The sequence below is a fragment of the Streptomyces sp. NPDC030245 genome, assembly GCF_055572995.1.
Map to the genome: position 1 here is coordinate 502,855 of NZ_JBVICF010000004.1, position 115,343 is coordinate 618,197.

General features: G+C 71.8%; 90 protein-coding genes, 1 tRNA gene, 4 pseudogenes and 1 riboswitch (2 of these 96 only partly in view). Of the genes and pseudogenes, 60 read left to right on the forward strand and 35 right to left on the reverse strand.

Annotated elements, in window-relative coordinates; all coding sequences use genetic code 11:
- Together ACZ4Z4_RS14255 and ACZ4Z4_RS14260 are read right to left on the reverse strand one after the other, a co-directional pair.
- On the reverse strand, positions 1 to 130 hold the 5' end (the start) of the coding sequence (locus tag ACZ4Z4_RS14255; protein WP_468326709.1) for a hypothetical protein. Its footprint begins 290 nt before the window's first position; only the first 130 of its 420 coding nucleotides appear in the window; the start codon lies at positions 128 to 130; its stop codon lies off the left edge, out of view.
- Entirely contained in the window at positions 123 to 641 is a 519-nt protein-coding gene (locus ACZ4Z4_RS14260) for a SigE family RNA polymerase sigma factor (RefSeq protein WP_468326711.1), read from the reverse strand. The genes ACZ4Z4_RS14255 and ACZ4Z4_RS14260 overlap by 8 nt, the downstream gene beginning before the upstream one ends.
- Before the next feature lie 285 nt (positions 642 to 926).
- Here ACZ4Z4_RS14260 and mfd point away from each other — a divergent pair, with 285 nt between their 5' ends.
- A complete protein-coding gene (mfd, locus tag ACZ4Z4_RS14265) occupies positions 927 to 4,457 on the forward strand; it encodes a transcription-repair coupling factor (protein ID WP_468326713.1) in 3,531 nt (1,176 codons plus the stop codon).
- A 13-nt stretch (positions 4,458 to 4,470) separates the two neighbouring features.
- On the opposite strand, the gene ACZ4Z4_RS14270 is transcribed toward mfd, so the two are convergent.
- Positions 4,471 to 4,902, reverse strand: a complete 432-nt coding sequence (locus tag ACZ4Z4_RS14270; protein ID WP_468326715.1) for a nuclear transport factor 2 family protein — start codon at positions 4,900 to 4,902, stop codon at positions 4,471 to 4,473.
- A gap of 144 nt (positions 4,903 to 5,046) precedes the next feature.
- Entirely contained in the window at positions 5,047 to 5,469 is a 423-nt protein-coding gene (locus tag ACZ4Z4_RS14275) for a hypothetical protein (RefSeq protein WP_468326716.1), read from the reverse strand.
- Between the two features lie 90 nt (positions 5,470 to 5,559).
- Here ACZ4Z4_RS14275 and ACZ4Z4_RS14280 point away from each other — a divergent pair, with 90 nt between their 5' ends.
- The 3 genes from ACZ4Z4_RS14280 (at position 5,560) to ACZ4Z4_RS14290 (ending at position 8,068) form a co-directional block, all read left to right on the forward strand.
- Positions 5,560 to 6,276, forward strand: a complete 717-nt coding sequence (locus ACZ4Z4_RS14280) for an MOSC domain-containing protein (RefSeq protein ID WP_468326717.1) — start codon at positions 5,560 to 5,562, stop codon at positions 6,274 to 6,276.
- On the forward strand, positions 6,273 to 6,995 hold the full coding sequence (locus ACZ4Z4_RS14285; RefSeq protein WP_468326719.1) for an HNH endonuclease family protein: 723 nt from the start codon (positions 6,273 to 6,275) through the stop codon (positions 6,993 to 6,995). The genes ACZ4Z4_RS14280 and ACZ4Z4_RS14285 overlap by 4 nt, the downstream gene beginning before the upstream one ends.
- A gap of 314 nt (positions 6,996 to 7,309) precedes the next feature.
- Positions 7,310 to 8,068 carry a GNAT family N-acetyltransferase gene (locus ACZ4Z4_RS14290; protein ID WP_468326720.1) on the forward strand — a complete coding sequence of 253 codons (759 nt, stop codon included), beginning with the start codon at positions 7,310 to 7,312 and terminating at the stop codon, positions 8,066 to 8,068.
- 20 nt (positions 8,069 to 8,088) lie between these two features.
- Here the strand turns inward: ACZ4Z4_RS14290 and ACZ4Z4_RS14295 are convergent, their stop codons facing one another.
- Positions 8,089 to 8,865 carry a hypothetical protein gene (locus ACZ4Z4_RS14295; RefSeq protein WP_468326722.1) on the reverse strand — a complete coding sequence of 259 codons (777 nt, stop codon included), beginning with the start codon at positions 8,863 to 8,865 and terminating at the stop codon, positions 8,089 to 8,091.
- A gap of 197 nt (positions 8,866 to 9,062) precedes the next feature.
- On the opposite strand from ACZ4Z4_RS14295, the gene ACZ4Z4_RS14300 reads away from it, so the two are divergent.
- The 14 genes and pseudogenes from ACZ4Z4_RS14300 to ACZ4Z4_RS14365 all read left to right on the forward strand — a co-directional run bounded on the left by ACZ4Z4_RS14300 (position 9,063) and on the right by ACZ4Z4_RS14365 (position 24,991).
- Positions 9,063 to 11,138, forward strand: a complete 2,076-nt coding sequence (locus ACZ4Z4_RS14300) for an N-6 DNA methylase (protein WP_468326724.1) — start codon at positions 9,063 to 9,065, stop codon at positions 11,136 to 11,138.
- A gap of 148 nt (positions 11,139 to 11,286) precedes the next feature.
- Positions 11,287 to 11,901 carry a hypothetical protein gene (locus tag ACZ4Z4_RS14305; RefSeq protein ID WP_468326725.1) on the forward strand — a complete coding sequence of 205 codons (615 nt, stop codon included), beginning with the start codon at positions 11,287 to 11,289 and terminating at the stop codon, positions 11,899 to 11,901.
- Positions 11,898 to 13,433, forward strand: a complete 1,536-nt coding sequence (locus ACZ4Z4_RS14310; protein ID WP_468326891.1) for a serine/threonine-protein kinase — start codon at positions 11,898 to 11,900, stop codon at positions 13,431 to 13,433. The genes ACZ4Z4_RS14305 and ACZ4Z4_RS14310 overlap by 4 nt, the downstream gene beginning before the upstream one ends.
- Positions 13,434 to 13,593: 160 nt before the next feature.
- A complete protein-coding gene (locus tag ACZ4Z4_RS14315) occupies positions 13,594 to 14,268 on the forward strand; it encodes a SurA N-terminal domain-containing protein (protein WP_468326727.1) in 675 nt (224 codons plus the stop codon).
- A 66-nt stretch (positions 14,269 to 14,334) separates the two neighbouring features.
- The gene (locus tag ACZ4Z4_RS14320; RefSeq protein ID WP_468326729.1) at positions 14,335 to 15,333 is read left to right on the forward strand and encodes a nucleoside triphosphate pyrophosphohydrolase; all 999 of its coding nucleotides are present in this window, start codon (positions 14,335 to 14,337) and stop codon (positions 15,331 to 15,333) included.
- 42 nt (positions 15,334 to 15,375) lie between these two features.
- Complete coding sequence (locus tag ACZ4Z4_RS14325; RefSeq protein WP_468326731.1) at positions 15,376 to 17,382, forward strand: SCO5717 family growth-regulating ATPase; 2,007 nt, start codon at positions 15,376 to 15,378, stop codon at positions 17,380 to 17,382.
- A gap of 252 nt (positions 17,383 to 17,634) precedes the next feature.
- Positions 17,635 to 18,966: a cytochrome P450 family protein gene (locus tag ACZ4Z4_RS14330; RefSeq protein ID WP_468326733.1), complete on the forward strand. Its 1,332-nt coding sequence runs from the start codon at positions 17,635 to 17,637 to the stop codon at positions 18,964 to 18,966.
- Between the two features lie 119 nt (positions 18,967 to 19,085).
- Entirely contained in the window at positions 19,086 to 20,162 is a 1,077-nt protein-coding gene (locus ACZ4Z4_RS14335) for a LysM peptidoglycan-binding domain-containing protein (RefSeq protein WP_468326735.1), read from the forward strand.
- A gap of 195 nt (positions 20,163 to 20,357) precedes the next feature.
- Positions 20,358 to 20,505, forward strand: a riboswitch (cyclic di-AMP (ydaO/yuaA leader).
- A 5-nt stretch (positions 20,506 to 20,510) separates the two neighbouring features.
- A pseudogene (locus tag ACZ4Z4_RS14340) lies at positions 20,511 to 20,906 on the forward strand (transglycosylase family protein); the annotation flags it as partial.
- Between the two features lie 123 nt (positions 20,907 to 21,029).
- Positions 21,030 to 21,233, forward strand: a pseudogene (locus tag ACZ4Z4_RS14345) (LysM peptidoglycan-binding domain-containing protein); the annotation flags it as partial.
- 317 nt (positions 21,234 to 21,550) lie between these two features.
- On the forward strand, positions 21,551 to 22,846 hold the full coding sequence (gene eno / locus ACZ4Z4_RS14350; protein ID WP_468326736.1) for a phosphopyruvate hydratase: 1,296 nt from the start codon (positions 21,551 to 21,553) through the stop codon (positions 22,844 to 22,846).
- Positions 22,847 to 22,961: 115 nt separating this feature from the next.
- Entirely contained in the window at positions 22,962 to 23,441 is a 480-nt protein-coding gene (locus tag ACZ4Z4_RS14355) for an FtsB family cell division protein (RefSeq protein WP_468326737.1), read from the forward strand.
- A gap of 42 nt (positions 23,442 to 23,483) precedes the next feature.
- The gene (locus ACZ4Z4_RS14360) at positions 23,484 to 24,023 is read left to right on the forward strand and encodes a DUF501 domain-containing protein (protein WP_468326738.1); all 540 of its coding nucleotides are present in this window, start codon (positions 23,484 to 23,486) and stop codon (positions 24,021 to 24,023) included.
- Complete coding sequence (locus ACZ4Z4_RS14365; RefSeq protein ID WP_468326739.1) at positions 24,020 to 24,991, forward strand: Ppx/GppA phosphatase family protein; 972 nt, start codon at positions 24,020 to 24,022, stop codon at positions 24,989 to 24,991. Before ACZ4Z4_RS14360 ends, ACZ4Z4_RS14365 begins: the two co-directional genes overlap by 4 nt.
- A gap of 85 nt (positions 24,992 to 25,076) precedes the next feature.
- Here ACZ4Z4_RS14365 and ACZ4Z4_RS14370 read toward each other — a convergent pair whose 3' ends face one another.
- Positions 25,077 to 25,250: a hypothetical protein gene (locus tag ACZ4Z4_RS14370; RefSeq protein WP_468326741.1), complete on the reverse strand. Its 174-nt coding sequence runs from the start codon at positions 25,248 to 25,250 to the stop codon at positions 25,077 to 25,079.
- A 421-nt stretch (positions 25,251 to 25,671) separates the two neighbouring features.
- Between ACZ4Z4_RS14370 and ACZ4Z4_RS14375 the strand changes: the two genes are divergently transcribed.
- Complete coding sequence (locus ACZ4Z4_RS14375) at positions 25,672 to 27,075, forward strand: NAD(P)/FAD-dependent oxidoreductase (protein WP_468326742.1); 1,404 nt, start codon at positions 25,672 to 25,674, stop codon at positions 27,073 to 27,075.
- 241 nt (positions 27,076 to 27,316) lie between these two features.
- Positions 27,317 to 28,612 (forward strand): class I SAM-dependent methyltransferase, encoded by a 1,296-nt coding sequence (locus ACZ4Z4_RS14380; RefSeq protein WP_468326744.1) that lies wholly within the window; start codon positions 27,317 to 27,319, stop codon positions 28,610 to 28,612.
- Positions 28,613 to 28,725: 113 nt separating this feature from the next.
- Here ACZ4Z4_RS14380 and ACZ4Z4_RS14385 read toward each other — a convergent pair whose 3' ends face one another.
- A complete protein-coding gene (locus ACZ4Z4_RS14385; RefSeq protein ID WP_468326746.1) occupies positions 28,726 to 31,248 on the reverse strand; it encodes an ABC transporter permease in 2,523 nt (840 codons plus the stop codon).
- A gap of 153 nt (positions 31,249 to 31,401) precedes the next feature.
- Positions 31,402 to 32,172, reverse strand: coding sequence for an ABC transporter ATP-binding protein (locus tag ACZ4Z4_RS14390; protein ID WP_362998497.1), 771 nt, complete (start codon positions 32,170 to 32,172; stop codon positions 31,402 to 31,404).
- A 394-nt stretch (positions 32,173 to 32,566) separates the two neighbouring features.
- Between ACZ4Z4_RS14390 and ACZ4Z4_RS14395 the strand changes: the two genes are divergently transcribed.
- Together ACZ4Z4_RS14395 and ACZ4Z4_RS14400 are read left to right on the forward strand one after the other, a co-directional pair.
- Positions 32,567 to 32,649, forward strand: a tRNA-Leu gene (locus ACZ4Z4_RS14395).
- A gap of 215 nt (positions 32,650 to 32,864) precedes the next feature.
- On the forward strand, positions 32,865 to 33,797 hold the full coding sequence (locus ACZ4Z4_RS14400) for a Bax inhibitor-1/YccA family protein (protein WP_468326747.1): 933 nt from the start codon (positions 32,865 to 32,867) through the stop codon (positions 33,795 to 33,797).
- Between the two features lie 83 nt (positions 33,798 to 33,880).
- On the opposite strand, the gene ACZ4Z4_RS14405 is transcribed toward ACZ4Z4_RS14400, so the two are convergent.
- Positions 33,881 to 34,111 (reverse strand): DUF4287 domain-containing protein, encoded by a 231-nt coding sequence (locus ACZ4Z4_RS14405; RefSeq protein WP_055545457.1) that lies wholly within the window; start codon positions 34,109 to 34,111, stop codon positions 33,881 to 33,883.
- 102 nt (positions 34,112 to 34,213) lie between these two features.
- Between ACZ4Z4_RS14405 and ACZ4Z4_RS14410 the strand changes: the two genes are divergently transcribed.
- On the forward strand, positions 34,214 to 34,525 hold the full coding sequence (locus ACZ4Z4_RS14410) for a hypothetical protein (protein WP_468326749.1): 312 nt from the start codon (positions 34,214 to 34,216) through the stop codon (positions 34,523 to 34,525).
- Positions 34,526 to 34,572: 47 nt separating this feature from the next.
- Here ACZ4Z4_RS14410 and ACZ4Z4_RS14415 read toward each other — a convergent pair whose 3' ends face one another.
- The 3 genes from ACZ4Z4_RS14415 to ACZ4Z4_RS14425 form a co-directional block, all read right to left on the reverse strand.
- Positions 34,573 to 35,454: a hypothetical protein gene (locus ACZ4Z4_RS14415; protein WP_468326751.1), complete on the reverse strand. Its 882-nt coding sequence runs from the start codon at positions 35,452 to 35,454 to the stop codon at positions 34,573 to 34,575.
- A gap of 258 nt (positions 35,455 to 35,712) precedes the next feature.
- On the reverse strand, positions 35,713 to 36,933 hold the full coding sequence (locus ACZ4Z4_RS14420; protein ID WP_468326753.1) for an acetyl-CoA C-acetyltransferase: 1,221 nt from the start codon (positions 36,931 to 36,933) through the stop codon (positions 35,713 to 35,715).
- A 374-nt stretch (positions 36,934 to 37,307) separates the two neighbouring features.
- On the reverse strand, positions 37,308 to 38,327 hold the full coding sequence (locus ACZ4Z4_RS14425) for an SGNH/GDSL hydrolase family protein (protein ID WP_468326754.1): 1,020 nt from the start codon (positions 38,325 to 38,327) through the stop codon (positions 37,308 to 37,310).
- Between the two features lie 184 nt (positions 38,328 to 38,511).
- Between ACZ4Z4_RS14425 and ACZ4Z4_RS14430 the strand changes: the two genes are divergently transcribed.
- On the forward strand, positions 38,512 to 39,903 hold the full coding sequence (locus ACZ4Z4_RS14430; RefSeq protein ID WP_468326755.1) for a cystathionine beta-synthase: 1,392 nt from the start codon (positions 38,512 to 38,514) through the stop codon (positions 39,901 to 39,903).
- 412 nt (positions 39,904 to 40,315) lie between these two features.
- Here ACZ4Z4_RS14430 and ACZ4Z4_RS14435 read toward each other — a convergent pair whose 3' ends face one another.
- On the reverse strand, positions 40,316 to 40,738 hold the full coding sequence (locus ACZ4Z4_RS14435) for a hypothetical protein (RefSeq protein ID WP_468326757.1): 423 nt from the start codon (positions 40,736 to 40,738) through the stop codon (positions 40,316 to 40,318).
- Positions 40,739 to 40,749: 11 nt separating this feature from the next.
- On the reverse strand, positions 40,750 to 42,177 hold the full coding sequence (locus tag ACZ4Z4_RS14440) for a purine-cytosine permease family protein (protein ID WP_468326758.1): 1,428 nt from the start codon (positions 42,175 to 42,177) through the stop codon (positions 40,750 to 40,752).
- Between the two features lie 137 nt (positions 42,178 to 42,314).
- On the opposite strand from ACZ4Z4_RS14440, the gene ACZ4Z4_RS14445 reads away from it, so the two are divergent.
- The 3 genes from ACZ4Z4_RS14445 to ACZ4Z4_RS14455 all read left to right on the forward strand — a co-directional run bounded on the left by ACZ4Z4_RS14445 (position 42,315) and on the right by ACZ4Z4_RS14455 (position 44,056).
- Entirely contained in the window at positions 42,315 to 42,539 is a 225-nt protein-coding gene (locus ACZ4Z4_RS14445) for a hypothetical protein (RefSeq protein WP_468326760.1), read from the forward strand.
- The gene (locus tag ACZ4Z4_RS14450; protein WP_468326762.1) at positions 42,536 to 43,369 is read left to right on the forward strand and encodes a MurR/RpiR family transcriptional regulator; all 834 of its coding nucleotides are present in this window, start codon (positions 42,536 to 42,538) and stop codon (positions 43,367 to 43,369) included. The genes ACZ4Z4_RS14445 and ACZ4Z4_RS14450 overlap by 4 nt, the downstream gene beginning before the upstream one ends.
- A gap of 96 nt (positions 43,370 to 43,465) precedes the next feature.
- On the forward strand, positions 43,466 to 44,056 hold the full coding sequence (locus ACZ4Z4_RS14455; RefSeq protein WP_468326763.1) for a hypothetical protein: 591 nt from the start codon (positions 43,466 to 43,468) through the stop codon (positions 44,054 to 44,056).
- Positions 44,057 to 44,062: 6 nt separating this feature from the next.
- Here the strand turns inward: ACZ4Z4_RS14455 and ACZ4Z4_RS14460 are convergent, their stop codons facing one another.
- Both ACZ4Z4_RS14460 and ACZ4Z4_RS14465 read right to left on the reverse strand, forming a co-directional pair.
- Entirely contained in the window at positions 44,063 to 45,430 is a 1,368-nt protein-coding gene (locus tag ACZ4Z4_RS14460; protein ID WP_468326764.1) for an APC family permease, read from the reverse strand.
- 494 nt (positions 45,431 to 45,924) lie between these two features.
- Entirely contained in the window at positions 45,925 to 47,325 is a 1,401-nt protein-coding gene (locus tag ACZ4Z4_RS14465) for a type III PLP-dependent enzyme domain-containing protein (protein ID WP_468326766.1), read from the reverse strand.
- Between the two features lie 126 nt (positions 47,326 to 47,451).
- Here ACZ4Z4_RS14465 and hutU point away from each other — a divergent pair, with 126 nt between their 5' ends.
- From hutU to hutI, 4 genes are read left to right on the forward strand one after another with little or no spacing between them, the layout of a single operon-like run.
- Positions 47,452 to 49,116 (forward strand): urocanate hydratase, encoded by a 1,665-nt coding sequence (gene hutU / locus ACZ4Z4_RS14470; RefSeq protein ID WP_468326767.1) that lies wholly within the window; start codon positions 47,452 to 47,454, stop codon positions 49,114 to 49,116.
- A gap of 17 nt (positions 49,117 to 49,133) precedes the next feature.
- Positions 49,134 to 50,336, forward strand: a complete 1,203-nt coding sequence (locus tag ACZ4Z4_RS14475) for an allantoate amidohydrolase (protein WP_468326892.1) — start codon at positions 49,134 to 49,136, stop codon at positions 50,334 to 50,336.
- On the forward strand, positions 50,327 to 51,679 hold the full coding sequence (locus ACZ4Z4_RS14480; RefSeq protein WP_468326768.1) for a formimidoylglutamate deiminase: 1,353 nt from the start codon (positions 50,327 to 50,329) through the stop codon (positions 51,677 to 51,679). Before ACZ4Z4_RS14475 ends, ACZ4Z4_RS14480 begins: the two co-directional genes overlap by 10 nt.
- A 46-nt stretch (positions 51,680 to 51,725) precedes the next feature.
- Positions 51,726 to 52,907 (forward strand): imidazolonepropionase, encoded by a 1,182-nt coding sequence (hutI, locus tag ACZ4Z4_RS14485; protein WP_468326769.1) that lies wholly within the window; start codon positions 51,726 to 51,728, stop codon positions 52,905 to 52,907.
- A gap of 195 nt (positions 52,908 to 53,102) precedes the next feature.
- Here hutI and ACZ4Z4_RS14490 read toward each other — a convergent pair.
- Positions 53,103 to 54,881, reverse strand: a pseudogene (locus ACZ4Z4_RS14490) (carboxylesterase/lipase family protein); the annotation flags it as partial.
- On the opposite strand from ACZ4Z4_RS14490, the gene ACZ4Z4_RS14495 reads away from it, so the two are divergent.
- Positions 54,847 to 56,283: a PLL family lectin gene (locus ACZ4Z4_RS14495; protein WP_468326771.1), complete on the forward strand. Its 1,437-nt coding sequence runs from the start codon at positions 54,847 to 54,849 to the stop codon at positions 56,281 to 56,283. The pseudogene ACZ4Z4_RS14490 and the gene ACZ4Z4_RS14495 sit on opposite strands and share 35 nt — an antisense overlap.
- A 64-nt stretch (positions 56,284 to 56,347) precedes the next feature.
- Positions 56,348 to 57,715 carry a PLL family lectin gene (locus ACZ4Z4_RS14500; protein WP_468326772.1) on the forward strand — a complete coding sequence of 456 codons (1,368 nt, stop codon included), beginning with the start codon at positions 56,348 to 56,350 and terminating at the stop codon, positions 57,713 to 57,715.
- Positions 57,716 to 57,813: 98 nt separating this feature from the next.
- On the opposite strand, the gene ACZ4Z4_RS14505 is transcribed toward ACZ4Z4_RS14500, so the two are convergent.
- The 3 genes and pseudogenes from ACZ4Z4_RS14505 to ACZ4Z4_RS14515 form a co-directional block, all read right to left on the reverse strand.
- Positions 57,814 to 61,260 carry an AAA family ATPase gene (locus ACZ4Z4_RS14505; protein WP_468326773.1) on the reverse strand — a complete coding sequence of 1,149 codons (3,447 nt, stop codon included), beginning with the start codon at positions 61,258 to 61,260 and terminating at the stop codon, positions 57,814 to 57,816.
- Between the two features lie 669 nt (positions 61,261 to 61,929).
- Positions 61,930 to 62,010, reverse strand: a pseudogene (locus ACZ4Z4_RS14510) (DUF397 domain-containing protein); the annotation flags it as partial.
- A 184-nt stretch (positions 62,011 to 62,194) separates the two neighbouring features.
- Positions 62,195 to 63,145: an RNA polymerase sigma factor SigF gene (locus ACZ4Z4_RS14515; RefSeq protein WP_468326774.1), complete on the reverse strand. Its 951-nt coding sequence runs from the start codon at positions 63,143 to 63,145 to the stop codon at positions 62,195 to 62,197.
- A 248-nt stretch (positions 63,146 to 63,393) separates the two neighbouring features.
- On the opposite strand from ACZ4Z4_RS14515, the gene ACZ4Z4_RS14520 reads away from it, so the two are divergent.
- From ACZ4Z4_RS14520 to ACZ4Z4_RS14545, 6 genes are all read left to right on the forward strand, one after another.
- Positions 63,394 to 63,762 (forward strand): STAS domain-containing protein, encoded by a 369-nt coding sequence (locus ACZ4Z4_RS14520; protein ID WP_362997454.1) that lies wholly within the window; start codon positions 63,394 to 63,396, stop codon positions 63,760 to 63,762.
- Between the two features lie 268 nt (positions 63,763 to 64,030).
- Positions 64,031 to 64,537, forward strand: coding sequence for an ATP-binding protein (locus ACZ4Z4_RS14525; RefSeq protein WP_468326776.1), 507 nt, complete (start codon positions 64,031 to 64,033; stop codon positions 64,535 to 64,537).
- Positions 64,538 to 64,879: 342 nt separating this feature from the next.
- Positions 64,880 to 65,626 carry an LPXTG cell wall anchor domain-containing protein gene (locus ACZ4Z4_RS14530; RefSeq protein ID WP_468326778.1) on the forward strand — a complete coding sequence of 249 codons (747 nt, stop codon included), beginning with the start codon at positions 64,880 to 64,882 and terminating at the stop codon, positions 65,624 to 65,626.
- Between the two features lie 57 nt (positions 65,627 to 65,683).
- Positions 65,684 to 66,715, forward strand: coding sequence for a hypothetical protein (locus tag ACZ4Z4_RS14535; protein ID WP_468326779.1), 1,032 nt, complete (start codon positions 65,684 to 65,686; stop codon positions 66,713 to 66,715).
- 35 nt (positions 66,716 to 66,750) lie between these two features.
- Positions 66,751 to 67,977: a hypothetical protein gene (locus ACZ4Z4_RS14540; protein WP_468326894.1), complete on the forward strand. Its 1,227-nt coding sequence runs from the start codon at positions 66,751 to 66,753 to the stop codon at positions 67,975 to 67,977.
- Positions 67,974 to 69,305, forward strand: a complete 1,332-nt coding sequence (locus tag ACZ4Z4_RS14545; protein WP_468326781.1) for a hypothetical protein — start codon at positions 67,974 to 67,976, stop codon at positions 69,303 to 69,305. The genes ACZ4Z4_RS14540 and ACZ4Z4_RS14545 overlap by 4 nt, the downstream gene beginning before the upstream one ends.
- A gap of 486 nt (positions 69,306 to 69,791) precedes the next feature.
- Here the strand turns inward: ACZ4Z4_RS14545 and ACZ4Z4_RS14550 are convergent, their stop codons facing one another.
- Together ACZ4Z4_RS14550 and ACZ4Z4_RS14555 are read right to left on the reverse strand one after the other, a co-directional pair.
- Complete coding sequence (locus tag ACZ4Z4_RS14550; RefSeq protein WP_468326783.1) at positions 69,792 to 70,628, reverse strand: alpha/beta hydrolase; 837 nt, start codon at positions 70,626 to 70,628, stop codon at positions 69,792 to 69,794.
- Positions 70,629 to 70,743: 115 nt separating this feature from the next.
- Entirely contained in the window at positions 70,744 to 72,270 is a 1,527-nt protein-coding gene (locus ACZ4Z4_RS14555) for a peptide MFS transporter (protein WP_468326785.1), read from the reverse strand.
- Positions 72,271 to 72,742: 472 nt separating this feature from the next.
- Here ACZ4Z4_RS14555 and ACZ4Z4_RS14560 point away from each other — a divergent pair, with 472 nt between their 5' ends.
- The gene (locus ACZ4Z4_RS14560) at positions 72,743 to 73,420 is read left to right on the forward strand and encodes a response regulator transcription factor (protein ID WP_362997384.1); all 678 of its coding nucleotides are present in this window, start codon (positions 72,743 to 72,745) and stop codon (positions 73,418 to 73,420) included.
- Between the two features lie 332 nt (positions 73,421 to 73,752).
- Positions 73,753 to 75,036 carry an ATP-binding protein gene (locus ACZ4Z4_RS14565; RefSeq protein ID WP_468326787.1) on the forward strand — a complete coding sequence of 428 codons (1,284 nt, stop codon included), beginning with the start codon at positions 73,753 to 73,755 and terminating at the stop codon, positions 75,034 to 75,036.
- Here the strand turns inward: ACZ4Z4_RS14565 and ACZ4Z4_RS14570 are convergent.
- Positions 75,033 to 75,560, reverse strand: a complete 528-nt coding sequence (locus ACZ4Z4_RS14570) for a GtrA family protein (RefSeq protein WP_468326788.1) — start codon at positions 75,558 to 75,560, stop codon at positions 75,033 to 75,035. The genes ACZ4Z4_RS14565 and ACZ4Z4_RS14570 overlap by 4 nt on opposite strands.
- Positions 75,561 to 75,797: 237 nt before the next feature.
- Here ACZ4Z4_RS14570 and ACZ4Z4_RS14575 point away from each other — a divergent pair, with 237 nt between their 5' ends.
- The 3 genes from ACZ4Z4_RS14575 to ACZ4Z4_RS14585 are packed head-to-tail and all read left to right on the forward strand — an operon-like array spanning position 75,798 to position 78,693.
- Positions 75,798 to 76,952 carry a 5-(carboxyamino)imidazole ribonucleotide synthase gene (locus ACZ4Z4_RS14575; RefSeq protein WP_468326790.1) on the forward strand — a complete coding sequence of 385 codons (1,155 nt, stop codon included), beginning with the start codon at positions 75,798 to 75,800 and terminating at the stop codon, positions 76,950 to 76,952.
- Positions 76,949 to 77,482 carry a 5-(carboxyamino)imidazole ribonucleotide mutase gene (purE, locus tag ACZ4Z4_RS14580; protein ID WP_468326791.1) on the forward strand — a complete coding sequence of 178 codons (534 nt, stop codon included), beginning with the start codon at positions 76,949 to 76,951 and terminating at the stop codon, positions 77,480 to 77,482. The genes ACZ4Z4_RS14575 and purE overlap by 4 nt, the downstream gene beginning before the upstream one ends.
- Positions 77,483 to 77,499: 17 nt before the next feature.
- Positions 77,500 to 78,693, forward strand: a complete 1,194-nt coding sequence (locus tag ACZ4Z4_RS14585; protein WP_468326793.1) for a dipeptidase — start codon at positions 77,500 to 77,502, stop codon at positions 78,691 to 78,693.
- Positions 78,694 to 78,805: 112 nt separating this feature from the next.
- Here the strand turns inward: ACZ4Z4_RS14585 and ACZ4Z4_RS14590 are convergent, their stop codons facing one another.
- Complete coding sequence (locus ACZ4Z4_RS14590) at positions 78,806 to 79,963, reverse strand: acyl-CoA dehydrogenase (RefSeq protein WP_468326794.1); 1,158 nt, start codon at positions 79,961 to 79,963, stop codon at positions 78,806 to 78,808.
- 177 nt (positions 79,964 to 80,140) lie between these two features.
- Here ACZ4Z4_RS14590 and ACZ4Z4_RS14595 point away from each other — a divergent pair, with 177 nt between their 5' ends.
- Together ACZ4Z4_RS14595 and ACZ4Z4_RS14600 are read left to right on the forward strand one after the other, a co-directional pair.
- On the forward strand, positions 80,141 to 81,484 hold the full coding sequence (locus ACZ4Z4_RS14595; protein WP_468326796.1) for a UDP-glucose dehydrogenase family protein: 1,344 nt from the start codon (positions 80,141 to 80,143) through the stop codon (positions 81,482 to 81,484).
- Positions 81,485 to 81,567: 83 nt separating this feature from the next.
- Positions 81,568 to 81,963, forward strand: a complete 396-nt coding sequence (locus ACZ4Z4_RS14600) for a VOC family protein (RefSeq protein WP_468326798.1) — start codon at positions 81,568 to 81,570, stop codon at positions 81,961 to 81,963.
- Positions 81,964 to 82,002: 39 nt separating this feature from the next.
- On the opposite strand, the gene ACZ4Z4_RS14605 is transcribed toward ACZ4Z4_RS14600, so the two are convergent.
- Both ACZ4Z4_RS14605 and ACZ4Z4_RS14610 read right to left on the reverse strand, forming a co-directional pair.
- Complete coding sequence (locus ACZ4Z4_RS14605; RefSeq protein WP_468326800.1) at positions 82,003 to 83,151, reverse strand: dipeptidase; 1,149 nt, start codon at positions 83,149 to 83,151, stop codon at positions 82,003 to 82,005.
- Between the two features lie 105 nt (positions 83,152 to 83,256).
- Positions 83,257 to 84,612 (reverse strand): LCP family protein, encoded by a 1,356-nt coding sequence (locus ACZ4Z4_RS14610; protein WP_468326801.1) that lies wholly within the window; start codon positions 84,610 to 84,612, stop codon positions 83,257 to 83,259.
- 129 nt (positions 84,613 to 84,741) lie between these two features.
- Here ACZ4Z4_RS14610 and ACZ4Z4_RS14615 point away from each other — a divergent pair, with 129 nt between their 5' ends.
- A complete protein-coding gene (locus ACZ4Z4_RS14615; protein ID WP_468326803.1) occupies positions 84,742 to 85,323 on the forward strand; it encodes an acyl-CoA thioesterase in 582 nt (193 codons plus the stop codon).
- A 56-nt stretch (positions 85,324 to 85,379) separates the two neighbouring features.
- Here the strand turns inward: ACZ4Z4_RS14615 and ACZ4Z4_RS14620 are convergent, their stop codons facing one another.
- The gene (locus tag ACZ4Z4_RS14620; RefSeq protein WP_468326804.1) at positions 85,380 to 86,855 is read right to left on the reverse strand and encodes an LCP family protein; all 1,476 of its coding nucleotides are present in this window, start codon (positions 86,853 to 86,855) and stop codon (positions 85,380 to 85,382) included.
- 147 nt (positions 86,856 to 87,002) lie between these two features.
- Here ACZ4Z4_RS14620 and ACZ4Z4_RS14625 point away from each other — a divergent pair, with 147 nt between their 5' ends.
- The gene (locus tag ACZ4Z4_RS14625; protein WP_468326806.1) at positions 87,003 to 88,040 is read left to right on the forward strand and encodes a glycosyltransferase family 2 protein; all 1,038 of its coding nucleotides are present in this window, start codon (positions 87,003 to 87,005) and stop codon (positions 88,038 to 88,040) included.
- 78 nt (positions 88,041 to 88,118) lie between these two features.
- On the opposite strand, the gene ACZ4Z4_RS14630 is transcribed toward ACZ4Z4_RS14625, so the two are convergent.
- From ACZ4Z4_RS14630 to ACZ4Z4_RS14645, 4 genes are all read right to left on the reverse strand, one after another.
- Positions 88,119 to 89,786, reverse strand: coding sequence for an LCP family protein (locus tag ACZ4Z4_RS14630; protein WP_468326807.1), 1,668 nt, complete (start codon positions 89,784 to 89,786; stop codon positions 88,119 to 88,121).
- Between the two features lie 86 nt (positions 89,787 to 89,872).
- On the reverse strand, positions 89,873 to 91,627 hold the full coding sequence (locus tag ACZ4Z4_RS14635; RefSeq protein ID WP_468326809.1) for an LCP family protein: 1,755 nt from the start codon (positions 91,625 to 91,627) through the stop codon (positions 89,873 to 89,875).
- A gap of 224 nt (positions 91,628 to 91,851) precedes the next feature.
- Positions 91,852 to 93,096, reverse strand: a complete 1,245-nt coding sequence (locus ACZ4Z4_RS14640; protein WP_468326811.1) for an LCP family protein — start codon at positions 93,094 to 93,096, stop codon at positions 91,852 to 91,854.
- Positions 93,097 to 94,112: 1,016 nt separating this feature from the next.
- The gene (locus tag ACZ4Z4_RS14645) at positions 94,113 to 94,862 is read right to left on the reverse strand and encodes a TIGR03089 family protein (protein ID WP_468326813.1); all 750 of its coding nucleotides are present in this window, start codon (positions 94,860 to 94,862) and stop codon (positions 94,113 to 94,115) included.
- Between the two features lie 138 nt (positions 94,863 to 95,000).
- Between ACZ4Z4_RS14645 and ACZ4Z4_RS14650 the strand changes: the two genes are divergently transcribed.
- From ACZ4Z4_RS14650 to ACZ4Z4_RS14660, 3 genes are all read left to right on the forward strand, one after another.
- Positions 95,001 to 96,563: a peptidoglycan recognition protein family protein gene (locus tag ACZ4Z4_RS14650; protein ID WP_468326815.1), complete on the forward strand. Its 1,563-nt coding sequence runs from the start codon at positions 95,001 to 95,003 to the stop codon at positions 96,561 to 96,563.
- A gap of 104 nt (positions 96,564 to 96,667) precedes the next feature.
- Entirely contained in the window at positions 96,668 to 97,750 is a 1,083-nt protein-coding gene (manB, locus tag ACZ4Z4_RS14655) for a mannose-1-phosphate guanylyltransferase (protein WP_468326816.1), read from the forward strand.
- Between the two features lie 47 nt (positions 97,751 to 97,797).
- Entirely contained in the window at positions 97,798 to 98,808 is a 1,011-nt protein-coding gene (locus ACZ4Z4_RS14660; protein ID WP_468326818.1) for a DNA-3-methyladenine glycosylase family protein, read from the forward strand.
- Positions 98,809 to 99,169: 361 nt separating this feature from the next.
- On the opposite strand, the gene ACZ4Z4_RS14665 is transcribed toward ACZ4Z4_RS14660, so the two are convergent.
- The 3 genes from ACZ4Z4_RS14665 to ACZ4Z4_RS14675 are packed head-to-tail and all read right to left on the reverse strand — an operon-like array spanning position 99,170 to position 102,040.
- On the reverse strand, positions 99,170 to 100,498 hold the full coding sequence (locus ACZ4Z4_RS14665) for a coenzyme F420-0:L-glutamate ligase (protein ID WP_468326820.1): 1,329 nt from the start codon (positions 100,496 to 100,498) through the stop codon (positions 99,170 to 99,172).
- Entirely contained in the window at positions 100,495 to 101,451 is a 957-nt protein-coding gene (gene cofD, locus ACZ4Z4_RS14670) for a 2-phospho-L-lactate transferase (RefSeq protein ID WP_468326822.1), read from the reverse strand. The genes ACZ4Z4_RS14665 and cofD overlap by 4 nt, the downstream gene beginning before the upstream one ends.
- Before the next feature lie 34 nt (positions 101,452 to 101,485).
- Entirely contained in the window at positions 101,486 to 102,040 is a 555-nt protein-coding gene (locus ACZ4Z4_RS14675; RefSeq protein ID WP_468326823.1) for a cysteine dioxygenase, read from the reverse strand.
- A 676-nt stretch (positions 102,041 to 102,716) separates the two neighbouring features.
- Between ACZ4Z4_RS14675 and ACZ4Z4_RS14680 the strand changes: the two genes are divergently transcribed.
- The 3 genes from ACZ4Z4_RS14680 to ACZ4Z4_RS14690 all read left to right on the forward strand — a co-directional run bounded on the left by ACZ4Z4_RS14680 (position 102,717) and on the right by ACZ4Z4_RS14690 (position 108,406).
- A complete protein-coding gene (locus tag ACZ4Z4_RS14680; RefSeq protein WP_016642094.1) occupies positions 102,717 to 102,980 on the forward strand; it encodes a WhiB family transcriptional regulator in 264 nt (87 codons plus the stop codon).
- A gap of 210 nt (positions 102,981 to 103,190) precedes the next feature.
- On the forward strand, positions 103,191 to 106,919 hold the full coding sequence (locus ACZ4Z4_RS14685; protein WP_468326825.1) for a glycosyltransferase family 2 protein: 3,729 nt from the start codon (positions 103,191 to 103,193) through the stop codon (positions 106,917 to 106,919).
- Positions 106,916 to 108,406 carry a DUF5719 family protein gene (locus ACZ4Z4_RS14690; RefSeq protein WP_468326826.1) on the forward strand — a complete coding sequence of 497 codons (1,491 nt, stop codon included), beginning with the start codon at positions 106,916 to 106,918 and terminating at the stop codon, positions 108,404 to 108,406. Before ACZ4Z4_RS14685 ends, ACZ4Z4_RS14690 begins: the two co-directional genes overlap by 4 nt.
- A 28-nt stretch (positions 108,407 to 108,434) precedes the next feature.
- Here the strand turns inward: ACZ4Z4_RS14690 and ACZ4Z4_RS14695 are convergent, their stop codons facing one another.
- Entirely contained in the window at positions 108,435 to 108,887 is a 453-nt protein-coding gene (locus tag ACZ4Z4_RS14695) for a metallopeptidase family protein (RefSeq protein WP_468326828.1), read from the reverse strand.
- Between the two features lie 283 nt (positions 108,888 to 109,170).
- On the opposite strand from ACZ4Z4_RS14695, the gene ACZ4Z4_RS14700 reads away from it, so the two are divergent.
- From ACZ4Z4_RS14700 to manA, 6 genes are all read left to right on the forward strand, one after another.
- Entirely contained in the window at positions 109,171 to 109,593 is a 423-nt protein-coding gene (locus tag ACZ4Z4_RS14700; protein ID WP_468326830.1) for a DUF3499 domain-containing protein, read from the forward strand.
- Positions 109,594 to 109,716: 123 nt separating this feature from the next.
- Complete coding sequence (locus ACZ4Z4_RS14705; protein ID WP_468326832.1) at positions 109,717 to 111,333, forward strand: L-lactate permease; 1,617 nt, start codon at positions 109,717 to 109,719, stop codon at positions 111,331 to 111,333.
- A 113-nt stretch (positions 111,334 to 111,446) separates the two neighbouring features.
- Positions 111,447 to 112,811, forward strand: a complete 1,365-nt coding sequence (locus ACZ4Z4_RS14710; protein ID WP_468326833.1) for a phosphomannomutase/phosphoglucomutase — start codon at positions 111,447 to 111,449, stop codon at positions 112,809 to 112,811.
- A 166-nt stretch (positions 112,812 to 112,977) separates the two neighbouring features.
- Positions 112,978 to 113,154, forward strand: coding sequence for a Trm112 family protein (locus ACZ4Z4_RS14715; RefSeq protein WP_362997443.1), 177 nt, complete (start codon positions 112,978 to 112,980; stop codon positions 113,152 to 113,154).
- A gap of 69 nt (positions 113,155 to 113,223) precedes the next feature.
- Positions 113,224 to 114,423 (forward strand): SIS domain-containing protein, encoded by a 1,200-nt coding sequence (locus tag ACZ4Z4_RS14720; protein ID WP_468326835.1) that lies wholly within the window; start codon positions 113,224 to 113,226, stop codon positions 114,421 to 114,423.
- 86 nt (positions 114,424 to 114,509) lie between these two features.
- A protein-coding gene (manA, locus tag ACZ4Z4_RS14725; RefSeq protein WP_468326837.1) for a mannose-6-phosphate isomerase, class I crosses the window boundary here: on the forward strand, positions 114,510 to 115,343 show its 5' portion. The gene runs 318 nt beyond the window's last position; the window shows 834 of its 1,152 coding nt (coding positions 1-834); its start codon is at positions 114,510 to 114,512; its stop codon lies beyond the right edge, outside the window.

Below are 115,343 nucleotides of genomic sequence, written 5' to 3' on the forward strand. Positions count from 1 at the left end.
GCCTGCGGCGGGCGCCGCGCGCGGAGACCTGTCCCGCCGGGACCGGCGAGGCGAGCCGGCCGCCCGACGCGGCGGCCCGCTTCAGCGCGACGGCGAGGCGGTCGTCGGCCGGGGAGTGGGGCTCAGGCACGGTGCTCCTCCGAGGTGGGCGCGTCGTCGGCGGGCGCGTCGTCGAGATGCGGCGCGAGCGCCGCCCTGGCACGGGACAGGTGGGACTTGACGGTCCCGGCCGCGATCCCGGTCTCCGCGGCGATCTGCTGCACGCTCAGGTCGCACACGTAGTGCAGAACCGCCACCCGCCGCTGCCGCTCGGACAGCCGCCGCAACGCGGCGACCAGCGCGACCGTGCCAGGCTCCGGCTCGGGCACGGTGCCCGCCCGCTCGCCGTGGTGGCGCCGCCAGGCGTCCGCGGCCCGCCCGCGCCGCCGCCACCGGCTGACGGCGAGCCGCCGGGCGACGGTCCTGATCCACGCCTCGGGCCCGGCGTCACGCTCCAGGCGGCCGCGGCGCGCCCAGGCGCGGACGAAGGCCTCCTGGACGACGTCCTGCGCTTCGTGGAGATCACCCGTCATCAGGTACACCTGCCCGACCAGCGGTCGCACGGAGTGCGCGTAGAACGCCTCGAACTCCTCGTCGGTCAAGTGGTCTCCTGGTGCGTGCGGCGCATGGTTCTCGAAGGCATTACGCCTGGGACACGCGTCCGGTTTACACGGTGGGGAAAGAATTTTCGGGTGGCGGTTTTCCGGTCATTGTGCGGCAGGTCGCGCGGCGCGCCGCCCGCCGGGGCTCGCCGGGGCCGCCCCTGCCATGCCGCGACGATCACCCCGTGGTCGTACGCTGGAGACCCCCGGCCCGTGCGACGTGCCGGGCGGTTCGCGTTGCCCACCCACTCCGGCTCACCCCGGTACCTGGACGGAAAGCCTTCCATGAGCCTGCACGGTCTGCTCGACGCTGTCGTCAAGGACTCGGCCCTCGCCGAGGCGGTCAAGGCCGCGGCCGACGGCCACCGCACGCACATCGACCTGGTCGGCCCGCCCGCGGCCCGGCCCTTCGCGGTGGCGGCGCTGGCCCGCGAGTCCGGCCGCACCGTCCTCGCGGTGACGGCCACCGGCCGCGAGGCCGAGGACCTGGCCGCGGCGCTGCGCACGATCCTGCCGCCGGACGGCGTCGCGGAGTACCCGTCGTGGGAGACGCTGCCGCACGAGCGCCTCTCGCCCCGCTCCGACACGGTCGGGCGCCGCCTCGCCGTGCTGCGCCGCCTGGCCCACCCCAGCACGGACGACCCGGAGACCGGCCCGGTCTCGGTGGTCGTCGCACCGGTCCGCTCCGTGCTCCAGCCGCAGGTCAAGGGGCTCGGCGACCTGGAGCCCGTGGCGCTGCGCACGGGCGAGAGCACCGATCTGAACGAGGTCGTGGCGGCCCTTGCGGCAGCGGCGTACTCCCGGGTGGAGCTGGTCGAGAAGCGCGGCGAGTTCGCCGTGCGCGGCGGCATCCTCGACGTCTTCCCGCCCACCGAGGAGCACCCCCTCCGCGTGGAGTTCTGGGGCGACGACGTCGAGGAGATCCGGTACTTCAAGGTCGCCGACCAGCGCTCGCTCGAAGTCGCCGAGCACGGCCTGTGGGCGCCGCCCTGCCGCGAGCTGCTGCTCACCGACGAGGTGCGGGAGAAGGCCGCCGCCCTCGCCCAGGTCCACCCCGAGCTCGGCGAGCTGCTCGGGAAGATCGCCGAGGGCATCGCCGTCGAGGGCATGGAGTCGCTGGCCCCGGTCCTGGTGGACGACATGGAGCTGCTGCTCGACGTGTTGCCGAAGGGCTCCATGGCCGTGGTCTGCGACCCGGAGCGGGTGCGGACGCGCGCGGCGGACCTGGTGGCGACGTCGCAGGAGTTCTTGCAGGCCAGCTGGGCGGCGACGGCCGGCGGCGGCGAGGCGCCGATCGACGTGGACGCCGCGTCGCTGTGGGGCATCGCGGACGTCCGGGAGCACGCGCGCGACCTCGGCATGATGTGGTGGTCGGTCAGCCCCTTCGCCGCCGACGAGGACCTGGGTGCGGACACGCTCAAGCTGGGCATGCACGCCCCGGAGACGTACCGCGGCGACACCGCGAAGGCCCTCGCGGACACCAAGGGCTGGCTCGCCGACGGCTGGCGCACCGTCTATGTGACCGAGGGCCACGGCCCCGCCGCCCGCACCGTCGAGGTCCTCGGCGGCGAGGGCATCGCGGCCCGCCTCGACGGCGACCTCGGCGAGCTGACGCCCTCGCTGGTGCACGTCTCCTGCGGCTCGATCGACTACGGCTTCATCGACCCGGCCCTCAAGCTCGCCGTCCTCACCGAGACCGACCTCTCCGGCCAGAAGGCGGCGGGCAAGGACGGCCAGCGCATGCCGGCCCGCCGCCGCAAGACCATCGACCCGCTGACCCTGGAGTCCGGCGACTACATCGTCCACGAGCAGCACGGCGTCGGCCGCTACATCGAGATGGTGCAGCGCACCGTCCAGGGCGCCACCCGCGAGTACCTCGTAGTGGAGTACGCCCCGGCCAAGCGCGGCCAGCCCGGCGACCGGCTCTACATCCCCACGGACCAGCTGGAGCAGATCACCAAGTACGTCGGCGGCGAGGCCCCGACCCTGCACCGGCTCGGCGGCGCCGACTGGACGAAGACGAAGGCGCGCGCGAAGAAGGCGGTCAAGGAGATCGCCGCGGACCTCATCAAGCTGTACTCCGCCCGCATGGCCGCGCCGGGCCACGCCTTCGCGCCCGACACGCCCTGGCAGCGCGAGCTGGAGGACGCCTTCCCCTATGTGGAGACGCCCGACCAGCTGACCACGATCGCCGAGGTGAAGGAGGACATGGAGAAGACGGTCCCGATGGACCGCCTGATCTGCGGCGACGTCGGCTACGGAAAGACGGAGATCGCGGTCCGCGCCGCGTTCAAGGCGGTCCAGGACGGCAAGCAGGTGGCGGTCCTCGTCCCCACAACCCTCCTCGTCCAGCAACACTTCGGCACGTTCTCCGAGCGCTACTCCCAGTTCCCGGTCAACGTGAAGGCGCTCAGCCGCTTCCAGACGGAGACGGAGTCGAAGGCGACCCTGGAGGGCCTGCGCGACGGCTCGGTCGACATCGTCATCGGCACGCACCGCCTGTTCTCCTCCGAGACCAAGTTCAAGGACCTGGGCCTGGTCATCGTCGACGAGGAGCAGCGTTTCGGCGTCGAGCACAAGGAGCAGCTGAAGAAGCTCCGCGCCAACGTCGACGTCCTGACGATGTCCGCCACCCCCATCCCCCGTACGCTCGAAATGGCGGTCACCGGCATCCGCGAGATGTCGACGATCACCACGCCGCCCGAGGAGCGCCACCCGGTCCTGACGTTCGTCGGCCCGTACGAGGAGAAGCAGATCGGGGCGGCCGTCCGCCGTGAACTGCTCCGCGAGGGCCAGGTCTTCTACATCCACAACCGCGTCGAGTCGATCGACCGCGCGGCGGCGCGGCTCCGCGACATCGTCCCCGAGGCGCGCATCGCGACGGCCCACGGCCAGATGTCGGAACAGGCTCTGGAGCAGGTGGTCGTCGACTTCTGGGAGAAGAAGTTCGACGTCCTCGTCTCGACGACGATCGTCGAGTCGGGCATCGACATCTCCAACGCGAACACACTGATCGTGGAGCGCGGCGACAACTTCGGCCTCTCCCAACTCCACCAGCTGCGCGGCCGGGTGGGCCGAGGCCGCGAACGAGGCTACGCGTACTTCTTGTACCCCCCCGAGAAGCCCCTGACCGAAACGGCCCACGAACGCCTCGCCACGATCGCCCAGCACACGGAGATGGGCGCGGGCATGTACGTGGCGATGAAGGACCTGGAGATCCGCGGCGCGGGCAACCTCCTCGGCGGCGAGCAGTCGGGCCACATCGCGGGCGTCGGCTTCGACTTGTACGTCCGCATGGTCGGCGAGGCGGTCGCCGACTACCGCGCGTCCCTGGAGGGCGGCGTGGAGGAGGAGCCGCCCCTGGAGGTCAAGATCGAGCTCCCGGTCGACGCGCACGTCCCCCACGACTACGCCCCTGGCGAGCGCCTGCGCCTCCAGGCCTACCGCGCCATCGCCTCCGCCAACACGGAGGAGGACATCAAGGCGGTACGCGAAGAACTCACCGACCGCTACGGCAAGCTGCCGGAACCGGTGGAGAACCTCCTCCTGGTGGCGGGCCTGCGGATGCTGGCGCGCGCGTGCGGCGTGAGCGAGATCGTCCTCCAGGGCAACAACATCCGCTTCGCCCCGGTGGACCTCCGCGAGTCCCAGGAACTCCGCCTCAAGCGCCTCTACCCGGGAACGGTCATCAAGCCGACCGCGAACCAGATCCTGGTCCCGCGCCCGAAGACGGCGAAGGTGGGCGGCAAGCCGCTGGTCGGGCGGGAACTGCTGGGCTGGGTCGGGGAGTTCTTGACGTCGATCCTGGGTTCCTGACCGCTGGGCAGGGTCACGCCGTGCACGCCTCGGCGATCGAGAGGCTGTTCTCGTAGAGGTGGTGCCGGGTGATCCTGCCGTTCTCCACCGTGAGGCGCAGGGCGAAGGGGCCCTCGAAGGACTTGCCGGTGGCGCGGACCGTGCCCGAGAGGTGGCCGAACAGGACGGCGTCGGTGCCGTCGACGAGGAAGGTGTCGAGGGAGGCCCTGGCGTCCTCGGCGACCGTGTGCTCGGCCATCTCCGCGGCCTGGGCCGCGCACTCGGCGCCCGTGGAGCGGGGGCGGATCCACGGGACGACGGGGTTCTCGGCGAGCAGCCAGTCCACGTCGTCGGCGAAGAGTTCCACCATCCGCCCGGTGTTCCCGGAGAGCCGGGCCTGGAGGAACTCCTCGACGACGGCGCGGGTCCGGGCGGCGGTGTCGGTGTGGGTGCTCGTGGCGTTCATGGGCCCTCCTCGGGGTGCGGCTCTCGGCTGATGTGTCCGATCCTGCCGGGGAGGCGGAGAGCGGTCGATTACCGCGGAGGTAATCGTCCGCCACGTCGTCCGTCACGTCGCTCGCCACGGTCCGTCGCCGCGTCCGTCGCCGTGTCAGTCCTGGAACAGCTGGTCCTCCTTGTCCCGGCACAGGGCGTGGGCCGCGCCCATGATGCGGGACGTCTGCTTCTTGGTGGTGCCGAGCCGGCGCGTGGACTCGGTGAACTGCTCACCGAGCGCGGCTCCCCGGACGGTGCACAGGGCATCGCCCTCGGCGACGAGCGCGTCGTCCTTGATGTGGTCGAGGTCCGGATAGTTCTTCCGCAGCGTCTTCAGGAAGAAGGCGGCCGCGGGGCCCTTCAGTCCGCGCCCCTCGGGGCTGGGCGACGCGCTCACCGACGGCGGCGCGCTCGCGGACGGAGTGGACGGAGTGGACGGAGAGGAGGACGGGGCGTCGGACGAGCCGCACGCCGTGGTGCCGAGAGCGACCGCGGCGAGCAGGACGACCAGCCGGGACCGGGGCAGACGCTTGCGCATGAATCTCCTGATACGTGAGTGAACAGGAGATATTCTCACGGCCGTTACCGTGGTGGGCGCCGGAGTCCGCCCAGGGGAGGAGGGAGCGCCGTGACGCTCAAGGTCGTGGGTCTGCGCCGTTATCCGGTGAAGTCGATGCTCGGCGAGGAGCACGACCGGCTGGAGGTGCACGAGCGCGGCGTCGCGGGCGACCGGCTGTGGGCCCTGCGGCACGCCGACGGCAAGCTCGGCAGCGGCAAGAACCACGCGCGCTTCCGCCGCGTCCCGGGACTGCTCGAACACCACGTGACGTACGACGAGGACGGGCTGCCCGTCATCACCGCGCCGGACGGCGCCACACTGCGCCCCGGTGACCCCCGCATCCCCGAACGCTTCGGCGAGGGCGTCGAGTTGGTCCGCGAGGGGCCGGACAGTCAGCCGGAGGGCCACAAGGACGTCTCCGCCGTCTCCCTCGTCGGCACCGCCTCGCTGCGCGCGCTCGGCGACCTGCTCGGTGACGCCGACCCCGTCGACGTACGGCGGCTGCGCAAGAACATCGTCGTGGAGACCGAGGAGCCCTGGATCGAGGAGAGCTGGATCGGCCGCGAGATCGTCATCGGCGGCGGCGAGGGGGCGGAGCCGCTGCGGCTGCGCGGGGTCAAGCGCGTCAAGCGTTGCGTGATGGTCACCCAGGCACAGGCAGGCCTCCCCGTGGACAACCGCGTCCTCAAGACCCTCACCGAAGCGCGCGGCATGTGCATCGGCATCCACACGGACGTCGTGACGCCCGCGCACGTCGCCCTCGGCGACACGGTGGTGGTCCGGTGAACCGGCGTACGACCTCGGCCCTGCTCGCGCTGGTCACCGTCCCCGCGCTCCTGACCGGCTGCGAGGCCGGCACCGAGGGCGGGGCGGATGGCGGCGCGGGGGCCGGCGCCGAGGCCGGGTCCGCGCTCGCCGCCGTCGACGCGCTCACCGTCAAGGGCCGTGCGCCCAAGGCCGGTTACGACCGCGACAGGTTCGGCAGCCCGTGGGCCGACACCGACTCCAACCACTGCCCGACCCGGGACGACGTCCTCAAGCGGGACCTGAAGGACGTCCGGTACCAGGGCGGCGAGTGCCGGGTGGTCTCCGGGAAGCTCGCACCCGACCCGTACACCGGCAGGGAAGTGACGTTCCGGCGCGGCCGCAGCCAGGTCGACATCGACCACCTCGTGGCGCTCTCGGACGCCTGGCAGAAGGGCGCGGCCCGCTGGGAGCCGAGCAAGCGCATAGCGTTCGCCAACGACCCGCTCAACCTCCTGGCGGTCGACGCGGGCACCAACCGCGGCAAGAGCGACGGCGACACGGCGACGTGGCTGCCGCCGAACAAGTCCTTCCGCTGTACGTATGTGGCCGGGCAGGTCGCCGTGAAGAAGAAGTACGGGGTGTGGGTGACCGCGGCGGAACGGGATGCGATGCGGAGGGTACTCGCCGGGTGCCCCGACGAGCCGCTCCCCTCGGGCCCGGCCCCGACAGAGGCCCCGCCCCGCTTCAGGGCCCGCTAGCCCGGGGGACGGCGCCCCGCAGGGGCGCGGGGAACTGCGCGACCAGCCCAAGGCGGCCCGCAGCCGCCGATGAGCCCCCCGCGGGCAGACGCGTCTGCGGGGCCCCGGTCCGTTGGCCGCCGCGGGCCGTGGGGGCTGGTCGCGCAGTTCCCCGCGCCCCTGGAAGGGCCCCTGCGGGGCCCCAGGGGTCGCGCCCACGCGGCGGAGCCGCATATGACACAGCCCCGCGCCCCTGACGGGGCGCTGCCCCCACCCATAACGCGCCGCAGGAAAACCAATACCGCCCGCCCCGCAGAATGCGTACCGTCCGGCGGATGGACCTCAAGATCACGACGCTCGCCGAGCGGCCCCACCTCGCCGACCCGCTCTGGCACATGGCCGAGGACTGGCCGGAGTTCATCCTGCACGACCCGGTCGGCTGGTCGCTGATCGGCAGGATCGTCAAGGAGCTTCCGGAGTACGTCCTGGTCGCCACCGAGGGGAGCGGCGCGGGCGCGCCCGGCAGGGTCGTGGCCCGCGCGTTCAGCGTGCCGCTCGCCCTGCGCGCCCGCGGCGACGGCGGACTGCCCGACGGAGGCTGGGACCAGGTGCTGCTGTGGGCCTTCTCCGACCTGCGGCACGGCAAGGCCCCCGACACCGTGAGCGCCATCGAGATAACCGTCGACGAGACGGCGCGCGGCAAGGGCGTGTCCGGGCGGATGCTCGCGGCCATGCGGGACAACGCCCGGGCCCGCGGCTTCGCCGAGGTCGTCGCGCCCGTGCGGCCCAACGCCAAGCACCTCGAACCGGCCGCACTCATCGACGAGTACGCGTACCGCACCCGCGAGGACGGCCTGCCGCACGACCCGTGGCTGCGGGTGCACGTGCGGGCGGGCGGCGTCATCGAGAAGGTCGCGCACGCCTCCATGACGGTGTCCGGGTCGACCGCCCAATGGCGGGAGTGGACCGGGCTGCCGTTCGACGAGGAGGGCCCTGTGGAGGTGCCGGGCGCGCTGGTGCCGGTCCACTGCGAACCGGCGCGCGGCTACGGCGTGTACGTCGAGCCGAACGTGTGGGTGCGGCACACGCTCTGAACAGCCAGTGGCCGACGACGTCAGCTGCCCAGGTTGTCGATGTCGATGACCTTGCCCGCGGGCGGCGCCGTCTTCACGGGCTTGTCGTAGTCGCCGAACGTCAGGTACTCCGGCTTCGCGGCGCCCCTGTCGACGATCTTCAGCAGATACGGCTTGCCCTCGGTGGCGACGTAGATCGTGTACTTGTCCGCGGAGTCGTGAGCGTTGATCTTGATGGCGGGGGTGCCGTCGAGGGTGGTCGTCGCGCCCCTGCGGGCGTTGGAGTTGATGCCCTCGAAGTCCCTGAGCAGCTCGTCGACGTCGCACATGCCGGCGATGTCCTTCGCGTCGGCGCCCGACGCCTTCGTCTTCGCCCACTTGCCCGCGAGCATGTCGACCACGGCGTCCGTCTCATCCTTCGGCTGCCCCTTGCTCTGGGCGCGCAGGAACTTCTCGTCGTACTTCACGTAGACCGTCTTGTCGCCGGGGACGATCAGGTCGAACGAACCCTCGTCGCCCACCGCCAGCTTGCCCGCGCACTTGCCCGACGTGTCGAGGGCCAGGTCCATCTTCATCAGGCCGGTCTCGTCGTCCGAGACCTCGCCCGCGAGCTTCAGCGATTCGGCGCCCTTCGTCGCCTTGACGGCCTTGTCGACGATCTCGGTGCCCGACATGCCCGCGAAGGGCTCCTTCGGCTTGTCGTCCTTCTCGGAGCCGCAGGCCGTGAGGCCGACGGCGGCCGCGGCGACGAGGCAGGCGGCGACGGCGGCGGTACGGCGCGCGTGGTGACGGTCGTGACGCTCGTGACGGTGACGCATGAAATCCCCCCAGGGAACTTGTTCGGTGGGGACATCAGAGCAGTTCCTTGTGAACCGAGTCAACACGGGTATCGGGAGATCTTGAGTTAACGCCGTGAAGCGGTCCGTGCGGCGGAGCCCGTGGGTATGCTCGACCCCGCGCGACTGACCCCGCGCCACGACGCGCGACTGACCCCGCGCACGAGGGGAGCTGCCAGATGACGCCGCGGGACGACGCGACCGAAGTCACCGCCGCCGGGATCGCCCGCCTTGCCGGGGTGGGACGCGCCGCCGTCAGCAACTGGCGCCGCAGGCACGGCGACTTCCCCAAGCCCGTCGGCGGCACCGAGACCAGCCCCTCCTTCGCCCTCACCGAGGTCGAGCGGTGGCTGCGCGGCCAGGGCAAGCTCGTCGAGGTCCCGCTCCGCGAACGCGTCTGGCAGCAGCTCGCCGGGCACCCCGCGGGCCCCGTCACCGCCCTCCTGCACGCCGGCTGCGCCCTGCTCCTGATCCGCGACAAGCCGTCCGCCTGGCTCGCGGTGAGCGCCGTGTCGGACGAGCGTCTCGCGCGGCTCCTGCCGGACGAGCTCGACGAGGTGGTGGCGGCGCGCCTCGGGGTGCGGCGCGGGCGCGCCGTCCGCGTCCCCGAACCCAGCGAACTCCTGCCGTCCGCCCCGCTGTTGCGCGGCGTCGCCGAGCTCGCCGCCGAGCTCGGCGCGAAGCAGACGTACGAGTTCCTGCTCGGCCGGCAGACCGATGCCAACCCCCGCCAGTACACGCTCACCCCGGCGGGGCCCGCCGAGCTGATGGCGCGGATCGCCGAGAGCAGGGCCCCCGCCCGCACCGTCCTCGACCCCGCCTGCGGCACCGGCGCCCTGCTGCGCGCCGTCACGCCCCGCCCCGACCAGTACCTGTACGGCCAGGACAGCTCCCCGGAGCTCGCCGCCCTCACCGCGCTCCGGCTCGCCCTGCACTCCGACGCGACCGTGCGCACCGCCGCCGCCGACACCCTGCGCGCCGACGCCCACGAGGGCCGCAGGGCCGACGCCGTGCTCTGCCACCCGCCGTTCAACGAACGCAACTGGGGCCACGACGAACTGGCCTACGACGCCCGCTGGGAGTACGGCTTCCCGGCCCGCTCCGAGTCCGAACTCGCCTGGGTCCAGCACGCGTTGGCCCGCCTCGCCGACAGCGGCACCGCCGTCCTCCTGATGCCGCCCGCCGCCGCCTCCCGCCGCTCGGGCCGCCGCATCCGCGCCGACCTGCTGCGCCGCGGCGCGCTCCGCGCCGTCATCGCCCTGCCGGCCGGCGCGGCGCCCCCGTACAACCTGCCCCTGCACCTCTGGGTGCTGCGCAGGCCCGACCCCGCGGCGCGGCCCGCGCCCGAGCTGCTGCTGGTGGAGACGGCCGGCCTGCCGGCCGCCGACAGCCGCGACCGGCAGCTCTGGCCCGCCGTGCAGGACGCCGTGCTCGACATCTGGCACCACGTCGAGCGGCACGGCACCCTCGACGAACGCCCCGGCGCGGCCCGCTGCGTCCCCGTGCTCGAACTCCTCGACGACGAGGTCGACCTGGCCCCCGCGCGCAGGCTGCCGCCCCCCGCCGAGGCCGGCGACGGCACGGAGCTCGCGACCGTACGCAAGGGCCTGGGCGAGGCGCTGCGCCGGGCCACCGACCTCATGCCGCCGCCGGACGACCTGGCCCCGTCCGCCGCCGACACCGCACGCCCCCCGCTCACCACCGTCGGCGAACTGGCCCGCGCGGGCGCCCTGACGCTGCACACCGGCACCGGCGCGGGAGCCGCGGGCGCCCCCGTCCTCACCGACCACGACGTGCTCACCGGCGCCGCCCCCTCCGGCACCGCCCACGAGGGCCAGCCGGACGACGACCCCGTGCGCACCGAACCCGGCGACGTCGTCGTCCCGGTCTTCGGCGGCGGCGCCGCGGCCCGCGTGATCGACGAGGCCACCGCGGGCGCCGCCCTCGGCCGCGGCCTCGCCCTGCTCCGCCCCGACCCGGCCGCCCTCGACCCGTGGTTCCTCGCCGGGTTCCTGCGCGGCACCGCCAACCACCGGCAGGCGAGCAGCTACGCCTCCACCGCCGCCCGGCTCGACGTCCGCCGCCTCCAGCTGCCCCGGCTGCCCCTCGCCGGACAGCGCGGCTACAGCGAACGCTTCCGGCGGCTCGCCGACTTCGAGGACGCCCTGCGCCACGCGGCCGGGCTCGGCGACCGGCTGGTGCGCGGGATGCACGACGGTCTGACGGAGGGAACCCTTCCGCCCGGGACGGCGTGACCAGTACGACTGCCGGTACGAAGCGGGTACGACTGCCAGGACAAGTGACCAGTACGACAACGGTTCGGTACACCCGGGACCGGTCGTGCCGGACGGCCTATACGCTTCGAACCCTCGACCATCCGTTCACCGGGCACCAGGAGCAGCCATGCACGGCCAGGGCTACGCGCCGCCGCCACCGCAGCCCCCCACCAGCGGGACGCATGTCACGCTGCGCGTGCTGTTCGTGGTGCTCGCGGTGCTGTCCTGCGGACTCCTCTCGTGGGCCGCGATGCTCCGGCTCGCCCTCGTGACCCGCAAGTCGTACGACTGGGTCGTCCTCGGCGTCGTGACGGCCCTCGACATCCTGGCTCTCGTGCTCATCGGCGTCGACCCGGGCAAGGAGGAGTTCCAGGGCCCCGGCAGCGCCGGCATGATCGTGATGCTCTCCACGATGTTCGCCGCCGTCGCCTACTACCTCGTCGCGGACATACGCCACTTCAGCCCGCACCGGCAGCCGCAGTTCACCGGCCACGTCCAGCCGCAGCCCCAGCCGCAGCCTTCGTACGGCTACCCGCAGCCGCCCGCCCCGACCGCACCGGGCCCGGCCGTGCCAGGCCCGGCCGCGCCAGGACCGGTCCACGCGCAGCCCACCCAGCTCGGCCACCCGCCGTTCCAGCAGACCCCGCCGCCCGCGCGCCCCGCCCCCGCCCGCATCCACCAGGTCAGGGCCGAGCTCGACGAGCTGAGCGACTACCTGCGCAAGCGGGAAGGCGGTAGCTGACCGTGCGCGTCGTCGCCGGGCGCTACGAACTCGCCACGCTCATCGGCCAGGGCGGCATGGGCCAGGTCTGGACGGCGTACGACCAGCGCCTGGACCGGCGCGTCGCCGTGAAGCTGCTCAGGCCCGACCGGGTCGCGGGCGCCGAGGCAGAGGAGCTGCGCCGCCGCTTCGTGCGCGAGTGCCGCGTCACCGCGCAGGTCGACCACCCCGGCCTCGTCACCGTGCACGACGCGGGCAGCGAGGGCGAGGACCTCTACCTCGTCATGCAGTACGTCGACGGCGCCGACCTCGGCGACCACCTCGCCGAGCACGACCCCTACCCCTGGCAGTGGGCCGTCGCCGTCGCCGCCCAGCTGTGCGCCGTGCTCTCCGCGGTGCACGCCGTGCCGATCGTGCACCGCGACCTCAAGCCGCGGAACGTCATGGTCAAGCAGGACGGCACCGTTTCCATCCTCGACCTCGGCATCGCCTCGGTCATGGACACCGACACCACCCGCCTCACCCATACCGGTTCCCCCATCGGCAGCCCCGCCTACATGTCCCCCGAACAGGCCATGGGCGGCGCCGTCGGCCCGTACACCGACCTCTACGCCCTCGGTGTGCTGCTGCACGAACTCCTCAGCGGCGACGTGCCGTTCTCCGGATCCACCGCGCTCGGCGTCCTCCACCGCCACCTCTACGAACCACCGCTGCCGGTGCGCCGCCTGCGCCCCGAAGTACCCGAAGCCCTGGAGACCCTCGTCCTGCGGCTGCTCGCCAAGGACCCCCAGCACCGGCACTCCAGCGCCCAGGAGGTGTACGAGGAGCTGGCGCCCCTGCTGCCCGCCCGCGGCGTCCCCGCCGGCCACCCCCTCGACCCCACCCGCCCCTTCCTGCGCCCGCACGCGCCGTGGCCGGACCGCGCGACGACGCCCGCGCCCGCCCCCGACATGCCGGCACAACCGCCGGGGACGCCCGGGGCGCCGCCCCAGCAGGACCTCGCCCGCGCCGTCGAGGACGTCAAGCGGCTCCTCGGCGAGGGCCGCATCACGCAGGCCGTCGACATCCTCGGTGCGATCCTGCCGGCCGCCGCCGCCGAGCACGGCGAGCACTCACCCGTCGTCCGCACCCTGCGCAAGCAGTACGCCGCCACGCTCATGGACGACGGCCAGTACCGCCGCGCCCTGCCCGAACTGCGCCGCCTCGCCGACGAGCGCGCCGCCGAGTCCGGCCAGGCCGACCCGCACTCGCTCCAGTTCCGCTACGAGGCCGCGCAGTGCCTGGAGCAGCTCGGCGAACCGGCCGCGGCCCTCGCCGAGTACCGCGCGCTCCTTCCCTATTACGAGAACCAGTACGCGACGGAGGACCGCCACCAGTCCCTGGAGATCCGCCGCCGCATCGGCCAGCTGCTCCTCGCCCTCGGCGACCGGCACGCCGCCCACGACACGCTGGCCCGGCTCCTGCACGACGCGGAGCTGCTGCACGGCCCCGGCCACCCCTTCCCGGCGGAGATCCGGCGCACGCTCCAGTGGCTCGGACAAGTGCGCGGATAGGTCCGAACGGCGGGGCGGCGGGCGTATGGGGTGCCTCAACTCCCGGGAAATCGTTGGTCGAATAGGTGTCGAATGGCTGGCCGAGACGACGGCCACTGCCTACCATCGATCACCGCAAGACTTTGTGCACCGCCGCACAATCTCCAACGGGAGGCCCACCTTGCACCGCCGCAACAGCCGTCGCACCGCGCTCATCCTCTCCGCCGCCGCGATCGCCGCGGCCCCCCTCCTCACCGCCTGCGGCAGCGAGGCGCACCCGGGCGCCGCGGCCGTCGTCGGCGGCGACCGCATCACCGTCGCGCAGCTGGAGGGCCGGGTGAACGAGGTGCGCGAGGCGCAGCGGGCCGCCATCCCCGACGACGCGCAGTACTCGCAGGCCATCGCCAAGTCCGGCGCTCTCACCCGCAGCACCCTGCACACGATGGTGCTCGACAAGGTCCTGCACCGCGCGGCCGCCGACGCCGGAGTGAGCGTCACGCGCCGCGACATCCAGACCATGCGGGCCGCCATGGAGCAGCAGGAGGGCGGCAAGAAGGCCCTTGAGCAGGCCTGGCTCCAGCAGTACGGCGTCGCCCCTGCCCGCCTCGACGACAGCCTGCGCACCGAGATCGAGGCGCAGAAGCTCGCGAAGAAGCTGGACGCGGACATGCAGTCGCCCGAGGGCCAGGCGGTGTTCTGGAAGGCCCTGTCGGCCGCCTCCAAGAAGCTCGACATCGACCTGAACCCGCGCTACGGCGCATGGGACGTCGACAAGAACAAGCGCACGGACGCCAAGACGCCGTGGGTGCGCGAGGTCACCGACGCCAAGGCGCCGACGGAGGAACAGCCGGCGTAGGAGGCACAGGGGTCATAGGAGAGGGGACGGCGGGGGAGTGTCGGCGGGCTGGGTTACGTTCGACGGGTGAACGAGACCGAGACCACGCCCCCGGCCGACTCCGCCGACGCGCCCGCCGGCCGCGTCATCCTGCTGACCACCAGCCACCGGGTCGCGCCCGGCCTCCTGTCCTGGCCCGCCTGGCAGGCGCTGCACGCCGCGGACGAGGTGCTGTGCGCCGACGCCTCCCATCCGCAGCTGCCCTATCTGCGCGAGGCGGGCGTGCGCGTCGAGCAGGCCGCGCCCGGCGCGCAGGAGCTGGTCGACGCCTGCGCGGGCGGCCGCACGGTCCTGGTCGTCGCCACCGCCGAGGGCGACCGGGCGCTCACGGACGGCCTGGCCCGGCTCGCGGGCTCCGGCCGCGTCGCCATGCCGGACCTGGAGCTCCTCCCCGCCTCGTACGACCTGCCGGGCGCGCGCCTGCTCGACCTCGTCCAGGTCATGGACCAGATCCGGGACGAGTGCCCGTGGTCCTCGCAGCAGACGCACAAGGGCCTCGCGAAGTACGCGATCGAGGAGGCGTACGAGCTGGTCGAGGCGATCGAGGAGGGCGACAGGGAGGAGCTGCGCGAGGAGCTCGGCGACGTCCTCCTCCAGGTCGTCTTCCACGCGCGGATCGCCGAGGAGGACGCCGAGGCCCCGTTCTCCGTCGACGACGTCGCGGGCGGCATCGTCGAGAAGCTCATCCACCGCCACCCGCACGTCTTCGGCGACGACTCGGCGGACACGCCGGAGGACGTGAAGGCGCACTGGCTCCGCACGAAGGCGCAGGAGAAACAGCGCACGTCGGTCACCGAGGGCATCCCGCTCGGCCAGCCCGGCCTCGCGCTGGCCGCGAAGCTGGCGTCCCGGGCGCGGACGGCGGGCCTCGACGTGACGGTGCCCGCCGGGGAGGGCGTCGGTTACGAACTGCTCGCGCTGGCCCTGCGCGCCGAGGCCGCGGGCGTCGACCCGGAGGCGGCGCTCCGCGTGGCGGCGCGGGCCTACCGGGACGCGGTGCGGGCGGCCGAGGGGGCGGGTGCTTAGTACCGTTGTTCCCCAGGGCGGTACGACGGCGTGGGGGCTTGTGTGGCAACGGAGTTGGAGGAGCTGGCCGCCGAGGCGGCCGATGTCCTCGTGGGGGCGATGTGGGATCGCAGGGGCCGCTGGCTGTGGGTCAGGAAGGAGTTCGGGGAGTACTTCCGGCAGTCGCGGGCCAGGGCCGGTGAGAACGAGCTCGACATCGACAGGACGCAGGTGATCGCGCAGGTCGGTGACCCGGGCACACTGCGGCGATTCTGGTGCGGGGTGCTGTACGACTGCCTCAGGACCGGCGGCGGACTTCGGGCGGACCGCCTCCGCGTCATCGTGGCCGACGCCGCCCTCGTCACGGGCGGCGAGCCCGACACGGCCGAGGCCACCGAGGCAGCCGACTTCACCGGGGACTTCGCCATCGACTACACACCGCCCGCCTGGTACTCCGCCGCCCAGCTCGAGGGCGGGAAGGAGAAGGAGGCCGGGGCGCCGGCGTCCGGTCCCGGCGCGCGGAACTCCGTCACCGGCGGCACCCAAGCCACCGTCGTCCAGGCCGACTCCATCGGCTCGGTCACCGTCAACGCACCGCCCACGCCGCCCACACCGCCCGCGCCCCGGCACGCCGCAGCCGACGGCTGGCCGCGCCTCGACGGGCTCCGCCGCCTCGGCCTCGGCGTGCGCCCCACCCGCCGGTTCCCCGGTGCGACGGCCCTGCCGCCCTACGTCACCCGGGACTGCGACGACGAGCTGTCCGTCCTCCTCAAGCACGCCGCGCACTACGGCGGCCTCGTCATCGTCACGGGCGGCCCCCTGTCGGGGAAGACCTCGACGGCGTGGGCGGCGCTGCGGGCGAGTGTCCCCGACGACACCCGGGTCTTCGTCGCGGGCGGCGGAGCGGAGCTGCGCGGCCTCCCGGACCAGCTCAGGGGCCGGGAGGCGGCCGGCACCCACGTGGTGTGGCTGGACGACCTGGACGGCCACCTCACGGAGCCCGGCACCCCCGGCGTCCTCGCGGAGCTCACCCATGCCCGCGTCCTCGTCCTCGCGACGATGCGGGACGAGGCGTACGACAGACACCGCTTCGGGCACGACCCGGCCGCCCGCGTCCTGAGCGTCGCGCAGACCGTGGAGGTCCCCACCGAGTGGAGCGAGACGGAGCTGGCGCGGCTCGCGACGGTCGACGACCCGCGGTTCGCGGACGCCGTCCGCTGGCGCGGGGCCCTCGGCGTCACGGAGTTCCTCGCGCTCGGCCCGGACCTGTGGGAGGAGTGGCGCAGGGCGCGCCGCGTGGGCACGCGGCTGCTGGGCCACCTCCTGGTGCGCGCGGCGATCGACCTGGCGCGGTGCGGGCTGACGCGGGGCGTCACGCCGAAACTGCTGAGGCAGGTCCAGGAGGAGTACGACCTGGAAGGCCCCGGCGCGACGGATGCGAAGTCCGAGGAGACGTTCGAGGAGGCGCTCGCCTGGGCCACCGCGCCCCGGCACGGCGTGACGGGGCTGCTCGTACCGGGGGAGTGGCCCGGCACCTGGCGGGCGTACGGCTCGCTGATCGCGGACGCGGCCCGCTCCGACCTGGCGGCGCCGGTGCCGGACCGCGTGTGGCGGCGCGCGTACGAGGATCTGGAGCCGCACGAACCGGCCGAGCTGCGCGGCCTGGTGGCCGCCTTCCGGCTGGCCCTCACGCCGCGCGCCGCGGACGGGGACGCGGACGCCATGGCCTGGCTCGGCCTGCTGGCCGGGGACGAGGGGGACACGGCGGCCGCCGAGGACTGGTTCCGCAAGGCCGCCGACCGCGGGCACGCGCGGGCCGCCGGCCGCCTCGGCCACCTGCTGGCGACCCGGGTCGCGTACGAGGAGGCGCTCCCCTATCTCACGGCCGCCGCCGAGGCGGGCGAGCCCGGGACGGCCGCGCTGCTCGGCCAGGTCCACCAGCACCTGGCGGTCCACTACTTCCGCATCGCCGAAGCCGAGGGCGACCCCTCGGCCACCCGCCGCCTGAAGGGCCCCCTCCGCCCAACAGGCCCCCTCTCCACCCACCCCCCGGACCCCCACCTGGACTAGCACCTCCCGCCCCGCACACGAAATACGCCCGCCACCGCCCCGCCCAACGGGCCGGTCTCGCGGCCAGGCCTCGGTCCTGCACTTGGTCTTGCGCCTGGCGCCCAGGGCATGGAGCCCCGGGCATGGGGCCCTGGGCAGGGTTTGCCCCGCTGCCGCCCGCAGGGCCGGCCCCTCCGACCCCCGTTCCGGACCCGCGCGGGCCGGGCCGGGCCCAGGAGGAGTTCCGGCTCCTCCTGGGGATACGGTCACCGCATGCACGACCAGCCGCCCGCCACCTGCCCCGCAGGAGCCGGCCCCGTACCCGGGGCGTCCCCGCAGCCCGAGCTCTTCACCTGGGAGTTCGCCACCGACCCCTACCCCGCGTACGCCTGGCTGCGCGAGCACGAGCCCGTGAGCAGGCAGCGGCTGCCCAGTGGGGTCGAGGCATGGCTGGTCACGCGGTACGCGGATGCCCGGCAGGCCCTCGCCGACCAGCGGCTCAGCAAGAACCCGGCCCACCACGCCGAGCCCGCCCACGCCAAGGGCAAGACCGGCATTCCGGGCGAGCGCAAGGCCGAGCTGATGACGCATCTGCTCAACATCGACCCGCCGGACCACACCCGGCTGCGCCGCCTCGTCGCGAAGGCGTTCACGCCGCGCCGTGTCGCCGAGTTCGCACCGCGGGTGCAGGAGCTGACGGACCGGCTCATCGACGGGTTCGCGCAGGAGGGCACCGCCGACCTCATCCACGAGTTCGCCTTCCCCCTGCCCATCTACGCCATCTGCGACCTGCTCGGCGTCCCCCGCGAGGACCAGGACGACTTCCGCGACTGGGCGGGCATGATGATCCGACACGGCGGCGGCCCGCGCGGCGGCGTCGCGCGGTCGGTGAAGAAGATGCGCGGCTACCTCGCCGAGCTGATCCACCGCAAGCGCCTCGAACCGGGCGACGACCTCATCTCCGGCCTCATCAAGGCCTCCGACCACGGCGAGCACCTCACCGAGAACGAGGCCGCCGCGATGGCCTTCATCCTCCTCTTCGCCGGGTTCGAGACCACCGTCAACCTCATCGGCAACGGCGTGTACGCGCTGCTCACCCATCCCGAGCAGCGCGCACGGCTCCAGCGGGCGCTGGACGACGGCGACACCGGCCTCCTGGAGACCGGCATCGAGGAGCTGCTGCGGTACGACGGGCCCGTCGAGCTCGCCACCTGGCGGTTCGCGACGGAGGCGCTCAGCATCGGCGGCCAGGACATCGCGGCCGGCGACCCCGTCCTCGTCGTCCTCGCCGCCGCCGACCGCGACCCCGCCCGGTTCGCCGACCCGGACACCCTCGACCTCTCCCGCCGTGACAATCAGCACCTCGGCTACGGGCACGGAATCCACTACTGCCTCGGCGCCCCGCTCGCCCGGCTGGAGGGCCGCACCGCACTCGCGACGCTGCTGCGCCGCCTTCCCGACCTGCAATTGGCGGCCGATCCCGCGGATTTGCGGTGGCGTGGCGGGCTGATCATGCGAGGACTGCGCACGTTGCCCGTGGAGTTCACAACCGCACAGAAAACGGTGCCCGGCACACACCCCACTGACGAGCCATCAGGACTGTGATGTTCGCGTGATCTCCGCTGCATCGACTTGTGACAAGCGTTCGACTGCGGCTACGTTCACGACGACTTGAGCGCCCCGGGCGCCCAAGTCGTCGCTGAAGTCTCCCGAAAGGCACCCGCATGCTCTCCGGCAATGGCCGTCACCGACGCCCCCGCCAGGCCCCGGCCCTCATCGTCGCGGCAGGAGTCACCGGATCAGCCATCGCCATCCCACTGCTCGGCGCCACCAGCGCGAGCGCCGCCGAGACCACCACGTGGGAGAAGCTCGCCGAGTGCGAGAGCGGCGGCGCGTGGAGCGCCAACCCCGGCAACGGCTACTACGGAGGCCTCCAGCTCTCGCAGGAGACGTGGGAGGCGTACGGCGGCCTCGACTACGCGACCAGCGCCGACCAGGCGAGCCGCTCGCAGCAGATCGCCGTCGCCGAGAAGATCCTCGACGACAAGGGCACCGCGGCCTGGCCGAGCTGCGCCCCGATCGCCGGGCTCAGCCAGGACGGTGCCGCGGCGGACGTCGACCCGGGCGGCCCCGTCGCCCCCAAGCCCTCCGACGACCCGAAGGGTTCGACCGGCTCCAAGGACTCCGACAGCTCCAAGGACGCCGAGGACTCCAAGGGCTCAAAGGACTCCAAGGACTCCAAGGCTCCCGGGAAGACGGAGACGGACAAGCCGTCCGACGACCCGTCCACCGGCCGGGGGAAGTCCTCCGACGACGCGAGCGACACGCCTGCCTCCGGCGGCAGTTCACGAGAGAAGAATCACGGCGAGTCCGGCGAAAAGGGCGGCAAGGGCGGCAAGGGCGGCAAGGGCGACGCCGAAGAGGCCGACGGCAAGGGCGAGTCCGGCAAGTCGGGCCAGGAGGACACCACTTCGCCCACGTCCGAGAAGTCGACCGACCCGGCCGACGACGCCACGGACCCCAACGGCTCCTCCTCCGGCCGCCACCGCGGCGACCGCGCGGACGAGAGCGACAGCGCCGGGGACCGTCCAGGACGGCACGCCTCGCGCGGCGGCGACCGCTCCGCCAAGGTCGCCGACGGGACGTACACCGTGCGCTCCGGGGACAACCTCTCGGTCATCGCGGACGACTTCGGGGTCGACGGCGGATGGCACGAGCTCTACAGCGAGAACAAGAAGACCGTCGGAGGCGACCCGGACCTCATCCTCCCCGGTCAGAGCCTCGATGTGGGCGAAAAGTAACGGAAATTGACGATGCGTCGGCGGGCGACTTGATGTGTGTTGTCCGGTTTGGCGCGAGTGAGAGATGGGTCTCAGAAGCCCTGATCGTCTTTGAAATTCAGTGGGGAGCGTGTCTACGGTCGTGACCGCTCGCCACTGGTGAGCCCCGCCGGTCGGTACGCCGAATCCTGCCAACGGCCGGACGGGAACAGTCGTCGCTCAAGAGCGCCGTGGGCAGGAGCGGGGGACCCAAGGTAAGTGCCGGAAACGGCTAGGGGTGAAGTCGCACTCGCGAGAGAGCGACCGGGCAACCACATCGGCCCGAACCCGACAGCTCACCTCGCAGGCGTCGGTGTAGGGGATCAACTCATGCTGCTTTCCGGCAAGGGCAAGCACCGTCGTCCGTCCAAGGCCACTCGCGTCGCCACGCTCGTCGGCGTGACCGGCGCCGCCGTCGCCGCCCCGCTGATGGCGGCCGGCTCGGCCTCCGCCGCCACCACCTCCGAGTGGGACGCCGTCGCCCAGTGCGAGTCCGGCGGCAACTGGTCCATCAACACCGGCAACGGTTACTACGGCGGTGTGCAGTTCTCCGCCTCCACCTGGGCCGCGTACGGCGGTACGAAGTACGCGCCGACCGCCGACAAGGCCTCCAAGGCCCAGCAGATCGAGATCGCCGAGAAGGTCCTCGCGGGCCAGGGCAAGGGCGCCTGGCCGAGCTGCGGCGTCGGCCTCTCGGGCGCGTCGCCCAGCAGCGGCGGCTCGCAGCAGCAGGCCCCGCAGCAGCAGAGCAAGCCGCAGCCGCAGCAGACGCAGCAGCAGGCCGCTCCGCAGCAGCAGGCCGCGCCGAAGCAGGCCGCTCCCAAGCCGCAGCCGGCGCCGCAGACCGAGTCCAAGAAGACCGTCGAGACCCCGACCGGCAAGACGGTCAAGAAGGGCGACGGCGAGTACAAGGTCAAGACGGGCGACACCCTGTCGAAGATCGCCGAGGCGAAGAACGTCAAGGGCGGCTGGCAGAAGGTCTACAAGCTCAACGGCGACATCATCGACAACGCCGACATGATCTACCCGGGCCAGCAGCTCCACCTGAGCTGACCCGGCCGGTCACGGCCGTGCCTCGGCGGACGCACGGCCGTACCCCCCGTCCCCACGGGCTCCCCGCCCCGGTGCGCGTATCCCCCGTACGCACCGGGGCGGGGCCATGTCCGCACCCGTCCGCTGCGCCGCTTCCGCCCCTCCATGTTCGCTACTAGCGAGTAGAGAACATGGTCTTACGCCCTGTTTCCGGGCCATATGGCCTTTGTGCCGTCCCAGGGGACGGGCGGTCGGCTGGCCGAAGGCCCGGAGCCGGTTAGGCTCAGGAGACGCAGGGCCGAAGCGGCTCGCGTAACCGCGTCACATCCCAGAAGGAGATGCTCGTGCCGTCCATCGACGTCGTCGTAGCCCGGGAAATCCTGGACTCCCGAGGCAACCCCACGGTCGAGGTCGAGGTCGGCCTCGACGACGGCAGCACCGGTCGTGCCGCCGTTCCGTCCGGTGCCTCCACCGGTGCCTTCGAGGCCATCGAACTCCGTGACGGAGACCCCAACCGTTACATGGGCAAGGGTGTCGAGAAGGCCGTCCTCGCCGTCATCGAGCAGATCGGCCCGGAGCTCGTCGGCTACGACGCCACCGAGCAGCGCCTGATCGACCAGGCCATGTTCGACCTGGACGCCACCGACAACAAGGGCTCGCTCGGCGCCAACGCCATCCTCGGCGTCTCCCTCGCCGTCGCGCACGCCGCCTCCGAGGCCAGCGACCTGCCGCTGTTCCGCTACCTCGGCGGTCCCAACGCGCACCTGCTGCCCGTCCCGATGATGAACATCCTGAACGGCGGGTCGCACGCCGACTCGAACGTCGACATCCAGGAATTCATGATCGCCCCGATCGGCGCGGAGTCCTTCTCCGAGGCGCTGCGCTGGGGCACCGAGGTCTACCACACCCTCAAGAAGGTCCTGAAGGACAAGGGTCTGTCGACCGGCCTCGGCGACGAGGGCGGCTTCGCCCCGAACCTGGACTCCAACCGCGCCGCGCTCGACCTCATCCTGGAGGCCATCAAGCAGGCCGGTTACGTCCCCGGTGAGCAGATCGCCCTCGCCCTCGACGTCGCCGCGTCCGAGTTCTACAAGGACGGCACGTACTCCTTCGAGGGCAAGGACCGCTCGGCCGCCGAGATGACCGAGTACTACGAGGAGCTCGTCGCCTCGTACCCGCTCGTCTCCATCGAGGACCCGCTGTTCGAGGACGACTGGGCCGGCTGGAAGGTCATCACCGAGAAGCTCGGCGACAAGGTGCAGCTCGTCGGCGACGACCTGTTCGTCACCAACCCGGAGCGCCTGGCCCGCGGCATCGAGGAGAACTCGGCCAACGCCCTGCTCGTCAAGGTCAACCAGATCGGTTCGCTGACCGAGACCCTGGACGCCGTCGAGATGGCCCAGCGCAGCGGCTTCAAGTGCATGATGTCGCACCGCTCCGGCGAGACCGAGGACGTCACCATCGCCGACCTCGCCGTCGCCACCAACTGCGGCCAGATCAAGACCGGCGCCCCGGCCCGCTCCGAGCGCGTCGCCAAGTACAACCAGCTCCTGCGCATCGAGGAGATCCTCGACGACGCGGCGGTCTACGCAGGCCGCAGCGCGTTCCCGCGGTTCCGCTCTGCGGACCAGTAAGCACAGCGAGGGCTGACCTTTCGCAGCCACGTAGTTACGTACGTCCCCGCACCCGGTCCCGTACCGTGTGCGGGGACGTACGTACGTGCAGGCGCTGCGCCGGGGAGGCGGGACCATGGGCAAGGCCGGGACCAAGGACCGGTTCTCCACGGCTACCCGGCTGCGGCTGCTCGGCGAGCAGACCGCCGAGCGGGTCTACCGCTCCCAGACCAAGCGCCAGGCGCGCCGCTCCCGGCTCACCGGCCGGGCCGCCCTCCTCGCGCTCGTGCTCTGCTCGCTGGTCGTCGCGCTCGCGTACCCGATGCGGCAGTACGTCTCGCAGCGCGCCGAGATCGACGACCTGCGCAGACAGCAGGCCGAGCACCGCGAGGACGTCGAGAAGCTCCGCGACGAGAAGGCCCGCTGGCAGGACGACGCGTACGCGGAGCAGCGCATCCGCGACCGCCTGCACTACGTGATGCCGGGTGAGACCGGCTTCACGGTGATCGACCCGGCGGCGGCGCGCAGCCGCCGCACCGACCAGGGGGCGGCCGCGCGCCCCTGGTACTCGAACGTCTGGGACGGCGTCGACAAGGCCGACCGCCCCGGCGACTGACTTCCGATCCGTCCCCGACCCGTACCGACATGAAAGACAGGCATGGAAACGCCCCCGCCGAGCACCCCGCGCACCGAGCCCACCGACGCCGACGTCGAGGCCTTCAAGCAGCAGCTCGGCCGCCCGCCGCGCGGCCTGCGGGCCATCGCGCACCGCTGCCCCTGCGGACAGCCGGACGTCGTCGAGACGGCGCCGCGCCTCCCGGACGGGACGCCCTTCCCGACGACGTACTACCTGACGTGCCCGCGGGCCGCCTCCGCGATCGGCACGCTGGAGGCCAACGGCGTCATGAAGGAGATGTCGGAGCGGCTCACGACGGACGAGGAGCTGGCGAAGCAGTACCGCGCCGCGCACGAGGACTACATCGCGCGCCGTGACGCCATCGAGGTCCTGGAGGGCTTCCCGAGCGCGGGCGGCATGCCGGACCGCGTGAAGTGCCTGCACGTCCTGGTCGGGCACTCCCTGGCCGCGGGGCCCGGCGTGAACCCGCTGGGCGACGAGGCCATCGCGATGCTCCCGGAGTGGTGGGCGAAGGGCCCCTGCGTCACGCCGTGCGCCGACGCCGCCGAGGGCGCCGAGTGACCCGGGTCGCCGCCATCGACTGCGGCACGAACTCGATCCGCCTCCTGGTGGCGGACGCCGACCCGGCCACGGGCGAACTGGTCGACCTGGACCGGCGGATGACGATCGTCCGGCTCGGCCAGGGCGTGGACAGGACGGGCCGCCTCGCGCAGGAGGCCCTGGACCGCACCTTCGCGGCCTGCCGCGAGTACGCGGCCGTCATCAAGGAGCACGGCGCCGAGCGGATCCGCTTCGTCGCCACCTCCGCCTCCCGCGACGCCGAGAACCGCGACGCATTCGTCCGGGGCGTCCTGGACATCCTGGGCGTCGAGCCGGAGGTCATCTCCGGCGACCAGGAGGCCGAGTACTCCTTCACCGGCGCCACCAGGGAACTGACGGGCCGTGCCGACCTGGCCGAGCCGTACCTGGTCGTGGACATCGGCGGCGGCTCCACGGAGTTCGTGGTCGGCACGGACCACGTGCGGGCCGCCCGCTCCGTCGACGTCGGCTGCGTCCGCATGACCGAGCGGCATCTCGTACGGGACGGAGTCGTCACCGACCCGCCGGCGCCCGAGCAACTGGCCGCGATCCGCGCCGACATCGAGGCCGCCCTCGACCTGGCCGAGCGCACGGTGCCGCTCAAGGAGGCCGGCACGCTGGTCGGCCTGGCGGGTTCGGTGACCACGGTCGCCGCGATCGCGCTCGGTCTCGACACGTACGACTCGGCGGCGATCCACCACTCCCGGATCTCGTACGAGCAGGTCAGCGCCATCGTGGACCGTCTCACGCACGCCACGCACGACGAGCGCGCCGCGATCCCGGTGATGCATCCGGGCCGCGTCGACGTCATCGCGGCGGGCGCGCTGGTCCTGCTGGCGATCATGGACAGGACCGGCGCGCGCGAGGTCGTGGTGAGCGAGCACGACATCCTCGACGGCATCGCCTACGCAGTGGCGGAGGACATCGAAGCAGGCCGGAAGAGCGCCTGACCGGGTCACCTCCTCGCCCGGTGCCGGCATGCGGAACGCCCCGCCGCAGGGGAGCGGCGGGGCGTTCGGAGGCGTGAGTTCCGGCCTACTGGGTCTCGTTCGCGCAGACACCAATGCCGAGAACGCCAATGCCGCAGAGGAGATTGAGCCCGAACTGGCTGTCGGAGCCGTCGGGGTCGTTCGCGGCTGCGGTGCCGGAGCTACCAAGTACAGCGGCAGCAGCCATGGCTATGGCCACCAGAGCAGTGCGGATACGCATGAGCCCTCCAAATGTTGCTGGTGCGGTCACCAAACACGCTGGCCCACGGACCGCCGCCGCGCGACATGTTGTGGTGCAACCGGGTGACCAGAAAGTTCGTGAAGTTCTTCACAAGGAAAAAGCCCCTGCTGGGCGCGGTTCGACGGTCTCGGGCCGCCAAAAGGGGGCTTTTCGAAGGGCCGGGCTCGTGGCCGGGATGTTTCGTGCGGGTGACCGGAGTGCGGCGAGGGGTTCCGAATCGGGCCGGAAGGGGCCTCGGAGTGCAGCTCACAAGGGGTGCACAACGACTCGTGTGGCATCGTGGTTCCCCACAGACACCATGACCTCGGTCACGTGGGCGGCGAAGTGTAGCAGAGGCCCTTGGCATGCTTGTGAAGGGGCGCACGAGCGACCCCCGCCGGGCGGGTGGATACTCGATGGCATGAGCACCACGGAGCGTCCCAGGATCCTCGTAGTAGGCGGTGGGTACGTAGGCCTGTACGCAGCTCGGCGCATTCTCAAGAAGATGCGCTTCGGAGAGGCGACCGTCACGGTCGTCGACCCCCGTTCGTACATGACCTACCAGCCCTTCCTCCCCGAAGCCGCCGCAGGCAGCATCTCGCCGCGGCACGTCGTCGTACCGCTGCGGCGCGTACTGCCGAGGGCGGAAGTCCTCACCGGCCGGGTCACCACCATCGACCAGGACCGCAAGGTCGCCACGGTCGCGCCGCTCGTCGGCGAGGCCTACGAGCTGCCTTTCGACTACCTGGTCATCGCGATGGGCGCGGTCTCCCGCACCTTCCCGATCCCCGGCCTCGCCGAGCAGGGCATCGGCATGAAGGGCATCGAGGAGGCCATCGGCCTGCGCAACCACGTCCTGGAGCAGCTGGACAAGGCTGACTCCACGACCGACGAGGAGGTCCGCCGCAAGGCGCTGACCTTCGTCTTCGTCGGCGGTGGCTTCGCGGGCGCGGAGACCATCGGCGAGGTCGAGGACATGGCCCGCGACGCGGCCAAGTACTACAAGAACGTGAAGCGCGAGGACATGCGCTTCGTGCTCGTCGACGTCGCGGACAAGATCCTCCCCGAGGTCGGCCCGAAGCTCGGCCAGTACGGCAAGGAGCACCTGGAAGGCCGCGGTGTCGAGGTCTACCTGAAGACCGGCATGGACTCCTGCGTGGACGGCCACGTGGTCCTCAACAACGGCCTCGAGGTCGACTCGAACACGATCGTGTGGACCGCGGGCGTCAAGCCGAACCCGGCGCTGTCCCGCTTCGGTCTGCCGCTCGGCCCGCGCGGCCACGTGGACACCCAGACGACGCTCCAGGTGCAGGGCACGGACTACATCTGGGCCGCGGGCGACAACGCCCAGGTGCCGGACGTCGTCGGCCGCAAGGCCGGCAACGAGAACGCCTGGTGCCCGCCGAACGCCCAGCACGCGCTGCGTCAGGCCAAGGTCCTCGGCGACAACGTGATCTCCGGCATGCGGGGCTTCCCGCAGAAGGAGTACAGCCACGCCAACAAGGGTGCGGTCGCCGGTCTCGGCCTGCACAAGGGCGTCGCGATGATCGTCATGGGCAAGATGAAGATCAAGCTCAAGGGCCGTCTCGCCTGGTACATGCACCGCGCGTACCACGGCATGGCGATGCCGACGTTCAACCGCAAGATCCGCGTCTTCGCGGACTGGACGCTCGGCATGTTCCTCAAGCGCGAGGTCGTCTCCCTGGGTGCTCTGGAGGCCCCGCGCGAGGAGTTCTACGAGGCGGCCAAGCCCGCCCCGAAGCCCGCGGTGGCCGCCGAGCCGGCCCCCGCGGCGAAGACCGAGGAGCGGGCGAAGGCCTCCTGACCTCGCGTCACCGATACACCCCGTAGGGGCCGCCTGCCATCCGTGGTGCGGGCGGCCCCTTCGGCATGTCGGCGGCGGCATGTCGGCGAAAAAATAGATGCCGGGGGCATCTATTTTGCCGTACCGTGACGGAGCGACGGGACTGCGCCCGGCCCCCGCGGCGTTGCCATGGTGTTGGACCGTTCCGGGATTTTCCCTCATTGTCACAACAAGGGATGCCCCATCCACGGAGGTGTGCGCCATGCAGGACGCCGCACAGCGGCTGAAGACCCTCGCCGAGCAGCTCACGGGAGCCCCGCTGCCGGTACGAATCCGCGCCTGGGACGGGTCGGAGTCGGGCCCCCCGGACGCCCCCGCACTCGTCGTACGCAACCGCCGCGCCCTGCGCCACCTCCTGTGGAAGCCGGGCGAGCTGGGCCTCGCCCGCGCCTGGGTCGCCGGTGACCTGGACGTCGAGGGCGATCTCTACCGGGCCCTGGACACGATGGCGGAGTTCATCTGGGAGCGCGACGACGGCGCCAGGAGCCTGCGGCAGTCCCTGCGCGACCCGGCGTTCCGCGCCGCGGCCCGCTCCCTGCTCGCCCTCTCCGCCCCCTTCCTGCCGCCCGCGCCGCCGCCCGAGGAGATGCGCAGACACGGCCGTCTCCACCTGCACACCAAGGGCAGCGACCGCCGCGCCATCAGCCACCACTACGACGTCGGCAACGACTTCTACGAGCTGGTCCTCGGCCCGTCGATGGTCTACTCGTGCGCCTACTGGGAGTCGCCCGACGGCACCCTGGAGGACGCCCAGCGCGACAAGCTCGAACTCGTCTCCCGCAAGCTCGGCCTGCGGCCCGGCATACGGCTGCTCGACGTCGGGTGCGGCTGGGGCTCCATGGCGATCCACGCGGCACGCGAGCACGGCGTGAGCGTCGTGGGCATCACCCTCTCCCAGGAGCAGGCCGCCTACGCGAGGAAGCGGGTGGCCGAGGAGGGCCTGACGGACCGGATCGAGATCCGCGTCCAGGACTACCGCGACGTGCGCGACGGACCGTACGACGCCATCAGCTCCATCGGCATGGCCGAACACGTCGGCAGCGAACGCTACCTGGAGTACGCCCACGACCTGTACGCCCTCCTCAGGCCCGGCGGGCGGCTGCTCAACCACCAGATCGCGCGCCGCCCGCAGGCCGACGAAACGGCGTACTCCGTGGACGAGTTCATCGACGCGTACGTCTTCCCCGACGGCGAGCTGGCGCCCGTGGGCACCACCGTCGCGCTCCTGGAGAAGGCCGGCTTCGAGGTGCGCGACCTGGAGTCCATCCGCGAGCACTACGCCCTCACCCTGCGCCGCTGGGTCGCGAACCTGGAGGCGCGCTGGGCGGAGGGACAGCAGCTCACCTCACCCGGCCGCGCCCGCATCTGGCGCCTCTACATGGCCGCCTCCGCACTGGCCTTCGAACACAACCGCATCGGCGTCAACCAAGTCCTCGCGGTGAAGACCCCCGAGAGCGGCACCTCGGGGCTGCCGCTGAGGTCCAGGGACTGGAGGTGACATCCAGCCCGTCCGGCGTTTGAGGACGAGCCGCGCAGCGGCGACACGCGGCACGCCGAAGGGCCCCGGCGAGATTCCTCGCCGGGGCCCTTTGCCCGTACCCCCCGCGGGAGCTACTCGCTCTTGATGGCCATCAAAGGATTCAGCTTCGCCGCGCTGCGGGCCGGCCACATCGCCGCGAGGACACCGACCAGGGCCGCGATCCCGAGGAAGATCACGATCCGGCCGAGCGGGATCTCCATGGAGTACGTGGAGACGCTGTTCGAGATCGTGCCGCCCGCGACCCAGCCCATGAAGAGGCCGAGCCCGATGCCGAGCACCGCGCCGAACAGGGAGATGATGACCGCCTCCAGGCGCACCATCTGCTTGACCTTCGCGCGGTCGAGGCCGATCGCCCGCAACATGCCGATCTCGTGCTTCCGCTCGAACACCGACATGGCCAGGGTGTTGATGACGCCGAGCACCGCGATGAGGACGGCCATGGCCAGCAGGCCGTAGAGCATGTTCAGCATCATGTTGATGGCGCCCGCCACCTGGTTGCTGATCGCGTCCTTGTCCTGGACGGTGATGGCCGGGTTGTCGCCCAGGGCGTCGATGATGGCGTCCTCGGCCTTGTCGGAGGTGCCGCCCGCCATCTTCACCAGGACCTGCTTGTCGACGACCTTGGTCAGGTGCGGGTCGACGACGGAGGTCGGCGCGAAGAGGCCGTTGAGCATCTCGTTGCCCTCGTAGACACCGGCGACCTTCAGCTCGACCTTCTTGCCGTCGTCGTCGAACTTCATCGGGAAGGTGTCGCCCGCCTTGAGGCCCTTGTCCTTGGCGGTGTCCGCGTCGACGAGCGCGCCGCCGGACTTCAGGCCGGCCACCGAGCCGCTGGTGAAGTCCAGGCCGACCAGCTCGCCGAAGGTCTTCGGGTCGACGCCGGAGATGGAGACGAAGCCGCCGTCGACCTCGCCGTAGGTGCTGCGCAGCGGAGTGGTCGCCTCGACCTGCGGGAGCTTGTCCAGCTTCTCGCGGACCTCGGGGGTCAGCGGCTGGAAGTTCGCCATGGAGACGCTGTAGTCGGCCTTCATGGCGCCGGCGGCCATCTTGTTGATGGCGGTGCTCATCGAGGTGGCGACCACGGTCATCGCGGTGATGAGGGTCAGACCGATCATCAGGGCCGCGGCCGTGGAGGCCGTGCGGCGCGGGTTGCGCACCGAGTTGAGGCGCGACAGCTTGCCGGTGACGCCGAACGGCTTCAGGAGCGGCGCCGAGGCGGCGATGAACGGACGGGACAGCAGCGGCGTGAGGACGATGACGCCGACGAGCATGACGCCCGCGCCGCCCGACTTCACGTAGTTGTCCTTCATGAAGAGCATCACCGCGCCGAGCGCGACGATGAGCGAACCGATGGTGTTGCGGACCACCAGGCCCCGCACGGTCGGCGTCGCGTGGACGCTGTTCATCGCGGCGACCGGCGGGATCCGCGCGGCACGGCGGCCCGGCAGCCAGGCGGCCAGCATGGTCACGACGACGCCGATGAGCAGCGCCACGACGATCGTGGTCGGGGCGATGACGAGCGGTCCGTCGGGCAGCGAGGCGCCGGCGGAGTTCATCAGGGACTCCAGGCCCACGGCCACACCGATGCCGAGCGCGAAACCGCTCACGGCGGCGACCATGCCGACGAGGAAGGCCTCGATCAGCACGGAGCGCGTCACCTGGCGGCGCGAGGCGCCGACGGCCCGCATGAGCGCGAGCTCCTTGGTGCGCTGGGCGACCAGCATGGTGAAGGTGTTGGCGATGATGAAGATGCCGACGAAGAGCGCGATGCCGGCGAAGATCAGCAGGACCTGGCTCATCGAGCTGGTCTGCTCCTCGATCATCCTGTCCTGCTGGTCCTTGAGCTCGCCGCCCGTCATCGTCGAGGAGTCCTTGGGCAGGATCTTCTCGACCGACTTCTCCAAAGCCGCCTCGGAGGTGCCCGCGGCCGCCTTCACGTCGATCTCGTCGTACTGGTTCTTGTTGAGCGCCTTGAACGCGGTCTCGTTGTCGAAGACGACCAGGCTGCCGCCCGCGACGACGCTGCCCTCGTCGGTGTCGAAGATGCCGCTGACCTTCGCGGTGCGCACCGGTCCGTCGGTGGAGTAGCGGACGGAGTCGCCCACCTTGTAGCCGGTGCGGCCGGCGGTGCGGGAGTCGAGGGCGATGTCACCGGCGGACTTCGGGGCGGCGCCCTCGGTGAAGTCGTAGCGCGGGTCCTTGCCGTCCTTGCCCGGGAAGTAGTTGGCGCCGGTGGTGCCCCACTCGCCGCCCACCAGCTTGCCGTCCTTGTCGGCGAGCGCGGTGAAGCCCGAGACGGCGCCGAGCACGGAACCGGCGCCGGGCAGCCCGTCGGCCTTCTTCAGGAGGGAGTCGGTGAGCTCGGGCTTCTGCTTGGGACCGTGCCCGTCGTCGCCGGAGTAGCCGCTGTCGGACGTGATGGCGACGGAGACGTGGTCGAAGCTCTTCGCCGACTTGTTCTTGTAGGCGTTGCCGAAGGTGTCGGTGAAGACGAGGGTGCCGGAGACGAAGGCGACGCCGAGCATGACGGCGAGCACGGTCATCAACAGCCTGGCTTTGTGCGTGAGCACGTTGCGCAGGGCGGTACGGAACATGGGTGTGAGTCCAGGGTGAAGTGAAGGGGGGAGTGCCCCGCAGGGGCCTCCCAGGGGCGCGGGGAACTGCGCGACAAGCCACGAGCGGCCCGCAGTCCCGACGAATGCCGGACCTCGACGGCGGCAGGGGAGCCGCCCGAGGCCGAGCGGCCACTAGCTCGTGCGGCCCTTCGCGTCGAAGTGCTTCATACGGTCGAGCACCCCGTCCGCGGTCGGCCGGTGCATCTCGTCGACGACGCGCCCGTCCGCGAGGAAGATCACGCGGTCCGCGTACGACGCGGCGACCGGGTCGTGGGTGACCATCACGACGGTCTGCCCGAGGTCGCGCACGGAGTTGCGGAGGAAGCCGAGGACCTCCGCGCCGGAGCGCGAGTCGAGGTTTCCGGTCGGCTCGTCACCGAAGATGATCTCCGGCTGGGAGGCGAGCGCGCGGGCCACGGCCACGCGCTGCTGCTGGCCGCCGGAGAGCTCGGTGGGCCGGTGCTTGAGCCGCCCGGAGAGGCCGACCATCTCGATGACCTGCTCGACCCACTCGCGGTTCGGCTTACGGCCCGCGATGTCCATCGGCAGCGTGATGTTCTCCAGGGCCGTCAGGGTCGGCAGCAGGTTGAACGCCTGGAAGATGAAGCCGATCTTGTCCCGGCGGAGCTTCGTGAGCTGCTTGTCCTTGAGCGTGGACAGCTCGGTGTCGCCGATGCGCACGGAGCCGGAGCTGAAGCTGTCCAGACCGGCGACGCAGTGCATCAGGGTCGACTTGCCGGAGCCCGAGGGGCCCATGATCGCGGTGAACTCGCCCTGCCCGAAGTCGACGGAGACCCGGTCCAGGGCGACCACCTGGGTCTCACCCTGTCCGTACACCTTGGAGAGTTCCGTGGCGCGCGCGGCCACGGCGGTGGCGCGGGTGGCGAAGGGGGTGGTGGTCACGGGGTGGTGCTCCTGTCGGGACGACGAGTGGGGACGTACTCCATCGTCCTTGCCGATCAGCGCCCTGTAGTCAGCCCCTGTTCCGGTTCCCGGGGCCATCTCGAGTCGGACTTGAGGGCGTCCTGTCATACCTGGGTATGACGTGCGTCCCCGATGCGGAAAGGAGGAGAAAGCGGGACCGGGAACGTCGGGAGGGCTAAATTCCGTCATTCCGCGCAGAGGCCCACGAGCCCGGCCGGGCCCGGGTACAGGCCTCCGGCATGTACCAACGGACCGTGACAACGGCTGATGCACCCTCAGACGTCAATAAAATAAGACAACATCGGGCTGTCCTTCCGCTGTTCGGGGGATGCCTCCCGATAGGGTCGAAGCCTCGACGCGGAGCCCATGGCCTGCCCGGATGGTGGAATGCAGACACGGCGAGCTTAAACCTCGCTGCCCCTCGGGGGCGTGCCGGTTCGAGTCCGGCTCCGGGCACATCCGCTGATTGGTGAAGGTGCCGGCGGCACCGCTCCCCCCGGCCCGCGGGGTCACCCGGGCGGCGGAACGGTACCGATCCGGGAACAGTACGCCCCGGGTCGAGCGTTCTCCCTCACAGAGAGGGAAAGATCCTCCCCAAGCACTAGGTCCATCCCTTTGCCTACGCATTACTCTTGAGGCAAAGCCACACACGGTGGCCATGGAGGAGTGAAATGAGGAGCAGTAACCCGGTCTTCTCGCGACGGGGGTTCAGCCGCGACAACGGCTTCGCCGGCTTCGGCGCGCAGCCGCAGGCCGGGGGACCCGCAGCCGCGACCCAGACCCAGCAGGGCAACCCGTACGCGCAGGGCAATCCGTACGCGGGCGGCCAGCAGGCCCCCGCCACCAACCCCTACGCCACCAATCCGTACGCCCAGCAGGACCCGCAGCACGGCGCCCCCCAGGCGCCCGTGACCACCGCGGGACGCATGACGATGGACGACGTCGTCATGCGCACCGCGACCACGCTCGGCACGCTCGTGGTCACGGCCGCGCTCGCCTGGGCGCTGCTGCCGGTGGACGACGCGAACATCAGCAAGTCGTACGGCATCGCGATCGGCGCCGGCCTCGTCGCGATGGTGCTCGGCCTCGTCCAGGCCTTCAAGCGCAAGGCCTCGCCCGCGCTGATCCTGGCGTACGCCGCGCTGGAAGGCGTCTTCCTCGGCGTCATCTCCAGCGTCGTCGACAACCGCATCGCGAGCGGCGCGGCCATGCAGGCCGTGCTCGGCACGATGGCCGTCTTCATCGGCGTCCTCGTGGCCTACAAGGCGGGCTGGATCCGCGTCAACCGCCGTTTCTACGGCTTCGTGATGGCCGCGGCCCTCGGCTTCCTGCTGCTGACCTCCGTGAACCTGCTGTTCATGGTCTTCGGCGGCGGTGACGGTCTCGGCTTCCGCAGCGGTGGCCTCGGCATCGCGTTCGGCATCGTCGGCATCCTGCTCGGCGCCTGCTTCCTGGCCCTGGACTTCAAGCAGGTCGAGGACGGCATCGCGTACGGCGCCCCGAAGGAAGAGGCCTGGCTCGCCGCGTTCGGTCTGACGATGACGCTCGTCTGGATCTACATGGAGTTCCTGCGCCTGATCGCCATCTTCTCGGGCAACGACTGAGACGGCTGACAGCGCCTGACAGCTGAACCGAAGGGCCCGCGGACCGGAGACGGTCCGCGGGCCCTTCGCCGTGTGGGTGGGGGTCAGAGGAACTTGCGGGCGGCCCGCCTGAGGTCGTACTCGTGGATGATCGCCTTCGCGTGGCCGTACGCGAGATTGTGTTCGGCGCGGAGCCAGCTGACCTTCTCCTCGAAGCGGAAGAGAGAGGGTCCTTCGTCCACGGCGCGGAGCCAGTCGGAGACTTCACGACCGGTGCAATGGGGGATTCGGGCGAGCAGGTTGCGGTGGGTCTCCTCGGAGAAGACTTGTGACATCGGCGCCTCCGGACGCGTCGCGATGTGTTCCGTCCTTCACGACACCGTGCCTGAGTGCAGGGGCGTTGGCAACAGTCCCGTAAAGGCACATAGGGTCGCGGGGTGCTCGATACGACGCCTTTGACGGCCGCAGTGGACCATTTCGCCGACCGCCTGCGGGCCGCGCCACAGAGCCGGCTGCAACGCGGCGCGGCGACCGAAGCGCTCGCTCTGGCCAGGGAGTTGGCGGTGCTCGCACAGCGCATCGAGGAGCCGGGGACCCCACCGCGGGAGATGCCGGACGCCGGGATGTTCGCCGCCGCCGACCAGATTACCGTCGCCGGCCGGGACCTGGCCCTCGTCCTGACGGACGCCGAGGAGCTGGAGCGGGTGCTGCGCCTCGTGGAGGAGGCGCAGAAGCGGGCGGGAGTCTAAGGGCCCTCTTGCGGCCCTCCGGGGCCCGCCCTGTGCCCCCCGTCGCCTCAGACGGACGCGATGACGCGGTCGGCCAGGATGTAGATGTTCTCGGTGCCGCACTCGAAGGTCAGGGCGTACGCGCCCGAGATGCCGGAGCCGCCCAGCAGGAACGGCGTCCTGCCCTCGCGCAGGGCCGCGGCGAGGAGCTCGGCCGTCTCGCGGTGGCCGGGCGTCATGCACAGCGTCGTACCGTCCGCGAAGACGTACACGTCCAGGGTGCCCAGCGGTCCCGGCCGGACGTCGGCGAGTGCGGTGCGGGCGGCGGCGAGCTCCTCGAGGCACTCCACCGTGCGCTCGTGGTCGCCGCGGGCGCCGTCGGGGGCCGGGGTCTGCACCGGCACGAAGTCCGGGTGCGAGGGGTGGCGGCGGCGGGCGGCGGCCAGCTCGGGGGAGTCCCCGCCGTGCACCCCGTCCAGGGGAGTGCCGCCGGCGAACTCGTCGGTCCCCGCCGGGTCGGCGAAGGGCTCGGCCACCGGCTCCAGGCTGTCGGACTCCAGGCCCGCGAAGTCGGCCTGGCGCGGCAGGAACAGCTCGTCGGCGATGCTGTCGGGGATGCCGGGCAGGCCACTGAGCAGCGAGGGCCCCTCGGAGCCGTCACGGGCCTCCTGGGCCGCCCAGAAGGCGCGGGCCTCGGCGAGCTCCCGCTCCCGCTCCTCGGCGAGCGCCTCGGTCACGGCCGCGCGTATCTCGTCGGTGTCCACCGTGGCGCGGGCGGCCGGCACCGTCGGCTGCGCGCCGCTCGTGGCACGCCTGTCGGCCTGCTCGGCGTGCAGGGCTGTGATCTCGGCGAGCTGCTTGCGCAGGCCGTGCACGGCGTGCAGGGCGGCGACGCCCACGGCCGTGGCAGCGGCCGTGGAGAGCAGCAGGGCAAGGGGCAAGGCGCTCACTGACGTACTCCCGGTTCCAAGTCGACCCCCGACTTCCTACATCAGCTTGAAGCCTGCACGATCCGCCTGTCAGTGCATTACGTCACGAAATGGACAGGTCTTTCGGCCCGGTGTATCACCGCACACCCGTGCTGAGCTGGGCAGATATATCTCCCCCAGGAGATAGGTCACATCCTGGGGGAGATTGGGTCACGAAGTGATCCAGGGGCCTGTGGGACCTGGGGACCCGGGGGGCCCGCGGTGGCAGACCCTGGCTGCCTAGCTGAGGCGCTCGATGACCATCGCCATGCCCTGGCCGCCGCCGACGCACATCGTCTCCAGGCCGAACTGCTTGTCGTGGAACTGGAGGGAGTTGATGAGCGTGCCCGTGATGCGGGCGCCCGTCATGCCGAAGGGGTGGCCGACGGCGATGGCGCCGCCGTTGACGTTGAGCTTGTCGATGTCGATGCCCAGGTCGCGGTAGCTCGGGATCACCTGCGCGGCGAAGGCCTCGTTGATCTCGACGAGGTCGATGTCGTCGATGGTGAGCCCGGCCCGCCGCAGGGCCTGCTTGGACGCCTCGACCGGGCCGAGGCCCATGATCTCGGGGGAGAGGCCGGTGACGCCGGTGGAGACGATGCGGGCGAGCGGGGTCAGGCCCAGCTCGCGGGCCTTGGTGTCGCTCATGATCACGAGGGCGGCGGCGCCGTCGTTCAGCGGGCAGCAGTTGCCCGCCGTGACCATGCCGTCGGGGCGGAAGACGGGCTTGAGGCCCTGCACGCCCTCCATGGTGACGCCCGCGCGCGGCCCGTCGTCCTTGCTGACGACCGTCCCGTCCGGGGTGGTGACAGGGGTGATCTCCCGCTCCCAGAAACCATTCTTGATGGCTTCCTCGGCGAGGTTCTGCGAGCGGACGCCGAACTCGTCCATGTCCAGACGGGTGACGCCCTTGAGGCGGGCGAGGTTCTCGGCGGTCTGCCCCATCGCGATGTACGCGTCCGGGATGAGCCCGTCCTCACGCGGGTCGTGCCACGTGGAGCCCTCGCTCTCGGCGACGGCGGCGGTGCGGGCCTCGGCGTCGGCGAAGAGGGGGTTGTGGGTGTCGGGCAGCCCGTCGCTGGTCCCCTTCACACTCCGCGACACCATTTCCACACCGGCGGAGATGAAGACGTCGCCCTCGCCGGCCTTGATGGCGTGCAGGGCCATGCGGGAGGTCTGGAGGGACGAGGAGCAGTACCGGGTGATGGTGCAGCCCGGCAGGTGGTCCATGCCCAGCTGCACGGCCACGATGCGGCCGAGGTTGTGCCCCTGCTCGCCACCGGGCAGGCCGCAGCCCAGCATCAGGTCGTCGATGTCCTTCGGGTCCAGCTCCGGCACCTTGGCGAGGGCGGCCTCGATGATGGTGGCGGTCAGGTCGTCCGGACGCAGATCCTTCAGCGAGCCCTTGAAGGCGCGGCCGATCGGGGTGCGGGCGGCAGAGACGATCACGGCTTCGGGCATCAGGACGCTCCAGTGACGAGGCGAAGGGTGGGGTGGGTCAGGGCTCTCTGGGAAGTTACCTGCACGTATCGCTATCGGTCATCGGGTCGGGGGTGTGACGCGGGCCGCATTTCTAAGCGGGCGCTCAGGCCGCGGGGCCCTGGGCGGGTGGGGGTGCGTTCTCCGCCTGCGGGCCGGTGGGGGTTGCTCGCGCAGTTCCCCGCGCCCCTGAAGGCCCACCCTTCGGCGGGCGGCGAGGAGGACCACCCAGGGGCGCGGGGAACTGCGCGACAAGCCCCCACCGGCCCGCAGGTAGCCGTGAACGGGCGGGGCGGCGGAGGACCACCCAGAGGCGCGGGGAACTGCGCGAGCAACCCCCACCGGCCCGCAGGTGGTCAGTGAGGGAGCGGCGACGGTTCCGGGGCGTTGATGCGGCGGCGGCGTCGGCGTTTGAGGAGGGCCCAAGGGCCGCGCGGGCCCGTCGGCATCGCGGCTGTGACCTCCGTGCCGCCCTCCGAGGCCGCCTGGGCCGCAGCCGTTGCCACCGGCAGGAAGCCCTCGCGGCGCGAGACGTCCGGGCGGTCCTCCTCCGGCCACAGGCCGAGCGCCGCGCAGAGCGTGGGGAGCACTGCCATCGCCGCCGTCGCGTAGCCCTCCGCGGAGGGGTGGTAGCGGTCGGGGCCGAAGAGTTCGCGCGGGTGCGCCGCGAACTCGGGGCCCAGCAGGTCGCCCAGCGACACCGTCCGCCCGCCCTGCTCCACCACCCCGATCGTCTGCGCCGCGGCCAGCTGCCGCGAGACGTGCCGGGCCAGCCACCGCAGGGGCTGGTAGACGTTCTCGACCGTGCCCAGGTCGGGGCAGGTGCCGACGACGACCTCCGCACCGGCCGTACGGAGCCTGCGCACCGCGGCGGAGAGATGGCGCACCGACCGCGTCGGCGGCATCCGGTGCGTCACGTCGTTCGCGCCGATCATGATCACGCAGACGTCCGGCACCCAGGTCGGGTCCGACAGGATCAGCGTCACCTGCCGGTCCAGGTCGTCCGACTGGGCGCCCGGCAGCGCCACGTTCCGCAGGTCGACGGGACGCTCGGCGACCGCGGCGAGGCCGGAGGCGAGCAGCGCCGCCGGGGTCTGCCTGGCCCGGTGCACGCCCTGCCCCGCCGCCGTGGAGTCCCCGAGCATGGCGAACCGCACCGGTTCGGGGGAATCGGCGCGGGCGGGACGGGCGAACGCCCCGCCGTACCGGCCGTCCGCCCGCGGTGGATCCGTGTGCCCGCCATTGCCCACGTTCCGCTTCGCCAGCTGTACCTCGGCCAGCACCACGCCCACCGTGGCGGCCCCGAGCAGCCCGATGCCGCCGCCGCCGTACGCCGCGCCCGCGGCGATCCGCCGCGCCACCCTCGCCCTCGACATGCCCTACAGCCACCTCCTCGTGCCGTACCGGTTCGTACGGCCGTACATCCACTCATTGCCCCGTAAGCACGGTCGGCCAATCGCAAGCGGAGGTGAACGGATGAGGAGGCCCCTCAGGGTTTCGCGAGAAGCCCTAGGCTGACCGCACCAATTCGTCGCACTACATCGCAGCCCGGAGACAACGGTGCAATTCCACGACTCGATGATCAGCCTCGTCGGCAACACCCCGCTCGTGAGGCTCAACAACGTGACCGCGGGCATCCAGGCGACCGTCCTGGCCAAGGTCGAGTACTTCAACCCCGGCGGTTCCGTGAAGGACCGCATCGCGCTGCGCATGATCGAGGCGGCCGAGCAGAGCGGGGAGCTGAAGCCCGGCGGGACGATCGTCGAGCCGACGTCCGGCAACACGGGCGTCGGGCTTGCCATCGTGGCCCAGCAGAAGGGCTACAAGTGCATCTTCGTCTGCCCGGACAAGGTGTCCCTCGACAAGATCAACGTGCTGCGCGCGTACGGCGCCGATGTGGTGGTCTGCCCGACCGCCGTCGACCCCGAGCACCCGGATTCGTACTACAACGTCTCCGACCGGCTCGTGCGCGAGACGCCCGGTGCCTGGAAGCCCGACCAGTACAGCAACCCGAACAACCCGCTCTCCCACTACCACTCCACCGGCCCCGAGCTGTGGGAGCAGACGGAGGGGAGGATCACCCACTTCGTGACGGGCATCGGGACCGGCGGCACCATCTCCGGCACGGGCAATTACCTGAAGGAGATCTCCGGCGGCAAGGTCACCGTCGTCGGTGCCGACCCCGAGGGGTCCGTGTACTCGGGCGGCTCCGGGCGGCCCTACCTCGTCGAGGGCGTCGGTGAGGACTTCTGGCCCACTGCGTACGACCGCAATGTCACCGACGAGATCATCGCCGTGTCCGACAAGGACTCCTTCCAGATGACCCGGCGGCTCGCCAAGGAGGAGGGGCTGCTCGTCGGCGGTTCCTGCGGCATGGCCGTCGTGGCGGCGCTGCGCGTCGCGGAGCGGCTCGGTCCGGACGATGTGGTGGTCGTCCTGCTGCCGGACAGCGGCCGCGGCTACATGAGCAAGATCTTCAGCGACGAGTGGATGAACGACTACGGCTTCCTGGAGGAGGCCGGCGACCAGCCGCGCGTCGGCGACGTGCTGGGCCGCAAGGAGGGCGGCGAGCTGCCCTCGCTGGTCCACATGCACCCCGAGGAGACCGTCGGGGAGGCCATCGAGGTGCTGCGCGAGTACGGCGTCTCGCAGATGCCGATCGTCAAGCCGGGCGCGGGCCACCCCGACGTGATGGCCGCCGAGGTCATCGGCTCGGTCGTGGAGCGGGAGCTGCTCGACGCGCTCTTCACGCAGCGCGCCTCGCTCTCCGACCCGCTGGAGAAGCACATGTCGGACCCGCTGCCGCAGGTCGGCTCCGGTGAGCCGGTGGCGGACCTGATGTCGGTGCTCGGTGGCGCGGACGCGGCGATCGTCCTGGTCGAGGGGAAGCCGACCGGTGTCGTGAGCCGGCAGGACCTGCTCGCGTTCCTCGCGGGGCAGCAGTCCCAGTGAGGCAGCGGTCCCGGTGAGTCGGTGAGGAACTTCTCCGAAGCGGTACGCGCGTGTCATGTGCGCGCAGCACCGGCTTAACACGGCTGCGGCACATTGGTCGTTGTCGGCGTCAGGAACTCCGGAGCGGCTCCCGGACCTCCACGGACGCCCGGATGCGGGCCGGCTCTGACCCGGTCCGCGTTCCTCGCGGGGACCGCCGTCGTCCCGCCCCCTGGGCAGGGCCCGGGGGTGCGGCGGTCCCCGCGCTGACGCTCCGCTGGGTTGGGCGGTTTCTCGTCTGCGGGTGCGTGGGGGTTGTTCGCGCAGTTCCCCGCGCCCCTGAAGGCCCACGCTTCGGCGGGCGGCGAGGAGGACTACCCAGGGGCGCGGGGAACTGCGCTACCAGCCCCCACCGGCCCGCAGGCGAAGAAAGTCAGGCGTCCCACTCCGAGGAGCGGTGGTCCTCGCGGCGGCGGACGAAAGACGTGCCGCGCAGCCCGTGCACCGCGTTCACCCCCAGGATGCCGGCCCAAGAGACGAAGAGGCCGGTCAGCCCGGCATTCACCGCGGCGATCGCCGAGAGCGGGATCGCGAGGACCAGCGAGATCACGCCGAAGCCGAAGCGCTCGCTCCAGGAGTCGACGGGGCTGCCGGGGGAGCGGGCGCCCCGGGCGACGACCATCTGCTGCTCGGCCAGGTGGCGGCGCAGGCGGCGGTCGATCGTGCCGTCCAGACGCTGCTCGACCTTCCCGAGGAACGAGTCGACCAAGGCGGAGTCGTACTCTTCGCCGAGCTCCCTGCGGGCGTGCAGGGTGGCGTCGAGTTCCTTCTTGAGTTCCGCGTCACGGGCTTCCATAACCGTTGACGTTACGGCGCGGTGGCCTCGCTGGCGCTGGGGCTAACCCCCCTTTCCGCCGGGGCGCCGGCCCCAGGGACGGGCGGGTTCCGCCTGGCCAGGGACCAGTACAGCACCGCAGGCACCACGAGCCCCACGAGCCACGAGATGTCGGCGCCGCCCAGCGGGTCGACCAGCGGACCCGTGTAGAAGTGCGTGACCAGGAACGGGAGCTGGGCGAGGAGTCCCACGCCGTAGACGAGCAGCGCGTCCCAGCGCCAGGCGCCGTAGCGGCCGTGCGGGTCGAAGAGGGCGGGGATGTCGTACCGCTCGCGGGAGATCAGGTAGTAGTCGACCAGGTTGATCGCCGACCAGGGCGTGAAGAAGGTCAGCAGGAACAGCAGGAAGTCCTTGAAGGACGCCAGGAAGCTGTCCTTGCCGAGCAGCGCCACCGCCGTGCCCGCCACCATGATCACGGCGATGTACGCGGCCCGCCCGCGCGGCCCGACGACCTTCTGTCCCCGGAAGCCGCTGACGCTGGTCACCATCGACATGAAGCCGCCGTAGGTGTTGAGCACGTTGATGGTCAGCTTGCCGAGGGCGATCACGAAGTAGAGGAAGGAGGCGATCAGGCCGGTGCCGCCGAGGCCGACGACGTAGCCGACCTGGTTGGCGAGGAAGGCGTCCCCCGCGCTCGCCGCCACGAGCACGCCGAACGTCATGGACCACTGCGAGCCGAGCGCCGACCCCGAGAGCGTCCACCAGAACGTGGCCTTCGCCGACGTCGTACGCGGCAGGTAGCGCGAGTAGTCCGCGACGTACGGACCGAACGCCAGCTGCCAGGACGCCGAGAGCGAGACGGCGAGCAGGAACATCGGCAGGTCGAAGTGGGCGTCCGAGAACAGTGCGCCGATGTCCACGCGGTCGACGAGGCGGATGCCGAGGTAGACGAACGCGAGCGCGCAGATCACGCTCGCCACCCGGCCGAGCGCGTGGATGACGCGGTAGCCGACCGCCGCCATGACCGCCGTGACGGCGGCGAAGACGACGATGCCCGTGGTGTCGTCCGTGTGCGTCAGTTCCGCCGTCGCCTGGCCCGCGAGGACGCTGCCGCTCGCGAAGAACCCGACGTACATGAGGATGACGAGGAGCAGCGGGACGACCGCGCCCTTCACGCCGAACTGGGCCCGCGACTGGATCATCTGCGGCAGGCCGAGCTTCGGGCCCTGCGCCGAGTGCAGGGCCATCACCGCGCCGCCCAGCAGGTTGCCGAGGACGAGGCCGACGAGCGACCACACCACGTCGCCGCCGAAGACGACGGCGAGGGCGCCCGTGACGACCGCGGTGATCTGGAGATTGGCGCCGAGCCAGAGCGTGAACTGGCTGAACGCCGTGCCGTGCCGTTCGTCGTCCGGGACGACGTCGATGGAGCGCCGCTCCACCAGGTCCTCAGCTGCCATGACGCATCTCCTTCGGCCCGTCCCGGAGCTGGGCGCGAGGACGGGCACGCCGCCTTGCCCGGCTGCATATCGTCATGCAGAGTTCTCGCTGTCTGAATAAGTTGTCAATAGTTTTCGGTACGGAGGAGGGAATGCGCGTGCAGTCGTCTCGCATCGCGGACGCGGTGGCCGGCGAGCGGGAAGCGGTCGCGCTCGCCGGCTCCGCACTCGCCGACCCCGTGCTCGAAGCGGAGATCGCGGACCGGCCGCTGACGCATGATGTGACGGCGGCGGCGGGACTCCCCGACCGGTTCACCCGGCTCCGGTCGGAGCTCGGCGCCGGAACGACTGCGGGTACGGACATCCTGAGGGGGACGGCATGACTGACAGCCCTGCCGCGCGACTGCAAGTGCTCTTCGAGGGCCACCGGCTCACACCCACCCAGCGGCGCATCGCGCACTGCATGGTGCGCAGGGCCGCCGACGCGCCCTTCCTGTCCAGCGTGGAGCTTGCCGAGCTCGCCGGGGTGAGTCAGCCCTCGGTCACCCGCTTCGCCGTCGCCCTCGGCTTCGACGGCTACCCGGCCCTGCGCAGGCACCTGCGGGACGTGGCGCCCCCCGAGACGTCGGCGAAGGCCCTGGCGAACGAGTACCAGCAGGCCGTGGAGGCGGAGATCGAGAACCTGCGGCACCTCGCCGAGGCCCTCGCCGACCCGGAGCCCGTGGAGCGCGCCGGACGGCTCCTCGCCGCCTCCCGGCCCCTGCCCGTCCTCGGCCTGCGGGCCGCCGCCTCGCAGGCGTACGGCTTCTCGTACTTCGCCGCCAAGGTCCACCCCGACGTGCGGCTCCTCGACGAGGGCGGCACGATGCTGGCCGACCGCCTCGACGCGGCGGTCCGCGCGGGCGCCACCGCCCTCCTCTGCTTCGCGCTGCCCCGCCACCCCCGCGAGGTCGTCGACGCGCTCGCCCACGCCCGGTCGGCGGGCCTGACGGTCGTCACCGTCGCCGACTCCGCGTTCGCCCCCGTGGCCGCCCACTCCGACCTCCTCCTGCCGGCCGCGGTCGGCACGGGCCTCGCCTTCGACACGGCCTGCGCGCCGATGCTGCTCGGCCGGGTTCTCCTGGAGGCGATGTGCGACGGCCTCCCGGACGCGCAGGCACGCCTGGAGGAGTTCGACGTGCGGGCGGCGGAGCGGGGGCTGTTCGTGGAGTGACCCCGCCGGGGCGGGCGCCCCGCTCTCACCCTCTCCTCATATTCCGGCGCTAGCCTCCTCCGCCGAAGAAGCACGGCGGGAGGCGCGGGAGGCGACGTGGGACGCGGTGGGCACGGGCTGGCGAGGGTGCCGGTGGTCGTACGGGCCGGGGCGGCGCCCCTGTGGTGGCTCGGGGTGGTGGCCGCCGGTGTCGGGGCGCTGCCGGACGGGCTCACCGGGCGGCGTATCGGCGTCCTCACCGGCGCCGCCCTCCTCATCATCGTGGCCGTCGTCGTCGCGTACTCCCGCGGAAAGCGTTACGACGGTCTCGCCCGCGAGGCGACCCGCGCCGGGAAGTACGACGTGTTGCAGAGCCGGTCCGTGACCGTGCGGAACTGGCGGCGCGGCCACCGCTGGTGGCTCGCCGCCGCGTTCCTCGCCGCCCTCGGCACCGCCTTCGCCGTCCCCGTCGCGGGCGGCGCGGCCCTCGCGGGCGCGGGAGCGGGCCTGTGGGCGAAGGCGGCGCGCATCGGCCGCCGCGAACGCGACGACGACGTACTCCTGTGGGTGCGCGTCGACTGGCTGGGCCGGCGCGCGGGCGCCCCCGCGGGCGGGCCCGTCAAGGGCTACCGCAGCACGGGCATCGCGGCGGGCGACGCGGCCCCGGGCGGCGCCCGCCGCACGACGACGGCGGCCGCGCGACGCTGAGGAGTCTCACTCCTCGCCGCGCGCCTTCAGCACCGCCTTGTTGACGCCCCACAGGCCGACGCCGATGGCGATCAGGACGCCGGCGCGGATGTAGACCTCCGCGGGGCGGTCCGCGAGGGGGCTCGCGAGGACCAGGGCCGTGACGGCGCCGAGGACCGGCAGGACGGTCGGCGTACGGAAGTGCTCGTGCTCGACGGGGTCGCGGCGCAGCACCAGGACCGCCACGTTGACCACCGCGAAGACGCACAGCAGCAGGAACGCCGTGGTGTCGCCGAGCCCTTCGATCTCACCGGTCGACACCAGGCCGATGGCGAGCAGCGAGACGAAGACGATGCCGACGACGGGCGTGCGGCGCTTGGCGAGGACGCGGCCCATGGCGCGGGGCAGGATGCGTTCGTTGGCCATGCCGTAGCAGAGCCGCGAGGCCATCATGATGTTGATGAGGGCCGAGTTGGTCACCGCGAAGAGGGCGATCAGGGCGAACAGCTTGTGCGGGAAGTCGACGCCGCCGGCCTTGACGACCTCCAGGAGGGGACCGCTCGACCCCTCCAGGGTCTTGTGGTCGACGAGCAGGGACGAGACCAGCGCCACCAGGACGTAGATCGTGCCGGTCACCGCGACGCCGATGAAGATCGCGCGCGGGAAGGTGCGGACCGGGTCCTTCGTCTCCTCGGCCATGTTCACCGAGTCCTCGAAGCCGACGAAGGCGAAGAAGCCGAGCGCGGTCGCGCCGAGCACGCCGGTCATCAGGGCGTATCCGGTGCCGTCGCCCGTCTCGAACTCGGTGAGGCGCGAGGGTTCGCCGTCCCCGGTCAGCACCGCGTACACACCGATCGCGAGGATGATCGCGAGGCCGGTCAGCTCGACGAGGGTGAGGACGACGTTCGTCTTGACCGACTCCGAGACGCCCCGCATGTTCAGCGCGGCGAGCAGCACGATGAAGGTGATGGCGATCAGGGTGGGCGGCAGCGCGTCGTCCGTCAGCTCTCCCAGATAGTCGCCGCTGAAGGCCCGGGCGGCGGCGCTCGCGGAGGAGAGCCCGGAGCACATCACCATGAACGCGATGATGAAGGTGAGGAACGGCGTCTTGAACGCCTTCTGGGCGTAGAGCGCGGCACCGGCCGCCTTCGGGTACTTGCCGACCAGTTCGACGTACGACGCCGCCGTCAGGATCGCCACGACGAACCCGATCGCGAACGGCAGCCACAGCGCGCCGCCGACCTTTCCCGCGACCTTGCCCGTGGTGGCGTAGATGCCGGTGCCGAGGATGTCGCCGATCACGAAGAGGATCAGCAGCTTGGGACCGATGGCGCGGTGCAGCGCCGGCTCTCCGGCCGGTGGTGTTGCGGTGGCGGACGTGTCCGATGTCGTCACAGGGCCCTCCCCCGGGGTTCGGGACTGGATCGGGACTGGACGAGGGTCTGCCCGTGACCCAGATCACTAAGCGCGACTTGAGCAACCTCAGAGCGTTCCGGCCCCCTTTGCGGGGGACGCTCCCGAAGGTGCCGCCCAGGGGCGCGGGGAACTGCGCGATCAGCCATAGCGGGCCTGTAGGGGCGTACGGTCCGGGCTCCGCAGACGTGTCTGCCTGTGGCGGTTGCTTGGCGGGTGCGGGTGATCTTGGGTTGTTCGCGCAGTTCCCCGCGCCCCTTACGGGGCCGCCGGGCCCGGTGCGGCTGTTTTTAGGGGCGCGGGGAACTGCGCGACCAGCCACAGCGGGCCTGCGGGGGCGTACGGTCCGGGCCCCGCAGACGTGTCTGCGTGCGGCGGTTGCTTGGCGGGTGCGGGTGGTTTTGGGTTGCTCGCGCAGTTCCCCGCGCCCCTGGGCGGCGACTTCGCAGACGCCTCCCGCGAAGGGGGCCGGTGCGTCAGAGGTGGTGGAGGGCGTCGCGTTCCGTGCGGCCGCCCGACTCCGCCACGATGTCCTCCAGCGTCTGCGGCTCCCGTACGACCGCGAAGCGCACCGCCCCGCCGTCCGCGGAGAAGCCGTAAACGCCGGGCCGCACAAGGCTGTTGTACGAGTAGTGCTGCGCGAAGTAGTACGCCCCGGTGTCCAGCGCCGCCACATGATCCCCCGCTTCGAGCAGCGGCAGCGGCCGGTTCTCCGCGAGCAGGTCACCCGCGAAGCAGGCCGGCCCCGCGACGTCCTGCCCGACGGCGGGCCCGCTCTTGGGCAGCCCCTTCGCGTCGTACGCGGCGATCCGCAGCGGCCACGACGCCGGCGCGTACACCGTCCGGGTCGCCACCTGCACGCCCGCGTGCGTCACGGCGATGGACCGCCCGCCCGCCCGCTTCGCGTACTCGACGCGGGCCAGCACCGTGCCGTGCTTGGCGAGCAGCGAGCGGCCGAACTCGGTGACGATGCCGTACCGCCCGTCGAGCAGCCCGGGCACCCGCGCCTTGAGCCGCCGCGCGTACTGCGCGTGGGTCGGCGTCTCCTCGTCGGAGCCGAAGTTGACGGGTAGCCCGCCGCCGATGTCGATCGTGTCGATCTGCCGCCGCCCGGCGCGCTCGTTGATCTCCTCGGCCAGTTCGTACGCCGCTCCGACGCCCCGCACCATCATCTCCAGGGGCATGCCCTGCGACCCGGAGTGCGCGTGCAGGCGGGTCACCCACGGCCGGTCGAGGCAGGCCCGTACCACCCAGTCCCGCGCGCCCTCGTCGAGCAGCGGCACACCGAACTTGGAGGTGGCCGTCGCCGTCGACAGGGCGCCGATCGCGCCGCCGCCGATCTGCGGGTTCACGCGGATGCCGACGGGCGAGCCGGTCGGCGCCGACCGGGCCAGCGCGTCGATGCGGGCCAACTCCTGCGGGTTGTCCGCGTTCACGGCGATGCCGAGCGCCAGCGCCTCGCGCAGTTCGGCCGGGGTCTTGGCGGGCGAGTCGAGGACGGTGTCGGCGGGCGGTACCCCGGCGGCGCGCGCGAGGGCCAGCTCGCCGGGGGACGCCACCTCGGCGCCGATCCCCGCCGAGCGCAGCAGCCGCAGGACCGGCACGAGCGGCGTCGCCTTCACGGCGAAGGCGTGCAGGACGGGCGTGCCGGGCGGGGTGACGGCGTCGAAGGCGGCGTGCAGGGCGGCGGCGCTCGCCCGGATGCCGGCGACGTCGAGCAGGCCCACGACGGGTGCGGCGGGCCCGACGAGGCCCTGCTCGACCGCGGCGCGGACGGCCTGGTCGCGGCGGGCGGCGGTGTCGGCGCCGGTGCGGAGGACCTGGGTCGGCGGTGAGTCGTCGGGGGTCCGCTGTGCTTCGTCCTCGTCGTGAGCCATGTGATCCAGCCAATCATCCGGGCCGGACCCCCGCTGGCGTACCCGCGCATTCGTTCGCTATTGACTAGCCCTATTCAGAACCTCAGGATGTGAATAACAAGGTCACAGCTTCGAGGAGGCATCGCCATGTCAGGACCCCGCCCCGTACGGGCCCCGCGCGGTACGGAACTGAGCGCCCTGGGATGGCAGCAGGAAGCCGCCCTCCGCATGCTCCAGAACAACCTCGACCCCGAGGTCGCCGAGCACCCCGACAAGCTCGTCGTCTACGGCGGCACCGGCAAGGCGGCCCGCGACTGGCGCTCCTTCGACGCGATGGTGCGCACCCTCACGACCCTCAAGCAGGACGAGACGATGCTCGTCCAGTCCGGCCGCCCCGTCGGCGTCATGCAGACCCACGAGTGGGCGCCGCGCGTCCTGATCGCCAACTCCAACCTGGTGGGCGACTGGGCGAACTGGGAGGAGTTCCGCCGCCTGGAGCAGCTCGGCCTCACCATGTACGGGCAGATGACCGCGGGCTCCTGGATCTACATCGGCACGCAGGGCATCCTCCAGGGCACCTACGAGACGTTCGCCGCCGTCGCCGCGAAGAAGTTCAACGGGACCCTGGCCGGGACGATCACCCTCACCGCCGGACTCGGCGGCATGGGCGGCGCCCAGCCGCTCGCCGTCACCATGAACGACGGCGTCGCGATCTGTATCGACTGCGACCCGCGCGCCATCGAGCGCCGCATCGAGCACAAGTACCTGGACGTGCGGGCGGACTCCCTGGAGCACGCGCTCCAGCTGGCCGTCGAGGCGCGCGACGCCCGCCGCCCGCTCTCCATCGGCCTCCTCGGCAACGCCGCGGACCTGTTGCCGCGCATGCTCGCCGAGTCGGCGCCCATCGACATCGTGACGGACCAGACCTCCGCCCACGACCCGCTCTCGTACCTGCCGAGCGGCGTCGCCTTCGACGAGATGCAGGCGTACGCCACGAAGGACCCGGCGGGCTTCACCGCGCGTGCCCGCGAGTCGATGGCGAAGCACGTCGAGGCGATGGTCGGCTTCATGGACGCGGGCGCCGAGGTCTTCGACTACGGCAACTCGATCCGCGGCGAGGCGCAACTCGCCGGTTTCGAGCGCGCCTTCGCCTTCCCCGGCTTCGTCCCCGCCTACATCCGCCCCCTCTTCTGCGAGGGCAAGGGCCCCTTCCGCTGGGCGGCGCTCTCCGGCGAGGCGTCCGACATCCACAAGACCGACAAGGCGATCCTCGACCTCTTCCCGGAGAACGAATCCCTGCACCGCTGGATCAAGATGGCGGGCGAACGCGTGCACTTCCAGGGCCTGCCCGCCCGTATCTGCTGGCTCGGTTACGGCGAGCGCGACAAGGCGGGCGAGCGCTTCAACGACATGGTGGCGAGCGGCGAGCTCCAGGCCCCCCTCGCGATCGGCCGCGACCACCTGGACTGCGGTTCCGTCGCCTCGCCGTACCGCGAGACCGAGGCCATGCTCGACGGCTCCGACGCGATCGCCGACTGGCCCCTCCTGAACGCCATGGTGAACGTCGCCTCCGGCGCCTCCTGGGTCTCCCTCCACCACGGCGGCGGCGTCGGCATGGGCCGCTCCATCCACGCGGGCCAGGTCTCGGTCGCCGACGGCACGAAGCTGGCCGGCGAGAAGATCCGCCGGGTGCTGACGAATGACCCCGGCATGGGGGTCATCCGGCATGTGGACGCCGGGTACGACATCGCGGAGTCGGTGGCGGACGAGAAGGGTGTACGGGTTCCCATGCGCGAGGGTGGCGACGCGTGACCTCCTCGTTCCACAGCATGTGGGCGGAGCTGCTGCCCATCGGCCGCGACGCGGGCAGTCACGGCTACCGCCGCTACGCCTGGACACGCGCCGACGCGGACTGCCGTGCCTGGTTCAAGGCGCAGGCGGATACCCGCGGGCTCACCTACGAACTGGACCGCAACGGCAACCAGTGGGCCTGGCTCGGCGACCCGGCGGCCGGCGAAGCCGTCGTCACGGGCTCCCACCTGGACTCGGTCCCGGACGGCGGCGCCTTCGACGGCCCGCTGGGCGTCGTCTCCTCGTTCGCGGCACTGGACGAACTGCGCGCGCGGGGCGCCGAGTTCACCAAGCCCCTCGCCATCGTCAACTTCGGCGACGAGGAAGGCGCCCGCTTCGGACTGGCCTGCGTGGGGTCGCGGCTCACCGCGGGGCAGCTCACCGTCGAGGCCGCGCACAAGCTCACGGACGGCGACGGCGTGACGCTGCCGCGGGCGATGGAGGCCGCGGGCTACGACCCGTACAACATCGGCCCCGACCCCGAACGCCTCGCCCGCATCGGCGCGTTCGTGGAGCTCCACGTCGAGCAGGGCCGCGCCCTCGACCTGAGCGGCGACCCCGTCGGCATCGCGAGCGCCATCTGGCCGCACGGCCGCTGGCGCTTCGACTTCCGCGGCGAGGCCAACCACGCGGGCACCACCCGCCTCGTCGACCGCCGCGACCCGATGCTGTCCTACGCGGAGACGGTCCTCGCGGCCCGTCGCGAGGCCGAGCTCGCGGGTGCGGTCGCCACGTTCGGCAAGATCTCCGTCGAGCCGAACGGCGTCAACGCCATCCCGTCCCTCGTCCGCGGCTGGCTCGACTCCCGCGCCGCCGACCAGGCCACCCTCGACACCGTCGTCACGGGCATCGAGAAGGCGGCCCGCGAGTACGCGGACCGGCACGGCATCGACCTCGACGTCGTCCGTGAGTCCTTCACACCGGTCATCGAGTTCGAGGACGCGCTCCGCGACGAGCTGGGCGCCATCCTCGGCGCCCGCGCGGAGCGCCCCCTCCCCGTCCTCGGCACGGGCGCGGGACACGACGCGGGTATTTTGTCCGGCTCCATCCCGACCGCCATGCTGTTCGTACGGAACCCCACGGGCGTCTCGCACTCCCCGGCCGAACACGCCGCCGAGGACGACTGCCTGGCCGGGGTGACCGCACTGGCCGACGTACTGGAAGGACTGGCGTGCACGTGACGACGTACTGGCTGGAGCACGCCTGGCTCGGCACCCATGTGGAGCCGGGCGTGGCGGTGGAGGTGACGGACGAGCGGATCACGGCCGTCCGCAAGGACGTCGCGGCGCCCCCGCCCGGCGCGACGGTGCTGCGCGGTCTGACGCTCCCCGGCCTGGCCAACGCCCACTCGCACGCCTTCCACCGCGCGCTGCGCGGCACGGTGCAGGTCGGCTCCGGCACGTTCTGGACGTGGCGGGAGGTCATGTACGCGGTGGCGGACCGGCTGACGCCGGAGTCGTACCACGCACTGGCCCGCGCGGTGTACGCGGAGATGGCGCTGGCGGGCATCACGACGGTGGGGGAGTTTCACTACCTCCACCACGCGCCCGGCGGCACCCCGTACGACGACCCCAACGCGATGGGCGAGGCGCTGATCCAGGCCGCCGCCGACGCGGGCGTCCGCATCACGCTCCTCGACACGGCGTACGTGGCGTCGGGCCTCCTCGACGAGGACCGCGGCAAGCCCCCCAACCGCCACCAGCTCCGCTTCTCCGACGGTACGACGGAGGCGTGGGCGGAGCGCGTCTCGTCCCTGAAGGACCGCGCGCACGCCCGGATCGGAGCGGCGATCCACTCCGTACGAGCGGTGCCGGCAGGGCAGTTGGGCACCGTGGCGGAGTGGGCGGCGGCCCGCCGGGCACCGCTGCACGTCCACCTCTCCGAGCAGACGGCGGAGAACGACGCGTGCCTGGAGGCGCACGGCTGCACGCCGACACAGCTCCTCGCGGACCACGGCGTCCTCGGCCCCCGCACCACGGGCGTCCACAACACGCACCTCACGGAGGAGGACATCGGCCTCCTCGGCTCCACCACGACGGGCACGTGCATGTGCCCGACGACGGAACGCGACCTGGCGGACGGCATCGGGCCCGCCCTCCACCTCCAGCGGGCGGGCAGCCCGCTCTCCCTGGGCAGCGACAGCCACGCCGTCATCGACATCCTCGAAGAAGCCCGCGCCATGGAGCTGAACGAACGCCTCCGCTCGCACACGCGCGGCCACTGGACGGCGGCGGCACTGCTGCGCGCGGCGACGGCCGACGGGCACGCGGCGCTCGGCTGGCCGGACGCGGGCGCCATCGAGAGCGGCGCGCTCGCCGACCTCACGACGCTCGCCCTCGACTCGGTCCGCACGGCGGGCCCACTTCCGCGCCTGGCCGCCGAGACGGCGGTGTTCGCGGCCACGGCGGCGGACGTCCGCCACACGGTGGTGGGGGGCCGCCATGTGGTGCGGGACGGTGCCCACGTGTCGGTGCCCGACGTACCGTCGGCGCTGACGGAGGCGATCGCGGCGCTCAGAGACTGACACGCTGCCCTGACCCGGCCCTTTCCAGCCGCTCCCCGGAGGCACCATGCCCACCACCCTCATCACCAACATCGCCGCCCTCGTCACGAACGACCCCTCCCAGGGCGACGGCACCCCCCTCGGCCTCCTCACGGACGCGGCCGTCGTCCTGGACGGCGAGACCATCGCCTGGGTCGGCCCGGCGGCCAAGGCCCCGGCGGCCGACGAGACGTACGACGCCGAGAACCGCGCCGCGATCCCCGGCTTCGTCGACTCGCACTCCCACCTCGTCTTCGCGGGCGACCGCACCCAGGAGTTCAACGCCCGCATGTCGGGCCGCACCTACGAGGCGGGCGGCATCCGCACGACGGTGGCCGCGACCCGGGCCGCCACGGACACCGAACTCGAAGCGAACCTCACCCACTACCTCCGCGAGGCCCTCCGCCAGGGCACGACCACCTTCGAGACGAAGTCGGGCTACGGCCTGACCACGGAGGACGAGGCCCGCGCCCTGCGCATCGCGGCCAAGCACACCGAGGAGGTCACGTTCCTCGGCGCGCACATCGTCTCCCCGGACCACGCGGAGGACCCCGCGGCCTACGTGGACCTGGTCACGGGCCCCATGCTGGACGCCTGCGCCCCGCACGCCCGCTGGATCGACGTGTTCTGCGAGAAGGGCGCGTTCGACGGCGACCAGGCCCGCGCGATCCTGACGGCCGGCAGGGCGAAGGGCCTGCACCCCCGCATCCACGCGAACCAGCTCTCGTACGGCCCCGGCGTGCAACTGGCCGTCGAGCTGGACGCGGCGAGCGCCGACCACTGCACACACCTCACCGACGCGGACGTCGACGCCCTCGCCAACAGCGACACGGTCGCCACGCTGCTCCCCGGCGCGGAGTTCTCCACCCGCGCCGAGTGGCCCGACGCCCGCCGCCTCCTGGACGCGGGCGCGACGGTCGCCCTCTCCACGGACTGCAACCCGGGCTCGTCCTTCACGTCCTCGGTCCCGTTCTGCATCGCCCTCGCCGTACGGGACATGGGCATGACCCCGGACGAGGCGATCTGGTCGGCCACGGCGGGCGGCGCGGCGGCCCTGCGCCGCACGGACATCGGCGTCGTCCGCGAGGGCGCCCGCGCGGACCTGGCCCTCCTCGACGCCCCGAGCCACGTCCACCTGGCGTACCGGCCGGGGGTGCCGCTGGTCGGCGAGGTGTGGCAGCGGGGCAGGCGCGTCGCAGCACAGGGTTGATGCCCCGCCGACGGCCTCAGCCCTCCTCAGTCCTCCTGGGTCCTCGCGGTCCCAGAAGGCGAGGTTGTGCTCACGGTAGTAGTCGACGGGACCGATCCGGTGCGGTGCCAGTGACTGGGTGTACGGCCGGTGCACAGGGTGGTCCGGCCGGTAGGGCGGCCAGGCGGGCGGCCCGGCGGCGCCCGGCGCGCCGGTGCGGGCGAACGCGGCCCAGTACCCGCTCATCGCGGCCGACAGGCGCCGCTGGGCCGGGCTGAACCGCGGCTCGGCCGTCTCGTCCTCGAACAGGTACGGGATGTCGCCCGCGTGGAAGGCGCCGAAGTCGAAGTCGCCGGGCAGCGGCAGGAACATCGGCGCGTCCCGGTCCGCGAACTCGTAGGCGTACACGGGGACATGGCGGGCCAGCGCCTCGTGCTGGGCGTGCGTACCGCGCGCCCACATGCGGTCCGTGACGACGGTGGCCCACGCCAGCGCGGGGGAGGGGAACGCGGCCGTGGGGTACTCGGCCCGCACCCGCCGCGCCGACCGCCCGCCGAACGCGGTACGCAGCGCCCGCCCGTAGTCGGCCTCGGTGAACTTCCTGCCCACCGCGTCGTACAGCATCCCGACGAACGTCCGGTGCTCGTCGAGCGTCCCGCCCGACAGGACGGGCACGCGGTGGAAACGGCCGGCGCGCAGGGCCTTCGGGGGCAGCTCGGGCAGGGTGGCGTTGCCGTATCCGAACGCCTGGAAGGCGTTCATGATGTGCGGCACCTCAAGGATCTTCTTGACGGGCAGGGCACGCAGGCAGGCGAGCGTGCGCCGCGGACGGCGGTCCCGGCAGCCGAGGGTCGAGGTCATCTCGGTGGTGATGTCCTCCATCTCCCGGCCCGCCCGCCAGACGTACCACGGATAGCCCGGCACGCCGGGGCCCATCGCGCCGGCCGGCATGTCCATCAAGGCCTCACCGCTCGCCATGACGGCACGGTGGAACAGGCCCTTGGAGGCGGGCGACGTCAGATGCCCGGCCACGGCGGACGCGCCGAACGACACCCCGGCCACGGTGACGTTGCCGGGGTCGCCGCCGAAGGCCCGCGCGTTGTCGCGCACCCAGGTGAGGGCGGCACGCTGGTCCTGGAGGCCGAAGGTGCCCGACCCCCGCAGGCCCGGCAGGGCGAGACCGCCGAAGACGCCGAGACGGTAGTTGACGGTGACGACCACCAGGCCGCGCCCGGCCAGCCGGCGTCCGTCGAAGAAGCCGCCCCCGCCCACCGAACCGTCGCCGTGGATCCACACGAGGACGGGCGCGGCCCGGCGCGGGTGCCGGTCCCCGGCCGGGGGCGTCGTGACGTTCAGGACCAGGCAGTCCTCCTCGGTGCTGGAGATCTGCGCGTACGCCGAGGGCACCTGCGGGCACAGCGGCCCGGGCTTCGTGGCGTCCCTGACCCCCTTCCACGGCTGTACGGGGCGGGGCGGCGCCCAGCGGTGGCGCCCCTTGGGGGCGCCCGCGTAGGGGATGCCACGGAAGACGCGGTGCGCGCCCGACCGGGCGCCGCGCACGAGGCCGGAGTCGGTGCGCACGATCTCGCCGGTGCGCGGGCCCGCTTGTGCCGTGGAAGTGGTGGAGGTGAGTGGGGCGGACAGCAGCGCGGTGAACGTCAGGGCGGTGGCCGTCAGCGCGACGGCCGCCCGGTGGGGAGCTCGGCGATGGATCACGGCTCGGCGATGGAGCACGACTCTGCGATGGATCACGACGGAAGCCTTCCTCGTGGGTGCCTGTCCCGGCGCGCGGACGCACCGAGGACGACCTGAACGAGGCGTGGGTCCGGTCGGGCGGGCCCGCGCCCTGCCACGGGGCAGGCGCGTGATCGCGTCTGGCGGCCGCGCGTTCCCATCACGCGCCCTACGGGTACGACGCTCCCTCGCACCGGGCGAGGGGCTCCGACCCGAGGAGCCGGACATGGCACCCACCGCACCCGAATTCGGTCCAGACATCGACCCGTACGCACCCTACGAACCGCAGCGCGACTGCGACCCCGAGGCCAAGCCCGGCCTGATCGGCTTCCGCGACCTGATCCTCGCCGCCTACCCCGGTACGACCAACATGGGGATCAGCAGGGCCTGCGGCAGCGGGGGCCAGAGCGAGCACAAGGAGGGGCGGGCCTGGGACTGGGGCGTGAACGTGCAGGGCCAGGAACATCTGGCCGACGACCTCATCAACTGGCTGCTCGCCACGGACCGGCACGGCAACCCGCACGCACTCGCCCGCCGCTTCGGCATCATGTACATGATCTGGAACCGGCGCATCTGGATGGCCAACCGCCCGAACGCCGGCTGGCAGCCCTACCGGGGCGCCAACCCGCACACCAACCACATCCACTTCAGCTTCTCTTGGGCCGGCGCCCGCAAGGAGACGAGCTGGTGGCAGGGCCCCTCGGCACCCGACCGGCGGCAGCGGCTCGCGGTGGGGATGTCGGCGGACGGCCGTGTGGAGGCGTTTCACGCGGCGGTCGATCAGATCTACCACACGTATCAGCATGAGCCGGGGGGTGCGTGGTCGGGCTGGCGGGCGTTCGGCGGCCCCGCGTCGGCGGCTCTCGCACTCACGGCGTCACCGGACGGACGCCTGGAGCTGTTCGCCATGAACGGTGACACGTTCATGCACCGCTATCAGGCGAAGGTGTCGGCGGAGTGGGCCGACTGGTACGCGTTCGGCGGCGGCGGGGACCACCTGGCCGTCTCCAAGAACCACGACGGCCGCCTTGAGGTCTTCGCCTCCAACGCGGACGGCGTCCACCACCGTTGGCACAACACGCCGGGCGGTACGTGGCACGACTGGCGCCCGTTGGGTGGTCCGGCGGGTGCGCGGCTTGCGGCGGCTCCGGCGTCGGACGGGCGGATCGAGGTGTTCGCCATGAATGACGACATCTTCCGGCATACGTGTCAGACGGATCTGGTGGGGACGTGGCGGGAGTGGGTCGACTTCGGTCTGGGCGGAGAGCATCTGGACGTGGCGAAGAACCGCGACGGCCGGTTGGAGGTCTTCGCGACCAACTCGTCCGGTGTGCATCACCGTTGGCAGAACGTGCCGGCCGGTGACTGGCACGAGTGGCAGCCGCTGGGTGGTCCGGCGGGCGCACGGCTTGCGGTGGTGGAGTCGCACGACGAGCGGATCGAAGTCTTCGCCATGAACGACGACATGGTGCAGCACAACTATCAGGTGGACGCGTCGGGGGCGTGGCGGACCTGGCAGGACTTCGGCGGGGGCGGTTACTTCATCCGGGCTCTGCGCAATCGGGACGGCCGGTTGGAGATCTTCGCCAACAACCCCGGAGGCGTACATCACCGCTGGCAGCACCAGCCCGGCAGCACCTGGCTCGACTGGCAGCAACTGTGACGCCCCGGCCTCACCTTCCTCGGCAACCCCTCACGCAGACCCTCACACAGACAGGAGTACTCCCATGGCACCCTGCCGCGTACCCCCGGACCGAGACCTGGAGGTCACCAAGACGGTGTACACCGTCGGCCGCGATCTGGGCGTGTCCGACAAAGTGATGCTGGCCGGCTTCGAAGCCGGCTGGGTCGAGTCCCACATGAACAACCTCGACTGCGGCGACCGCGACTCCCTCGGCGTCTTCCAGCAGCGCCCGAGCCAGGGCTGGGGCACACCGCAGCAGATCATGCACGTGCCGTACGCCGCCGAGCAGTTCTTCACGCGGGCGATCCGCGTCGAGCAGCAGCACCCGAACCTGACGGCCGGGCAGACGGCCCAGAGGGTGCAGCGGTCCGCGTTCCCCGACCGGTACGACCAGGCCGAGGGCAAGGCCCGCGCGCTGCTCGACGAGGCGAAGGAGGCGGTCGGCCCGGGAAAACCGGACCGGCGGCAGCGCCTTGCGGTGGGGATGTCGGCGGACGGCCGTGTGGAGGCGTTCCATGCGGCGGTCGATCAGATCTACCACACGTATCAGCATGAGCCGGGGGGTGCGTGGTCGGGCTGGCGGGCGTTCGGTGGCCCCGCGTCGGCGACGGTCGCGCTGGCGGCGTCGCCGGACGGGCGTCTGGAGTTGTTCGCGATGAACGGTGACACGTTCATGCACCGCTATCAGGCGAAGGTGTCGGCGGAGTGGGCCGACTGGTACGCGTTCGGCGGGGGAGGCGATCACCTGGCGGTCGGGCGCAATCATGACGGCCGCTTGGAGGTCTTCGCCTCCAACGCCGGAGGTGTGCACCACCGTTGGCACAACGCGCCGGGCGGTACGTGGCACGACTGGCGCCCGTTGGGGGGCCCGGCGGGTGCGCGGCTTGCGGCGGCTCCGGCGTCGGACGGGCGGATCGAGGTGTTCGCCATGAACGACGACATCTTCCGGCACACGTGTCAGACGGATCTGGCGGGGACGTGGCGGGAGTGGGTCGACTTCGGTCTGGGCGGAGAGCATCTGGACGTGGCGAAGAACCGCGACGGCCGGTTGGAGGTGTTCGCGACCAACTCCTCGGGCGTGCATCACCGTTGGCAGAACGTGCCGGCCGGTGACTGGCACGAGTGGCAGCCGCTGGGTGGTCCGGCGGGTGCGCGGCTTGCGGTGGTGGAGTCGCACGACGAGCGGATCGAAGTCTTCGCCATGAACGACGACATGGTGCAGCACAACTATCAGGTGGACGCGTCGGGGGCGTGGCGGACCTGGCAGGACTTCGGCGGCGGGGGCTATTTCATCCGGGCTCTGCGCAATCGGGACGGCCGGTTGGAGATCTTCGCCAACAACCCCGGCGGCGTGCACCACCGCTGGCAGCACCAGCCCGGCAGCACCTGGCTCGACTGGCAGCAACTGTGACCCTGCCTTCGCAGGTAAGGCCTTCGCAGGTCAGGCCGTCGCGGACACCGGTGTGCGGTGGCCGCGACGGCCGCGGTCGTGGGGTGGCTCCCGGACGGTCACAGCTTCCAGCGGAGATCCCGGTCCGGGGTGTAGCGGCACATCGTCCCGGTGGAGAGTGTGCGGCGCAGGTGCGCCGCCAGCTCGGGGTGCCGCTGGTCCAGCTTGCGCAAGGTGTCACGGATGCGGCCGGTGACGTTCTTCCGGGCGCGCTCGCGCGAGTCGCCCAGGCGGCGCGGGCGGCCACCGAGGCCCGCGTAGCGGCGGAGCTCCTCGAGGAGGTCGGCGCGCTCCTGGTCGTAGGCGGCCGCGCGCTGCTCGTCCCCCTGCTCGACCGCCCGGTCGATCTCCTCGTCGAGCCGCTCCAGATGCCGTCTGTAACGGCTGCGGGCCTCGTCGTCGAGCACGTCGTCGGCCCCCATGCCGTGCACGGTGGCGACGGTGTCGTCGTCCGGGTTCAGCAGCCGGACGGCCGGGATGTCCTGGCCGGGCAGGCCCAGCAGGCAGTGCAGGTCGCGCAGGCCCTTCGCGTCGGGCATGTGGACGGTGCGGCCCTCGTACGTCAGCCGCCACACCTCGCCGTTGCGGCGGAACTCGTACGCGGCGGGTGTGCTGTCCGGGCCGGTACCACCGGCATCCGCGCGGCGGGTAATTACCTGGCCGACGGCCGGCTGGGCGCCCGCCACGTGCGCGACGCGGGCGAGCAGATGCGTCATGCCGAGCTCGTGCGCCTGCGACTCCGCCTCGCCGAGCAGACCCGCCACGTACCGCTCGTCGTGGCCGCCCTGCGCCGCGAGCGCGACCGCCAGTTCGAGGCGGGACCGCAGCGACCAGGGCAGCGCGTGCATGCGGTCGGCCGACCGGCATGCCTCGGTGAGATGGCGTACGGCCGAGTCCCAGCGCTGCCGCGCGGCGTCGAGGACGCCCAGCCAGAGCGCGGCCGGCCCGCTGATGTCCCAGCCGAAGAGGGAGACCAGCCACTGGCCGGTGTACGGCACGAGCGCCGCGTGGGCGTTGTCGCACCACGCCGGGTCACCCGACGCGGCGGCCGCCTGCGCCTGGTAGCGCAGCCAGAGCGGGGTGACGCTGTGGTGGAGGACCGTGTCGCCGCCGGCGCCCGCGCCGGGGCGGGGGACCGGCACGCCCCGGCGCTCCCCGGCCTCCAGGTCGGCGAGGGCCTCGACGAGGTCGACGTACGGATGCTGCTGGGCCCGCAGCGTGTCGAGGAGCTGTCTGGCCTCGGTGAACCTGCCGCGCAGGACGAGCAGGCTCCACCGGTGGTGGGAGACGAAGTAGTGGTAGTAGTTGGCGCCGGGGGTGCTCATCGTCTCCGACGCTTCGAGGAGTTCGGTGGCCTCGGCGAACCTGCCGGTCAGGGCGTGGACGATGCTGTGGTCGATCACGGTGTGCAGCCGCAGGCGGGCCGAGCCGTCGGCGGCGCCCAGGGCCACCATGGCGTGGAAGTCCGCCATGAAGCGCGGGTCGCCCGACTCCAGGGCGGCGACCCAGCGCATGGACATCGCCACGTGCTCCGTCCACCGGTCGCCACGGCGCCGGGAGACCGCGACGAGCTCTTCCGCGAGGGCCCGCCGGTCGCCCGCGCTCCGCGGCCCCCACTCCGACTGGAGGCGCGCCCAGAGCCCGATGTGCAGCGTGTCGTCGTCGCCCGCCGCGCGGGCCCCGGCGATCACGCCGGCCGCCACGTGCCGGGCCAGGGAGGACTGCGACAGGGTCGGCTCACCGCCGCCCCCTGTTGTCGTATCCACTCCGGAAGTGGCGCCCTGCTGTTCGTACGCCCACCGCAGGGCGCGGGGCTTCAGCAGCGCGGTGTCGCCACGGCCGTCGGAGCCGTACAGGGTCAGAGCGGTCCACCCCATCAGCAGCGGATCGCCCAGACCGCGAGCCAGGGCGGCGGCGTCGGCGTACACCCGCCAGGAACGCTCGTGTTCGCCGAGCATCTGGAGCGCCGTCCCGAAGTGGAGGCCGAGCAGCACCCGGCGCCTGGGGTCCGCGTCGCCGAGGCGGTCGAGGGCGCGCTCGTAGTGCCCGGCGGCTTCCTCGTGCGCCATACGGTTCTCCGCATGGCGCGCGGCGGACAGCAGCAGCTCCACGGCCTCGTCGCGGTCCAGCTCCTCGAAGGCGAGGTGGGCGTGGCGGGCCAGCTCCACCGGGAGGGTCACGTCCTGGGCGTCCGTGGTGCTTCGCAGGGCGGGGACGGCGGCTGCGTGCAGTCGGCGTACGTGCCGGGTTTCGAGGGCGCCGTACAGGGTCTCGCGTACGAGGTCGTGCTCGAAGACGACGTTCCGGGATGCCTTTCCGGAGGGCTCGGACTCGGACTCGGACTCGTACTTGTATTGGTAGTCGTACTCGTACACCACGAGCCGTGCCTCCGCGGCCTGATCCAACCACCGGTGTACGTCCTCGGGCGGGGCGCCCAGGACGCTCGCCAGCGTGTCGGTGCGGAAGCGCCGTCCCAGTACGGAGGCGGCTCCCAGGCAGTCGGCGACGGCACCGTCCAGCAGGTCCAACCGCTGCCGGAGAGAGGCGTGCAGCCCGGGAGACGTCCCGCTGACCTCGTGCCCGCCGGCCCACAGGCGCGCTGTCTCCTGTACGAAGAAGGGGTTGCCGCCCGTCCGGTGCAGTACGTCGGCGACGAGCCTGCCGTCCGGTGCGCTGCCCACCGTACGGAGCATCAGTTCGGCGACGTCGTCGGCGCAGAGGCCCGTGAGCGTGAGGGTCGTCGCCCGTGCCGTCAACGACCGGAGGCGGTCGCGCAGGGAGTGGTCGGGCCGCTCGACCTCGACGAGGCGGCAGGTCGCCACGATCAGGACGCGTTCCAGGGAGAGGTGCTGGGCTGCGAACTCCAGGAGGGCGATCGAGGCTGGGTCGGCCCAGTGCACGTCTTCCAGTACGACGAGGAGGGGGTGGTGGTGGGAGGCGGTGGTGAGCATGGTGGTGACCGCATCGAACAGCTCGAACCGGCTCGCCTCTTGGGCCCGCCCTTCGTCTTCGGTGCGACGTGACTCCTGAGCCCGGCCTTCGTCCTGGGCCCGGCTCTCGTCCTGGGCCTGCCCCTCGTTCTCCGTCCGGCCCTCGTCCCGGGCCCGGCCCTGGTTCTCCGTTCGGTCCTCGTTCTCCGTTCGGCCGCCACCAGTAAGGAGCACCTGCCACACCACACCCGCGGCCTCTGAAGCGGCCTCCCACGCCTCCGTCCGCAAGGCCCTGCGCAGACCGCGTATGACCTGTGTCCAGGGCCAGTAACCCGGGGTGCCGTCCGCGCCCCAGCACGATCCGCGCAACACGGCCATGCCCGCTTGCCTCGCCTCATGGACCGCACACCCAGTGAGAGCCGTCTTGCCGATTCCGGCCTCGCCGGTGACCAACAGCAGCCCACCCTGCCCCCTGCGGGCCCGCTCCAGGTGGGCCCGCACTGCCCGCAGGAACTCCTCCCGCCCCAGCAGGCCCTGCCCGGCTCCGTCCTCCCCCGGCTCCACGCCTACGCCCACGACCGCCCACCGCCCCAGCCCTCGCAACGTCCCCACTCGGCGACAGCCGTTGTCTCACCGAAAAGCGTAGGGCGTGTTCGAAAAGCGGATCAATTCGACCAAAGGGGTGATGGCCGGGGACGTTGATGGTGGGCGGGGCCGCCCGGTTTTTGCGGAGTGTGGCGGTTCCGGGCCGGCAGTAAAGGGCGCTCCCTTCGGTCGCGTCGGCTCCGCCGATTCCGCTCCGCTCCACCCTTGACTGCCGCCCCTCCACCGCACGTTGACTTTGCCCCGGCCGGCCAGGGGTGGGGTCTACGGATTCTCTGGAGGGGCCATCCCCTTTCATCGCCGAGTGCGGCCCGGCCCAACGTGAGCCGACGCCACCGTCGTGGTGGCCGCCCCCGGCTTCGCCGCTTGGGCCGTCACCTCTCGCTGCCGGGTGCGGCCCGGCCCAACGTGGGCGCGCGCCCCGGTCGAGGCTCGGTCAGCCCCCTCCGGCACCTACTTTGGAAAAGTTGCGAATGCGTGTGCCGTGCGCCCCCCTGGACGGCCAATACGCCCCCGGCACCCAGGCCCGTTGTGCCCGATTCCCGTGACGGATGAGCCTGCACAAAGGGCGCGCGGGGCGTGGCAGGAGGCGTGCGCCAACCCGGTTCGCAACTTTCTCGAAGTAGGTCCCCGACCCTCTTTGCCGTCCGTGACCTTGGAGTCCCGGACGGGGACGATGCCGGGGAGCCCGTCGGCGACTTCCAGGCACAGTCCGCCGGAGCCGCCCTGGCTGGGTTGTTGGTCTGCCTGCTGCCCGGTACGGGGCGCGAGTAACCGTACCGATGACGCCTCCTGCGAGCGGAGCGGCGGCTGCCGCTGCACGTCGGAAGGGGGCACAGCAGTGGGGCCCGCCTCCTTCAAGGGGCGGGTCCCACCGGGCCGTTCAAGAGGGGCGCGGGTGTGGCGCTCACTCTTCTACCGTCAGCCCCTTGCGGAGCTTGACGAGCGTTCGCGACAACAGGCGCGACACGTGCATCTGCGAGATGCCGAGCTCCTCGCCGATCTCCGACTGCGTCATGTTGGCGACGAAGCGGAGGGAGAGGATCTTGCGGTCGCGCGGGGGGAGGTCGGCGATGAGGGGCTTGAGGGACTCGACGTACTCGATGCCCTCCAGGCCGTGGTCCTCGTAGCCGATGCGGTCCGCGAGGGCGCCTTCGGAGTCGTCCTCCTCGGGCTGCGCGTCCAGGGAGCTCGCGGTGTAGGCGTTGGAGGCGGCCATTCCTTCGACGACCTCGTCGTTCGAGATGCCCAGGCGCTCGGCGAGCTCGCCCACCGTGGGGGCGCGATCAAACTGCTGGGCGAGTTCGTCGCCCGCCTTGGCGAGGTCCAGTCGGAGCTCCTGCAAGCGGCGCGGGACCCGCACCGACCAGCTGGTGTCGCGGAAGAAGCGCTTGATCTCGCCGACGATCGTCGGCATGGCGAAGGTCGGGAACTCGACGCCGCGACTGAGTTCGAAACGGTCGATGGCCTTGATGAGGCCGATCGTGCCGACCTGGATGATGTCCTCCATGGGCTCGCTGCGGGAGCGGAACCGGGAGGCCGCGAACTTCACCAGGGCGAGGTTCAGTTCGACCAGGGTGTTACGGACGTACGCGTATTCGTGCGTCCCTTCCTCGAGCGATTCGAGGCGCTCGAAGAGGGTTTTGGACAGGGCCCTCGCGTCCAGCGGCCCCACCTCGTCGTACGGCGGGATCTCGGGGAGGTCGTCGAGGCCTTCGAGTCCGTCCTGGGTGGGTATGGACCCGCGCTGAGCGGGTACGGGGACGGGAGCGGGGCCCGGGAGGTCGGTGGCGGAGTGGTGCGGCGGGAGTGTCGACGTCGCCTGGTCAGTATGCGATTCGTCGAGCCGGGGTGACATGGTGTCCTCCATCGTTCTCGGCATATGGCTGCCGATGCCAATACGTGCACTGCGGTGTGCGGCGCCTCCAAAGCCGTCCGTGTCGATTGATGTCTCTTCTACCCCTACCCGCTTCCGCGTGCCGGTCGCAAGTGCGTTCTGAGGCGAAATGTCCGAATTCAGGGGGATGTTCGGGTACCCCGGACCGCCAGGAGGGCGTAATGTTCAGGGGCGTCATCAATAGCCACGACGGTCGGAAGAGAGTGACGATGGACCGCGGGACGGTCGGCAGTGCACACAGGGGCCGGCTTCTGGTCGAAGTCCGGAAGGTGGGCACGAGTGCCGTCGTGACCCCGGCGGGTGAGTTGGATCACCACACCGCCGACGTGTTGCGCGAGCCGCTTGAGAACTGCCTTACGGACGGCTATTCACGACTGGTCGTCGACTGCTCACGCCTTGAGTTCTGTGATTCCACCGGGCTCAACGTGCTGCTCGGAGCCCGGCTCAAGGCCGAGGCGGCGGGCGGCGGCGTACACCTTGCGGGAATGCTGCCCGTGGTCGCCAGGGTCTTCGAGATCACTGGGGCCGAGGCGGTTTTCACGCTTCACGAGACGCTCGAAGCGGCTCTGGACGAATGAGTCCTCATGAATCAGTGCTGGTCACACGCGACCGTTACGCGTCAGTTGCCTCTGCGTGATCGCGGCGTTACCAGCGTCACACGGACCGTGCCGAAGAAGTGGGTGTTCTCACGGTTCGTCCGGGCAGGAGAGACCTGGATCCGTCGATGGCGGTCCGAGAAATCAACAGTCAGAACGGCAAGCAGCCGATGTCCCCTACTCGCCCAGAGTTCTCAACTTGTCCAGAGTTCAGAGCCCTCAGTCCTCTTGTCGGTGAGGTGAAGCGCTGATGAGCACCACCCGGCCTTACTCGCCGGGCGACCGCGGCCCGGATTCCGAGGCCGCAGTCGCGGACGCTCCCGCGGACCGGATCTCCGGGACGCCCTCCCGGCAGGTCCGCAGGCTGAGCCTGAACGGGGCGAGCGGCATCGTCCCCCTCGCGCGCGACTACACGCGCGAGGCGCTCCACGCCTGGGGCTGGCTGCCCGCGGAGAGCGCCGACCGGCGCGCCGCCGCCGAGGACGTGCTCCTGGTCGTCTCCGAGCTCGTCACCAACGCCTGCCTGCACGCCGAGGGCCCCGACGAGCTCTGGCTCTCCAGTGACGGCAAGGTGCTGCGCATCGAGGTCTCCGACCGCGGCACGGGGCAGCCCGCGCCGCGCACGCCGCACCGCGCGGGGCGGCCCGGCGGCCACGGCATGTTCATCGTCCAGCGGCTCTGCCTGGACTGGGGCGTCGTGCGGAGCCCCGGCGGCACGGGCAAGACGGTCTGGGCGGAGCTGGGCGCGCCCGCGTAGTGAGCCGCCCGTGCGGCGTCCGTTCGGATTTCGGCTGACGCCCGCGCTTGGTTCCTGTGGCGGTTTCCGCCGGGTGGGGCTGCTTGATGCCCGCCCGGTTTTTGTGGTGCCCGAAGGCGTCTGTTTGGCGGTGCCCGGCGCATGTGTGGGCCTGGCCTGACCTCGGCCCCTAGGTGTTACCCACGGTTAGTACACGCGCCGGATCGACACGATCCGGCGCGTCTTCTGTCTTCCCTCGACAACGTCCCGGGCGTACCTTGAGCGCCCAATCTGATGTGCCGTCAGTAACACGAGCAACTCCGCACCGCGGCACGCCACGACCGGCATGAGGGGACAAACGAGGTGTCGCACACGAAAAAACCGGCCGCGCTCGCGCTCGCCACCGTCCTGGCCGGCGGCTCGGCGGTGCTGCTGGCCGCCCCCGCCGCGCAGGCCACCGTCCAGGACGTCAACTACCAGTGCAAGACGCCCATCGGGGACAAGAGCGCCGTCTCGCCGATCGACATCAAGAGCGTCAAGAGCGGCAGCGGCTACAAGCTCACCATGTCCTTCCAGAAGGGCGTCTCCTCCAGCCCCGTCGAGCTCGGCAAGGGCGCGATGAAGCCGAGCGCGGTGATCAAACTGGGCGGCGCGGAGAGCGGGACGGTGCCGGTGTCCGGCGCGACGAACGCGGAGGCGATCCCCGCCAACACCCCCATCAAGATCAGCGACCTGTCGGGCACGTACACGCCCAAGAAGAGCGGCAAGGTCACCTTCACGGCGGGCGTCCTCACGATCAAGGCACTCGGTACGACCACCACGTGCACGCCGTCCAACAATCCCAAGCCGTCCCTGGAGCTGGATGTCGAGGGGGCGGGCGGCGGGTCCGGCAGTGGCTCCGACACCGACGGTGGGTCCGACGGAGGGGCCGACACCGGCAGCACGACGGGTGGCTCCGACAGTGCCGCGTCCGGCGGCGCGGAACTCCCGCAGACCGGTCCGGCCGACTCCGCCGTCGCCCTCGGCACCCTCGGCGGCACCGTCCTGCTCGCGGGTGCGGCGGGCGCGCTCTGGCTGACCCGCAGGAACCAGGCGGCGCGCTCGCGGTAGCCACGCGCACGTGGAGAGAGAAACGGGCCGAACGGGCCAGAGGATCAGGAGCCGCCGATGCCGCCGATGCCGCTGAAGCGGCCCGAGCCGACCATGGTGCCGAAGTCGCTGACGACGTCCTCCGTGCGGGCCGCGCTGTGCGTGGCCGCCCTCGTGCTGGCGGCCTCGGCCCCCGCGCACGCGGACGGCGGCGGCTCCGCGGACTGGTCCGCCGCGCCCTCCGCGGGCGCCGGTACGCGTCCGGCGAAGGACGGGCGGCCCTCCTTCTACGCCGAGGGCGCCCCCGGCGCGGTGCTCCAGGACACCCTGTCCCTCACCAACCCCGGCCCGAAGCCCCGCACGATCACCCTGCGGGGCGCCGACGCCCGCAACACCGGATCCGGCGCGTTCTCCGTCTCCCCGGCCAGGGAACGGCCGAAGAAGACCGGCGCGTGGATCACCTTCGCGAAGCGGCAGGTGAAGGTACCGCCGCGCACCCGCGCCGAGGTGCCGTTCACGCTGACGGTGCCCGCGGACGCGGTGCCCGGCGACCACCCCGGGGCGATCGTCGCGAGCGGCGGCGGCCGCACCGTGGGCGTGCGCGTGCACCTGCGCGTCGGCGGGCCCACCCTCTCGGCGCTCACCGTCGAACGCGTCCAGGTCGACACCGACGCCGAGCGCATCACGTACGACCTGGTCAACCGCGGCAACACCGTGCTGACCCCGAAGCTCGCGGTGCACGCGGAGGGTGTGCTCGGCACGCACATCGACCGCCCCGCGCGCACACTGCCGGTCGAGCTCCTGCCCGGCCGCCGGATCTCCCTGACCGAACCGTGGCCGGACCCGCCGGCCCTCGACGCGGTCGACGTCGAGCTCACGGCCACGGCGGCGGGCGGCGCCCGCGACACGGCCACGGCCTCGGCCCGCCTCGTGCCGTGGGGCGCGGTGGCGGGCGGCGGCGCCCTGCTGCTCGCCGTCGCGGGCGGGACGGTGCATCTCGTACGCAGACGGAGACGGCGTCAGGAGGAGCCGCCCGGGTCGACGGCCGAACAGGAACAGGGGCATTCGGAGCGGGAGTTGGCGGGGACGGGGACGGGAGGGGAACTGTGAGCGGGAAGAGCGGTGGCGGACCTGTGGCCGGTCTCGTGCGCGGCGCACGCGGCGTACGCGATGTACTCGGCTTACTGGCCGGCATAGCCGTACTGGCGCTGCTCAGCCTCGTCCTGCTGCCGCCGTCCGGCGCGTCCGCCGCTGACAAGCCCACCGTGAAGCTCTCCAAGTCCGAGGCGGGCAAGGGCGGATCGGTCACCGTCAAGGGAGAGGGCTGGCGGCCGGACGCCCTGCTGATGATGCTCGTCTGTGGCCAGTCCGCGCCCGGCAAGGGCGTCATCGGCGGCACCAACTCCTGCGCCAACTCCGAGGGCCGGGCCGTCACCACCGACAAGAACGGCGCCTTCGACAAGAAGCTCCCCGTGGCCGAGCCGCCCGAGCCCTGCCCCTGCGTCGTCCACGTCTCCACGGTGACCGGTGAGAAACAGCAGGTCGACGCGGTACTGAAGGTCGCGGGCCACCCCGTGAAGCCGCTGCCCCGACAGGCGGGCGGCGGCAAGCTCTCCGTCCTGACCGACACCCGTCTGGAGGGTTCCAGCGGGGTGCTGACCTGGTTCGGCGCCCCGCCGCAGCGCACCCTCGAATTCACCGTCGGCAACGTCGGCTCGGCGCCCGTCAAGGACCCGGTCTTCCAAGTCGGCACCTCCCACGGCGTGTTCGCCCCGGAGTGGGAGGAGCAGCAGTGGCGCGGCACCATCGCACCCGGCAAGAAGGCGCAGATCAAGCTGCCGGTGGAGCTGTCGGCGGGCGCGCACGGCGACTATCTGGTCTCGCTGAAGTTCGGCGGCAAGGTCCTGGCCGAGCAGCCGTGGGGCGTCGGCCGGCCCTGGGGCGTCACCCTCTTCTGGATCCTGCTCGGCGTCGTGGTGCCCGCGGCCGTCTTCCGCATCGGCATGGCGGTCGTCGACCGGCTCCGCCCGAACCGGCGCCGCGTCTCGCGCGGCGGCCGGCACCGGACCCGACGCCGGTTCGCTGAACTCACCTCCCGCCTGCCGCAGTTGAGGCTGCCGCAGGGGGCGGTCGACGCGGACAGGGAGGTGCGGGAGGCGGGTGGCGCGCGTACGTCGCACGCCGGGCCCGCGCCTCGTACGAAACCGACCGGGGGACGCCCGAGTACGGGCGGGTCCGGCGCACCGGACAGTGGCGCGAGCGGGTCGCCGACCGCTTCCCTGCCCTGGTTCACCCCCGACACAGACCCCGGCGCACCCGCAGGCCGGCTCTCCGCACCGTCCGACGACAGTCCGACGAAGGGAAACACGTGATCACGCAACGACGGAGAGCGGGCGCGGCCTCGGTCGCGCTCCTGCTGGGCGGGGCGGGCATCCTGCTCACCGCGGGACCGGCGCGGGCCGCCGAGGCCGGCGAGTCCGCCCAGGTCGCCGAGGTCGCCTACAAGACGGAGTGCATCCCTCCGCCGATCTCCAACCTGCCGCCCGTGCAGGGCACGACCAAGGTGGAGATCACGGCGCCGGCCACGGCGAAGGTCGGCGACGAGGTCGACATCGTGTGGAAGACGACGCAGGCCGCGTCCAGCAACCCGGATGTCCTCGACCTCGCCGAGAACACGGTGCAGCCGACCGGCACGATCAAACTGGCGGGTGGCCAGAGCGGGGACCTCAAGGTGACGGGTGAGCGCAGGAACCCGCCCATCAAGAAGAACAGCCCCATGATCCTGTCCGACATGAAGGGCAGACTGAAGCTGACCGCGGCGGGGGAGGTGACGCTCACCCCGGACGCGTACGACATCAACGTCAACAAGCCGATCTCGACCGACACGAAGTGCACGCCGAAGGAGCAGGTGAAGGCGGGGGCGACGATCAAGGTGACGGGAGCGGGGGGTGGTTCGGGCGGTACGGGGGGTACGACGAGCGGGTCGTCCGGCGGAAGCACCTCCGGCGGAAGCACCTCCGGCGGGAGTACCGCCGGTGGGAGCACCTCCGGTGGTGGTGACGGGCAGACCGACTTCCCCGGCAAGGAAGTGCAGACGCCCTACAAGTGCAAGACGCCGATCGGTGACAAGGACGCCACCTCGCCCGTTCAGATCAACGCCAAGAAGGACGGCGGTAGTTACGGTCTGACCGTCCAGTTCAAGAAGTCCGTCATGGACAGTCCGGCCGACATCCCCGCGGACTCGGTGAAGCCGTCGATGGAGGTCGTGCTGGGCGGCGCGGACAAGGGCACGGTGCATGTGGAGGGCCCCACCAACAAGGAGCCCATCAAGTCCGGCGACCCGATGACGATCCCCGACCTCACCGGTACGTACAAGCCGGGTGCGGACGGCAAGTCGACGCTGTCGCCGGGTGTGCTGACGGTCAAGGCACTGGGTACGACGACGACCTGCACGCCGGTCAAGAGTGACGTCTCCCTGGAACTGGACACGGCGGCCCAGCCGGGCGGTTCCGGTGGCGGTACGGCGGGGGGCTCCCCGGCGACGGGGGGCGGTTCCTCCTCCTCGGGCGGCGGCCTCGCGGAGACGGGAGCCGATGACAACGGAGGGCTGCGGGCGCTTGGCTTGGTCGCCGGCACAGTGATCCTCCTGGGCGGAGCCGTCTTCACCTTCCTCCCCAGGCGCCGGCGCGCCCTGCGCTAGCCCTCCGGGCGGGGGCGGACGCGCCTGCGGCCCGCACGTGGCTGGTCGCGCAGTTCCCCGCGCCCCTGAAGGGCGGACGCGTCTGCCGAGCTTGGGCCGGTCAGCCTCTGCGGCTTGTCCGTGGCTGGTCGCGCAGTTCCCCGCGCCCCTGGGGAGCCTGCGGCAGCGCCCCCGCAGTCTCGCCCGGTAACCGCCGGGGCGGACGCGGCTGCGGGGCTTGGGCCGGTTAGCCTATGTGGCTTGTTGGTGGCTGGTCGCGCAGTTCCCCGCGCCCCTGGGGAGCCTGCGGCAGCGCCCCGTCAGGGGCGCGGGGCTGTGACATGTGCGGCTCCGCCGCGTGGGCGCGAGCAAGCAAAAGCGGTCCGCAGGCGCCCGTGAACCGCCGTAGGCAGACGCGAGGGCGGGCTTTTAGGGGCGCGGGGAACTGCGCGAGCGAGCCAAGGCGGCCCGCAGGCGCCCGTAAACCGCCGTAGGCAGACGCGAGCGTCAGATGTGGGAGCGTAGCCAGCGGAGGATCGCGCGGGACGTGGCGGGGGCACGGAGGAGCGGGCCCCCGTGCAGGGGGCCTGCCACCGTGCGGACCGTCACATCGGAAAGCCCCGCCCCCCGCTGCGCCCCCGCCAGCTCCGCCGAGTGCACCGGCGGCACGAAGTCCCCCTCGGAGTGGACGAGCAGCAGCGGCGCGTCCTCCGCCCCGGACGCGTGCGAGGCGACGGTCAGGTCGTCCCACCGGGCCGAACAACCGCGCCCCGCCCCCCGCCCGGGCACACACCCCGCAAGCCGCTCCGCGGCCCTCCGCAGCGCCCGCCGCTCAGCGGACGCCCCCCGCTCCGCCCCGTCCCGCCACGCGCGGTACGGCGACGCCACGGGGGACAGCGCCACCACCCCGCGTACCCGCGTACGCCCCGCCCCGTACGCCCCCGCCTGGAGCGCCAGGTGCCCGCCCGCCGAGGAGCCGAGGACGAGGGGCGCGGCCCCGCCGTGAAAGCCCCGCACCCAGCGCACCGCCGCGTGCACGTCGTCGCGCTGCGCGGGCCAGACGGCGTCGGACGTCAGCCGGTAGTCCGTGTCGTACACGGTGAACCCGCGCGCCGCGAACCACCGCGCCCAGCCGCTCCAGTCGGTGTCCTTCGACCAGTAGCCGCCGTGCACGATCATCAGCGCGGGGCCCCCGTCGCCGTACACGGTGACGTTCTGGCGGGCATGGCCGCCGTAGTGGAAGAGCCGCCCCGGCGGCGGCTCGGGGACCGCCCGGGCGGCGGCACTGGACGAGAGCAGCGCCCCGCACACGGCGAGGGTCAGCAACGTACGACGCATGGCCATGACCAGATGCTGCACCGCCCCGCGCCCCCGCATCCGAAGAAACGCCAAGGGCCGCCGCACCGGGTGGTGCGGCGGCCCTCAGTTCGAGCGAGTCAACCGTTGCCGTGGGTACGGGTCAGCGCACGTCGCCCATCAGCCCGCTGACCTTCTTGCGCGCCATGTAGACCGAGATGCCCGCGAGCACCGCGGCCGTGGCCTCCAGGGCGACCATGCCCCGGCCGTTGAGGTCGACGCCGGCGATGGCGAGCATGCCGGTCACGCTGTCGCCCGCGGTGACGGCGAGGAAGAAGACACCCATCATCTGAGAGGCGTACTTCGCGGGCGCCATCTTCGTGGTCAGCGACAGACCCACCGGGGACAGGCACAGCTCGGCGACCGTGTGCATCAGGAAGATCAGCACCAGCCACCACATGGTGACCTTCGTGTCGCCGGTCGCCATGCCCATCGGGACGAGGAAGACGAAGAACGAGGCGCCGGCCATCACCAGGGCGAAGGAGAACTTCACGATGGTGCTGGGCTCGCGGTCGCTGCGGGCCATCTTGATCCACAGGGCGGCGAAGACCGGGGCGAGCAGCATGATGAAGCCCGGGTTCAGCGACTGGAACAGCGTGTTCGGCATCTCCCAGCCGAAGATGTCCCGGGAGGTGTGGGAGTCACCGAAGAGGGACAGCGTCGACGCGCCCTGGTCGAAGATCATCCAGAAGATCGCGGCGGCCACGAAGAACCAGATGAACGCCGTCATCTTGGTCTGCTCTTCGGTGTTGAGCTCCTTGTCCCGCTTGATCTTCACGAGGACCGCGACGGGGATCAGCAGACCGGCGACGGTGATCGGGAGCAGCGCCCAGTTCAGGGTCAGGCGGTAGACGTCGGTGAAGGCCACGACGAGGTAGAACGCCGCGATGACGGCGACGGCACCCAGCGACTTGACGACGACGCCGCGCTTCTCCTCGGCGGAGAGCGGGTTCGGGACCTTGCTGCTCTCCTCGGACAGGTGCCGGGAACCGACCATGAACTGGATCGCGCCGAGCGCCATGCCGATCGCGGCCAGACCGAAGCCCAGGTGCCAGTTGACCTTCTCGCCGAGGATGCCGATGGCGAAGGGCGCGGCGAAGGCACCGAGGTTGATGCCCATGTAGAAGATGGTGAAGCCACCGTCGCGGCGGAGGTCCTTCGGGTCGCTGTAGAGCTGGCCGACCATCGTCGAGATGTTGGCCTTCAGCAGACCCGAGCCGACCGCGACCAGGGCCAGGCCGACGAAGAACATCGCCGAGCTCGGCAGCGCCAGGCACACGTGACCGGCGACGATCACGCAGCTCGCGATGGCGACGGTCTTGCGGGCGCCCCAGACGCGGTCACCGATCCAGCCGCCGGGCATGGCCATGAGGTAGACCATGGCCACGTAGACGGAGTAGATGGCCGTGGCGGTCGCCGCGGTGTACGCGAGGCCGCCGCCCTGGCTGCCGGTCGCCGCGTCGGCGCCGCCGGAGACCAGGTAGAGCACGAGCAGGGCGCGCATGCCGTAGTAGGAGAAGCGCTCCCACATCTCGGTCATGAACAGTGTGGCCAGTCCGCGGGGGTGGCCGAAGAAGGTCTTCTCGGTGCCAGGGGTGCTGGCTGAGTCCTTCGTCAGGCTGGACGCCATGGGTCGATCCTCGTGGGTTCGGGACGCGTGCGCAGGAGCGTGAGCGCGCCCGGTGGGGGGCGGTCGGCACCGTCGTCGAACCGCCCGGCCCCACGCCCGGGGGAGGTTCTCACCCCCGCGCGGGGAGGTGAGGAGCGGTGACTCCGGGATCCACACCCTGGGCGCATCCTCGCGCGCAGGGCCCGACCACAGGTCATTCCTTTCAAGGCCAGCAGAACTGGCCCGCACATAAAAGAGACCTAAGGCCGCACAGTGGGCCAAAGGTCCTTGAGTAGTGCATGAGGCGTTGGGTCACCATACGACACCGCAGGGAGGCATATGGAAGGACTTGAGAGATGGATCACAGGTTTCGCTGCAACCAACAACGCACAATCAAAGGTGTTTCCCAGAATCGCCGCCCATAGCCGCAGGCGTGCCGCTCCACTGTGCGATCACCTCCCTGGGGTTGTCCACAGCGGACTACCATCACCCCATGACCCGTGTACTGCTCGCCGAGGACGACGCGTCCATCTCGGAGCCGCTGGCCCGTGCCCTGCGCAGGGAGGGTTACGAGGTCGAAGTCCGCGAGGACGGCCCGACCGCTCTCGACGCAGGTCTTCAGGGCGGTGTGGATCTTGTCGTGCTCGACCTGGGGCTGCCCGGGATGGACGGCCTGGAGGTGGCCCGCCGGCTGCGGGCCGACGGGCTCACGGTGCCGATCCTCATCCTGACCGCGCGGGCCGACGAGGTGGACACCGTCGTCGGCCTGGACGCGGGCGCCGATGACTACGTGACCAAGCCCTTCCGCCTCGCCGAGCTGCTCGCCCGGGTCCGGGCGCTGTTGCGGCGCGGCGCCACGGAGCACAAGGAGGCGCCCGCCACGCACGGCGTGCGCATCGACGTCGAGTCGCACCGCGCGTGGATGGGCGAGGAGGAGCTCCAGCTCACCGCCAAGGAGTTCGACCTCCTGCGGGTCCTGGTGCGCGACGCGGGCCGGGTCGTCACCCGCGACCAGCTGATGCGCGAGGTCTGGGACACGACGTGGTGGTCCTCCACGAAGACCCTCGACATGCACATCTCCTGGCTCCGCAAGAAGCTGGGCGACGACGCGGCGAATCCTCGCTACATCGCGACGGTACGAGGCGTGGGTTTCCGCTTCGAAAAAAGCTGACGGCACCCCTGCGGGGGCGGTGCGCGCAGTCTCCCCCGGCCAGGGGGCGCGGGGAACGGCGCGAGTAACCAGGACCAAAGCCGCACCCGCCATTGATCCGCCGGAGGCAGATGCGTCTGCGGCTCGTTCGTGGTTGGTCGCGCAGTTCCCCGCGCCCCTAGGGAGACTGCGGCAGCGCCCCGTAAGGGGCGCGGGGAACGGCGCGAGCGACCAAGAACAACCCGCAGACGCCGTTGTACCGCCGGAGGCAGACGCGTCTGCGGGCCGTCGACGGCTGGTCGCGCAGTTCCCCGCGCCCCTGAAAGGCATCCCGCACGCGAGACACTGGGGCAATGCGCCGCAGACTGATCAACAGCACTCTCGCCGTCGTCCTCGTCGTGATCGCGGTCTTCGGGGTGAGCCTCGTCATCGTGGAGACGAGGACCATCAGCAGCAGCGCCCAGGAGCGCGTCGACTCCGAGGCCCTCCGCCTCGCCAGCATCGTCGACAGCCGGCTGATCAGCAAGGAGAAGATCACCGGCGCCATCCTGCGGGACCAGGTCGCAACGGACCGGTACGCGCGCATCGAGATCCCGGGCCGCAAGCCCATCGAGATCGGCACCCGCCCCACCGGCGACGTCATCAGCGCCACCCGCCCCGGCGAGCAGCGCGAGAAGGTCACCGTCCAGGAGCCGAGGGCCGCGGTCACCCGCGAGGTGGGCCGCACCCTGCTGATCATCGCCGCCGTCGCCCTGCTCGCCATCGTCGCGGCGGTACTGCTCGCGGTGCGCCAGGCCAACCGCCTCGCCTCCCCGCTCACCGACCTCGCCGAGACCGCGGAGCGCCTCGGCTCGGGCGACCCGCGGCCCCGCCACAAGCGGTACGGCGTACCGGAGCTGGACCGTGTCGCCGACGTCCTGGACTCCTCGGCCGAGCGCATCGGCCGCATGCTGACCGCCGAGCGGCGCCTCGCCGCCGACGCCTCGCACCAGCTGCGCACCCCGCTGACCGCGCTCTCCATGCGCCTGGAGGAGATCACCGTCACCGACGAGCTGGACACGGTGAAGGAGGAGGCGACGATCGCGCTGGCCCAGGTCGAGCGGCTGACCGACGTCGTGGAGCGGCTGCTCACCAACTCCCGTGACCCTCGCACCGGTTCGGCCGTCGCCTTCGACCTGGACGAGGTCGTCAAGCAGCAGCTGGAGGAGTGGCGCCCGGCCTACCGCAGCGCGGGCCGCGCCATCGTCAGCTCCGGCAAGCGGCACCTGGAGGCGGTGGGCACGCCGGGCGCGGTCGCCCAGGTGCTCGCCGCGCTGATCGAGAACTCGCTGATGCACGGCGGCGGCACGGTCGCGCTGCGAACCCGCGTCACCGGCAACCAGGCGGTCATCGAGGTGACGGACGAGGGCCCGGGCGTCCCCGCCGACCTCGGCGCCCGCATCTTCGAGCGGACCATCAGCGGCCGGAACTCGACGGGAATCGGCCTCGCGGTGGCGCGGGATCTGGCCGAGGCGGACGGTGGCCGCCTCGAAATGCTTCAGACGCAGCCGCCGGTCTTCGGGCTCTTCCTGTCGCGTACGCCGCCGTCGAGGGGCACGGCCGGCGAAGCGGAGGAGAAGGACAAGACGGTCCGCTAGCGGACCACGGGCTTCTCGCCGGCCTGCTCGCCCGTCTTGTCGCCGCCCGACGTCTCCAGGAACGATTCGGCACGAGCGACGGTCTCGCGCGCGGGCAGCGCCTTGAACACCCAGGTGCGGTACGACCAGAAGCGGAAGAGCGTCGCGATGCCCATGCCGAGGAACTTGAAGAAGTTGGACTGGAGACGGCTGTCCCAGCCGAACCAGTACGTCGCGGCGTAGAGCACGCCGTTCTCGATCACCAGGCCGACGCCGCTGAACAGCAGGAACAGCGTGAGTTCCTTGGTACGGCCGGTCTTGTCACGGTCCCTGTACGTGAAGTAGCGGAACCCGACGTAGTTGAAGGCGATGGCGACGACCGTGGCGATGACGCTCGCGCGCACCACATGCAGGTCCGTGACGTGCCGCACCAGGTTGAAGACGCCGAAGTTCACCAGTGTCCCGACCGCCCCCACGGCCCCGAACTTGGCGACCTCACGCCAGATCTGGTCCAGCCGCACGCGCAGCGCGCCCCGTTCCGTCATGGTGTCGCCCCAGCCCCCGTCGATTGCGTACCGGTCATCCGTACCGGTTGTCCGTACCGGTCGTGTACGTGCCGACGGATTGGTGATTCGGTCGTGTCGACCCAGCCATGCTAACCAGCGGGCCTCCCCGGCGCGCGCGGGCGCCCGCAGACTGTGCCCGCGCTGTGACGGCGGGCGTCGTGAGGCGCTGGATCCGGCCGTTGCCGGGTGGCCGATACCGGCCGATACCCTGGGGGCGTGACGTTCCCGGTAGTCGGCATGGTCGGCGGCGGTCAGCTCGCCCGCATGACCCACGAGGCGGGCATCCCCCTCGGCCTGAAATTCAAGCTCCTCAGTGACACCCCGCAGGATTCCGCGGCGCAGGTCGTCGGCGAAGTCGTGATCGGCGACTATCGCGACCTCGACACGCTGCGCGACTTCGCGCGGGGCTGCGATGTGATCACCTTCGATCACGAACACGTACCCACCGAGCATCTGCGGGCCCTGGAGGCGGACGGCATTCCCGTGCGCCCGGGGCCCGACGCGTTGGTGCACGCCCAGGACAAGGGCGTGATGCGCGCGAAGCTCACGGAGATCGGGGTGCCGTGCCCGCGCCATCGGATCGTGAAGGACCCGGCCGACGTGGCCGCCTTCGCGGCCGAGGGGGCGGAGGACGGCGGCGACGGATTCCCGGTCATCCTGAAGACGGTGCGTGGCGGCTATGACGGAAAGGGGGTGTGGTTCGTACGTTCCGTCGAGGACGCCGAAGACCCCTTCCGGGCCGGTGTCCCGGTGCTCGCCGAGGAGAAGGTCGACTTCGTGCGCGAACTGGCGGCGAACGTCGTCCGCTCGCCGCACGGCCAGGCCGTCGCCTATCCCGTCGTCGAGTCCCAGCAGGTCGACGGCGTCTGCGACACGGTCATCGCCCCGGCCCCCGGCCTCAGCGAGGCCCTGGCCGGCGAGGCCCAGGAGCTGGCGCTGCGCATCGCCGACGAGCTCGGCGTGGTCGGCCACCTCGCGGTCGAGCTCTTCGAGACGCCCGACGGCCGCATCCTCGTCAACGAACTGGCGATGCGCCCGCACAACTCCGGCCACTGGACGCAGGACGGCGCGATCACCTCCCAGTTCGCCAACCATGTGCGGGCCGTGCTCGACCTGCCGCTCGGCGACCCGCGCCCGCGCGCCAAGTGGACCGTGATGGCCAACGTGCTCGGCGGGGACTACCCCGACATGTACACCGCGTACCTGCACTGCATGGCCCGCGACCCGCAACTCAAGATCCACATGTACGGCAAGGACGTGAAGCCCGGCCGCAAGGTCGGTCACGTGAACACCTACGGCGACGATCTGGACGAGGTCCTCGACCGCGCCCGCCACGCAGCCGGCTACCTCAGAGGAACGATCACCGAATGACCGCACCCGTTGTAGGCATCGTCATGGGCTCGGACTCCGACTGGCCCGTCATGGAGGCCGCCGCCAAGGCCCTCGACGAGTTCGAGGTGCCCTTCGAGGTCGACGTCGTCTCCGCGCACCGCATGCCGCACGAGATGATCGCGTACGGCGAGCAGGCGGCGGACCGCGGCCTCAAGGCGGTCATCGCCGGCGCGGGCGGCGCCGCGCACCTGCCCGGCATGCTGGCCTCGGTGACCCCGCTGCCGGTCATCGGCGTCCCCGTCCCCCTGAAGTACCTGGACGGCATGGACAGCCTGCTGTCCATCGTGCAGATGCCCGCGGGCGTCCCGGTGGCGACGGTCTCCGTCGGCGGCGCGCGCAACGCGGGGCTGCTCGCGGCCCGCATCCTGGCGGCGCACGACCCCGAACTCCTCGCCCGCATGCGGGAGTTCCAGCAGGAGCTGAACGACCAGGCGACGGAGAAGGGCAAGCGGCTGCGCGCCAAGGTCGAGGGAGCGGGTTCCGGATTCAGCTTCGGTCCGGGGAAGTGACCGGCACAGTGGCGGGTATGACGCATCCGCAGAAGCTGGAAGAAGCACGGTCCCTGCTCGCCGAGTTCCCCGTCGCCGACGGTCACAACGACCTGCCGTGGGCGCTGCGCGAGAAGGCCGGTTACGACCTCGGCCACCTCGACATCGCCGCCGACCAGACGGGCAGGCTCCACACGGACATCGCCCGGCTGCGCGCGGGCGGCGTCGGCGCGCAGTTCTGGTCGGTCTACGTCCGTACGGACCTGACGGGCGACGCGGCGGTCAGTGCCACGCTCGAACAGATCGACTGCGTCGACCGGTTGCTGACGCGCCACCCTGCCGACCTGGCCCGCGCCCTGACGGCGGCGGACATGGAGCAGGCCAGGTCGGAGGGCCGCATCGCCTCCCTGATGGGTGCCGAGGGCGGCCACTCCATCAACAACTCCCTGGCCACGCTGCGGGCGTTGCACACGCTCGGCGTCCGCTACATGACGCTCACGCACAACGACAACATCGCGTGGGCGGACTCGGCGACGGACGAGCCGGGCGTCGGCGGCCTCTCGCCGTTCGGCCACGAGGTCGTGCGGGAGATGAACCGCATGGGCATGCTCGTGGACCTCTCCCACGTGGCGGCGACGACGATGCGGGCGGCCCTGGACACCTCCGTGGCGCCGGTGATCTTCTCGCACTCGTCGTCGCGGGCGGTGTGCGACCATCCGCGCAACATCCCGGACGACGTCCTGGAGCGGCTGCCTGGCAACGGCGGCGTGGCGATGGCGACCTTCGTCCCGAAGTTCGTCCTCCAGGCCGCGGTCGACTGGACCCTGGCCGCGGACGACAACATGCGCGCCCACGGCTTCCACCACCTGGACACGACGCCGGAGGCCATGAAGGTCCACGCGGCCTTCGAGGAGCGCAACCCCCGCCCCGTCGCCACGGTGGCGACGGTCGCCGACCACCTCGACCACATGCGCGAGGTGGCGGGCATCGACCACATCGGCATCGGCGGCGACTACGACGGCACGGCGTTCACCCCGTCGGGCCTGGACGACGTGGCGGGCTACCCGAACCTGCTCGCGGAACTCCTGACCCGCGGCTGGTCGAAGCCCGACCTGGCGAAGCTGACGTGGCAGAACGCGGTCCGGGTCCTCGGCGCGGCGGAGGACGTCGCCCGCGACGTCCAGTCCCGCAGGGGCCCGTCGATCGCGACGCTGGCCCAACTGGACGGCTGAGACGGGGCGCCCCGTACAGGGGCGCCCCGTAAGGGGCGCGGGGAACTGCGCGAGCAACCAAGTACAAGCCCGCACCCGCGTAAGAACCGCCGTAGGCAGACGCGTCTGCGGGCTACGGCAGGTTCCGCGCCATCACGATGCGCTGAACCTGATTCGTGCCCTCGTAGATCTGCGTGATCTTCGCATCACGCATCATCCGCTCGACGGGATAGTCCCGCGTGTACCCGTACCCGCCAAGGAGCTGCACCGCATCCGTGGTGACCTCCATCGCCACGTCCGAGGCGAAGCACTTCGCGGCCGCGCCCTGGAAGGTGAGGTCGCTGTCGCCGCGCTCCGACTTGGCGGCCGCCGCGTACGTCAGCTGACGCGCGGCCTCGATCTTCATCGCCATGTCGGCGAGCATGAACTGGACGCCCTGGAAGTCGCCGATCGGCTTGCCGAACTGCTTGCGCTCCTTGACGTACCCCTTGGCGTAGTCGAGGGCGCCCTGCGCGATGCCGAGGGCCTGCGCCGCGATGGTGATGCGGGTGTGGTCCAGGGTCTTCATGGCGGTCGCGAAGCCCGTGCCCTCCTCGCCGATCATGCGGTCGGCGGGGATGCGGACGTTGTCGAGGTAGACCTCGCGGGTGGGGGAGCCCTTGATGCCGAGCTTCTTCTCCGGCGCGCCGAAGGAGACGCCCTCGTCGCCCTTCTCGACGACGAAGGCGCTGATGCCCTTGGAGCGCTTCTCCGGGTCGGTCACGGCCATCACCGTGTAGTACTCGGAGACGCCCGCGTTGGTGATCCAGCGCTTGACGCCGTTGAGCACCCAGGAGTCGCCGTCGCGCACGGCCCGGGTCTTCATGCCCGCCGCGTCGGAACCGGCGTCCGGCTCGGAGAGGCAGTACGAGAACATGCCCTCGCCGCTCGCCAGCGGCGACATGTACTTCTTCTTCAGCTCCTCGGAGCCGGAGAGGATGACGGGCAGCGAGCCGAGCTTGTTGACGGCGGGGATCAGCGAGGAGCTGGCGCAGACGCGGGCCACCTCCTCGATGACGATGACCGTGGCGAGGGCGTCGGCGCCCGCGCCGCCGTAGCTCTCCGGTACGTGGACCGCGTGCAGGTCGTTGGCGACGAGCGCGTCGTGGGCCTCCTGCGGGAAGCGGGCCTCCTCGTCCACCGCGGCGGCGAACGGGGCGATCTTCGCCTCGGCCAGCGAGCGGATCGCGTCCCGGAGCATGCCGTGCTCCTCGGACGGGCGGTACAGGTCGAAATCAGCCGATCCGGCCAAGGTCTCTCACGCTCCAAGGATGCTAATTACCGTTAAGTAACCCAAATTTTAGTGGCGCCCACGGCGCGAGGGATACGTGAGCTTGGCGACAGCGGGAATCATGCCCGGTGAGAGGGTTCGACATGCGCGAACTATGCTCGGTCAGCGCACTGAAGCCTCAGACCCCTGGAGCACCGCATGGCCCTCAAGATCACCGTGATCGGCACCGGCTATCTCGGCGCCACGCACGCCGCGGCCATGGCCGAGCTGGGCTTCGAGGTGCTGGGACTCGACGTCGTGCCCGAGAAGGTCGAGATGCTCCAGCGGGGCGAGGTCCCCATGTACGAGCCCGGCCTCGAAGAGCTCCTCGGCAAGCACGTCGCGGGCATCGAGGGCGCCAGCGGCCGGCTGCGCTTCACGATGGACCCGGCCGAGGCCGCCGACTTCGGCGACGTCCACTTCATCTGCGTGAACACCCCGCAGAAGCACGGCGAGTACGCCTGCGACATGTCCTATGTGGACACCGCCTTCGAGTCGCTCGCCAAGCACCTCACCCGGCCGGCGCTCGTCGTCGGCAAGTCCACCGTCCCGGTCGGCAGCGCGGACCGCCTCGCGGCGCGCCTCGCCGAGCTGGCCCCGGCGGGCGACGCGGTCGAGCTGGCCTGGAACCCGGAGTTCCTGCGGGAGGGCTTCGCCGTGCAGGACACGCTGCACCCCGACCGGATCGTGGTCGGCGTGCGCAGCGAGCGCGCGGAGAAGCTGCTGCGCGAGGTCTACGCGACGCCGATCGCGGAGGGCTCACCCTTCGTCGTCACGGACTTCCCGACGGCCGAACTGGTGAAGACCTCCGCGAACTCCTTCCTCGCCACGAAGATCTCCTTCATCAACGCCATGGCCGAGGTGTGTGAGGCGGCCGGCGGCGACGTCGTGAAGCTGGCGGAGGCCCTCGGCCACGACGACCGGATCGGCAAGAAGTTCCTGCGGGCCGGGATCGGCTTCGGCGGCGGCTGTCTGCCGAAGGACATCCGGGCCTTCATGGCGCGCGCGGGCGAGCTCGGCGCCGACCAGGCCCTGACGTTCCTGCGCGAGATCGACTCCATCAACATGCGGCGGCGCGGCCAGATGGTGGAGATGGCCCGCGAGGCGCTGGGCGGCGGCTCCTTCCTCGGCAAGCGGGTCGCGGTCCTCGGCGCCACCTTCAAGCCGGACTCGGACGACGTGCGCGACTCCCCGGCCCTGAACGTGGCGGGCCAGATCCACCTCCAGGGCGGCCAGGTCACCGTGTACGACCCCAAGGGCATGGTGAACGCCCGCAGGCTCTTCCCCACCCTCGGCTACGCGGACACGGCGCTGGACGCCGTCCGGGGCGCCGACGTCGTCCTGCACCTGACGGAGTGGCGCGAGTTCCGCGAGCTCGACCCGGCGGAGCTCGCCTCCGTGGCGGCGGCCCCCGTCCTCCTCGACGGGCGCAACGCGCTCGACCCCGTGGCGTGGCGGGCCGCCGGCTGGACCTACCGCGCGATGGGACGTCCTGGGGCATAGGGGTGATGATGGGGTGAGTGGGCACTCGTTCCGCCCCGGTGCCGACACGTGCCGGGAGAGCACGAGAGACACGAGGAGACGAGATGGACACGACGCAACCCATCGCCCGCCTGCGCAACGTCGTCTTTGACTGCCCCGATCCACGCGCCCTCGCCGAGTTCTACGCCGCAGTCATCGGCGGCACCATCGAGGACGACGGCGACTGGGTCGACCTCGTAACGCCCGGCCGCGTCAAGGTGTCGTTCCAGAAGGTCGAGGACCTGCACCCGCCGGAGTGGCCGCGCGCCGACGTCAACGCGCAGCAGGTCCACCTCGACCTGGACGCGGGCCGCACCACCGAGGAGCTCGACGCCGCCCAGGAGAAGGTGCTCGCGCTCGGCGCGCGCCCCCTCGACCTGGACGACGACGGCGGCAAGCGCGACTTCCGCGTCTACGCGGACCCGGTGGGCCACCCGTTCTGCCTCTGCAAGATCCCCTGACCCTGACCCTGACCCTGACCCGGCGGGCGGGCGGGGTGCTCACCCGTCCAGGCGGTCCCTCGTCGCCGTCGACGCGGACCGCCGCTGCCGGGCGGCCCGCGCCGTGAAGTCCGCGCCGCGCAGCGCGCGTTGCACGTTGCCCCAGGTGAGCAGCGCCAACTCGGCCTCGGGCCAGCCGCGTTCGATGAGCTCGGCGATCAGCCGGGGATAGCTCGACGCGTCGGGGAGCCCGTGCGGGTGCGCCTCGTACGTGTCGTACGTTCCGGAGATGCCGACGCACTCCGGCCCCGCGACCCGGCGTACGTGATCGAGGTGGTCCGCCACCTCCCGCACCGAGGGGCCGGTCCGCTCAGCGGTCAGCGGCACCAGGCACAGGCCCTTGGCGGCGCCCACCGCGGCCAGCATCTCGTCCGTGAGGTTCGCCGGGTGGTCGGTCAGGGCGCGGGCCCCCGAGCGCATGAAGACCACCGGGGCCTTGGAGACGGCGAGCACCCGCCGCGCCGTCACCTCGGCCGCGCCGGACAGGTCGGCGAGGACCCCGAGCCGGTTCATCTCCCGGACGACCTCCTCGCCGAACGGGGTGAGCCCGCCCGCCCCCGCCCACGCCGTGCCGGAGAGGGTCACCACGCTCAGGCCGAGGCTGTGCAGCATGCGCAGGGTGCCCAGGGAGTCGCCGAGCGCGGTGCCGCACGCCGGGCCGATGAGGGTGGCGATACGGCCGCAGTTGCGCGCGTCGGCGGCCTCCGAGGCGTTGTGGGCCAGCCGCAGGGCCTCGGGGTGGGCGGCGACGACCTGCTTCACGAGGTCGATCTGGTCGAGCGTGGCGCCGATGGTGCCGTCCGCGGTCTCCGTGGCCTGCCCCTCGGGCACGTGCACGGACCAGAACTGCGCGCCGACCCGGCCCCCGCGCAGCCGCGGGACGTCGCTCTCCAGGACGCTGTCGCCCGTGTCGAAGTCGTGCCAGGCGAGCCGGCGCAGCGCCCAGGGCAGGCCGCTGTATCCGTCGGCGACCGGATGCGCGGCGAGCAGCGCGCGGGCCCGCTCGGCCGGATCGGCCGGGTCGGCGCACCGGACCGGCTCGGGGTCCGGCTGCGGTTCGGGGCCGGGCTCCGGGTCGGGCGGGACGAGGGGCGGGTCGAGCGCCCCCGCCTCGGCGGTGGTGTTCAGTTCCTCCTGCAGGTCTGCCATGGCGGGTGCTCCGGACGTCGGCGGGTGGCAGTTCGAATAAACCGTGGCACGGAGCGGCCACGGCTTCGCGGCGGACGGAGCGTTCGGGGTACCCGCCGATCCGGGCTACCCGGTAACCGTGACCTTCTCGTCGTTGTTCAGCTGCTCGACGAGCTGCTTGACCTTGGCCTTGTCCCAGAGGAGGTTGCCGCCGCTCTGGCCCGCGAGCGGCATGTTCATGGACTTGCCGTCGCCGCCGGTCACGCCCTTCATCGCCCAGAACATGGAGGCCACGTCGAACAGGCCCATGTCCTTGTCGACGATCAGGGTGTCCAGGCCCGCGCCCATCGTCGGGTAGAGCTTGAACGGGTTCATGACCGTGCCGGGGGTCGCGGCCTGGTTGGCGAGGGCCGCGAGGAACTTCTGCTGGTTCTTCGTGCGGTCCAGGTCGCTGCCGGGCAGCGCGTACCGCGTGCGGACGAAGGCGAGGGCCTGCTGGCCGTCGAGCGTCTGCTTGCCCGCCTCGAAGTCGGCGCCGGACTTCTTGTCCTTGAAGCCCTTGGGGATGTCCATCTCGACGCCGCCGACCGCGTCCACGATCTTGGCGAAGCCGCCGAAGCCGATCTCGGCGTAGTGGTCGATCCGCAGGCCGGTGTTGTACTCCACGGTCCGTACGAGGAGTTCGGGGCCGTCCTCCGCGTACGCGGCGTTCAGCTTCGTCTGGCGGCCCTGGTTCGGATAGAGCTTGCCGGACTCGGCGCCCTTGAAGGAGGGGATCGTGACGTTCGAGTCGCGGGGCAGCGAGATCATGGTGTTCCCGCCGTCGTCCGCGACGTGCAGGATCATCATCGAGTCGGTGCGCTTGCCGTCGGCGGAGCCCGTGTGGAGCTCCTTCTTCTCCTCGTCGGACATGCCCTCGCGGCTGTCGGAGCCCACGATGAGGTAGTTCGTGCCCGCGCCGCCCTCGGGCCGCTCGATGACCTTGGAGAGGTCGACCTCGCGCTTGAGCTTGGAGTCGGCCCAGAAATACGTGGCGACGGAGGTCACCACCAGCACGCTGACGATCGTGATCGAGCCCCACTTGATGCGCTTGCGCCAGTTCGGCGCGGGACGCGCGGCGCGCGGCGGCTGTCCGGTGCCGCCGCCGCTGCCCCCGGTGGGCTGGCCGTAGACCTGGCCGGTGTTGTAGCCGCTGTCGTACGCGCTGTCGGGGCCCTGGCCGTACGGGTCCCGGCGCGGGGCGCGCGGCTCGAAGACCTCGTCGCGGGCGTCGCCGTACGGCTGCCCGTCGCCGTACTGCCGGTCGCCGTACCCGTCGTCGTACGCCGGCTGCTGCGGGACCCCGCCGGGCGGGGGACCGGCCGGACGCGAGGGCCGGCCGCGCTGGACGTGCCGCATCGCGCGGGCCCCCTCGGGCTGGGAGTTCCCGCTGCCGCGGCCGTATCCCCGGCCGCCACCCTGATCGTCAGGCCAATCGCTCATGTGGCCCAGTGTGCCGCTTGGGGGGCCGCGCCTTACAGGGCGGTCGGGGATTCGGTTCAGGGCTGTTGCAGAGCTGATGCAAAGCGGCCGACGAGGGGTCGGACATACGTCCGACATAGGGTGGAGGGCATGACAGACCAGGCTCCCCGTTCGGCAGCGCCCATTCCGGGGGAAAACGACCGGACCCCCGGGTCGATTCCGGGCAAGCCGACCTCGGCGTCCCGCACCACGCTCAGCCACATCATGACCCACAACGACACCAACCTCCTCGGCACGGTGCACGGCGGCGTGATCATGAAACTGGTGGACGACGCGGCGGGAGCCGTCGCCGGACGCCACTCGGGCGGCCCCGCGGTCACCGCGTCGATGGACGAGATGGTCTTCCTTGAGCCGGTCCGCGTGGGCGACCTCGTTCATGTGAAAGCCCAGGTCAACTGGACCGGACGCAGCTCCATGGAGGTCGGCGTCCGGGTCCTCGCCGAGCGGTGGAACGAGTCGACGCCGGCCCAGCAGGTCGGCTCGGCCTACCTGGTCTTCGCGGCGGTCGACGCGGACGGCAAGCCCCGCACGGTCCCGCCGGTCGTCCCCGAGACGGACCGCGACCGCCGCCGCTACCAGGAGGCCCAGATCCGCCGCACCCACCGCCTGGCCCGCCGCCGGGCGATCAAGGAGCTGCGGGAGGCACGGGCCGCCGAGGGCTTCGACGACTGAAGCGACCGGCTGAGGCGACCGGCTTCAGTGATCGACTGAGGCGATCGGCCGCGCCGCTACGGACAGACCACCTGATCCCCGGTGACCACCCCGAACTCGCCCTCGTGGACGTCCTCGGCCCGCACCGGCCGCACCGCCTTGAAGTCCTTGCCGGCGATCACCTTCAGCATCGCGCCCTGCCCGGGCACCTGCCGCAGCTCACACCCCGGCAACGCCGTGGCCAGCGTCTTCGCCGACCGGTCCCACCGCGGGTCGAACGCGACGACGGTCCGCGGGACGGGTTTCGCGATGGCGCCCGGCACGTTCCCCGGCACCCCCGTGGTCCGGAAGCCGGTCGCCCGCAGCCCCGCGTCGACCTGCTGCCCGAGCCCCGGCGCCCCGGTGCCGTTGTCCACCTGGACCCGGATCTGCTGCGGTGCGACATCGACCAGCGCGCCCTTGGCCCGGACGCGGTGCGGCGCGAGCGGCCGGTCCTCGCGCAGCGCCTGGAACAGCTTCGCGGACTTCTCCGGGTGCCACTTCAGCGTCGCGCCGATGCCCGGCAGGACCTGTCCCGTGGGGCTCAGCGGCACGGTCGTGAACTCCGACGACGACGGCGAGAAGCCCTTCATCGCCCGCCCGAGCTCCAGCATCTCGTCCGTGCCGAAGCCGCCGTCCGCCCGCACCGAGCCGAGCAGCGTCCGCGTCACGTCGCCGAACTTGACCGGGTTCAGCAGGACGCCGCCGCTCGTCGCCTTGGCGATCAGCGCCGCGAGGAACCGCTGCTGGCGCTGCATGCGGCCCAGGTCGGACGCCCCGTCGACGTACCGGGAGCGGACGTACTGGAGCGCCTCGCCGCCGTTCATGAGGTGGGTGCCCTCGCCCAGGCTGAGGCCGGTGTTCGCGTCCTTCAGCGGCCGCGTCGTGCAGATCTCCACGCCGCCGAGCACGTCCACGGTCTTCATGAAGCTGAGGAAGTCGACCTCCAGATAGTGGTCGATCTTGACCTTCGTCATGTGTTCGACGGTGCGCACCGTGAGGTTCGGGCCGCCCTCCGCGTAGGCCGCGTTGAGCTTGTTGGGGTGCGGGTGGTGGTTCTTGCGGGTCGTCTGGTCGGTGTGCGCGGGCAGGTCGGCGTAGCTGTCCCGGGGCAGGCTCACGACGCTGGCGCGGTTCCGGTCCTCCGAGATGTGCACGATCATGATCGTGTCGGTGCAGTGGCAGGGGGCGCCGCCGAGGCGGTACTTCGCCTTCTCCTCGGGCGTGATCTTGTCGCGGCCGTCGGTGCCGACGAGCAGCACGTTCATGCCGTTGCCCTGCGCGGGCCTGTTCTTCATGTCCCGGAAGGCGTCGACCCGCCTGATGCCCGTGTTGAGGCTGGTGACCACGGAGTGCCCGATGCCGGCCGCGACGAGCACCGCCACCGACACCCCGGTCACCACTCTCATCACCCACCGCGGCCGCTTGGTCCGCCCCGCCTTCCGGACGGGCCTTCTGGCCGGAGGGCTGGGGCGGCGCGGTCGGGGAGTGGGGGAGCGGGGCGGTGTGGGCACGTGTGGAGCACCTCCGCGTGACGGGCCGTGGCGCGGGCGGGGACGAGCCGGTGACCCGAGAAACGTAAGCCCATACGAAATGCGGCCCGGGGTAGCGACCCGGACGGCGCGCACCCGTGTCCCCCATTCGCGGTAACGTGACGCGTGATGAACGCGAAGTCCGAGGCGCAGCCTCCAGCCGTATCCGTGATCATGCCGGTTCTCAACGAGGAGCGGCACCTGCGCGAGGCCGTGCACGCGATCCTTCAGCAGGAGTACGCGGGCGAGATGGAGGTCGTCGTCGCGCTCGGCCCCTCCACCGACCGCACGGACGAGATCGCCGCGGAGCTGGTCGCGGAGGATCCCCGGGTGCACACGGTCCCCAACCCCACGGGGCGCACGCCCGCGGCGCTCAACGCCGCGATCAAGGCATCACGCCACCCGATCGTGGTACGCGTCGACGGCCACGCCGCGCTCTCCCCGGGGTACATCACGACGGCCGTCCGCCTCCTGGCGGAGACCGGCGCGATGAACGTCGGCGGCATCATGCACGCCGAGGGCCAGAACGACTGGGAGCACGCGGTCGCCGCCGCCATGACCTCGAAGATCGGCGTGGGCAACGCCGCCTTCCACACCGGCGGCGAGGCCCAGCAGGCCGAGACGGTCTACCTGGGCGTCTTCCGGCGCGAGGCCCTGGAGCAGCAGGGCGGTTACAACGAGGAGTTCATCCGCGCCCAGGACTGGGAGCTGAACTTCCGCATCCGTGAGGCCGGCGGCCTGATCTGGTTCTCGCCCGAGCTGAAGGTCTCGTACCGCCCCCGCCCGAGCGTCAAGGCCCTCGCCAAGCAGTACAAGGACTACGGCCGCTGGCGCCACGTCGTCGCCCGCTACCACGAGGGCTCCATCAACCTCCGCTACCTCGCGCCGCCGACCGCGGTCTGCGCCATCGCGGCGGGCGTCGTCGTGGGCGCGGCCCTCACCCCGTGGGGCTTCGTCGTCCCCGGCGGCTACCTCGCGGCGATAGTCGCCGGTTCCGTCCCCGCCGGCAAGGGACTGCCGCTGAAGGCGCGCCTGCGGATCCCGGTGGCGCTCGCGACCATGCACATGTCGTGGGGCTGGGGCTTCCTCACCAGCCCGCGCTCGCTCGCCAAGAAGGTCATCGCCTCCCGCCGCCCGGCGGTGCTCGGGGAGACCCAGCAGGCCTGACACGCACAGCCGAAGAGGGCCCCGGCGCGTGCCGGGGCCCTCTTCGCGCGTCCGGGGCCTTCCGCCCGCCCCGGGCGGCTACCAGGTGAAGGCCGGGTCCACCTTCATGCACGCCTTCTTGTCGGACCCGCTGAGCGCGTCCGCCGACTCCGGCGTCGTGTCGTCCTTCTTCTTCGCCTTCGGCGGGGCGTCACCCTCGCGCCAGTCGGCGCCGACGACCAGCGTCACCCCGGAGACGTCCGTCGACTTCTTCGCCGCGCTCAGGGGCAGCCCGAGCGCCTTGGCGATCCGCTGGGCATCGCCCTCCAGCTCCTTGCTGGGGTAGCGGACGACCGTCTTCTCCTCGGCGAGCGCCGTCGCGGAGTCCGGTGTCGCCTTCGCGAAGCCCTTGCCGACGAGGAGCTGCGCCACCGTGCTCGCCCGGCCGCTGACCGGCGGCTCCACGTCGCTGCGCGTGCCGTTCTGCACCTGCACCGCGATCTTGTCGTCCGCGGCCGCCGGGTCGTCCGACGCCTTCTCCTTGGCCGGCTTCTTCTTGCCCTTGCCGTCCAGCGGGATGTCGTCGCGTACGAGACGGAACAGCTGCTCGGCGTCGCCCGGCTTGGGGATGACGCGCGCCCCGACGTACTCGAACGGCATGGTGGTCATCGTCGTACGGCTCGGCGAGACCTTCTTGAGCTCGTTGCCGAGGTCGTACAGGTCCTTGAGGTCGCCCAGGCCGTCGTCCACCTTGATCGCCCTCGTCGCCTTGTCGGCGAGCTTGCGGAGCTGGTTCGGGCTGGTCAGGCCGGTGTTCTCGCGGAGCTTGCGGACCAGCGCGTTCATGTACATGTGCTGGGCCTTGGCGCGGCTGATGTCGGTGCCGCCCTCGAAGCCGTAGCGGGTGCGCAGCCACTGAAGGGCCTGCTCGCCCTTGATCTCCGTGGTGCCCTTCTTCAGCTTCAGGCCCGAGCCCTTGCCCGCGCTGGTGCGCGAATGGATGTTCTTGTCCACGCAGACCGGCACACCGCCGATGGCGTCCGCCATGGAGACCACACCCGCGAAGTCGACCATCATGAAGTGGTTGATGTGGATGTTGGTGAGCTTCTCCCAGGTGGCGACCGTGCAGCCGGGGCCGCCGCGGCCCAGGGACTCGTTCGTCATGTACCGCGGGCCGGTCTCGGGATAGACCTTGCCGTCGTCGGGGTCCGTGCACTTGGGGATCTGGAGCAGGGTGTCGCGGGGCATGCTGACCACGGACATGTTGGTGCGGTCGGCCGAGAGGTGCAGCAGCATCTGCACGTCCGCGAGCGGCGGCGAGCCGAAGGTGTCCTTGGCGCCGCCGAGCTTCTGGTTCGCCTTGGAGTCCCGGGCGTCCGACCCGATGAGCAGGATGTTCAGGGGCGTCTGCCCGGCGGCGTTGGGGGTGGGCTCGGGGGCCCGGTGCTCGCCGAGGTTCAGGTCGTCCGTCTCGATGTTGCCGTTGAGGTACTGGTAGTAGAGGTATCCGGCGCCGGCCGTGCCGAGTATCAGTACGGACAGGACCGTCGCCGACCAGCGCAGTATGCCGCGCTTGCGGCGCGGCGGGCGCTCGCCGCCGCTCGTGGCGCGCCGGTGCCGGCCGTTGCCCTCCGGTGGTTCGCCGCCGTTCTCCGACGTCTTCCCGGAGCGTGCCGCGCCGTCGCGCGCACCGCCGCTCCGGCCGCGATCACTCGCGTGCGGGGCACGCCGTCGCGCCCCCTCCTTACGCACGCTGTCCTGCCTCATCCCCAGCCCCTCCCCGCCCCGTTCCTGAACTGCGGTCGCTCCATGGCGCCTTGGCGCATTGTTAGACGCAGAACGACCGCTTCAGGTCACTCGGCACACACAGTCTTGTCCGCTTCGACCTTCTTCAGGTCCTTCGGCGCCTTCGTCGGTGCGCTGATGGGCACCCCCGCGCCCTTGAAGTCGCCACCGAGTGTCAGCTTCATGGTCGGGAGACCCTGTGCGTTCTTCTCGCTCTTGCCCGGCTTCAGGGCGCCGCCCGACAGACCCATGATGTCGGCGAGCCGACGGGCTTGGTCGGCCTGGTCCGGCGCGTACTCGAGCGTCGTCTTCTTGATGTCCGAGGGCGCGTTCCCCAGTTGGCTGGACTTGAGCACGCCCTCAGTGTTCTGGAGCCACGTGAGAGTTGTCTGAGCGGCGCCGGTCTTGCCGCTGCCGTTGTAGATGTCGACGCGCACCTCGGAGGCGTCGGCCTTGGGGCCCTTGAGGCGGGCGGCCACCGCGGCCTTCTCCTTCTTCTGCTTCTTCTTCACGGCGGTCAGCGATTCGTCGGCGCGCATCATCGCGAAGAGCTGCTCGGCCTTGCCCGGCGCGGGCACGACCGTGGCGTGCACCTTCTCGCCGGGGGTGTCGATGACCGGCACCGTGGTGAAGCTCAGGTTCTTCATGTCGAGCTTGCCGAGCTCCATGCCGAGATCCTTGAGCTTCATGATGTCGGCGATGGTGGAGTCGACGGTGAGGGCCTCGGTGCCCGCCTCCGCGAGCTTGACCATCTTCTGCGGGCTGGTGAGGGTGTCGCTGGACTTCAGCTTGCGCATCAGCGAGCTGAGGAACTGCTGCTGGAGCTCGATCCGGCTCAAGTCGCCGCCGTTGCCCACGGAGTGGCGGGTGCGGACGAACGCGAGCGCCTCCTCGCCCTCGACCGTGTGCTTGCCCTTGGCCAGCTTCAGGTGCGACTTGGGGTCGTCGATGTCCTTGGCGAGACAGACCTCCACACCGCCGACCGCGCTGGAGAGCGTCTTCACCGCGTTGAAGTCGGCCACCATGAAGTGGTCGGGGGTGATGCCGGTGAGCTCCTTGACCGTACGCATCGTGCAGCTGGGCGTGCGCTCGTTCTGGCCGAGGCTCTCGTTGAAGCGGGCGTTCTGCGAGCCGGGGATGTTCTTGACGCTGCCGTCGTCCTGCTTCGTCGGGCAGTCCGGGATGTCGACGAGCATGTCGCGCGGGATGCTGAGCGCGGTCGCGTTCGTACGGTCCTTGGAGACGTGCAGCAGGATCGTCGTGTCGGCGTGACCGGCGCTTCCCTCGTCGCCGTACCCCTTGTTGCCGCTGCCGCTGCGCTTGTCCGTGCCCATCACGAGGATGTTGATGGCGCGGTCCTTGCTGAAGCCGCCGGTGCCCGCGCCGTCGTCGTCTATCGACGTGATGTTGTCGTTGAGGTGCTGGTAGTAGAGGTAGCCGCCGGTGCAGCCCGCGACGAGCAGGAAGGCCAGCGTGCCGCCCGTCCAGACCAGCACCTTCTTGCCCTTGGACTTCTTGCCCTTGGACTTGCGCGGATTCTGCTTGCGGCGGCCCCCGCCCCCCGGCTCCGGCTCCTTGACGCGCCTTCTGCGCTGTCCCGGCACCTCGCGGCGCTCGTCGCGCTCTCCCTGACGCGGGCGCTCACGTCCGGGCGCCGAGCGGCCGCGGCCGCCCTGACGGGGTGACGAGGCACGGGGTTTCGGGACCGCCGACTGCCCAGCGGAAGGGCTCAGTCGCAGTTCGTAATCGCCGGTGTCCGGGTTGAGCACCCACTGGTCTGCGGGGTCGATGTTCTCTGCCCGCCCACGGCCTTGCGCGTCCACGGTTTTCTGCGTCCTCCGTCGGGGCCACGCGGCGCCTTTCCCCCCTCAAGAAGGCGCTCGGTCAGTCGATCAGCGGTGCGCGGCCGAGAGGCCCGGCGCACCGGATCGCTCACACTATCCGCCCAGTTCAGCGCCGAGCGACGCCGGTGACAAATTCCACTCCCCTACAACTGGGCAATCCGCCCTATTTCTTTGTGACGCGCGCTCTTCCCTTGGGGATCGTTTTACTCACAGGTGGAGCGCACGGCCGTGTTGCCCCGGAATGTCGGTGCGGGGGACGGCGTATGCGAGGGGTCGTCGGGCTTCCCGTCGCTCCACTCCTCACCGGAACCGCCGTACTCGTCTTGGTACCCCTCTTCGCCAGAGGCCTCCTCCCCTTGCTGCTCGCCCTCGGGGGGCTGGTGGGGGGCGACCTCGACGGGGGTGTCGGTGCGCAGCCGCGTGAAGAGCTGCTCGGCGGCGGGCTCGACGAGCTCGTCGCGGTTGGCGTCGTAGGTGTACGACTGCCGGGGGACGGTGAGGAACTGCACCCGTTCTGTGGGGATGTCGCGCATCCCGCGCACCAGGTCGTACAGACCCCGCAGACTGGCGAGTGCGGGGTCGGTCGTCAACGAAGAAGTCGCCGCGTCGAGCACCGGATAGAGCTTTGTCGGATTGAGCAGGACGTCGTTGCTCTGCACCTTGTTGACGAGCGCGGCGAGGAACTCCTGCTGGCGGTCCATCCGCTCGGTGTCGCTGCCGTTGCCGAGGCTCTTGCGGGCGCGTACGTACCCCAGCGCCTGTTCGCCGTTGAGCGTTTGCAGCCCCGGCGCGAGCTTCACGTGCGCGTCGCTGTCGTCGATCGGTGCCCGCAGGCAGACCTGTACGCCGTCGACGGCGTCGACCATGTCCTTGAACCCGGCGAAGTCGACGACCATGTGGTGGTCGACGCGGATCGTGGTGAGCTTCTCGACGGTACGGATCGCGCAGGCCGTGCCGCCGGCCGCGAAGGCCCAGTTGAACTGGGCGAAGCGGGGCTCCGTCCGGGAGCCGTCCGCTCCCCGGCAGCCGGGGATCTCCACCATCAGGTCGCGCGGGATCGACACGGCGGTCGCGCTGCGCCGGTCGGCCGCCAGGTGCAGCAGGATCGTGGTGTCCGAGCGAGGGGTGCCCGGGTCCCCGCCGTACTTGCTGTTGACCGGCCCCGCCCGGGTGTCGGAGCCGAGAAGCAAAATATTCTGGGCGCCCCGTACCAACGCGGTCGGGCGCTCCTTCTCGAAGCGTGCCAGCTCGGCGGCCGCGTCGGTGTCCTTGGTGATGTTGCCGTTGAGCTTCTCGTACGCCATCCAGCCGACGCCGCCCGCCCCGAGCACCACGACCGCGACACCGAGCCCGGCCCACCGCACCCAACGCCGCCTGCGCCGCAGCCCCCCCACCCCACTGGCACTGGCCCCCACCCCCGGCCCATACGCCCCCTCGGACGCCCCCACCTCCCCGCCCCCTCCGGAAGCCCCCCTAGCGCTCTCACCCACGTAAACATCCACCCCTCACGGCTACGACGACACATGCCCCGCACCTACGACCATGACCCGCCCGGGGGCAGGCGGCCTCTGGGCCCGGGTGCGGCGTGGGCCGAATGGGGGAGGAAGGGGGCGCGAACGGGGGGACAGGAGGGGGCGGGGGTGTGGAGGCGACCTCAGGGACGCGGGGCTGCGACGTGGGCGGCTGCGCCGCGGGGGGTGCGACCGGTCGATGACCGGCCCGCAGCGGACGACGAAAGGGAGACAACCTCAGGCGCGCGGGGCTGCGACGCATGCGGCTCCGCCGCGTGGGCACGACCGACCGACGAACTGACCCGCAGTGAACGCCGAACGGGGAGCACATCAAGGGGCGCGGGGAACTGCGCGACAAGCCACGACGAACCCGCACCCGAAACGGGACCCCTACGTCCAGCGGCGCGGGGCTGCGACGCGTGCGGCTCCGCCGCGGGAAAGCGACCGGTCGTTGAACCGGCCCGTAGCGGACGACGAACGGCGGGCACATCAAGGGGCGCGGGGCTGTGACGTGTGCGGCTCCGCCGCGTGGGCGCGACCGGTCGATGAATCGGCCCGCAGCGGACGACGAACGGGGGCACATCAAGGGGCGCGGGGAACTGCGCGACAAGCCACAGCGGACCCGCAGTCGAAACGGGGCCCCGGGGGCGCGGGGCTGTGACATGTGCGGCTGCGCCGCGGGGGCCCGACCGGCCGATGATCGGCCCGCAGCGGACGACGAAAGGGAGCCAACCTCAGGGGCGCGGGGAACTGCGCGACAAGCCACGACGAACCCGCACCCGAAAAGGGACCCCTACGTCTAGCGGCGCGGGGCTGCGCCGCGTGGGCGCGACCGGTCGGCGAACCGGCCCGCAGTGGGCGACGAGAGGGCGGCGACCATCAGGGGCGCGAGGAACTGCGCGACAAGCCACAAGATCCCCGCACCCGAACCCCCGCCCAAGGCCCCCGGCCAGTCACCGCACAGTGACAGTCACCCGCTCATCCCCCACCCGCTTCCGCAACCCCTCCTCCGACACATCCAAATGCCGGCACAACACCACAGAGCCCCCCACACCCAACGCCCCGTACAACCCCGCACTGAGCCCCTCCCACGAGTCATAAGGCAGCCCGGAAAGAACCCGTGACCCGGGCCCAAGACCGAGCCGCCCCGCATCCGCACGCGCCCGCTCCACCACCTCCGCCCCCGTCAGCTCGACCCCGCCCACGGCGAGCGCGACCTCGTCCGGGTCCACCGGCGCGTACGGAGCGAACCGGTCCCCCTGCCCCGGCACCTCGACCGCGTAGTCGGCGAAGCCGGCCGGCGGCTGCGGAAAGCGCCCGCCGAGCGGTCGCAGCGCGAGCGCCACCCGCTCCCCGGAGCAGGCGCGCGCGGCGTCGAGCGAGTCGGGCCCGCTGACGACGAGGTCGGCCGAGGCCGGGTCGCCCCCCACGTCCGCGACCACACCCACCGACGAACAGGCGAGCAGCCACACGGCCGTCTGCCAGTGCGCGGGCAGCAGCAGGACGGCCCGGTCGCCGGGCTCGGCGGCGAGATCGCCCTGGAGCAGGTTGGCGGTCTTGGCCACCCAATTGGCGAAGGTGGCCACGGACAATTCCACGCGTTCACCGGTGGCGTCGTCGTAGAAGGTGACAAGGGGGCGGCCCGGGTCCGAGGCGAGCGCGGATCGCAGCAGGTCGGCGGGGGTGCGGTCGTTGGCGTTCACGGGCGCAAGCGTACGCGGGCGTCCGCGCGCCCCCTCGGCGTGGCGGGGGAGCGGGAACGCCGGATCACCCGCTCCCGGCCGACGGCCCGTCAGTTCCCCAATGGACAGATATGTGCCGGTATGTCAACGATCGGCTGTATGCGTGGACTTCTTGCTTCCTCGATCGGCGTCACGTGCGCGGCCGCCCTGGCCCTGCCCCTCACCCTGCCGGCGCCCGGCGCCACAGCCGCGACCTCCGGCGCACCGTCGGCCTCCGGACCCGCCGGACCTGCCAGGCCCGCCGGACCCGCCGGACCCGCCGGACCCGCCGGACCCGCCGGACCCGCCGGACCCGCCGCGGAGGCGATCCCCGGCACCACCCAGTCGCTCCCTCTCGCCCCGCTCGGCCCCGACCGCTCCCTCGGCCCGACCGGGGCGCAGGAGCAGGGCCTGCCCCGGCGCGACGTGCGCCCCTTCTCCCTGGTGGGCGTCGTCTGGAACGACCCCGACGCGGACCTGCACGGCACCGTCCAGGTCCGCACCCGCGCGGTCGGCACCACGACATGGTCCGGCTGGCAGAGCGTCGAGACGCACAACCACGAACACGCCGCCGACCCCGGCACCCCCGAACGCGGCTCCGGCGCGGTCCGCGGCTCGACCGCCCCCCTGTGGGTCGGCGCCTCGGACGGCGTCGAGATCCGCGTACGAGCGGAGCGCCCCGCCCCCACGAACCGCACCGACACCTCCAGCACCACTGCCCCCGGACTCCCCAACACCCCCGGACTCCCCAACACCACCGCACTCCCCGAAACCACCACCGCACTCCCCGACACCGCCACCGTCGCCCCCACCCCCGCCGTCAACGCCCTGCTCCCCGAAGGCCTGCGCCTGGAACTCGTCGACCCCGGCGACGAGCCCACGCCGCAGGGCGCCACCCAGATCCTCGACGCGCCGCGGACCAACGTGCTGTCCGCCGAGAGCGCCGCGGCCTCCGCCGTCAACGCGGACCTCGCGCCCCTCGACGCCACGGCCATCCCCGAACTGACGAAGCGGCAGACGGAGGACGAGCTCATCGCCGCCCGCGGCGGCCCCGACGCCTTCGGCAAGGCGCGCCCGTACGTCGGCCCGCGCCCGCGCATCATCACGCGCAAGGGCTGGGGCGCCAACGAGAAGCTCCGCGAGAAGAACTTCGCGTACACGAAGACCGTGAAGGTCGCCTTCGTGCACCACAGCGCGTCCGGGAACCACTACCGCTGCTCACAGGCCGGCTCCGTGCTGCGCAGCATCTACCGCTACCACGTCAAGAGCGGCGGCTGGCGTGACCTCGGCTACAACTTCGCGGTCGACAAGTGCGGAAACATCTACGAAGGACGTGCCGGAGGTGTGGCCAAGCCGGTCCTTGGGGCCCACACTCTCGGATTCAACAGCAACAGCACGGGCATCGCCGTCATCGGCTCGTACAGCACCGTCAACCCGCCGAAGGCGGCCGTCAGAGCCGTCGCCCGGCTGACCGCGTGGAAGCTCGGCCTGTACGGCGGCAATCCGCGCGGCACCACATACCTGAAGTCGGGCGGGGGCAATCTTTACAAGAAAGGCAGGAAAGTCCGGCTCCGGGTGATCTCCGGGCATCGGGACGGGTTCCGCACCGAATGCCCCGGTAGGCGCCTTTACCAGCAGCTCGGCACGGCCCGCTCCACCTCGGCCCGACTCCAGGGCCGCTGAGCTCCGACGCACCGCGCGAACTGCACGATCTGCAAATCCGTCTGCATACACTGGCCGGCCGAAACCCAAGTTCGGCCGGCCCCAGCAGGAAGCAGAGACGACAGGTGACAGAAGCGATCCTCCTGGTCGGCGGCAAGGGAACCCGACTGCGGCCCCTCACGGTGCACACCCCGAAGCCGATGGTCCCGGCGGCAGGCGTCCCGTTCCTCACCCACCAGCTGGCGCGGGCCCGCGCGGCGGGCGTGGAGCACATCGTCCTCGCCACCTCCTACCTCGCCGAGGTCTTCGAGCCGTACTTCGGGGACGGCTCGGCGCTCGGCCTCCACATCGAGTACGTCACGGAGACCGAGCCCCTCGGCACCGGCGGCGCCATCCGCAACGTCGCCTCACACCTGCACTCGGGCCCCGACGACCCGGTCCTCATCTTCAACGGCGACATCCTCACCGGCCTCGACATCCGCGCCCTCGTCGCCACCCACGAGGAGTCCGGCGCCGACGTCTCCCTGCACCTCACGAAGGTCGACGACCCGCGCGCCTACGGCCTAGTCCCCACCGACGCGACCGGCAGGGTCACCGCCTTCCTGGAGAAGCCGCAGACCCCCGAGGAGATCGTCACCGACCAGATCAACGCGGGCGCGTACGTGTTCCGCCGCTCGGTCATCGACACGATCCCCGCCGGACGCCCCGTCTCCGTCGAACGCGAGACCTTCCCCGACCTGCTGGCCTCCGGCGCCCACCTCCAGGGCATGGTCGACTCGACGTACTGGCTGGACCTGGGGACGCCCCAGGCGTTCGTACGCGGCTCCGCCGACCTGGTCCTCGGCCGCGCGCCCTCCCCGGCGGTCCCCGGCCGCTGCGGCGACCGTCTGGTGCTGCCCACCGCCTCCGTCGCCCCCGACGCGAAGCTCACCGGCGGCACGGTCGTCGGCGAGAACGCGAGCGTCGGCGAGGGCGCCCGGATCTCCGGCAGCACGATCCTCGCCGGCGCGGTCGTCGAACCCGGCGCGGTCGTCACGGACTCCCTGATCGGCGCGGGCGCACGGATCGGCGCCCGCTCGGTGCTCTCGGGAACGGTGATCGGCGACGGAGCGACCGTCGGCGCCGACAACGAACTGCGTGCGGGCGTACGCGTCTGGTGCGATGCCACGCTCCCGGCGGGCGCGGTCCGCTTCTCCTCGGACCAGTAGACCGACATCGGGGCGGAGGCCGCCCGCCGTCCCCTACCCTCGTACAGATGTCATCCCGTTTCGCCCCGCGCCCCACCCGCACCACCGTGCGCGGCGGCGAAACGCGGACCCTCGCCGGCGTCCCGCGCCCTGCTTCGTCCTCGGCCGCGCACACCCGCACCTGGCGGCCGCCCTACCCCCTGGACCTGGGCCTCACCCTCGGCCCGCTGCGCCGGGGCCCGGCGGACCCCACCTTCCGTACGACGCCCGACGGCTCGGTCTGGCGCGCCAGCCGCACGCCGGAGGGCGCGGGCACCCTGCGGGTCGCCCTGCGCTCCGGTTCCGTGGAGGCGGAGGCATGGGGTCCTGGCGCGGCCTGGCTCCTCGACCGGCTGCCCGCGCTGCTGGGCGCGTCGGACGACCCCGGTCTGTTCGTCCCGCGCCACCGCCTGATCGCGGCGGCGGTCCACCGGCGGCCCGGCCTGCGACTGACCCGTACGGGACTGGTCATGGAGTCCCTGATCCCGTCGATCCTCGAACAGAAGATCACCACGGACGAGGCCTACCGCGCCTGGCGCCTCCTGGTCCGCAAGTACGGCGAGCCCGCGCCGGGCCCCACCCCCGCGCAGGCCCGCATGCACGTGATGCCGGAGCCGCGCACCTGGGCCCTGATCCCTTCCTGGGAGTGGCACAAGGCGGGCGTGGACAACAAGCGGGCCTCCACGATCCTGCGCGCGGTAGCCTGCGCGGCCCGCCTCGAAGAGGCGTCCGCAATGGACCCGCCACAGGCCCAGGCCCGCCTGGAACTGATCCCCGGCATCGGCCCGTGGACCTCGGCGGAAACGGTCCAGCGCAGCAACGGCGCCGCCGACGCGGTCACGGTCGGTGACATCCACCTCCCGGGCATCGTCGGCTACGCCCTGGCGAACAACCGCGACGCCACGGACCCCGAAATGCTCGAACTCCTCACCCCCTACGCCGGCCAACGCCACCGGGCCACCCGCCTCATCTACCTCACGGGCCACACCCCACCCCGGAGGGCCCCGCGAATGCGCAAAACAAACATCGCAGCGTGGTAACGCTCCCCGCCCTGCCCATCCCCCGCACCGCTGTCCCCCGCGGGCGCGCTTCGGCTGGTCGCGCAGTTCCCCGCGCCCCTAACTACCAACGCCCCGCACCCGGCAACGCACCGGGAGGACCGACTCCAGGGGCGCGGGGAACTGCGCAAAAAAACCCACGACCTGCACTGGGCAACGCGCCGGAAGGAAGGACTCCAGGGGCGCGGGGAACTGCGCAAAAAACCCACGGACCCGCATCCGACAACGCACCGGGAGGAGCGATCTCAGGGGCGCGGGGAACTGCGCAAAAACCCACGACCCGCACTGGGCAACGCGCCGGAAGGAAGGACCCCAGGGGCGCGGGGAACTGCGCAAAAAACCGCTACCGGACGACGACGAAGTCGTCCACAACCCGCTCCGCCCGAGCCCCCGGCTCCCTCGCAGCCCGCCCCACACCAACCGCCCCCATCGGATCCCACGACCCAGGCAGCCCCAGAACCTCCCGCACCACATCCCGGCAGAACATCGTCGACGAGACCCACGCCGACCCCAACCGCTCCCCGGCCAACGCCACCAGGAAGTTCTGCACCCCGGCCCCCGCCGCGACGACGAACATCTCGCGCTCGGCGGCATCCCGCCGCGCGTCCCCGTACGTATGGGAGCCGTCCATCACCAGACACGGCACCACCAAATAGGGCGCCTTACGCAGCACGTCCCCCCGCCGGACCCGCTTCGCGATGGACTCCTCCGACTTCCCGTCCCGCCGCAGATCCGCGATCCACGCGTCCCGCATCGCGTCGAGCAGCTCGATCCGCGACGCGGCGGACTCCAGGAGGACGAACCGCCAGGGCGTCGTGTGGTGCGGCGCCGGCGCGGTGACCGCCGCGGCGACGGCCCGCCGCACGGCACCGGGGTCGACCTCGTCGTCCGTGAACTCCCGCACGGTCCGCCGCTGCGTCACCGCCTCCCGCACCGCCTCGGACGTCCCGAGCCGGAACATGTCGTCCCGCGCAGCCCGCACCAGCGCCCGGGCCCCTTCGTCCGGAGACCCTTCCGCGGAGCCCTCTGCACCGCCCCCCGCCACCACATGCGGCAACCCACGCACCACAGCGACCGGCAGCCCGGCCGCCTTCCCCTTGACGAGGTCCCCCGCCGCGGCGAGCTCGTCCGCGGTGGCGACGACGGTCGCGCTCAGCGGATTGCCGTACGCGTCCTCGCCGCCCCGCAGGTCGTCGAGGACCCGCACTCCGGCGGCTCCGATGGCGACGTCGGTGAGCCCGGCCCGCCAGGGCCGCCCGAAGGTGTCGGTGACGATGACGCCGACGTCCACACCCAGTGCGCCCCGCAGCCCTTCCCGTATGGCACGGGCCGAGGCGTCGGGGTCGGTCGGCAGGAGCAGCACGGTCCCGGCCGGGGTGTTCGACGCATCGACACCGGCCGCGGCCATCACGAGCCCCTGCCGGTTCTCGACGATGCGCAGGGTCCCGCGCCGCGCCACGACGCGCACGGTCTCCTCGTCGATGGCCGCCTCGCGGTCGTCCGCCTCGACGATCCGCCCCTCCGCCTTGCTGACGATCTTGGAGGTGACCAGGACGACGTCCCCGTCGGCGAGCGCCGGTTCGGCGGCGGCGATGAGCTTGGCGAGGTCGTCGCCCTCGCGCACCTCGGGCAGTCCGGGGACGGCCCACACCCTGTACGACGGTGCCGTCACGCGCGTACCTCCGATGCGAGGGTGAGGGCCTCGCGGGCCATCTGTGCGGCGGCGTCGATGTCGCTCATCATCAGCGGCACGGCGCGGCACCGGATTCCGGCGCTCTCCACCCGGTCCACCGCTCCCGCGTCGACGGTGTCGACGAGCCATCCGTCGAGCAGCCCGCTGCCGTAGTGCTCGGCGACGGCGGCGGCGCTGGTCTCGACCCCCACCGCGGCGAGCACCTTGTCGGCCATGCCGCGCACGGGGGAGTCCCCGACGATGGGGGAGAGGCCGACGACCGGCACGCCAGCGTCGGCGATGGCCTCGCGGATGCCCGGGACGGCGAGGATGGTCCCGACGCTGACGACGGGGTTGGACGGCGGGAAGAGCACGACGTCGGCCTCGGCGATGGCCGTCAGGACGCCGGGTGCGGGCTTGGCCTGCTCGGCGCCGACGGGCACCACGGCGTGCGCGTCCACGGAGGCGCGCAGCCGGACCCAGTACTCCTGGAAGTGCACGGCCTTCTGCTCGCCGTCGAGCGTGACGGCGACGTGCGTCTCGATGCGGTCGTCGGACATGGGGATGAGCCGCACGCCGGGCTGCCACCGCTCGCACAGCGCCTCGGTGACGGCGCTGAGCGGATATCCGGCGCCCAGCATCTGCGTCCGCACGATGTGCGTGGCGAAGTCCCGGTCGCCGAGGCCGAACCACTCGGGTCCGACCCCGTACGCCGCGAGCTCTTCCTTGACCTTGAACGTCTCGTCCGAACGCCCCCAGCCCTGCTCTTCGTTGATGCCGCCGCCGAGCGTGTACATCACGGTGTCGAGGTCGGGGCAGACCTTCAGCCCGAACAGGTGAATGTCGTCACCGGTGTTGCCGATGACCGTGATGTCCGCGTCGGGCGCGGCCTTCTTGAGCCCGCGGAGGAATCGGGCGCCGCCGATGCCGCCGGCCAGAACCACAATGCGCATGGCCCCCAGCATGTCAGGCGGGTACGACACCGCGTCAGGCGGTTACCACATCCTCCGCGGCGTCCGGGGCGGCGGAGGCGGCGCACCGGGCGGCGTGCATCGGCATCTCGGTGAGGCCGGGGTAGTAGATGTGCAGGCTGACGGCCGGTTCCAGGGAGTCGTTGACGACCTCGTGGACGTACCCAGGCGCGAAGACGCGCTGCGCGCCCGCGCCGAGCGCCCGGGTGCCCCGCTCGGTGCGCTCGGTCAGCTCACCCTCCAGGAGGGTGAGGATGCCGGAGGAGCGGCCGTGGTCGTGCAGGCCGCTGCCCTGTCCGGGAACCCAGGAGAGCAGCCACACCTCGTAGCCGATTGGGGCCTCCCCTGCTCGAGCGGAGCCGAGAGCTTGGGGAACCGTGCGCAGGCGGTGGTACCAGCGGCTGGTGGCGTCGTACTGGACGAGGTGGGCCCACTGGGAGCGGTCGGCGGCGATGGTGCGGGCGAGGCCGACGAACTCGGCCACGGTGGCGGGGTGCTCGCGGGCGGGCTGCAAGAGGTGCGGGACTTCGAGGATGTCGCCGGCGATCTGGAGGTCGCTGTCGCTGTTCATGGTGCGGTGGTTCCTCAACGTAAGAGTGCTGGGGTGTCGCGAAGGAGGGTGCGCCGCTGCGAAGGACAGACGAGGCGCGCGGTGCAAACGAGGTGCGGCAGAGAAAAGAGACGTACGGCAAAGAAGGAGACGTGCGGCTCAACAGCTGGATGGACTCAACAGCTGGAGCAGGAACAGCGACAGCGCGCGTGGGCAGCACCGATGGAACCGCTGGTGCGGTTCATCGAAAGAGCCAGGTTCGCGAGCATGCCCACCAGAAGAGCGGCTCACACCTATAGCTGTCAACTCGATGTCCAGTATGTGGGCTATGTTTCACCTCATCCGGTTGTTCTGTCAGGCGAAAGGTTTGTGCAGCCGACCCTCCGGACACATGGCGCAGCAACCGGCACTCAAACATCGACGTCCTCCCTGATGTGACCCGAGCGAGACATGTCTGAGATCCAATTTCGGGGGAACTCGTTGGCGGGGCGCCGGGCGGGTCATCGAGGGTGTCATGATTTAGGCCGATTTGAACACTTTCCGCATACCCTTGGTTCCGCAGAGTGAATAAGGGGCTCAATAGCAGATCTCGGCTTGACTGGCCCGGATCGGCGCACTTGTAATTTCACTCGTGTCGTTCATCCGAAACCGGTGACGGCCGCACCACGGGGACGCACAGACAGACGAGGGGCGCTACATGACCGAGCTGGTTCAGGAACTGCTGGTCGAGGACGCGGACGAAGAACTCGGCTGGCAGGAGCGCGCACTGTGCGCCCAGACCGACCCCGAGTCCTTCTTCCCCGAGAAGGGCGGCTCCACGCGCGAGGCCAAGAAGGTCTGCCTCGCCTGCGAAGTCCGCTCCGAATGCCTTGAGTACGCACTTGCGAACGACGAACGTTTCGGTATCTGGGGCGGTTTGTCGGAGCGAGAACGCCGCCGACTGAAGAAGGCGGCGGTCTGAGCGACGCGCTCGCACCGCGTGCCGACGACCGATTCGCCACACATCTCCCTCGAACAAAGCGCGACGAACGGCCCGTCACCCGTGGGTTATCCACAGGCGGCGGGCCGTTCCTGTGCCAGCCGTTAGTGTGGGGCCCCGTCCGAGACGACCCGGCGCCCCAGCGGGGCGCGGGCGTCCACCGCAGTCCAGCGAACCGGGGCCCGTACCTCGATGTCCGTGCACAGCCATTCGGCAGCCCACGACGCTGCCACCGGGTTCGACCCGACCCGTCCGCCCGAGTTCCCTCGGCATGTCGTGACCGCCGTCCTCGTCTCCCACGACGGCGCCCGCTGGCTGCCCGACGCCCTGGCGGGGCTGCTCGGCCAGGAGCGGCCCGTGCAGGGCGCCGTCGCCGCCGACACCGGCAGCGCGGACGACTCCGCCCAGCTGGTCACCGAGGCCCTCGGCGCCGACCGCGTGCTGCACCTCGCGCGCCGCTCCGGCTTCGGCACCGCCGTCGACGAGGCCGTCCGCACCGCCGCCGTGCTCACCCCCGAAGAGCTGCCCTATCTGAAGCGCCCCAGCGGCTGGGACCCGGTGAGCCGCAGCTGGCGCGACGACGCGTACGACATGCCCGAACTGCCGCACGGCGAGCCCGTGCAGTGGCTCTGGCTGCTCCACGACGACTGCGCGCCCGAGCCCGACGCCCTCGCCGAACTGCTCCGCGTCGTGGAGAACGAAGGGGAGCTCGGCAAGGACGTCGCCGTCGTGGGCCCCAAGCTCCGCGGCTGGTACGACCGCAGGCAGCTCCTCGAAGTCGGCGTCTCCATCGCCAACAGCGGCCGCCGCTGGACCGGCCTCGACCGGCGCGAGCAGGACCAGGGCCAGCACGACCACGTGCGGCCCGTGCTCTCCGTGTCCACCGCGGGCATGCTGATCCGCCGCGACGTCTACGAACAGCTCGGCGGCTTCGACCGCCGCCTGCCCCTCATGCGCGACGACGTCGACCTGTGCTGGCGCGCGCACGCCGCGGGCCACCGCGTCCTCGTCGCCCCCGACGCCGTCGTCCGGCACGCCGAGGCCGCCTCCCGCGAGCGCCGCACCGTCGACTGCGTCGGCCGCGCGGCGACCTCGCCGCACCGCGTGGACAAGGCCGGCGCCACCTACACCCTGCTCGTCAACGCCCGCTCGGCCGTGCTGCCCTGGGTGCTCTTCCGCATCGTCGTCGGCACGCTCGTGCGCACCTTCGCGTACCTCGTCGGCAAGGCCCCCGGCCAGGCCATCGACGAAGTCGCCGGCCTCCTCGCCACGCTGCTGCGGCCCGGCCGGATCCTCGGCGCCCGCAAGCAGCGCGGCAAGCCGCTGCCCGACGCCGGCGAGATGCGGGCCCTCTTCCCACCACCGGGCGCCACCGTGCGGGCCACCGTCGAACAGGCCGCGGGCAGCCTCGTCGGCCGCACCGAGGCCGACACCCCGGCCGGCGCCGGACGGCACGGGGCCGTCGAGTCCGGACCCGGCGGCGACGACGCCGACTTCCTGGAGGTCGAGCAGTTCGCCCGCCTCAAGCGCGTCGCCCGCAGACCGGGACCCGTCCTCTTCGTCGTACTCCTCTTCGCGTCACTCATCGCCTGCCGCGCCCTGTTCGGCACCGGCGCGCTCGCGGGCGGCGCACTGCTGCCCGCACCCGCCGACTCCTCGGACCTGTGGGCGCGTTACACGGACGCCTGGCACCCCGTCGGCACCGGCGGCACCCAAGGCGCCCCGCCCTACGTGGCGCTCGTCGCCGGCCTGTCCACCCTCCTCTTCGGCTCCACCGGGCTCGCGGTCACCGTGCTGCTCGTCGGCTCCGTCCCCCTGGCCGGCTTCGCCGCGTACTTCGCCTCGCGCCCGCTCGTCCCCTCGCGGCTGCTCCGCGCGTGGGCGTCGATCGCGTACGCCTTCCTGCCCGCCGCCACCGGCGCCCTCGCGGGCGGCCGCATCGGCACCGCCGTCCTCGCCGTCCTGCTGCCGCTCGTCGCGCGCGCGGGCATCGCGGCGAGCGGCCTCGCCAATCCGCGGGGCACCCGCGGCACCTGGCGCGCCACCTGGGCGTACACACTGCTCCTGACCATCGCCACGGCCTTCACGCCGGTCGTCTGGCCGATCGCCCTGGTGCTCGGCCTCGCCCTCCTCGTGGTGCGCCGCGGCGACATCACGGCGTACGGACTGCGCTTCCTCGCCGCGCTCGGCACCCCGCTGCTCGCCCTCGCGCCCTGGTCCCTCACCCTGCTGCCGTTCGGCTTCTTCCAGGAAGCGGGCCTGGAGTTCGACACCGGCTCCGCCACCACCCTCGACCTGCTCGGCGCCAGTCCCGGCGGCCCCGGCACCGTGCACGGCCTGCTCCTCATCGGCATCGTCCTCGCCGCGCTCGGCGCCCTGCTGCGCGGCGAGCGGCAGCTCGCGATCCGCACCGCCTGGGCCGTCGCCCTGGTCTGTCTGATCTTCGCCGTCCTGTCGAACCGCTCGGCGTGGGCGGGACCGGCCACCCTCGGCTACGGCATCGCGCTCCTGGCCGCCGCCGCGCTCGGCGCCGACGGGGCACGCGCGCGTGTCGCCGAGCAGAGCTTCGGCTGGCGCCAGCCGGTGGCCGCGCTCATCGCGTTCGCCGCGGCGGCCGGGCCGCTGCTCGTCGCCGCCGGATGGATGATCGGCGGCGCCGACGGCCCTCTGGAGCGGCGCGATCCGGTGCAGGTGCCCGCGTTCGTCGCGGAGGAGAGCGGCACCGAGGACCAGGCCCGCACCCTCGTCCTCGCCGGCGACTCCGCCGCCCACGTCTCCTACACGCTCGTACGCGGCTCGGGCGCCCGGCTCGGCGACGCGGAACTCGCCGCGGCGGCCCCCGACGACGAGCGGCTCGACAAGATCGTCGCCCGGCTCATCGCGGGCTCCGGCGCCGACCAGGCCGACCAGCTCGGCGGCTTCGCCGTGCGGTACGTCCTCGTGCGCGACGGCGCGCCCCGCCAGATGAGCCGCACCCTGGACGCCACCCCGGGCCTGACCCGGCTCAGCCAGGAGGACGGCAGCGCCCTGTGGCGCGTGGACCGGCAGGTGGCACGCGCCGCCGTCCTCCACAAGACCGGCGACCCGGAGCCCGTCGCGGCAGGCCCGGTCGAGCTCCACACCAAGATCGAGTCCGGTGACGCGGGCCGCGTCCTGCGCCTCGCCGACTCCGCCGACCCGGGCTGGACGGCGACCCTCGACGGGCGCCCGCTGCCCCGCACCACCGTCGACGGCTGGGCCCAGGGCTTCGAACTGCCCACCGCGGGTGGCCACCTGGACGTCACCTTCGACGCCCCGCTGAGCCACACGGCCTGGCGGTGGGCCCAGGGCGCGCTCGCCGTCGTCCTCGTGGTGCTCGCCCTGCCGGGGCGCCGCCGTGACGTCGACGACGACCTCCCCGAAGAGCCCGTCGTCCCGGCCCAGGCCGTCGAGGGCGAGGGCCGCAGGGCGCGCAGGCTGCGGGCCCAGAGCGAACAGGCCGCACAGGAGGCGGGCCAGGACGTACCGCCTCCTCCTTCGGAGGAGGCCTTCGCCGCCGTCCCGCAGCAGCAGTCGTCGTCCTACGAGGAGTGGGAGACCCCTGCCCACGCGGGTGCCGAGCAGGGCCATTACGGCGCCCAGTACCAGGGCGGGCAGTACCCGGCCGGGGCGTACGAGCAGCCTGCGTACCAGGCGGACGCCTACCAGGGCGGCCAGTACGACCCGTACGCGTCCTACGGAGGCGCGGGCGGTGTCTCCGGCGGTGTCTATGGAGGCGAGCAGCAGTACGGACAGTCGTACGACACCTCGTACGACCCGGCGTACGACCAGGGGCAGCCCCCGATGCCGCCCCCGCCCCCGCAGCCACCCCACGGCACCCCACCCCACGGCACCCCACCCCACGGCACCGACAGTGAGCGCCCCGACGGGAGCCAGCAGTGAACCGCACCACCCAGTCCCTCATCGCCGTGGTCGTCGCCCTCGGCGCCGTCACCGGGTTCGCCGCGTTCGGCGGGACGGACGGCACCGACGACACCGGGGCGAAGACCGCCGCGCGGCTCCCCGTCGAGCGCACCAGCCTGCTCTGCCCGGTGCCCAGCTCCTCCGACCTCGCCGAGACCTCGTACACCGCCTTCACACCGAAGGCGAGCGGCGCCGAGGCCACGGGCAAGGCGGAACTGCTGCCCGTGAGCAAGGCCCTGACCGACGCGGCCAGGGAGAACGACAAGAAGGCCAAGCCCTTCCTCACCCAGAAGACGCCGGGCGAGCCGGTCGCGGGCGAGGAGTCGGGCGCCGAGGCACCCGCCCTCATCGGCACGGCCGACGGCGGGCTCGCCCCCGGCTGGACCGTGCAGCAGACCACGACGTACGCGGCGGGCAGCGGCCGCGGCATGCACGGCACCCAGTGCAGCGCGCCCGACACCGACTTCTGGTTCCCCGGCGCGAGCACCGCCAAGGACCGCAGCGACTACATCCACCTGACGAACCCGGACGACTCCGCCGCCGTCATCGACGTCGAGCTGTTCGGCCCGGACGGCGAGGTCACGTCCGCGGTCGGCGACTCCATCCAGGTCCAGCCGCACTCCAGCGTCCCGGTGCTGCTCTCCACGCTCGCCGACAAGGCGTACGCGAACGTCACCATGCACGTGATCGCGCGCAGCGGCCGGGTCGCGGCCGCCGTGCAGTCCTCCGACGAGAAGCTGGGCGGCGACTGGCTGGCCGCGTCCGCCGACCCGGCGGACCGCCTCGTCCTGCCCGGCATCCCGAAGGACGCGACCTCGGTGCGCCTGGTCGCCTACGCACCCGGTGCGCGGGACGCGGACCTGAAGGTCCAGCTCGCCTCCCCGAGCGGCACGCTCACCCCGGCCGGGAGCGAGACCCTGCACGTCAAGTCCGGCATGACCGCCGCCGTCGACCTCGGCGACGTCACCAAGGGCGAGGCCGGCTCGCTGCTCCTGTCGCCGACCGAGACACCGGTCCCCGTGGTGGCGGCGCTGCGGGTGACCCGCGGCAAGGGAAGCAAGCAGGAGACGGCGTTCATCCCCGCGACGGGCGAGGTGGGCACCCGCGCGACGGTCGCGGGCAACGGCGCCAAGGGGGCCACGCTCTCGCTGGTCGCGCCGGAGAAGTCGGCGAAGGTGAAGGTCACGGCGTCGGCCGGCACCGAGGGCGGCTCCCCGGTGACGAAGACGTACACGGTCAAGGGCGGCACGACCCTGGAGATCGCGGACCCGCCGCGGCCCGACGGGCTCAAGGGGGCCTACGCCCTCACGGTGGAGCCGGTGTCCGGCGGCCCGGTCCACGCGGCACGGACGCTGTCACAGCCGGAGGACGGCCTCCCGATGTTCACCGTCCAGACGCTGCCGGACGACCGGGGGACGGTGGCCGTGCCGAAGGCCGAGCGGGACCTGTCGGTGCTTCAGAAGTGACGGCTCCTCAAGAAGCGGTGGAGGGGGGTCAGTCCTCGTCCCCGTAGCGCGGGTCCACCGACTCCGGGGACATGCCGAGCAGCTCCGCGACCTGCTCGACGACCACCTCGTGCACGAGGTGCGCGCGTTCGTCGCGCCCCTTGGTGCGGATCTCCACGGGGCGGCGGTAGATGACGACCCGGGCGGGCCGCCCCTCGGACGCCGTGATCGTGCCGCCCAGCGGCACCACCTCGTCCTGCCACTCGACGCCCGCCCGCCCCAGCGGCGGCACCTCCAGCACCATGAACTCGATCTCCGTGAGCTGAGGCCAGCGCCGCTCCAGACGCTCCACGGAGTCCTGCACGAGATCGGTGAAGGCCTCGCCGCGACTGGCGGACAGCGGAACCTGGGGCGGCGCCACGGGGCCGCGCATGCCCCTGCCGTGGCGGTCGCGGTGGCGCGGCCTCGGGTCTGCGGAACGGGGCTGTACGGGGTCGTCCATCACTGAGGAAGAGTAGTCCCCGGGATCTCCCTTTCCACGGGGGGCACGACATGTTCCATGTGGGGCGAGACATGTCGCTTCCTGACCGTTCCGGTCGCGGTTGGACTCAATTCCGTATCTCTCCTGGACCGTCGATCTCGCGCCAAATGACGTGATCCGCGCCATGTGGTGACCGGATTCAACACCATGCGCCCCGCTGGTCACCGGTGTCCATGCAGGTCAACGACGTGCGCGTGCGGTACGCCGAGCCGCTGGCCCGGACACGACACGGTGGAGTGACCTCATGGAGAGTCGTCGCGGCCCGCTCAAGAGTGCGGTACCGTCCAACATCGTGAGCCCTGTACGTCGCTGTTCGCGCACCGCTTGCGGCCGTTCCGCCGTCGCGACGCTGACGTACGTCTACGCCGACTCGACCGCGGTCCTCGGCCCCCTCGCCACCTACGCCGAACCCCACTGCTACGACCTGTGCGCCGAGCACTCCGAGCGCCTCACCGCACCCCGCGGCTGGGACGTCGTCCGGCTCGCCGACGCCTCGGGTCCGGCCCGCCCCTCCGGCGACGACCTCGAAGCGCTCGCCAACGCGGTGCGCGAGGCCGCCCGCCCCCAGGAGCGCGCGGCCGAGGCCGGCGGCGGCGCCCGCCGCGCCGACCCCATGGAGGTCGCACGCCGCGGCCACCTGCGGGTGCTGCGCTCACCGGACAACTGAGTCCCGCCCCTCGAAGAGCGCGCACGGCTCCGTCGCCTTCACTGGATCTTCGCCGTCCGCCTCGTTGACGCGCCTCCGACCGCGCCCTGACGATTTCGCCACCCCACAGCCGGGAGGCGTCCTGTGTTCGTGCAGCAACTGGAGCCCGTGGCCGACTCGCTCGGCCTGTCCGCACTCGTCGCGACCCTGCCCCTCCTGACCGTCCTCGTCCTCCTCGGCGCCGTCCGCATGAAAGCGCACCGGGCAGGACTCATCGGCCTCGCCGTCGCCGTCCTGGTCGCCTGGCTCGCGTACGGCATGCCGCTCGGCCAGACCGCGTCCAGCGCCGCGCAAGGGGCCCTCTTCGGGCTCTTCCCCATCCTGTGGATCGTCGTCAACGCCCTGTGGGTGTACCGCATGACGGTCCGCACCCGGCACTTCGACATCCTGCGCCGCTCCTTCGGCAGGCTCTCCGACGACCCCCGCATCCAGGCCCTCGTCGTGGCCTTCTGCTTCGGAGCGCTCCTGGAGGCGCTCGCCGGGTTCGGGGCGCCCGTCGCGATCAGCGCGGTCATGCTCGTCGCCCTCGGCTTCGACCCGGTGCGCGCCGCGGTCGTCGCCCTCGTCGCCAACACCGCCCCCGTCGCCTTCGGCGCCATGGGCACCCCCGTACTGACACTTGCCCAGGTGACGGGCCTGCCACTCGACACCGTCGCCACGGTCGTCGGCCGCCAGACACCCCTGCTCGCCCTCGTCGTGCCGCTGCTCCTCGTGGCGCTCGTGGACGGGCGGCGCGGGCTGCGCGAGACCTGGGTGCCCGCCCTCGCCTGCGGTTCCGCCTTCGCCGTCGCGCAGTTCGCGGCGTCCAACTACGTCTCCGCGCAACTCGCCGACATCGGCGCGGCGCTGGCGGGCGCGGGCGCGCTCATGGCGGTCCCGCACGCCCGCAGGCCGGCCCCCGAGCCCGTCCGCGCCGCGGTCCTCACCGGCGCCCGCAGCGAAGACCTCGACCACGACGACCCGCGCCCCGAAGTGCTGCGCGCCTACGCCCCGTACGCCCTGATCGTCGCCGTCTTCTCCGTCGCCCAGATCCCGGCCGTCAAGGACCTCCTCGCGAAGGCGACCCGCACCTTCGACTGGCCCTTCCTGAACGTCGCCGACCCCTCGGGGGGCCCGGTCGGCGGCAACGTGTTCTCGCTGCCGCTCGTGGCGACCGGCGGCACGCTCGTGCTGCTCGCCGGCGTGGGCACCGCGGCGGTCATCGGGGTCCACGCGCGCGTGGCGGTACGCGAATGGGCCGCCACCGTCCACGAACTGCGCTTCGCGATCCTCACCGTGACCTCCGTGCTCGCCCTCGCGTACGTCATGAACCTCTCCGGACAGGCCGCCACGATCGGGCACTACGTAGCGGCCGCCGGCGCGGGACTCGCCTTCTTGTCGCCCGTTCTCGGCTGGTTCGGCGTCGCGGTGACCGGCTCCGACACCTCCGCCAACGCCCTGTTCGGCGCCCTCCAGGTGACGGCCGCTCAGCAGTCCGGACTCTCGCCGGAGCTCCTCGCCGCCGCCAACAGCTCCGGCGGCGTCCTCGGCAAGATGATCTCCCCGCAGAACCTGACGATCGCGTGCGCCGCCGTCGGACTCGCCGGCAAGGAGGGCGACCTGCTGCGCAAGGTGCTGCCCTGGAGCCTCGGACTGCTCCTCGTCATGTGCCTGATCGTCGTCGGACAGAGCACCGCGGTGCTCGGCTGGATGCTGCCGTGAGCACGCTCTCTGGAGACGCGGCCTGCTGTCGGTCACAGCGGGTACTTTTGGGGTGACCGCGAAGGGCTCTGGCGTCCTCGCTGAACTCGCAGAACCTGCAGAGAGGGTTGGCCGTGACTGCTGATCTGTCCCAGATCGTGAAGGCGTACGACGTCCGCGGGGTGGTCCCCGACCAGTGGGACGAGTCGCTCGCCGAGCTGTTCGGGGCGGCGTTCGCGAAGGTCACAGAGGCGGACGCGATCGTGGTCGGGCACGACATGCGCCCCTCCTCGCCCGGCCTCTCGCGCGCCTTCGCGCGGGGCGCCGCCGCCCTCGGCGTGGACGTGACCCAGATCGGCCTGTGCTCGACGGACCAGCTGTACTACGCCTCGGGCGCGCTGGACCTGCCCGGCGCGATGTTCACCGCGTCGCACAACCCCGCCCAGTACAACGGCATCAAGATGTGCCGCGCCGGCGCCGCCCCCGTCGGCCAGGACACCGGCCTCGCCGACATCCGCGCCCTCGTGGAGCGCTGGAGCGAGTCCGGCGCCCCCGAGAGCGCCGCGACCCCCGGCACCCTCACCGAGCGCGACACCCTCACCGACTACGCCGCGCACCTGCGCGCCCTCGTCGACCTCACCGCCATCCGCCCCCTCAAGGTCGTCGTCGACGCGGGCAACGGCATGGGCGGGCACACCGTCCCCACCGTCTTCGAGGGCCTGCCCCTGGAGCTGGTGCCGATGTACTTCGAGCTCGACGGCACCTTCCCCAACCACGAGGCCAACCCCCTGGACCCGGCCAACATCGTGGACCTTCAGAAGCGGGTGCGCGAAGAGGGCGCCGACCTCGGCATCGCCTTCGACGGTGACGCGGACCGCTGCTTCGTCGTCGACGAGAACGGCGCCCCGGTCTCCCCGTCGGCCATCACCGCCCTGGTCGCCTCCCGCGAGCTGGCCAAGCACGGCGGCAAGGGCACCGTCATCCACAACCTCATCACCTCCTGGTCGGTCCCGGAGGTCGTGAAGGAGAACGGCGGCACGCCCGTGCGCACGCGCGTGGGCCACTCCTTCATCAAGGCCGAGATGGCGCGGACCGGCGCCATCTTCGGCGGCGAGCACTCCGCGCACTACTACTTCAAGGACTTCTGGAACGCGGACACGGGCATGCTCGCCGCCCTCCACGTCCTCGCGGCCCTCGGCGGCCAGGACGGCCCGCTCTCCGCCCTCGTCGCCCAGTACGACAGGTACGCGGGCTCCGGAGAGATCAACTCCACGGTCGACGACCAGACCGCCCGCCTCGCCGCGATCAAGACGGCCTACGCAGGCAAGGACGGCATCACCCTCGACGAGCTGGACGGCCTCACCGTGACCGCCGCCGACTGGTGGTTCAACGTACGCGCGTCGAACACGGAACCTCTCCTGCGGCTGAACGTCGAAGCACGCGACGAGGCGACCATGGCCAAGGTCCGCGACGAGGCCCTCGCCCTCATCCGCGGCTGACCTCCGCACCCGCGGTCTTCGGCCGCAGCGGGACGGTCGCGGCAGCCCGGCCGCGACCGTCCCGCACCCCCACGCACCGCCCCGCACGGAGGTAGGCTGACCAGGCCGCATCCCGTGCGCCACCGCAGCGCACACCCCACCGCATCCGCTCGAAGGGACCCACCCCATGCCGCTCGAAGCCGGCCTCCTGGAGATCCTCGCCTGCCCGGCCTGTCACGCCCCCCTCAAGGAGACGGACACCGAGCTGATCTGCACGGCGGACGCCAAGGAGTGCGGCCTCGCCTACCCGCTCCGCGACGGCATCCCCGTACTCCTGGTCGACGAGGCACGCCGCCCCGCCTAGCGGCAGCCCGCCCGGCACACCCGGGCCACCCCGCAGGAAGCCGCGCACGGTGATCGGAGACCTGACCCCATGCTCGACGAGTCACTGCTCGACGACCCCGAGGCGCTCGCCCGCGCCGACCGCCGCGGACTGCTGCGCGGCGCGGCGGAAGCGGGCGCCCGCGTCCGTACCGCGGCCCGGCACGCCGCGGAGGCGGGGCTGACGGAGCTCAAGCCCGACGGCCGCCCCCGCGCCGTCCTGATCGCCGGCCCCGGCACCGCCGCCGCCTGCGTCGCCGACATCCTCGACGGCCTCGTCGGCACCGGCTGCCCCGTCATCCGGCTGGCCCCGAGCGGCGTCGCCCCCGCCGCCGGCGCCCTGCGCTGGACCCTGCCCGGCTGGGTCGGCCCCGTGGACCTGCTCCTCATCGCCACCCCCGACGGCACCGAACCAGGCCTCTCCCTCCTCGCCGACCAGGCGTACCGCCGCGGCTGCACGGTCGTCGCCGTCACCCCCGCGCGCACCCCGCTCGCCGAGAGCGTGGACGGCAGCCACGGCCTCACCGTCCCCATGGCCACCTCGCCCTACGGCGCCTATGAGGGCCCGCACGACGACGCCACCCGCGACTCCGCGTCGTACGAGGCACGCCGCGTCGAGGACGAGGCCGCGCCCGGCGCCCCCTGCACCCTGTGGGCCCTCCTCGTCCCGCTGCTGGTCCTCCTCGACCGCACCGGCCTGGTCGCCGCCCCCGCCGACACCCTTCAGAAGGTCGCCGACCGCCTCGACCGCGTCGCGGAGCGCTGCGGCCCCGCCATCACCACGTACAGCAACCCCGCCAAGACGCTCGCCGCCGAGCTGGCCGACTCCCTCCCGCTGATCTGGACCGAGGGACGGTCCGCGGGGGCCGCGGGACGCCGCTTCGCCGCCACCCTCGCCGAGCAGGCCGGGCACGCCGCGCTCGCCGCCGAGCTGCCCGAGGCGCTGCCCGCGCACGGCGCCGTCCTCGCCGGCAGCCCGACCGGCGGCGACGACACCGACGACTTCTTCCGCGACCGCGTCGACGACCCGGCGGCCCTCCGCGCGCGCGTGGTGCTCCTCCGCGACCGGCCCGTGGACGCCGGCGGCCTCACCGCGGCCCCCGCCGCCCGCGAACTGGCACACGGCCACGACATCGCCCTCAGCGAGCTCGAACCGGAGGCCGGCGACGAACTGGAAGCGCTCGCCGAGCTGATCGCCGTCACGGATTTCGCCGCCGTTTACCTGGCGCTCGCCTCCGGAGCCGGATCATGACCACCGCACCGGTCACCCCCGAAGCCCGGCTCGCGCGTACGCAGCAGTACTCAGTGCAGTAGTACCCAGTAAGGGAGAGCCCCTCCGTGGACCGCCTCACCAACACCATCCGCCCCTACGCCTGGGGCTCCACCACCGCCATCGCGGAGCTCACCGGCGCCGAGCCGAGCGGTGAACCGCAGGCCGAGATGTGGATGGGCGCCCACCCGGGCGCGCCCTCGCGCACCGGGCGCGGCGCGCTGAACGAGGTCATCGAAGCGGCCCCGGAGCGCGAACTCGGTACGGCGGCGGCCGCCAAGTTCGGCCCGCGCCTGCCCTTCCTCCTCAAGCTCCTCGCCGCGGGCGCCCCCCTCTCCCTCCAGGTGCACCCCGACCTCGCGCAGGCGAAGGAGGGGTACGCGGACGAGGAGCGCCGCGGCGTCCCGGCCGACGCCCCGAACCGCAACTACAAGGACGCCAACCACAAGCCCGAACTGATCTGCGCCCTCACGCCCTTCGACGGCCTGTGCGGCTTCCGCGCCCCCGCCGAGACCGCGGCCCTCCTGGAAGCCCTGGAGGTCGACAGCCTCAAGCCGTACGTCGACCTGCTGCGCGCCCAGCCCGAAGAGGCCGCCCTGCGCGAGGTCCTGACGGCCGTGCTCACCGCCGATCCCGAGGAGATGGCCGAGACGGTCACCGAGGTCACGACCGCCGCCCAGCGCCTCGGCGGGGCCTACGAGCCCTACGCGGGCATCGCCCACCACTACCCCGGCGACCCGGGCGTCATCGCGGCCATGCTCCTCAACCACGTCCGACTACAGCCCGGCGAGGCCCTGTTCCTCGGCGCCGGCGTCCCGCACGCCTATCTCAACGGCCTCGGCGTCGAAATCATGGCCAACAGCGACAACGTCCTGCGCTGCGGCCTGACCCCCAAGCACGTC

What these genes read in the sequence shown, in the direction of transcription:
- ACZ4Z4_RS14270 (WP_468326715.1), bottom strand. Translation starts at nt 4,902, where the DNA reads ATGAACGCCACGAGCACCCACACCGACACCGCCGCCCGGACCCGCGCC.
- ACZ4Z4_RS14560 (WP_362997384.1), top strand. Translation starts at nt 72,743, where the DNA reads ATGACCCGTGTACTGCTCGCCGAGGACGACGCGTCCATCTCGGAGCCG.
- ACZ4Z4_RS14300 (WP_468326724.1), top strand. Translation starts at nt 9,063, where the DNA reads ATGACGCCGCGGGACGACGCGACCGAAGTCACCGCCGCCGGGATCGCC.
- hutI (WP_468326769.1), top strand. Translation starts at nt 51,726, where the DNA reads ATGCCCACCACCCTCATCACCAACATCGCCGCCCTCGTCACGAACGAC.
- ACZ4Z4_RS14675 (WP_468326823.1), bottom strand. Translation starts at nt 102,040, where the DNA reads ATGAACAGCGACAGCGACCTCCAGATCGCCGGCGACATCCTCGAAGTC.
- ACZ4Z4_RS14420 (WP_468326753.1), bottom strand. Translation starts at nt 36,933, where the DNA reads ATGCCCGAAGCCGTGATCGTCTCTGCCGCCCGCACCCCGATCGGCCGC.
- ACZ4Z4_RS14605 (WP_468326800.1), bottom strand. Translation starts at nt 83,151, where the DNA reads ATGGCAGACCTGCAGGAGGAACTGAACACCACCGCCGAGGCGGGGGCG.
- ACZ4Z4_RS14535 (WP_468326779.1), top strand. Translation starts at nt 65,684, where the DNA reads ATGCCGCCGATGCCGCTGAAGCGGCCCGAGCCGACCATGGTGCCGAAG.
- purE (WP_468326791.1), top strand. Translation starts at nt 76,949, where the DNA reads ATGACCGCACCCGTTGTAGGCATCGTCATGGGCTCGGACTCCGACTGG.
- ACZ4Z4_RS14440 (WP_468326758.1), bottom strand. Translation starts at nt 42,177, where the DNA reads ATGGCAGCTGAGGACCTGGTGGAGCGGCGCTCCATCGACGTCGTCCCG.
- ACZ4Z4_RS14650 (WP_468326815.1), top strand. Translation starts at nt 95,001, where the DNA reads ATGCGTGGACTTCTTGCTTCCTCGATCGGCGTCACGTGCGCGGCCGCC.
- ACZ4Z4_RS14515 (WP_468326774.1), bottom strand. Translation starts at nt 63,145, where the DNA reads ATGTCACCCCGGCTCGACGAATCGCATACTGACCAGGCGACGTCGACA.
- ACZ4Z4_RS14685 (WP_468326825.1), top strand. Translation starts at nt 103,191, where the DNA reads ATGTCCGTGCACAGCCATTCGGCAGCCCACGACGCTGCCACCGGGTTC.
- cofD (WP_468326822.1), bottom strand. Translation starts at nt 101,451, where the DNA reads ATGCGCATTGTGGTTCTGGCCGGCGGCATCGGCGGCGCCCGATTCCTC.
- ACZ4Z4_RS14475 (WP_468326892.1), top strand. Translation starts at nt 49,134, where the DNA reads ATGTGGGCGGAGCTGCTGCCCATCGGCCGCGACGCGGGCAGTCACGGC.
- ACZ4Z4_RS14335 (WP_468326735.1), top strand. Translation starts at nt 19,086, where the DNA reads ATGCTCTCCGGCAATGGCCGTCACCGACGCCCCCGCCAGGCCCCGGCC.
- ACZ4Z4_RS14500 (WP_468326772.1), top strand. Translation starts at nt 56,348, where the DNA reads ATGGCACCCTGCCGCGTACCCCCGGACCGAGACCTGGAGGTCACCAAG.
- ACZ4Z4_RS14495 (WP_468326771.1), top strand. Translation starts at nt 54,847, where the DNA reads ATGGCACCCACCGCACCCGAATTCGGTCCAGACATCGACCCGTACGCA.
- ACZ4Z4_RS14295 (WP_468326722.1), bottom strand. Translation starts at nt 8,865, where the DNA reads ATGCGTCACCGTCACGAGCGTCACGACCGTCACCACGCGCGCCGTACC.
- ACZ4Z4_RS14435 (WP_468326757.1), bottom strand. Translation starts at nt 40,738, where the DNA reads ATGGAAGCCCGTGACGCGGAACTCAAGAAGGAACTCGACGCCACCCTG.
- ACZ4Z4_RS14525 (WP_468326776.1), top strand. Translation starts at nt 64,031, where the DNA reads ATGAGCACCACCCGGCCTTACTCGCCGGGCGACCGCGGCCCGGATTCC.
- ACZ4Z4_RS14405 (WP_055545457.1), bottom strand. Translation starts at nt 34,111, where the DNA reads ATGTCACAAGTCTTCTCCGAGGAGACCCACCGCAACCTGCTCGCCCGA.
- ACZ4Z4_RS14625 (WP_468326806.1), top strand. Translation starts at nt 87,003, where the DNA reads ATGAACGCGAAGTCCGAGGCGCAGCCTCCAGCCGTATCCGTGATCATG.
- ACZ4Z4_RS14465 (WP_468326766.1), bottom strand. Translation starts at nt 47,325, where the DNA reads ATGGCTCACGACGAGGACGAAGCACAGCGGACCCCCGACGACTCACCG.
- ACZ4Z4_RS14385 (WP_468326746.1), bottom strand. Translation starts at nt 31,248, where the DNA reads ATGTTCCGTACCGCCCTGCGCAACGTGCTCACGCACAAAGCCAGGCTG.
- ACZ4Z4_RS14615 (WP_468326803.1), top strand. Translation starts at nt 84,742, where the DNA reads ATGACAGACCAGGCTCCCCGTTCGGCAGCGCCCATTCCGGGGGAAAAC.
- ACZ4Z4_RS14600 (WP_468326798.1), top strand. Translation starts at nt 81,568, where the DNA reads ATGGACACGACGCAACCCATCGCCCGCCTGCGCAACGTCGTCTTTGAC.
- ACZ4Z4_RS14660 (WP_468326818.1), top strand. Translation starts at nt 97,798, where the DNA reads ATGTCATCCCGTTTCGCCCCGCGCCCCACCCGCACCACCGTGCGCGGC.
- ACZ4Z4_RS14275 (WP_468326716.1), bottom strand. Translation starts at nt 5,469, where the DNA reads ATGCGCAAGCGTCTGCCCCGGTCCCGGCTGGTCGTCCTGCTCGCCGCG.
- ACZ4Z4_RS14305 (WP_468326725.1), top strand. Translation starts at nt 11,287, where the DNA reads ATGCACGGCCAGGGCTACGCGCCGCCGCCACCGCAGCCCCCCACCAGC.
- ACZ4Z4_RS14450 (WP_468326762.1), top strand. Translation starts at nt 42,536, where the DNA reads ATGACTGACAGCCCTGCCGCGCGACTGCAAGTGCTCTTCGAGGGCCAC.
- ACZ4Z4_RS14330 (WP_468326733.1), top strand. Translation starts at nt 17,635, where the DNA reads ATGCACGACCAGCCGCCCGCCACCTGCCCCGCAGGAGCCGGCCCCGTA.
- mfd (WP_468326713.1), top strand. Translation starts at nt 927, where the DNA reads ATGAGCCTGCACGGTCTGCTCGACGCTGTCGTCAAGGACTCGGCCCTC.
- hutU (WP_468326767.1), top strand. Translation starts at nt 47,452, where the DNA reads ATGTCAGGACCCCGCCCCGTACGGGCCCCGCGCGGTACGGAACTGAGC.
- ACZ4Z4_RS14355 (WP_468326737.1), top strand. Translation starts at nt 22,962, where the DNA reads ATGGGCAAGGCCGGGACCAAGGACCGGTTCTCCACGGCTACCCGGCTG.
- ACZ4Z4_RS14715 (WP_362997443.1), top strand. Translation starts at nt 112,978, where the DNA reads ATGCCGCTCGAAGCCGGCCTCCTGGAGATCCTCGCCTGCCCGGCCTGT.
- ACZ4Z4_RS14520 (WP_362997454.1), top strand. Translation starts at nt 63,394, where the DNA reads ATGGACCGCGGGACGGTCGGCAGTGCACACAGGGGCCGGCTTCTGGTC.
- ACZ4Z4_RS14425 (WP_468326754.1), bottom strand. Translation starts at nt 38,327, where the DNA reads ATGTCGAGGGCGAGGGTGGCGCGGCGGATCGCCGCGGGCGCGGCGTAC.
- eno (WP_468326736.1), top strand. Translation starts at nt 21,551, where the DNA reads ATGCTCGTGCCGTCCATCGACGTCGTCGTAGCCCGGGAAATCCTGGAC.
- ACZ4Z4_RS14570 (WP_468326788.1), bottom strand. Translation starts at nt 75,560, where the DNA reads ATGACGGAACGGGGCGCGCTGCGCGTGCGGCTGGACCAGATCTGGCGT.
- ACZ4Z4_RS14680 (WP_016642094.1), top strand. Translation starts at nt 102,717, where the DNA reads ATGACCGAGCTGGTTCAGGAACTGCTGGTCGAGGACGCGGACGAAGAA.
- ACZ4Z4_RS14610 (WP_468326801.1), bottom strand. Translation starts at nt 84,612, where the DNA reads ATGAGCGATTGGCCTGACGATCAGGGTGGCGGCCGGGGATACGGCCGC.
- ACZ4Z4_RS14555 (WP_468326785.1), bottom strand. Translation starts at nt 72,270, where the DNA reads ATGGCGTCCAGCCTGACGAAGGACTCAGCCAGCACCCCTGGCACCGAG.
- ACZ4Z4_RS14360 (WP_468326738.1), top strand. Translation starts at nt 23,484, where the DNA reads ATGGAAACGCCCCCGCCGAGCACCCCGCGCACCGAGCCCACCGACGCC.
- ACZ4Z4_RS14630 (WP_468326807.1), bottom strand. Translation starts at nt 89,786, where the DNA reads ATGAGGCAGGACAGCGTGCGTAAGGAGGGGGCGCGACGGCGTGCCCCG.
- ACZ4Z4_RS14400 (WP_468326747.1), top strand. Translation starts at nt 32,865, where the DNA reads ATGAGGAGCAGTAACCCGGTCTTCTCGCGACGGGGGTTCAGCCGCGAC.
- ACZ4Z4_RS14565 (WP_468326787.1), top strand. Translation starts at nt 73,753, where the DNA reads ATGCGCCGCAGACTGATCAACAGCACTCTCGCCGTCGTCCTCGTCGTG.
- ACZ4Z4_RS14700 (WP_468326830.1), top strand. Translation starts at nt 109,171, where the DNA reads ATGGAGAGTCGTCGCGGCCCGCTCAAGAGTGCGGTACCGTCCAACATC.
- ACZ4Z4_RS14290 (WP_468326720.1), top strand. Translation starts at nt 7,310, where the DNA reads ATGGACCTCAAGATCACGACGCTCGCCGAGCGGCCCCACCTCGCCGAC.
- ACZ4Z4_RS14585 (WP_468326793.1), top strand. Translation starts at nt 77,500, where the DNA reads ATGACGCATCCGCAGAAGCTGGAAGAAGCACGGTCCCTGCTCGCCGAG.
- ACZ4Z4_RS14550 (WP_468326783.1), bottom strand. Translation starts at nt 70,628, where the DNA reads ATGGCCATGCGTCGTACGTTGCTGACCCTCGCCGTGTGCGGGGCGCTG.
- ACZ4Z4_RS14380 (WP_468326744.1), top strand. Translation starts at nt 27,317, where the DNA reads ATGCAGGACGCCGCACAGCGGCTGAAGACCCTCGCCGAGCAGCTCACG.
- ACZ4Z4_RS14720 (WP_468326835.1), top strand. Translation starts at nt 113,224, where the DNA reads ATGCTCGACGAGTCACTGCTCGACGACCCCGAGGCGCTCGCCCGCGCC.
- ACZ4Z4_RS14375 (WP_468326742.1), top strand. Translation starts at nt 25,672, where the DNA reads ATGAGCACCACGGAGCGTCCCAGGATCCTCGTAGTAGGCGGTGGGTAC.
- ACZ4Z4_RS14595 (WP_468326796.1), top strand. Translation starts at nt 80,141, where the DNA reads ATGGCCCTCAAGATCACCGTGATCGGCACCGGCTATCTCGGCGCCACG.
- ACZ4Z4_RS14695 (WP_468326828.1), bottom strand. Translation starts at nt 108,887, where the DNA reads ATGGACGACCCCGTACAGCCCCGTTCCGCAGACCCGAGGCCGCGCCAC.
- ACZ4Z4_RS14370 (WP_468326741.1), bottom strand. Translation starts at nt 25,250, where the DNA reads ATGCGTATCCGCACTGCTCTGGTGGCCATAGCCATGGCTGCTGCCGCT.